General features: G+C 60.2%; 104 protein-coding genes (2 of these 104 cut by a window edge). 43 read left to right on the forward strand and 61 right to left on the reverse strand.

Annotated elements, in window-relative coordinates:
- From D3870_RS14455 to prsT, 4 genes are all read left to right on the forward strand, one after another.
- Positions 1–419, forward strand: the end of a protein-coding gene (locus D3870_RS14455; protein ID WP_119740142.1) for a nucleotide sugar dehydrogenase. Its footprint begins 862 nt before the window's first position; only the last 419 of its 1,281 coding nucleotides appear in the window; its start codon lies off the left edge, out of view; the stop codon is at positions 417–419.
- Between the two features lie 14 nt (positions 420–433).
- Positions 434–1,516: an SDR family oxidoreductase gene (locus tag D3870_RS14460; RefSeq protein ID WP_119742159.1), complete on the forward strand. Its 1,083-nt coding sequence runs from the start codon at positions 434–436 to the stop codon at positions 1,514–1,516.
- Between the two features lie 110 nt (positions 1,517–1,626).
- A complete protein-coding gene (locus tag D3870_RS14465; protein WP_119740144.1) occupies positions 1,627–2,790 on the forward strand; it encodes a GNAT family N-acetyltransferase in 1,164 nt (387 codons plus the stop codon).
- 49 nt (positions 2,791–2,839) lie between these two features.
- Entirely contained in the window at positions 2,840–5,623 is a 2,784-nt protein-coding gene (gene prsT, locus D3870_RS14470; protein WP_119740146.1) for an XrtA/PEP-CTERM system TPR-repeat protein PrsT, read from the forward strand.
- A 190-nt stretch (positions 5,624–5,813) separates the two neighbouring features.
- On the opposite strand, the gene D3870_RS14475 is transcribed toward prsT, so the two are convergent.
- The 17 genes from D3870_RS14475 to D3870_RS14555 form a co-directional block, all read right to left on the reverse strand.
- Entirely contained in the window at positions 5,814–6,860 is a 1,047-nt protein-coding gene (locus D3870_RS14475) for a polysaccharide deacetylase family protein (RefSeq protein ID WP_158590473.1), read from the reverse strand.
- On the reverse strand, positions 6,857–8,353 hold the full coding sequence (locus D3870_RS14480) for an oligosaccharide flippase family protein (protein ID WP_119740149.1): 1,497 nt from the start codon (positions 8,351–8,353) through the stop codon (positions 6,857–6,859). The genes D3870_RS14475 and D3870_RS14480 overlap by 4 nt, the downstream gene beginning before the upstream one ends.
- A 19-nt stretch (positions 8,354–8,372) precedes the next feature.
- Positions 8,373–9,317 (reverse strand): polysaccharide deacetylase family protein, encoded by a 945-nt coding sequence (locus D3870_RS14485; RefSeq protein WP_119740151.1) that lies wholly within the window; start codon positions 9,315–9,317, stop codon positions 8,373–8,375.
- A gap of 35 nt (positions 9,318–9,352) precedes the next feature.
- Complete coding sequence (locus D3870_RS14490) at positions 9,353–10,660, reverse strand: putative O-glycosylation ligase, exosortase A system-associated (RefSeq protein WP_158590474.1); 1,308 nt, start codon at positions 10,658–10,660, stop codon at positions 9,353–9,355.
- Positions 10,653–11,810 (reverse strand): glycosyltransferase family 4 protein, encoded by a 1,158-nt coding sequence (locus D3870_RS14495; protein WP_119740155.1) that lies wholly within the window; start codon positions 11,808–11,810, stop codon positions 10,653–10,655. The genes D3870_RS14490 and D3870_RS14495 overlap by 8 nt, the downstream gene beginning before the upstream one ends.
- Positions 11,807–12,985, reverse strand: a complete 1,179-nt coding sequence (locus tag D3870_RS14500) for a glycosyltransferase family 4 protein (protein ID WP_119742161.1) — start codon at positions 12,983–12,985, stop codon at positions 11,807–11,809. Before D3870_RS14500 ends, D3870_RS14495 begins: the two co-directional genes overlap by 4 nt.
- A gap of 10 nt (positions 12,986–12,995) precedes the next feature.
- On the reverse strand, positions 12,996–14,894 hold the full coding sequence (locus D3870_RS14505; RefSeq protein ID WP_119740157.1) for an XrtA/PEP-CTERM system amidotransferase: 1,899 nt from the start codon (positions 14,892–14,894) through the stop codon (positions 12,996–12,998).
- The gene (locus D3870_RS14510) at positions 14,882–16,054 is read right to left on the reverse strand and encodes a TIGR03088 family PEP-CTERM/XrtA system glycosyltransferase (protein ID WP_340638445.1); all 1,173 of its coding nucleotides are present in this window, start codon (positions 16,052–16,054) and stop codon (positions 14,882–14,884) included. The genes D3870_RS14505 and D3870_RS14510 overlap by 13 nt, the downstream gene beginning before the upstream one ends.
- On the reverse strand, positions 16,041–17,555 hold the full coding sequence (gene xrtA / locus D3870_RS14515; protein WP_119740160.1) for an exosortase A: 1,515 nt from the start codon (positions 17,553–17,555) through the stop codon (positions 16,041–16,043). Before xrtA ends, D3870_RS14510 begins: the two co-directional genes overlap by 14 nt.
- Before the next feature lie 20 nt (positions 17,556–17,575).
- Complete coding sequence (locus D3870_RS14520) at positions 17,576–18,817, reverse strand: TIGR03087 family PEP-CTERM/XrtA system glycosyltransferase (RefSeq protein ID WP_119740162.1); 1,242 nt, start codon at positions 18,815–18,817, stop codon at positions 17,576–17,578.
- A 4-nt stretch (positions 18,818–18,821) separates the two neighbouring features.
- Positions 18,822–19,913 carry a FemAB family XrtA/PEP-CTERM system-associated protein gene (locus D3870_RS14525; RefSeq protein ID WP_119740164.1) on the reverse strand — a complete coding sequence of 364 codons (1,092 nt, stop codon included), beginning with the start codon at positions 19,911–19,913 and terminating at the stop codon, positions 18,822–18,824.
- Complete coding sequence (locus tag D3870_RS14530) at positions 19,910–20,785, reverse strand: XrtA system polysaccharide deacetylase (RefSeq protein ID WP_422879649.1); 876 nt, start codon at positions 20,783–20,785, stop codon at positions 19,910–19,912. Before D3870_RS14530 ends, D3870_RS14525 begins: the two co-directional genes overlap by 4 nt.
- A gap of 6 nt (positions 20,786–20,791) precedes the next feature.
- On the reverse strand, positions 20,792–21,952 hold the full coding sequence (wecB, locus tag D3870_RS14535) for a non-hydrolyzing UDP-N-acetylglucosamine 2-epimerase (RefSeq protein ID WP_119740166.1): 1,161 nt from the start codon (positions 21,950–21,952) through the stop codon (positions 20,792–20,794).
- Positions 21,953–21,962: 10 nt separating this feature from the next.
- The gene (locus tag D3870_RS14540) at positions 21,963–22,961 is read right to left on the reverse strand and encodes an XrtA/PEP-CTERM system-associated ATPase (RefSeq protein ID WP_119740167.1); all 999 of its coding nucleotides are present in this window, start codon (positions 22,959–22,961) and stop codon (positions 21,963–21,965) included.
- Between the two features lie 16 nt (positions 22,962–22,977).
- Positions 22,978–24,510, reverse strand: coding sequence for a TIGR03016 family PEP-CTERM system-associated outer membrane protein (locus D3870_RS14545; protein ID WP_158590475.1), 1,533 nt, complete (start codon positions 24,508–24,510; stop codon positions 22,978–22,980).
- Between the two features lie 19 nt (positions 24,511–24,529).
- Positions 24,530–25,336 carry an XrtA-associated tyrosine autokinase gene (locus D3870_RS14550; protein WP_119742165.1) on the reverse strand — a complete coding sequence of 269 codons (807 nt, stop codon included), beginning with the start codon at positions 25,334–25,336 and terminating at the stop codon, positions 24,530–24,532.
- 176 nt (positions 25,337–25,512) lie between these two features.
- Positions 25,513–27,045, reverse strand: coding sequence for an XrtA system polysaccharide chain length determinant (locus D3870_RS14555; protein ID WP_119740172.1), 1,533 nt, complete (start codon positions 27,043–27,045; stop codon positions 25,513–25,515).
- A 437-nt stretch (positions 27,046–27,482) separates the two neighbouring features.
- Here D3870_RS14555 and D3870_RS14560 point away from each other — a divergent pair, with 437 nt between their 5' ends.
- Positions 27,483–28,022 carry an XrtA/PEP-CTERM system exopolysaccharide export protein gene (locus tag D3870_RS14560; protein ID WP_242490081.1) on the forward strand — a complete coding sequence of 180 codons (540 nt, stop codon included), beginning with the start codon at positions 27,483–27,485 and terminating at the stop codon, positions 28,020–28,022.
- Between the two features lie 58 nt (positions 28,023–28,080).
- On the opposite strand, the gene D3870_RS14565 is transcribed toward D3870_RS14560, so the two are convergent.
- From D3870_RS14565 to D3870_RS14615, 11 genes are all read right to left on the reverse strand, one after another.
- Positions 28,081–29,316: a pyridoxal-dependent decarboxylase, exosortase A system-associated gene (locus tag D3870_RS14565; protein ID WP_119740173.1), complete on the reverse strand. Its 1,236-nt coding sequence runs from the start codon at positions 29,314–29,316 to the stop codon at positions 28,081–28,083.
- Positions 29,309–30,898 (reverse strand): acyl-CoA ligase (AMP-forming), exosortase A system-associated, encoded by a 1,590-nt coding sequence (locus tag D3870_RS14570; RefSeq protein ID WP_119740175.1) that lies wholly within the window; start codon positions 30,896–30,898, stop codon positions 29,309–29,311. Before D3870_RS14570 ends, D3870_RS14565 begins: the two co-directional genes overlap by 8 nt.
- A gap of 65 nt (positions 30,899–30,963) precedes the next feature.
- On the reverse strand, positions 30,964–32,340 hold the full coding sequence (gene prsR, locus D3870_RS14575; protein ID WP_119740177.1) for a PEP-CTERM-box response regulator transcription factor: 1,377 nt from the start codon (positions 32,338–32,340) through the stop codon (positions 30,964–30,966).
- A 17-nt stretch (positions 32,341–32,357) separates the two neighbouring features.
- On the reverse strand, positions 32,358–34,439 hold the full coding sequence (prsK, locus tag D3870_RS14580) for an XrtA/PEP-CTERM system histidine kinase PrsK (protein WP_119740179.1): 2,082 nt from the start codon (positions 34,437–34,439) through the stop codon (positions 32,358–32,360).
- Positions 34,440–34,458: 19 nt separating this feature from the next.
- Entirely contained in the window at positions 34,459–35,799 is a 1,341-nt protein-coding gene (locus D3870_RS14585) for a TIGR03013 family XrtA/PEP-CTERM system glycosyltransferase (RefSeq protein WP_242489989.1), read from the reverse strand.
- A 301-nt stretch (positions 35,800–36,100) separates the two neighbouring features.
- Positions 36,101–36,628, reverse strand: coding sequence for an FxDxF family PEP-CTERM protein (locus tag D3870_RS22570; protein WP_199710662.1), 528 nt, complete (start codon positions 36,626–36,628; stop codon positions 36,101–36,103).
- Positions 36,629–36,909: 281 nt separating this feature from the next.
- Positions 36,910–37,986, reverse strand: a complete 1,077-nt coding sequence (locus D3870_RS14595; RefSeq protein ID WP_119740182.1) for a nucleotidyltransferase domain-containing protein — start codon at positions 37,984–37,986, stop codon at positions 36,910–36,912.
- Entirely contained in the window at positions 37,983–38,903 is a 921-nt protein-coding gene (locus tag D3870_RS14600; protein WP_119740184.1) for an HprK-related kinase A, read from the reverse strand. The genes D3870_RS14595 and D3870_RS14600 overlap by 4 nt, the downstream gene beginning before the upstream one ends.
- The gene (locus tag D3870_RS14605; protein WP_158590476.1) at positions 38,900–39,175 is read right to left on the reverse strand and encodes an HPr-rel-A system PqqD family peptide chaperone; all 276 of its coding nucleotides are present in this window, start codon (positions 39,173–39,175) and stop codon (positions 38,900–38,902) included. Before D3870_RS14605 ends, D3870_RS14600 begins: the two co-directional genes overlap by 4 nt.
- Before the next feature lie 40 nt (positions 39,176–39,215).
- Positions 39,216–39,794: a hypothetical protein gene (locus D3870_RS14610; protein WP_119740188.1), complete on the reverse strand. Its 579-nt coding sequence runs from the start codon at positions 39,792–39,794 to the stop codon at positions 39,216–39,218.
- Positions 39,795–40,035: 241 nt separating this feature from the next.
- Positions 40,036–42,012 carry an RIFT barrel domain-containing protein gene (locus D3870_RS14615; protein WP_242489990.1) on the reverse strand — a complete coding sequence of 659 codons (1,977 nt, stop codon included), beginning with the start codon at positions 42,010–42,012 and terminating at the stop codon, positions 40,036–40,038.
- A gap of 530 nt (positions 42,013–42,542) precedes the next feature.
- Between D3870_RS14615 and D3870_RS14620 the strand changes: the two genes are divergently transcribed.
- The gene (locus D3870_RS14620; RefSeq protein ID WP_158590477.1) at positions 42,543–45,908 is read left to right on the forward strand and encodes a VanZ family protein; all 3,366 of its coding nucleotides are present in this window, start codon (positions 42,543–42,545) and stop codon (positions 45,906–45,908) included.
- 7 nt (positions 45,909–45,915) lie between these two features.
- Here D3870_RS14620 and D3870_RS14625 read toward each other — a convergent pair whose 3' ends face one another.
- Genes D3870_RS14625 through D3870_RS14640 form a run of 4 tightly spaced genes read right to left on the reverse strand, consistent with a single transcriptional unit; the run spans position 45,916 to position 49,104 of the window.
- Positions 45,916–47,190 carry a glycosyltransferase gene (locus D3870_RS14625; protein ID WP_242489991.1) on the reverse strand — a complete coding sequence of 425 codons (1,275 nt, stop codon included), beginning with the start codon at positions 47,188–47,190 and terminating at the stop codon, positions 45,916–45,918.
- On the reverse strand, positions 47,160–48,008 hold the full coding sequence (locus D3870_RS14630; RefSeq protein WP_119740192.1) for a hydrolase 1, exosortase A system-associated: 849 nt from the start codon (positions 48,006–48,008) through the stop codon (positions 47,160–47,162). The genes D3870_RS14625 and D3870_RS14630 overlap by 31 nt, the downstream gene beginning before the upstream one ends.
- Entirely contained in the window at positions 48,005–48,856 is an 852-nt protein-coding gene (locus D3870_RS14635) for a hydrolase 2, exosortase A system-associated (protein ID WP_119740194.1), read from the reverse strand. The genes D3870_RS14630 and D3870_RS14635 overlap by 4 nt, the downstream gene beginning before the upstream one ends.
- A complete protein-coding gene (locus D3870_RS14640; RefSeq protein ID WP_119740196.1) occupies positions 48,853–49,104 on the reverse strand; it encodes an acyl carrier protein in 252 nt (83 codons plus the stop codon). The genes D3870_RS14635 and D3870_RS14640 overlap by 4 nt, the downstream gene beginning before the upstream one ends.
- Before the next feature lie 370 nt (positions 49,105–49,474).
- On the opposite strand from D3870_RS14640, the gene D3870_RS14645 reads away from it, so the two are divergent.
- From D3870_RS14645 to D3870_RS14705, 13 genes are all read left to right on the forward strand, one after another.
- Positions 49,475–50,254 (forward strand): choice-of-anchor L family PEP-CTERM protein, encoded by a 780-nt coding sequence (locus D3870_RS14645; protein ID WP_199710664.1) that lies wholly within the window; start codon positions 49,475–49,477, stop codon positions 50,252–50,254.
- Positions 50,255–50,479: 225 nt separating this feature from the next.
- Positions 50,480–50,815 (forward strand): hypothetical protein, encoded by a 336-nt coding sequence (locus D3870_RS14650; protein ID WP_119740200.1) that lies wholly within the window; start codon positions 50,480–50,482, stop codon positions 50,813–50,815.
- Between the two features lie 237 nt (positions 50,816–51,052).
- On the forward strand, positions 51,053–51,391 hold the full coding sequence (locus D3870_RS14655) for a hypothetical protein (RefSeq protein ID WP_119740202.1): 339 nt from the start codon (positions 51,053–51,055) through the stop codon (positions 51,389–51,391).
- A gap of 13 nt (positions 51,392–51,404) precedes the next feature.
- A complete protein-coding gene (miaB, locus tag D3870_RS14660; protein WP_119740204.1) occupies positions 51,405–52,757 on the forward strand; it encodes a tRNA (N6-isopentenyl adenosine(37)-C2)-methylthiotransferase MiaB in 1,353 nt (450 codons plus the stop codon).
- A gap of 31 nt (positions 52,758–52,788) precedes the next feature.
- Positions 52,789–53,805 carry a PhoH family protein gene (locus tag D3870_RS14665; protein ID WP_242489992.1) on the forward strand — a complete coding sequence of 339 codons (1,017 nt, stop codon included), beginning with the start codon at positions 52,789–52,791 and terminating at the stop codon, positions 53,803–53,805.
- Positions 53,789–54,247: an rRNA maturation RNase YbeY gene (gene ybeY, locus D3870_RS14670; protein WP_119740207.1), complete on the forward strand. Its 459-nt coding sequence runs from the start codon at positions 53,789–53,791 to the stop codon at positions 54,245–54,247. The genes D3870_RS14665 and ybeY overlap by 17 nt, the downstream gene beginning before the upstream one ends.
- 110 nt (positions 54,248–54,357) lie before the next feature.
- Positions 54,358–55,242 carry an HlyC/CorC family transporter gene (locus D3870_RS14675; protein ID WP_119740209.1) on the forward strand — a complete coding sequence of 295 codons (885 nt, stop codon included), beginning with the start codon at positions 54,358–54,360 and terminating at the stop codon, positions 55,240–55,242.
- Positions 55,243–55,302: 60 nt separating this feature from the next.
- Positions 55,303–56,892: an apolipoprotein N-acyltransferase gene (lnt, locus tag D3870_RS14680; protein ID WP_119740211.1), complete on the forward strand. Its 1,590-nt coding sequence runs from the start codon at positions 55,303–55,305 to the stop codon at positions 56,890–56,892.
- Positions 56,893–56,964: 72 nt separating this feature from the next.
- Positions 56,965–57,876 (forward strand): glycine--tRNA ligase subunit alpha, encoded by a 912-nt coding sequence (gene glyQ / locus D3870_RS14685; RefSeq protein WP_119740213.1) that lies wholly within the window; start codon positions 56,965–56,967, stop codon positions 57,874–57,876.
- Positions 57,877–57,953: 77 nt separating this feature from the next.
- Positions 57,954–60,050, forward strand: a complete 2,097-nt coding sequence (gene glyS / locus D3870_RS14690; RefSeq protein WP_119740215.1) for a glycine--tRNA ligase subunit beta — start codon at positions 57,954–57,956, stop codon at positions 60,048–60,050.
- Between the two features lie 13 nt (positions 60,051–60,063).
- Positions 60,064–60,624, forward strand: coding sequence for a D-glycero-beta-D-manno-heptose 1,7-bisphosphate 7-phosphatase (gene gmhB, locus D3870_RS14695; RefSeq protein ID WP_119742173.1), 561 nt, complete (start codon positions 60,064–60,066; stop codon positions 60,622–60,624).
- A 45-nt stretch (positions 60,625–60,669) separates the two neighbouring features.
- Positions 60,670–61,455, forward strand: coding sequence for a lysophospholipid acyltransferase family protein (locus D3870_RS14700; protein ID WP_119740217.1), 786 nt, complete (start codon positions 60,670–60,672; stop codon positions 61,453–61,455).
- The gene (locus D3870_RS14705; RefSeq protein ID WP_119740219.1) at positions 61,427–62,350 is read left to right on the forward strand and encodes a M48 family metallopeptidase; all 924 of its coding nucleotides are present in this window, start codon (positions 61,427–61,429) and stop codon (positions 62,348–62,350) included. Before D3870_RS14700 ends, D3870_RS14705 begins: the two co-directional genes overlap by 29 nt.
- Positions 62,351–62,455: 105 nt before the next feature.
- Here the strand turns inward: D3870_RS14705 and D3870_RS22120 are convergent, their stop codons facing one another.
- A complete protein-coding gene (locus D3870_RS22120) occupies positions 62,456–62,647 on the reverse strand; it encodes a hypothetical protein (RefSeq protein ID WP_147375719.1) in 192 nt (63 codons plus the stop codon).
- An 85-nt stretch (positions 62,648–62,732) separates the two neighbouring features.
- On the opposite strand from D3870_RS22120, the gene D3870_RS14710 reads away from it, so the two are divergent.
- A complete protein-coding gene (locus D3870_RS14710) occupies positions 62,733–63,386 on the forward strand; it encodes an IS630 family transposase (protein ID WP_242490082.1) in 654 nt (217 codons plus the stop codon).
- A gap of 121 nt (positions 63,387–63,507) precedes the next feature.
- Here the strand turns inward: D3870_RS14710 and gloA are convergent, their stop codons facing one another.
- The 5 genes from gloA to D3870_RS14735 form a co-directional block, all read right to left on the reverse strand.
- Positions 63,508–63,894, reverse strand: a complete 387-nt coding sequence (gloA, locus tag D3870_RS14715; RefSeq protein WP_119740222.1) for a lactoylglutathione lyase — start codon at positions 63,892–63,894, stop codon at positions 63,508–63,510.
- An 81-nt stretch (positions 63,895–63,975) separates the two neighbouring features.
- Positions 63,976–64,752 (reverse strand): 16S rRNA (adenine(1518)-N(6)/adenine(1519)-N(6))-dimethyltransferase RsmA, encoded by a 777-nt coding sequence (gene rsmA, locus D3870_RS14720; RefSeq protein WP_119740224.1) that lies wholly within the window; start codon positions 64,750–64,752, stop codon positions 63,976–63,978.
- A 23-nt stretch (positions 64,753–64,775) separates the two neighbouring features.
- Complete coding sequence (pdxA, locus tag D3870_RS14725; RefSeq protein WP_119740226.1) at positions 64,776–65,801, reverse strand: 4-hydroxythreonine-4-phosphate dehydrogenase PdxA; 1,026 nt, start codon at positions 65,799–65,801, stop codon at positions 64,776–64,778.
- Positions 65,802–65,819: 18 nt separating this feature from the next.
- A complete protein-coding gene (locus D3870_RS14730; RefSeq protein WP_422879650.1) occupies positions 65,820–67,229 on the reverse strand; it encodes a peptidylprolyl isomerase in 1,410 nt (469 codons plus the stop codon).
- A gap of 15 nt (positions 67,230–67,244) precedes the next feature.
- Positions 67,245–69,449 (reverse strand): LPS-assembly protein LptD, encoded by a 2,205-nt coding sequence (locus D3870_RS14735; protein WP_119740230.1) that lies wholly within the window; start codon positions 69,447–69,449, stop codon positions 67,245–67,247.
- A 79-nt stretch (positions 69,450–69,528) separates the two neighbouring features.
- On the opposite strand from D3870_RS14735, the gene D3870_RS14740 reads away from it, so the two are divergent.
- The 4 genes from D3870_RS14740 (at position 69,529) to D3870_RS14755 (ending at position 73,813) form a co-directional block, all read left to right on the forward strand.
- Positions 69,529–70,554, forward strand: coding sequence for an aminoglycoside phosphotransferase family protein (locus D3870_RS14740; protein ID WP_119740232.1), 1,026 nt, complete (start codon positions 69,529–69,531; stop codon positions 70,552–70,554).
- A 64-nt stretch (positions 70,555–70,618) separates the two neighbouring features.
- Positions 70,619–71,338 (forward strand): N-acetylmuramate alpha-1-phosphate uridylyltransferase MurU, encoded by a 720-nt coding sequence (gene murU, locus D3870_RS14745; RefSeq protein WP_119740234.1) that lies wholly within the window; start codon positions 70,619–70,621, stop codon positions 71,336–71,338.
- Positions 71,335–72,666, forward strand: coding sequence for a Xaa-Pro aminopeptidase (gene pepP / locus D3870_RS14750; RefSeq protein ID WP_119740236.1), 1,332 nt, complete (start codon positions 71,335–71,337; stop codon positions 72,664–72,666). Before murU ends, pepP begins: the two co-directional genes overlap by 4 nt.
- Positions 72,667–72,676: 10 nt before the next feature.
- Entirely contained in the window at positions 72,677–73,813 is a 1,137-nt protein-coding gene (locus tag D3870_RS14755) for a UbiH/UbiF/VisC/COQ6 family ubiquinone biosynthesis hydroxylase (RefSeq protein WP_119740237.1), read from the forward strand.
- A 258-nt stretch (positions 73,814–74,071) separates the two neighbouring features.
- Here D3870_RS14755 and D3870_RS14760 read toward each other — a convergent pair whose 3' ends face one another.
- From D3870_RS14760 to hutU (D3870_RS14800), 8 genes are all read right to left on the reverse strand, one after another.
- Positions 74,072–75,220, reverse strand: coding sequence for an IS481 family transposase (locus D3870_RS14760; RefSeq protein WP_119739211.1), 1,149 nt, complete (start codon positions 75,218–75,220; stop codon positions 74,072–74,074).
- Positions 75,221–75,546: 326 nt separating this feature from the next.
- Complete coding sequence (hutU, locus tag D3870_RS14765) at positions 75,547–77,274, reverse strand: urocanate hydratase (protein WP_119740239.1); 1,728 nt, start codon at positions 77,272–77,274, stop codon at positions 75,547–75,549.
- 177 nt (positions 77,275–77,451) lie between these two features.
- Positions 77,452–78,423, reverse strand: coding sequence for an NADPH:quinone oxidoreductase family protein (locus D3870_RS14770; RefSeq protein ID WP_119740241.1), 972 nt, complete (start codon positions 78,421–78,423; stop codon positions 77,452–77,454).
- Complete coding sequence (locus tag D3870_RS14775; protein ID WP_242490083.1) at positions 78,420–79,592, reverse strand: CaiB/BaiF CoA transferase family protein; 1,173 nt, start codon at positions 79,590–79,592, stop codon at positions 78,420–78,422. The genes D3870_RS14770 and D3870_RS14775 overlap by 4 nt, the downstream gene beginning before the upstream one ends.
- Before the next feature lie 212 nt (positions 79,593–79,804).
- Positions 79,805–80,599, reverse strand: a complete 795-nt coding sequence (locus D3870_RS14785; RefSeq protein WP_119740245.1) for an ABC transporter ATP-binding protein — start codon at positions 80,597–80,599, stop codon at positions 79,805–79,807.
- Positions 80,596–81,507, reverse strand: coding sequence for an ABC transporter permease (locus D3870_RS14790; protein WP_119742175.1), 912 nt, complete (start codon positions 81,505–81,507; stop codon positions 80,596–80,598). The genes D3870_RS14785 and D3870_RS14790 overlap by 4 nt, the downstream gene beginning before the upstream one ends.
- Before the next feature lie 43 nt (positions 81,508–81,550).
- Positions 81,551–82,507, reverse strand: a complete 957-nt coding sequence (locus D3870_RS14795) for an ABC transporter substrate-binding protein (RefSeq protein ID WP_119740247.1) — start codon at positions 82,505–82,507, stop codon at positions 81,551–81,553.
- Between the two features lie 26 nt (positions 82,508–82,533).
- Complete coding sequence (hutU, locus tag D3870_RS14800) at positions 82,534–84,198, reverse strand: urocanate hydratase (RefSeq protein WP_119740249.1); 1,665 nt, start codon at positions 84,196–84,198, stop codon at positions 82,534–82,536.
- A gap of 135 nt (positions 84,199–84,333) precedes the next feature.
- On the opposite strand from hutU (D3870_RS14800), the gene gcvA reads away from it, so the two are divergent.
- A complete protein-coding gene (gcvA, locus tag D3870_RS14805) occupies positions 84,334–85,266 on the forward strand; it encodes a transcriptional regulator GcvA (RefSeq protein WP_119740251.1) in 933 nt (310 codons plus the stop codon).
- A 152-nt stretch (positions 85,267–85,418) separates the two neighbouring features.
- Here the strand turns inward: gcvA and D3870_RS14810 are convergent, their stop codons facing one another.
- The 4 genes from D3870_RS14810 to D3870_RS14825 form a co-directional block, all read right to left on the reverse strand.
- The gene (locus tag D3870_RS14810; RefSeq protein WP_119740253.1) at positions 85,419–86,858 is read right to left on the reverse strand and encodes an NAD(P)(+) transhydrogenase (Re/Si-specific) subunit beta; all 1,440 of its coding nucleotides are present in this window, start codon (positions 86,856–86,858) and stop codon (positions 85,419–85,421) included.
- Entirely contained in the window at positions 86,855–87,181 is a 327-nt protein-coding gene (locus D3870_RS14815) for an NAD(P) transhydrogenase subunit alpha part 2 (RefSeq protein ID WP_119740255.1), read from the reverse strand. Before D3870_RS14815 ends, D3870_RS14810 begins: the two co-directional genes overlap by 4 nt.
- A gap of 68 nt (positions 87,182–87,249) precedes the next feature.
- A complete protein-coding gene (gene panD, locus D3870_RS14820) occupies positions 87,250–87,609 on the reverse strand; it encodes an aspartate 1-decarboxylase (protein WP_119740256.1) in 360 nt (119 codons plus the stop codon).
- A 12-nt stretch (positions 87,610–87,621) separates the two neighbouring features.
- Positions 87,622–88,737, reverse strand: coding sequence for a Re/Si-specific NAD(P)(+) transhydrogenase subunit alpha (locus tag D3870_RS14825; protein ID WP_119740258.1), 1,116 nt, complete (start codon positions 88,735–88,737; stop codon positions 87,622–87,624).
- 334 nt (positions 88,738–89,071) lie between these two features.
- On the opposite strand from D3870_RS14825, the gene D3870_RS14830 reads away from it, so the two are divergent.
- From D3870_RS14830 to bfr, 6 genes are all read left to right on the forward strand, one after another.
- Positions 89,072–89,593: an NUDIX hydrolase gene (locus D3870_RS14830; RefSeq protein WP_119740260.1), complete on the forward strand. Its 522-nt coding sequence runs from the start codon at positions 89,072–89,074 to the stop codon at positions 89,591–89,593.
- Entirely contained in the window at positions 89,590–90,711 is a 1,122-nt protein-coding gene (mnmA, locus tag D3870_RS14835; RefSeq protein WP_119740262.1) for a tRNA 2-thiouridine(34) synthase MnmA, read from the forward strand. The genes D3870_RS14830 and mnmA overlap by 4 nt, the downstream gene beginning before the upstream one ends.
- A gap of 213 nt (positions 90,712–90,924) precedes the next feature.
- Positions 90,925–91,104: a hemin uptake protein HemP gene (hemP, locus tag D3870_RS14840; protein WP_119742177.1), complete on the forward strand. Its 180-nt coding sequence runs from the start codon at positions 90,925–90,927 to the stop codon at positions 91,102–91,104.
- Between the two features lie 112 nt (positions 91,105–91,216).
- The gene (locus tag D3870_RS14845; protein ID WP_119742179.1) at positions 91,217–91,567 is read left to right on the forward strand and encodes a hypothetical protein; all 351 of its coding nucleotides are present in this window, start codon (positions 91,217–91,219) and stop codon (positions 91,565–91,567) included.
- Between the two features lie 29 nt (positions 91,568–91,596).
- Positions 91,597–91,827, forward strand: a complete 231-nt coding sequence (locus tag D3870_RS14850; RefSeq protein ID WP_119740263.1) for a (2Fe-2S)-binding protein — start codon at positions 91,597–91,599, stop codon at positions 91,825–91,827.
- Positions 91,828–92,053: 226 nt separating this feature from the next.
- Positions 92,054–92,524: a bacterioferritin gene (bfr, locus tag D3870_RS14855; RefSeq protein ID WP_119742181.1), complete on the forward strand. Its 471-nt coding sequence runs from the start codon at positions 92,054–92,056 to the stop codon at positions 92,522–92,524.
- Between the two features lie 74 nt (positions 92,525–92,598).
- Here bfr and D3870_RS14860 read toward each other — a convergent pair whose 3' ends face one another.
- Positions 92,599–93,207, reverse strand: a complete 609-nt coding sequence (locus tag D3870_RS14860) for a glutathione S-transferase C-terminal domain-containing protein (protein WP_119740265.1) — start codon at positions 93,205–93,207, stop codon at positions 92,599–92,601.
- A 186-nt stretch (positions 93,208–93,393) separates the two neighbouring features.
- Between D3870_RS14860 and purB the strand changes: the two genes are divergently transcribed.
- The 5 genes from purB (at position 93,394) to D3870_RS14885 (ending at position 97,152) form a co-directional block, all read left to right on the forward strand.
- On the forward strand, positions 93,394–94,761 hold the full coding sequence (gene purB, locus D3870_RS14865) for an adenylosuccinate lyase (protein ID WP_119740267.1): 1,368 nt from the start codon (positions 93,394–93,396) through the stop codon (positions 94,759–94,761).
- A gap of 153 nt (positions 94,762–94,914) precedes the next feature.
- A complete protein-coding gene (locus tag D3870_RS14870; protein WP_119740269.1) occupies positions 94,915–95,439 on the forward strand; it encodes a cytochrome b in 525 nt (174 codons plus the stop codon).
- A 30-nt stretch (positions 95,440–95,469) separates the two neighbouring features.
- A complete protein-coding gene (locus D3870_RS14875; protein ID WP_119740271.1) occupies positions 95,470–96,033 on the forward strand; it encodes a YceI family protein in 564 nt (187 codons plus the stop codon).
- A gap of 35 nt (positions 96,034–96,068) precedes the next feature.
- Complete coding sequence (locus tag D3870_RS14880) at positions 96,069–96,635, forward strand: YceI family protein (protein ID WP_119740273.1); 567 nt, start codon at positions 96,069–96,071, stop codon at positions 96,633–96,635.
- 13 nt (positions 96,636–96,648) lie between these two features.
- The gene (locus D3870_RS14885) at positions 96,649–97,152 is read left to right on the forward strand and encodes a MarR family winged helix-turn-helix transcriptional regulator (protein WP_340638446.1); all 504 of its coding nucleotides are present in this window, start codon (positions 96,649–96,651) and stop codon (positions 97,150–97,152) included.
- A gap of 69 nt (positions 97,153–97,221) precedes the next feature.
- On the opposite strand, the gene secF is transcribed toward D3870_RS14885, so the two are convergent.
- From secF to queA, 5 genes are all read right to left on the reverse strand, one after another.
- A complete protein-coding gene (secF, locus tag D3870_RS14890; RefSeq protein WP_119740276.1) occupies positions 97,222–98,160 on the reverse strand; it encodes a protein translocase subunit SecF in 939 nt (312 codons plus the stop codon).
- Between the two features lie 31 nt (positions 98,161–98,191).
- Entirely contained in the window at positions 98,192–100,051 is a 1,860-nt protein-coding gene (gene secD, locus D3870_RS14895) for a protein translocase subunit SecD (protein WP_119740278.1), read from the reverse strand.
- A 75-nt stretch (positions 100,052–100,126) separates the two neighbouring features.
- Entirely contained in the window at positions 100,127–100,396 is a 270-nt protein-coding gene (yajC, locus tag D3870_RS14900) for a preprotein translocase subunit YajC (RefSeq protein WP_242490084.1), read from the reverse strand.
- A 128-nt stretch (positions 100,397–100,524) separates the two neighbouring features.
- Positions 100,525–101,652 carry a tRNA guanosine(34) transglycosylase Tgt gene (gene tgt / locus D3870_RS14905; RefSeq protein WP_119740282.1) on the reverse strand — a complete coding sequence of 376 codons (1,128 nt, stop codon included), beginning with the start codon at positions 101,650–101,652 and terminating at the stop codon, positions 100,525–100,527.
- On the reverse strand, positions 101,646–102,668 hold the full coding sequence (gene queA, locus D3870_RS14910; protein WP_119740284.1) for a tRNA preQ1(34) S-adenosylmethionine ribosyltransferase-isomerase QueA: 1,023 nt from the start codon (positions 102,666–102,668) through the stop codon (positions 101,646–101,648). The genes tgt and queA overlap by 7 nt, the downstream gene beginning before the upstream one ends.
- A gap of 164 nt (positions 102,669–102,832) precedes the next feature.
- Between queA and recG the strand changes: the two genes are divergently transcribed.
- Positions 102,833–104,902: an ATP-dependent DNA helicase RecG gene (gene recG, locus D3870_RS14915; protein WP_119740286.1), complete on the forward strand. Its 2,070-nt coding sequence runs from the start codon at positions 102,833–102,835 to the stop codon at positions 104,900–104,902.
- A gap of 253 nt (positions 104,903–105,155) precedes the next feature.
- Positions 105,156–106,106 (forward strand): hydrogen peroxide-inducible genes activator, encoded by a 951-nt coding sequence (locus D3870_RS14920; RefSeq protein WP_119740288.1) that lies wholly within the window; start codon positions 105,156–105,158, stop codon positions 106,104–106,106.
- A 64-nt stretch (positions 106,107–106,170) separates the two neighbouring features.
- Here D3870_RS14920 and D3870_RS14925 read toward each other — a convergent pair whose 3' ends face one another.
- Together D3870_RS14925 and D3870_RS14930 are read right to left on the reverse strand one after the other, a co-directional pair.
- Positions 106,171–107,334: a hypothetical protein gene (locus D3870_RS14925; RefSeq protein WP_147375804.1), complete on the reverse strand. Its 1,164-nt coding sequence runs from the start codon at positions 107,332–107,334 to the stop codon at positions 106,171–106,173.
- Positions 107,335–107,381: 47 nt separating this feature from the next.
- Positions 107,382–108,926 carry an MBOAT family O-acyltransferase gene (locus tag D3870_RS14930; RefSeq protein WP_119740292.1) on the reverse strand — a complete coding sequence of 515 codons (1,545 nt, stop codon included), beginning with the start codon at positions 108,924–108,926 and terminating at the stop codon, positions 107,382–107,384.
- A 277-nt stretch (positions 108,927–109,203) separates the two neighbouring features.
- On the opposite strand from D3870_RS14930, the gene ubiA reads away from it, so the two are divergent.
- The gene (gene ubiA / locus D3870_RS14935) at positions 109,204–110,058 is read left to right on the forward strand and encodes a 4-hydroxybenzoate octaprenyltransferase (RefSeq protein WP_119740294.1); all 855 of its coding nucleotides are present in this window, start codon (positions 109,204–109,206) and stop codon (positions 110,056–110,058) included.
- A gap of 110 nt (positions 110,059–110,168) precedes the next feature.
- Positions 110,169–110,486, forward strand: coding sequence for an ElaB/YgaM/YqjD family protein (locus D3870_RS14940; RefSeq protein WP_119740295.1), 318 nt, complete (start codon positions 110,169–110,171; stop codon positions 110,484–110,486).
- A 51-nt stretch (positions 110,487–110,537) separates the two neighbouring features.
- On the opposite strand, the gene proC is transcribed toward D3870_RS14940, so the two are convergent.
- Together proC and D3870_RS14950 are read right to left on the reverse strand one after the other, a co-directional pair.
- On the reverse strand, positions 110,538–111,362 hold the full coding sequence (proC, locus tag D3870_RS14945) for a pyrroline-5-carboxylate reductase (protein WP_119740297.1): 825 nt from the start codon (positions 111,360–111,362) through the stop codon (positions 110,538–110,540).
- Positions 111,352–112,056 (reverse strand): YggS family pyridoxal phosphate-dependent enzyme, encoded by a 705-nt coding sequence (locus tag D3870_RS14950; RefSeq protein WP_119740298.1) that lies wholly within the window; start codon positions 112,054–112,056, stop codon positions 111,352–111,354. The genes proC and D3870_RS14950 overlap by 11 nt, the downstream gene beginning before the upstream one ends.
- Positions 112,057–112,157: 101 nt before the next feature.
- Between D3870_RS14950 and D3870_RS14955 the strand changes: the two genes are divergently transcribed.
- The 3 genes from D3870_RS14955 to D3870_RS14965 all read left to right on the forward strand — a co-directional run bounded on the left by D3870_RS14955 (position 112,158) and on the right by D3870_RS14965 (position 114,959).
- Positions 112,158–113,201, forward strand: coding sequence for a type IV pilus twitching motility protein PilT (locus D3870_RS14955; protein ID WP_119740300.1), 1,044 nt, complete (start codon positions 112,158–112,160; stop codon positions 113,199–113,201).
- 127 nt (positions 113,202–113,328) lie between these two features.
- Complete coding sequence (locus D3870_RS14960; RefSeq protein WP_119740302.1) at positions 113,329–114,465, forward strand: PilT/PilU family type 4a pilus ATPase; 1,137 nt, start codon at positions 113,329–113,331, stop codon at positions 114,463–114,465.
- 8 nt (positions 114,466–114,473) lie between these two features.
- The gene (locus D3870_RS14965; protein WP_119740303.1) at positions 114,474–114,959 is read left to right on the forward strand and encodes a glutathione peroxidase; all 486 of its coding nucleotides are present in this window, start codon (positions 114,474–114,476) and stop codon (positions 114,957–114,959) included.
- Between the two features lie 222 nt (positions 114,960–115,181).
- Here D3870_RS14965 and D3870_RS14970 read toward each other — a convergent pair whose 3' ends face one another.
- A protein-coding gene (locus D3870_RS14970) for a YbaY family lipoprotein (RefSeq protein WP_119740305.1) crosses the window boundary here: on the reverse strand, positions 115,182–115,343 show its 3' portion. Its footprint extends 549 nt past the window's final position; only the last 162 of its 711 coding nucleotides appear in the window; the start codon falls outside the window, past its right edge; its stop codon occupies positions 115,182–115,184.

A 115,343-nucleotide genomic window follows, 5' to 3' on the forward strand; every position in this document is an offset into this window, starting at 1 on the left:
TGGCGAAGTATGTCGCGGAAAAAACCGTCAAGGAAATCATCCAGGCGGGCTTTCACGTCAAAGGCTGCAAGGTCAACGTGCTCGGCCTGACATTCAAGGAAAACTGTCCCGACCTGCGGAACTCGAAAGTCGCGGACATGATTTTCGAGCTCCAGTCGTATGGCATCGAGGTTCATGTGCACGACCCGCTGGCGGATGCGGAAGAGGCCCGCCATGAATATGGGCTGACGCTCGAGACGTGGGCGAATTTGCCTCGTGCGAACGCGATCATCGCCGCCGTGTCGCACCGCGAACTTCTCGCCCGGCCGCTGACCGACTATCAATCCAAGGTGGTCGAGAACGGCTGCTTTATCGACATCAAATCCATATTCGATCCAGCAGCATTGCGCGAGGCCGGCCTCAGCGTATGGCGGCTGTGACGGGAGCGGTAATCATGGCAAAGTACCAGGCGATTCAGCAGCATTTGAGCACGCACAGATACCGCTGGCTGATCACCGGCGTGGCCGGCTTCATCGGGTCGAATTTGCTGGAGACACTTCTCAAGCTGAACCAGAGCGTAACAGGGCTGGACAATTTTTCGACCGGATACCGGCACAACCTCGATCAGGTGAGGAAATTGGTCGGTCCCGAAGTCTGGGCCAATTTCACTTTCATCGAAGGCGATATACGGCGCCCGGAGGATTGCGCGCGCGCCAGTCAGGGTGCCGACTATATCCTGCACCAGGCGGCGCTCGGATCGGTACCGCGCTCCATCAAGGATCCCGTTCTGACGAATGAAAACAACATCACCGGCTTCCTCAACATGCTGGTTGCCGCGCGGGACGCGAAAGCCAGACGCTTTGTCTATGCGGCGTCCAGTTCCACCTACGGCGACCATCCCGACTTGCCGAAGGTGGAGTCGAAAATCGGCAACCCGCTTTCGCCCTATGCGGTCACCAAGTACGTCAACGAACTGTATGCTGGTGTGTTTGCCCGGTGCTATGGAACAGAATCGATCGGATTGCGCTACTTCAATGTGTTCGGCCCTCGGCAGGATCCGAATGGCGCGTACGCCGCAGTAATTCCGCAATGGGTCGCTGCATTGATCAAGAACCAGACCGTGCGCATCAACGGCGATGGCGAGACCACGCGCGACTTTTCGTTTATCGACAATGTCGTTCAGGCCAATCTGCTGGCCGCGTTGGCGGAGCATCCGGATGCCGTCAACCAGATATACAACGTTGCGCTCAACGAACGCACGAGCCTGAACCAGCTCTATCACATGATGCGGTCGCTTTTGGCTGACAGTTTCCCTCATCTCGCAGAGCATCGTTTCGAGCATGTCGCATTCCGCGAGGGCGACGTGCGCCATTCGCAAGCCGACATCTCCAAGGCAACGACACTGCTGGGCTTTGAGCCCAGCCATCGAGTGGCGGAAGGCCTGAAGGCAACCATGGACTGGTACAAGAAAAATCTTGCAGACGCGGATGTGCTTCCGGATGCTGCAAAGCCGCAGCCCGCCGTCATGCGGATGTAGCGAAATCGCCTGGCGTTGGTGGTGTGCCGTCGTGGCAAGCCTGCATTCCCGCGGGGACACCACCTCACCTGCCGGCGGATCACGATGAAATTGAAAGCGTCAGGCAGCCCATGTCATTGATGAAGAAGGTCGTCGTATATCACAGCCTTGACGCACTCTCCGGATCGCATGATGCCGAGTCTGGCAACGCCGATGCCGCTTCAAGCGTGTTCCTCAGTCTTCCCTGGTTTCGCAACCTTGACGAAACGGCGCTGGAACCGCATACACGCCTGCGCATTTACGGCATTGAGCCGTCCGCCGAACAGCAACACCCATGCATGGCATTGCCCATGTGCCATGCTCCGCGACACCGACTGTTTGCGCCACGACGGCTCAGACCGCTCGCAAATTTCTATACGTCCTTGTTCGGTCCGCTAACTTCCCGCTCTGAAGCGCCGACGGATGAGGTGATCGGACTGCTGGTCCATGCCATCACGCGGGACGTGCCGCGCTGGGATACTGTCTCGCTGACCCCGCTCGAAGTGGAGTCTCCCGTGTTCGACAAGCTGCTCAAGGCGTTTCGCAGTGCGGGCATGGCGGTTCAAAGCTACTTCTGCTTCGGCAACTGGTATCTCGACGTGAATGGGCGTTCCTATCGGGAGTATTTCGACGCCCTTCCTTCTCGCATGAGAAATACCATCACGCGCAAATCGCGGCAGCTGGAACGCGAGGGCCGCATTCACATCAGGATCATTGCGAATGCAAGCGAAGCCGAGGAAGGGCTGTCCGCATACGAGCAGGTGCATGACGTCAGCTGGAAAACACGCGAGCCTTTTCCCGCGTTCATTCCCGGACTCGTGCGCTTGTGCGCGCGGCACGGATGGCTGCGCATGGGCGTTGCCTACATCGACGGCAAGCCTGTCGCGGCGCAGATCTGGATTGTCCATCAACGCATCGCCTCCATCTACAAGCTTGCGTACGATGAGCGGTTTTCGCAGTTCTCTGTCGGCTCGATCTTGACTGCACGACTGATGCAGCATGTGATCGATACGGATCGGGTAAGCGAAGTGGACTTTCTCAACGGTGACGAACCGTACAAGAAGGACTGGATGTCGCACCGTCGCGAGCGGTGGGGCATCGTTGCATTCAACTTGCGGACCTTCCATGGCGCTCTTGCCGCACTCCGCCATTTGGGAGCGCGCGCAATCAAGAACGGCATCGCTCGTTCGGCGCGCGCTCAATCCCGCATCGGACAAATCCGGCACACAAGACTATCGCGGCAATTTCTCGACTGAGAAATTGCCCTGACCATTATCGACATACACGTCAAACAAGGGGAAAGACATGCCAGGCATCGCGAACAAACGCACCAGGACCGTTGCAATTGCTGCCGCCGTCGCGGCACTCGCAACGGGCATCTCGGCCTGCGGCAAGACACAGAATGCGCAGGCATTGCTGGCGGAAGCGCAGCAGTACCGGCAAAAGGGCGACGACAAGGCAGCGATCATCCAGCTCAAGAATGCATTGCAAAAGAACCCGGAAGATGCCGAGGCGCGCTTCCTGCTGGGCAGCGTCCACAATGACGCGGGCGATCCGCAGTCGGCGGAAAAGGAGCTGCGCAAGGCGGTTTCCCTGGGCATGAATCCAGACAGGGTCATGTCCGGTCTCGCCAGGGCATTGCTCGCACAGGGTCAGTTTCAAAAGTTGCTGGATGAAACACAACAAGCTGCCGGCACGAACGGCAATGCAGAAATCCTGAGTCTGCGCGGCAACGCCTGGCTCGGCCTTGGCAAGCATCAGGAGGCAAGGGAATCGTTTGAGCAGGCACTCAAGAGCAAGGCGGATTTTCCGAATGCGCTCATCGGACTGGCGCGGCTGGCGCTCGGGCAGAAGGATTTTGACCGCGCAATTCGTCTGACCGAGCAAGCGATTTCGGCCAATCCGAAGCATGCCGAATCATGGCTTTTCAAGGGCGACATTCTGCGCGCACAAGGGAAAATCGACGCCGCGCTCGCTGCCTATGACGAAGTGCTGAAGATCAAGCCCGGCAATGCCGCTGCGCATCTGGTCAAGGCATATGTGGAGATCGGCGCCGGCAAGTTCAATGAAGCCAGGGCCGACATCGACGCCGCGCGCAAGTCCGCGCCGGACAACCTGAGCGCCTCGTATACACAGGCGTTGCTTGACTACAGCCAGAAGAAGCATGCAGCCGCTCTGGAGTCCCTGCAGCAGGTGTTGCGCGTGGCGCCGGATCACATGCCCAGCGTGCTGCTCGCGGGTGCCGTCCAGTACGCGCTCGGATCGACGCAACAGGCCGAGCAGCACCTGAAGAAATACCTGGACAGCAATCCCGCCAATCTTTACGCGCGCAAGCTGCTTGCGTCCGCCCTGCTGAAAAATAGCCAACCGCAGCGCGCGATCAATGTGCTGGGGCCGGCATTGAAAGACCCGCAGCAGGATGCGGAACTGCTGCTGCTGGCGGGCGAGTCCCACATGCAGGTGAAGGACTACGGCAAGGCTACCGAATACTTTGAAAAGGCAGGCACGCTGTCGCCGCAGAATGCCGGCGTTCATACCGCGCTGGCAATCAGCAAGCTGCAGCAAGGGGAGAATGCACGCGCCGTTGCCGAACTCGAGAAAGCGGCGAGCCTGGACACGAAATCCGCGCAGGCCGGCATCCTGCTGGTGATGACCCACTTGCGCCTGAAGGAATACGACAAGGCGCTTGCTGCGGCCAAGACAATGGAACGGGAACAGCCGGACAATCCGATCGTTCACAACCTCAAGGGCGGGGTCTATCTCGGCAAGAAGGACGTCGCGTCCGCGCGCGCCAGCTTCGAGAAGGCGGTGTCGTTGCAGCCGACGTATTTTTCGGCCATTGCCAATCTTGGACAACTCGACGTGCAGGAGAAAAAACCGGATGCCGCGAGAAAGCGTTTCGAGGCATTGCTGGAAAAGGACAAGAAAAACGTTCAGGCAATGACCGCACTGGCCAATCTGGCAAGCGCAGAGGGCAAGAACGACGAAGCCAGAACCTGGCTGGAGCGCGCGGTCAGCGCCCATCCGGATGCGGTGCAACCGGCGCAGCTGCTTGTCACACACCACATTCGCGCGGGCGACAGACAGACTGCGCTCGCCCTTGCCAACAAGCTGCAAAACACGCATCCCGATCATCCGGAGTTTCTCGATCTTCTGGCGCAAACGCAGTTCGCAAGTGGCGACAAGGCTGGCGCACTGGACAGCTACGGCAATCTCGCCGTGCTGATGCCGGACTCCGCGCCGGTGCAGTTCCGCATCGCCGCGATCGGCATCGCGATGCAAAACGACACGGCGGCGACGGCAGCGTTGAAGAAAGCCGTGCGGCTTGATCCCGCTTTTGTGGATGCGCAGATTGCTCTGGCCGGAATCGAGATGCGAAAGGGCAATCACGATGAAGCGCTGTCCATCGCGCGACAGGTGCAAAGACAGCAAGCGGCGTCTCCCGCCGGCTACGCACTGGAAGGCGACGTGCTGATGGTGCAGAAGAAGCCGGCGGCGGCAGCAAAGGCCTATGAGCAGGCGCTGGCGCTCGGCAGGAACGGGACGCTCATGACCAAGGTGCATGGTGCGCTGGTGCAGGCAGGAAATACCAAGGAAGCCGATTTGCGCCTGGCCCAATGGCTGAAGGAACATCCCGCAGATAGCCGCACGCGCATGTATCTCGCAGAACTCAATCTCATGACGAAGCAGTACAAGACGGCCATCGCGCAGTTTCAGGCCATTCTTCAATCCGATCCCAAAAATGCCGTGGTGCTCAACAACCTGGCGTGGGCTTATGCTCAGGAGAAGGATCCGCGCGGTCTGGAGTTTGCGGAAAAAGCGCATCAGCTCGCGCCGGACAATCCGGCGATCATGGACACACTTGGCTGGATGCTGGTCGAAAAAGGGGATGCGGCACGCGGTCTGCCGCTGTTGCAGAAAGCGGCGTCACTGGCACCGGAGGCACTGGAAATCCGTTATCACCTGGTACTCGCGCTGGTCAAATCCGGCGACAAGCCCAAGGCACGCACGGAGCTGGAGCAGTTGCTGGCAACCGGAAAGAGTTTCTCCAAACTGGATGAAGCGAAGGCATTGATGAACCAGTTGTAAGGAGTGGTCCGCGCGATTCGAATTCGGGCCCGCGCTTGATTCCGGGCAATCAGTCCAAAGTGCGATTGATTCGCGTCCGGATGAGAAAAGCGCGGGCAGTTCACTCGTCATTCACGCCAGAAACCGGACCGGATCGCGATTTCATCTTCACGCGAGACACCCGGCGCGAATGACCGTGGCAAGCACCCGCTCAGGCCTTGCGCAATCGATTCTTCCGGCGTGAATCGCCAAGCGGACGCGTAAACAGCCACGTCGCCAGCATGGCTGGCTGGACCCGGCCTGTCTGGTCGACGATAGCGCGCTCGGAAATGTGAATGCGGCCAAGCGGGCGGGCATGGTTGAATCGCTTGTTGACGGCATTCAGGCAGGCATCGCTGCTGAACAGATATCGATAGCCCGCCGACAGGCATCCTGCGATCACGCTGTCGGAATAAGCGCCTTGCGGGAAGGACATCGCCTCCGCAGGCCGGCCATCCAAATGGGCGGCGATCGCCTCCTGCGATTTTTCCAGCTCCTCTTCGAGGTTCGCGACCACGGTCAACGGCCGATGCGTAAAACCGTGCCCGCCGATGCAATGCGACAAGGCGGCCAGGTGCGTCAATTTATCAGCGTCAAGCATCGCGGCAGGAATATCCTCCGCAAGTGCCATCGCGCCGACGATCGCGGCGCGCACCGGCGGCTCCAACGTGCCGAGTTGCCTGATGATGCTTCTGATATGCAGTTCGTCCATCTCCTGCGAGGGCGGCGGAGCAAGCCGGATACCGTACGGTGCGAGTGCAGCTTCCACCACTGCACGGCCTTCCGGATGCGTGGCGAGGTAGCTGTACGCATGCGCCTCCCAGAACGGCAGTCTCATGTTGATTGCGCCGCCGGCGACAAACACCAATCCCGAAATGGAAAACTTCTCCATCAATGGCTGGGCGTACTCGGCCGTGTCCGCCCAGCCATTGTCGAAGGTCACCAGCAAGCTGTGCCTGGGCAATGGAGCACCTTCCTTCAATGCGGAAAATACCTGCGCAGGCGAAACGATGCGGTAGTGTCTTCGAAAGAAGCTCAGGCAATGCGCGAACGAATCCGGTGTCATCGTCCGCTCCGGATCCGCTCCCTGGTAGCGCGGATCGGACGGCGGCAGCACGCGGTGAAACATCGCGACCGTCAACTGATTCCGGTTGCGGAAACGATGATAGAGACTCAGCACGCCCAACCGATATGACAGCGCCCCCAGGAGGCGCTTCATGTTTCGGTTCCACCGGCACTGCGCGAGCGCAATGGCCGAATCATCGCGATCAGATGCGCACCCAATGCGTGCCGTGTCAGCAACATGCCGACCAACCATCCCGATGCCGCGCCTGCAATCCCTATCGCCAGCGGCAGCCAATGACGCTGGTCCGCGCTGTCCCACATGAACCTGACAAGCAGCGGCACACAGGCACTGCACAAGGTGACGAGCGCGCTCTTGCCGCATGCCCGCATCAAATCGGTAAAACGGACCGTGATCGTTTTATGCACGTACCACGAAACAACCGCCAGCGACAGGACTTCCGACGCGATGAGAGCGACGGCAACGGCTTGCAAACCGTAGATGGAGGCCAGCAGCACGGCACCGACCCGAAAGGGCTGGACGATGAGCTGGGACACGGTCGCAATGCGCACCTGGCCATTGGCCACCATGACCTGGCCGGCAAAGATCGATAGCGAAATGATTGCCCCTTCCGCGCACAGCAATTCAACGAGCGGCACCGAGGCATCCCACTGCGATCCGTACAGCGTGCGCACGATCGGATAGGCAAGCAGCGCCATTACCGCGAAAAACGGCCATGCCAGTGCCGTCAGGTATTCGATCGCCGCAAGATAGGGCCCGGCCGGATTCTTTCCCTCGCGCCGTATCTGCGCGAAGTAGGGCAACACGAGCGGCAGTAATGCGCCCGTGATCAGTTTGCCGAACAACTGGACGAGTCCATTCGCGCGGCTGAAATAACCGACCGCCGCCATGTCCATGACCTTGCCGATCACCAGATCCGGCATGTTGGTGCCCGCAATGTTAGCGGCGTTGCCGATGCTGGCGATGCCGCCGAATGACAGGATCGTCTTGATATTGCGGAACTGCGGACACCACGGAATGCCTGGGGGTCGCATGAGGTTGGCGGCAATGCCGAATGACAGAATGCCGGCAAAATTGGCCCATGCAAGGCTGACGGCGCCGAAGCCGCGCATGGCCAGCGCGATCGCCACTGCCACGTGGCACAGCGCACTAATGATCTTGATGTAGAAAAGCGTCTGCAGCCGCATCTCGCGGCGGAAAATGCCGACCAACAGCGAACCGAACGGTGAAATGGCGAAGCTCACCGCCATGATCACGAGGATCTGCTCGATCGCGGGATTGCCGTAGAAATGCGCAACCATGCCGCTGCCTCCGTACAGGACGGCGGCGACCGCCAGTGCCAGCAGGATGGCGACGCCCATCGCGGACCGGATCTTGTCCGTCGTCAAGTCGCGCTCCTGGATGATGTACTGCACCACGCCGAAGTCCCGGAACACGTGCAGCAAGGCCATCAGAAACGCGGCAACCGAGTAGGTGCCGGTGTCTTCCGGCGACAGGATGCGCGCAAGCACCAGCACCGCCAGAAAATGGATCACCAGTTCCAGGTACTGGGTCGCGAACGAGATCCCGATGGATCTCTTCGTGCTTGCGTTGCTTGTGCCGCTTGCCGGGCCGGTCATGCTTGACATGGAATCATCCTGTTTCAGCTCAACGCGCCAGCCAGCGCAGCAGTCGCGCGCCGAACCGGAACGGCGTCGCGTCCCATGGCCTGCTGCGCGGTATCTGATAGCGGTCGTGCCCCTTCGTCGCCGCGCCGATGGCGGTGGTGAATGCCGCGTCGAAACCCGCTTCCCTTGCCATCGCAACGTGGCGCGTATCGAAGTCCATGCCGGCCTTGCCGTTCGGATAGGCGAACAGGCGCACCGGACGACCGGTGATCGCTTCGAGCTGCTCTTTGCCGGCCGCGATCTCCTCGCGCGCGGCCTCGTCTTCCAGACTGGTCAGGATGGGATGGGAAATGGTGTGCGCGCCGATTTCGATCCCTGCCTGCGCCAGCTTGCAGACCTTTTCGCGGGTCAGCATCAGGCCATCGGTGCGCACACCACCCGCCATATCCTGCAGCCGCAGAGTCAAGTCATGCCTTGCCGCCGGCGGCAGGTATTTCGAATCTTCGGTCAGCCGCTGTATCGTTTGCTTGCGGTCGTCGATGGTCCGCAGCGAATATTCGGCCAATCCCGCCGCGCGCAGGTCGAGTCGTTCCCCGGGAAGGTGCCGCACGGCCTCGATGATCTTGTCGTTCCACATGACTCCCTGATCCAGATAGCCGGTCGTGACAAACACCGTCGCAGGCAGCTTGAGTTCGCTGAGTATGGGCAGGGCAACATCGTGGGTCGATGCATAGCCATCGTCGAAGGTGATGCACACCGCGCGCGGCGGCATTCTGTGCGCGACGAGCGACTGCACCGCCGCATGCAGCGGCAGCACGTTGAAGCACTCGGCGAGCAATTCCATCTGCCAGCGGAAGGTATCGACGTCCGGCTCGGAGTCCAGCAAAGGATCGAAGGATTCCATCACGCGGTGATAGTTGACGATGCATAACCTGCCGCTGCCGATTCCGCGCGGCGCGATCGCATCGCCAAGCGCGCGGATCATGTGCGACCTCCATCGGCCGAGCCTGCGTCTGGTCGTCATGGGCTCTTCCCTCCTTCACCCTGCGCCGGCGCAAGCATCATGGGCGAGGCGGCGATGCGACTTCTGGCGCTGTCCGGCTTGCGCATGATTACCTTTTCCAGCAACACCAGCAGCGCGATCAGTTCATAGTACAAATCGTAGTAGGCCAGTGAAAGGAATGCGCCGCCGACCGCGTAGCCGATGATACTGACCTGGCACATCGCGGCAAGATCGGAGGCCCACTTGAGGTCATCCCTGTTGCGGCAATACCTGACGATGCGCGTGCCGCTTCGCCATGCGCAGGCCATCAGCAGAAGAAACAGTGCGAGCCCGATGTAGCCGTGCTCGCCGAGCACCTGGAAGTAGATGCTGTGCGCGGCATGATGGTCGAGCGGCACGGGCGCATAGATGAAGAACATCTTGTGCGTGAAGACGTTGTATCCGCCGCCGAGGATATTGTCCTTGGCGACATTCGCCGCGAAATACCATGCATTGATGCGGCCCAGCGCGGACGCGTCTTCCGTGTAGTTGTCGATGGTGCCCATGCGATCGAACCATTTGTCCGGCATGGCAGAAAAAATGAGCGGCACGAGCAGGATGAGGACGATGCCGACGCGCAGCTTGTGCCGGCTTTTCAGCCACAGGAAAGTCAGCATGGCGGCGCCGGCAAGCAGCGCGCCGCGGGAGTAGGAGCCGGCAGCCGCGACGATGGTCAGCACTGCCACCGTTCCCAATCCGATGCGCAGCCATTTCCGGTGCGCGTGCAGCTGCAGAAACCAGATGATCGGCGCAGCGGTAATCAGCGCCAGGGCCAGCGCATTGTTGTCCGTGATGTAGCTTCCTTCCGGCCCCAGCACGTGGCTGCTGCCGCCGGAGCCGAGCGTGAAAGCGCCGCCCTTGAGACCGTAGAATCCCAGCGACAGGCCGGTCACCGCGGCGAAAATCTTGATGTCCTTTTCGGTATGGATCACCGCCATTGCCAGCAAGGCAATGAACAGGGTCTTCATCACGCGATCCCATTCCTTCCAGACCAGCTGCGGCTCAAGCGCGAAGAACGACGTGAAGGTCATCCATGCGATGAACGCCAGCAGCACGAGCGTCACCGGCGTCAACGGAAAGCGCTTGGGTTCCTTCGACAGCAGCACGCCGACCAGCGTGACGACCGCAATCAGCGCCGCAAACGGGAACTCGTAGGCCGCACCGTAGGTGAGCCGATGCGGATTCATCAGGCTGATCCAGGTAAACGCGAAGATGCCGATGACCGGCCGCTTCAGCATGAACGGCAGCAGCCCGAACACGATGGCAAAAAGCAGGATGTCACGCATGGCTGGACATGCGCTTGAACAGGTTGACCGCACGCTCGGCATTCGCATGCCAGGTCAGGCGTCGCTCCGAAATGGTCTTGCGCGCATTCTCGCCGGTGCTGCGGCGCAATTCGGCATCTGCGCAAAGCCGGCTGATGGCTCCGGGCAAGCCATCCTTGCATGCCGGATCGAACAGCACGGCATTGTGATCGCCGATCAGGATCTCCATGATGTTGGGCTGTGCCGGTGCGACGATCGCCTTGCCGAGTGCGAGATACTCGAACAGCTTGAGCGGCGAGGCATAGGCAACGACGGCAGGCTGCAGCGCGATGTCGAACGCGGCGACATGGTGCGCAACGTCGTCGCGTCCGACGATGCCGGTGACGGTGACGCGATGTCTGATGCCAAGTCTGTCCGCCTGCTGTTCGAGCGCGGCGCGGGCCGGGCCGTCGCCGACGATGAGCAGATGCCGCTCCGACTCCGGCACATCTTGCGCGATCATGTCGATCACCTTGTCCAGTCCATGCCAGTCGCGCACGAAGCCGGTGAAGCCGAGCACCAGCTTGCCGTGCAGGCCGAGCGCCGCCTTTGCCGCCTGCGGATCGGGCGAGCGGTCGAAACGGCCGGTGTTGATGCCGTTCGGAATCACGGCAATCCGGCTGCGCTCGACGCCGTACGATGCCACGATCTCGCCCAGCACCTGCGTCACGGGCAACACATGATCGGCGTGACGCCACGCATATCCCTGCGCCCAGCGCGCGAGCCGCTTCAACGAAATGCCGTCGTAACGCGCGCGCTCCTCGAAAATCGGCGCATTGACTTCCAGCAGCATCGGCAAGCGGTATTTGCGCTTGAGCCAGATGCCGGAAAGCAGGAACAGGTTATAGCGTTCATACAGGCAATCCGGCCGATGCAGCCGCACCGCCTGCGACAGGCGACGGTAGGCGACCAGCGAATAGGCCAGTTCCATCAGCTCGTACACGAACTTCGGCAGATAACGTTTGAGCCACGCAACGAATCCCGCATCGGAACCGAACGATTCCCTTTCCGCACTCGGCGGCGCAACGATCACGACCTCATGTCCCTGCGCGCGCAAGGCATCGATCATTTCCTCGATATGGACATACTGACCATCCTTGGAGCGCGTGCGATGGTGGTAAAGAATCTTCATCGGCTGCCCGCTCCCAGTATCTGCTCGAACATGTGAATCTGGCCTCTCGTCGTTTCATCCCAGCTGAATCCTTCCGCATAGCGTCGCGTGGCCGCATTCGCGGGATAGCGTGTACGCAGGGTCTGCACGGCGTCGGCAATACCTTGCGGCGAACGCTCGGACATCAGCACGCCGGCGTCGGGCGAACTTACCACTTCCGGCGTACCCCAGACATTGGAGGCGATCACCGGCGTGCCGCACGCCATCGACTCCAGCAGCACGTTCGCCCAGCCTTCCCGGCTCGAGGCAAGCACCATCGCATCGGCAGCGCCGTAATACTGCCGCAGCTGCGCATGAGGAACCGCTCCCAGAAAGCTGACGCGATCATGCACGCCAAGCCGTCGCGCCAGCATTTCCATGCCATCCCTGTCCGGCCCGGTGCCTGCGATCAGCAGCCGGCAATCGGGCAGCGACGGCAAGGCCTCGATGATCATGCCGTGTCCCTTGTGTTCCACCAGCTGTCCGACCGACAGCAGCGTGAACTGATTCAAGCCCAGCTCCGCGCGCCGTGCGCTGCGGTCGATCGGTTGAAACAGGTCGAGATCGACACCGTTGCGAAGCGGCACGATGCGATTGCCGTCCACCCCCAGTTCCAGCATGGCGTTCTTGAGCGCCTGGCACACCGTGATCATGCCGGCTGCGCGGCTTGCGGCCCACTGGATCAATTTTCGCGGCGCGCTGAAATTCGGGATCACGCTGATGTCGGTGCCGCGCGCGGTCACCACCACCGGCTTGTTGAAGTAACGTCCCAGCAGCACGGCAGCGATGCCGTCGGGATAAAAGTAGTGCGCGTCGATCAGGTCGAAATCGTATCCCTCGCGGATGATTTTCGTGACGACCGGGCGCATCGCCATGGCGAGAAGGAATGGCGCGAGCGTCATGCCGATTTTCGGCAATTGCGGAAAACGCGGGTGGAGCACGTCGATGCCGTGCCGCACCTCCCTTGCGGGCACGCGGGCAAAGGTGGCGTAGCGGCCGAAACGCGCATTCTTGAGCGGAAACCATGGCACCGGCGCGACGACGCGCGCCTCCACCTGACCGCTCGCCAGCAGATGACGCAGGCGATTCTCGACGAACACGCCGTGGTTCGGCTGCGCTGCGTTGGGAAACAATGTGGTGAAAGTCAGTATCTTCATCGCCTGCCGCTCAGTTTCCCGCACCATCGACACGCAGGAAGGATTCGAACATCAGCACCGACCACAAGGGCGTGCTGTAATCCTTCACGCCGGCTTCATGCTGGTCAAGCATGTGCCGCAGATACGTCTCGTTGAAAATGCCCGTGTCGAGCAGAACAGGATTCAGCACCGCCTTGCGCACCTTGTCGCGCAGCGGTCCGCGGAACCAGTCCGCGAGCGGCACCGAGAATCCCATTTTCGGCCGATACAGAATGTCGTCGGACAAATGCGGCTGCAACGATTTCTTGAAGATGTATTTTCCCTGGCCGCCATTGAGCTTGAGCGACGACGGCACACCGGATGCCCATTCGACAAACTTGTGGTCAAGCAGGGGCACGCGCACCTCCAGCGAATGCGCCATGCTGGCGCGATCCACCTTGGTGAGAATGTCGCCCGGCAGATAGGTCTTGAAATCGAGATACTGCACCATCGACAGCGGATCGTCCGTCGGCGATTGCGCGGCATGCGCGCGCATGACTTCGATGGCGCGATAGCCTTGCAGTTGCTGCCTGAAGCGGTCGCTGAAGAGTTGATCCCGCACCCGATCCGGCATGATCGACACGCCGTGGAAATAGCCCTCCACCAGATCGCGCGCAAGCGCCTCGAATGTGGTCTTGGCACGGAACATGCGCGGCGCCCAGTCGGCCTTCGGATAGACCTTGCCAAGCGTACCGAACAGCGGCTTGCGAATTGCAAGCGGCATCATCGACCGCACGCGCTGCTCCGCCATCGCGTAACGATAGCGCCGGTAGCCGGCGAAGATCTCGTCGCCGCCATCGCCGGACAGCGCAACAGTGACGCGCTTCTTCGCCAGCTGGCAGACGCGGTAAGTGGGAATCGCGGAACTGTCGGCATAGGGTTCGTCGTACAGGCCGGCCAGCTTGTCGATCAGGCTGACATCATCCGCATCCACGGTTTCGGTGTGATGGCGTGTTGCGTAGCGTTGCGCAACCTGTGCGGCGAAAACGGATTCGTCGTAGCCCGGATTGTTGAAGGCGATCGAACAGGTATTGATGCTGTCGTTCATCAGCCCCGCCATCGTCGCCACGACGCCGGCCGAATCGACGCCGCCGGAAAGGAATGCGCCCAGCGGCACTTCGGCGACCAGATGCGAGTTGACAGCGTCGCGCAACTGCTCGATCAGTTCCTCTTCGACACTCGCCTGCGCAGCCGTGGCCGCCACCTTGAACGCGAGGTCCCAATAGCGCTTCGGCGTGGCGCAGGCATCGCCCGCCTTCATGGTCAGCGTATGGCCGGGCGGCAGCTTGAAGGCATGCCTGTAGATCGTGCGCGGTTCGGGAACATAGCCGTAGGCGAAGTAATCCTCCACGGCACAAGGATCGATCTCGCGCGGCAATTGCGGAAATGCCTTCAGCGATTTCAGTTCGGAGCCGAAGATGAATGTGCCGTCCGGCAGCAGTGCGTAGTACAGCGGCTTGATACCGAGGCGATCGCGTGCGAGAAAAAGCGTCTTCCGATTGCGGTCCCACAGCGCGAACGCAAACATGCCGCGAAAGCGTTGCACGCAGGTTTCGCCCCATTGCTCCCATGCATGGACGATCACCTCGGTGTCGGAACGGGTGCGGAAGACGTGGCCGAGCGCCAGCAGTTCGTCCATCAATTCATGGAAGTTGTAGATCTCGCCGTTGAACACGATGGCAACGCTGTTGTCCTCGTTGAACAGCGGTTGCTGACCGGTAGACACATCGATGATGGACAGTCTGCGGTGACCGAGGCCGACCCCTCGTTCCGTGTGCAGTCCGCCCTCATCCGGGCCGCGATGATGCTGCGTTTCGTTCATCCGCGACAGCAGCTGCCGGTCGATTTCCCGCTCGCCGCGCGTATCGAAAATGCCGACTATTCCACACATGATTTGATGGGTTCCCTGAATTTCGTTTTGGTTGTGCGCAGCGCATCGTAGAGGCCGGCATAAGCCGACACCATGGCGTCAATGCTGTAATTGCGTTCCACTCTTTCCCGCCCCGCCACGCCATGACGTGCCGCAAGCGCCGGCTGCCGGCAGTAGGACGCCAATGCCTCCGCAAGCGCCTCGGCATCCGATGGCGGGACCAGTGTGCCGGTCTGGCCGTCGACGACAACTTCGGGAATGCCGCCGACACGTGTCGCGACGACCGGCAGGCCGGCGGACATGGCTTCCAGAATGGTCACCGGCGTGCCTTCGGCAATCGAGGGCAACGCGAATACGGAGAATGTCCGCATCAGTTCGGCAATGTCGCTGCGCGCGCCGGGTAACCACACCAGATCGGCAAGACCGGCCGCCGCGACTTTCTCCTTGAGGGCAGGAAGCAGCGGACCGTCGCCGACGATGACCAGGCGCGGTTGTGGCAGATTTTCCGGAATCCGATTTCGCAGCAGAATGAAGGCATCGACCAGCCCCAGATGGTTCTTCACATCCTGGATCCGGCCGACAGTACCGATCACACATTGACTTGCAGCGACCGCCGCACCTTGAGAATCAGGCTGGAAGCGCGTGGTATCGACACCATTGTTGATCAGCATGTTCTTGCGGTCCGGCACGCCGACGGCATGCTTGAGCCATCGCTGCAGGTCTGCCGAAACGGGCACCCAACGGTCGACAATGGGAATGAGCAGGCGGCGCAGCAGATTGTGCTTGACGTTCTTTCCTTCCGGGTCGCGCGCATCGCGGCCATGCTCGGCGTGGATGCGAACCGGCACGCCGGCCAGCCATGCCGCCATCGCGTATTCGGCCGCCGCAAGGTTGTAGGTATGCAGCACAGCGGGCCGCAAGCGCCGCAACAGTTTCCAGACCTCGGCATGGATGCCCAGCCCGAGCCCGGGCGGCTTGTGCAAGGCGAATATCTCCACGCCGGGGCGGGTGATTTTTTTGGAGAACTCGGTGTAGTCCGTCAGGCAGACAATCGCGTGACGATAGCGGTCGGCCGGCATGCGATTGATGCACTCGACGAGCAGGGTCTCCAGCCCGCCGAAATCGAGGCGGTAGATCAGGTGAACGACGAGAGGCGTGTTGTTCATCTCAATGGTCGCCACGGTGATTCCTGTTGCCGGCAAGCGCAACCTCCAGCGCATTCAGGTTTGCGCCAAGGAAATCGCGCAGCGCGGCGCGCGCCTCGTCCGGATTGTCGGCATAAGGCGCGAATACCATCATTGCCGCCCCATCGTCGCCGCGCATCAGGAACTTTTCCTTCGCCTGCAGCAGCTTGCCGAGATAGTCGTTGGTCGTGAACCTGCCGTCGATCCAGTACCAGTACCAGACCAGCAATGGCCCCGACGGTCCCTGAATCCGCGCTTCGCGCAATGCCAGCATTTGCTGTGAAATGATTTCACTGCGCGCCGAAGTATTCACCCTGCGCCAGTGCGGATCCTTGTCGGCCACCAACCTGTTGGTCGAACTGATCAAGCCCTCGCCACGCATCTGATTGCGGTAATACATGATGGACACGCCGACCTTCTGCGCGTCGCGTTCGAAGAACCGGTACAGCTCTGCCTTGGGAGGGAAGTAGCGCGGCTTCCAGTCAGTGAAGGCCACGGCCTCGCTCCACTGCGCCTTGAAATCGCCGAATTCGATCGGCGAAGGATTCGCGACTGCGCGTTCGATGTACAAGGCGTAGAGCGGCCATATCGCGACGCACACCACCACGCCAGTGGCGGCGGCAAGAATGCGCCTGCGTGACACGGAGACATCGCGCGCCTGCGGCCGGCCTTGCTCTGCGGCGCGCGGCTGTTCCTCCGCCTCGCGCCAGAAACTGCCGATCCAGAACATCAGGAACATGACGAGTCCGAAGAACAGCCAGCCGTAAATCAGGTGATCCACGCCCACCGCCAACTGCATGCCGCTCACATGTCCGATCATCACGATCATGTAGGCGCGCAAGCCGTTGGCAATGATCGGCACGGCGATCGACACCAATATGAACATCGCGCGGCGAAGCGGCGAACGATAGCTCAGGTATGCGTAAATGCAGCCGAGCGTGAACGAGGAAATCAGGTAGCGCACGCCGCTGCACGCCTCCACAACGGACCAGCTGCCGCTCGGAATGGTGAAATTGCTGCCTTCGCGCAGGACCGGGATGCCCGTCAGCTGAAGTGCCGCGACCGTGAAATCCGCAGTGAATGCAATCAGCGGCTCGATGAAGATTTCGCCGAAGGGCACCGCAAGCAAAAGGAACAACAGCGGGAATGCCATCGACCAGGCCATGCGCGGGCCGAGTATCGCCAGCGCCGCGATCGGCACCATCGCAACCAGTGCGTATTGCCGCACGACCTGTACATCGCCCAGCTCGGCCAGCAACCAGCCGAAGCCGCATGCAGCCAGCAGCAGAAAGGCGGGCCAGCATGGCGCCGGCTGCCGCGTCGACAGTTCGTCGCGCCGCTTCCATATCAACCACAGGCTGATCGGCAGAATGATGTAGCCGTGCGCAAAGGTTTCCGAACTGTTCCAGATGGAGACAATCGACCGTGCGGTATCGAAGTAAATGGCGAAGGGCGCGAACAGGGCCAGCGCAATTGCGAGGCCTGTAACCAGCGTCATCGGTTGAACCCGTGCCGAAATCACAGACAGACTCCCTCTTCAAGCTGCGCCACCTCATCGGAACCGCGCGCGTCGGAATCGAGCAATGCATCCACCCGTGCGAGGCTGCTGCCCCAGGAGTATTCCGATTCGACCTTGTTGCGCGCCACGCCGCCCATGACGTTGTCCGGACGCGCCAGCGCCGCCGAAACGGCAGCAGCGAATTGCTGCGCATTGTCCGCCTGCACAAGATCGCGCCCGGATTGCGCATCGATTCCCTCAAGCGCCTGGGGGGATACCACGACCTGCTTCGCCATCGCCATCGCTTCCAGCACCTTGTTCTGGATGCCGCGCGCAATGCGCAGCGGCGCGACCGCGACACGCGCATGCGCCAGATAGGGCCGGACGTCCGGCACTGCCCCCGTTACGCGCACGCCAGGCAATGCGGCAAGCGCCCGCACCTGCGCCGAGGGCCGCGTTCCGACAATGTAAAAGACCGCCCTGCTGTCATTGGCCAGAATGGCGGGCATCGCTTCGCGCGCAAACCACTGCACCGCATCCACGTTGGGCCAGTAATCCATCGCGCCGGTGAATACGATGGCGGCTTCATCGGCCGCGTATGGGTTGGCGTAGGCACGTTCCGGTGAAAAATATTCGGTATCCACGCCATTGTTGAAGAAGCCGGTCTTGCTCGCGCTTTCGGGTGCCAGCTTCCGGAACAATGCGGCTTCGGCCGGCGACACGAACAGGGAGGCATCAAACGCGCTCGCCACCTGCCGCTCGTAGCGCAGCAGCTGACGTCCTTCGCGCCGGTACAGCCAGCTCATGGGCCACAGTTTGCTGTCCGCGTATTGCCGCCATTTGTCCGAATCGATATCGACGAAATCGATGATGCGTCGCGCCTGCGGAAATTCCGTTGCGTACTGCGCCATGGCGGACGAGAACACCAGGATTTTCGCGACAGGCTCCTCCTTCATCAGCCGCCCCACCCAATCCCGCAAGCCTGCATCGCGGTAATAGTCGAGCGTCAACGGCCGGTTGGCCGCAAGCGCGCCGAGACTGCGCACACGCGCAATGCGCGGATTCAGCTCCGCGAAGTGCGTCTGGCCACAACATTGCCTGACCGTATCGATGTATTGCCGGTCCGCCGGATCATCGATGAACGTCCCCAGGTGCACGCGGTAACGCTGCGCAAGATGCCTGAGCAAATGCCAGGAACGGATCTTGTCGCCTTTATTGGGCGGATACGGGATGCGATGCACCAGGAAGAGCAAATGTTCCACGCCGTTACCCCAGGTTCTTGACGATATGGGGACCAAGCGCATTCGCCACCGGCAGCGGCAGGCGCTGCCAGAGCTTGATGAACAGGCGATACTTGGGGTTCAGGGGATTGGTATCCGGCACGGCCTTCGACTGATGCAACTGGTATTCGTAGTGCAGCGGCTGCGGCGCGAAGCCCCAATTCTTCTTGAAATCGAAGGAGCCCGTGCCGCACTTGCTGCGGCCGAAATCGAACACCTTGCAGCCCTTTTCGCAGGCGCGCCGCATCAGCTCCCAATACATGAAATCGTTGCCGGCCACCTCGCGCGCCTCGCTGGTGCCGCCGCCGTAGTAAGGCAGCACTTCGTCGCGGAAGTAGAAACTCATCACACTGCTGACAACCCGTCCGTCGCGGGTGATCGACATGACCTCGCAATCGTCGGCGAAGGTTTCCTTGAGCAGGCGAAAAAATTTCCTCGAAAACACCGGCGTGCCGAGTCGATGCACGCTGGCGGAATACGCGGCGAAGAAGCGCTCGACATGGTCGTCGATCTCGCTGTGCAAGCCGGCCTTGATGCCCTTGCGCACCATCGCGCGCTGCTTCTTCGGGATCGCGAGCATGTTCTCCTCCTCGCCCGGCAGGATCTCCTTGCGGAAGGTGACATACAGCGACTTGGTGTGCCAATCCGCATGCCGCGGCGTCATGTTGCGGTATTCCAGATGGCCGACCTGCAGTTCTGCTGCGAGCTTTTGCGCGGCAAGGTCCAATACCTCTGCCGCCGAATCCGACACCGCAGCCACGCCGCCATAGACGCAAAACGGCAGGGACGCGAGCGAATGCCCGAACAGCCGGCTCTTGATCTGCGCAAGCGGCAGCACGCCCTGAATCTCGCCATTGAGCTCGGCATAGTAGAACCAGGTCTTGCGCCCGAATGCACGCTCGATCACCGATTGCCAGCCGGCGCGATGAAAGAAGGTGGCTTGCGGACAGCGCGCGACGAACGCATCCCACCGGTCCGCATCCTCTGGCCGCATGAGATGAATGGTCGGAGCCGGAGCGGACGTCGCTTCGTTCTCCGCTGGCAACTGCGCCTGAAAATGATCGATCACCGCGCTCATGCTTTTTCCAGAAAAATCCTGTCCATGCGATCCCATCGAAAATCGCGCGTCAATGCCTTGAGGCGTCCCTCCATCCGGTCCAGATTCACGTAATGGCGAAAACGCGTTTTCATGCCGATGTTCTTCTGGCGCGGCTGACCGGGATCCAGCTCCCATGGATGGAAATAGAAAATGCCGGATTGCCTGTCGTGCCGATTCACGTGACGCAGGAACCAGCGCGACACCTGATACGGGAAGAAGCGGAAATATCCGCCCCCGCCGGCGGGCAGATTCCTTTGCATGACGCGCACGGTCGTGATCGGCAATTCAAGCAGTCCGTCTCGACCGTTCGGATAAAAGGCGAAGCGCGGTGCATCCGGCATGCCGTAATGATCGTGCCGCACCGGATATATGCTGGAGCTGTAGCGGTAACCGGCCTGCCGCAGAGCATCCAGCGCCCACAGGTTGCGGGTGCCGATCGAGAAGCTCGGCGCGCGGTATCCCAGCACTTGCCGGCCGCCGATATCTTCCAGCAGCGCCTTGCTGCGGCCGATATCGTCCATGAATTCATCCTCATTCTGGTCGGACGCCCTGCGATGGGCGTAGCCATGGCTCGCGAGCTCATGGTCGCTGTCAACGATGCGCCTGACCATCGCGGGATAACGCTCTGCGATCCAGCCCAGGGTGAAAAAGGTGGCCTTGATGCCGCCCTCGTCGAGCAGGGCAAGAATGCGGTCGATGTTTCGCTCCACGCGGCAGGGCTGCGATGGCCAGCTCTCCCGCGGAATATGCGAATCGAAAGCGGAAACCTGAAAGTAATCTTCCACGTCGATCGTCATCGCATTGCGTATCGGCGAAGTCTGCATGTCGTCGGTCCGGGTCATGGTATTCATCGGTTGTCAGTGTCGAGGCGTTGCATCCAGCCATTCCTGAATGGCCAACGCAATGCGTTTTGCCGCATTGCCGTCCCACAGTTCGGGAATCCGCCCCCGTTTGCCGCCGGTGCGCATCACATCATCAAATGCCGCGAGAATCCGTTCCGGATCACGGCCGACAATCGTGTTGGTCCCCTCGGTCGCCGTGATGGGCCGTTCCGTATTCTCCCGAAGCGTCACGCAGGGAATGCCGAGTGCCGTGGTTTCTTCCTGCAATCCGCCGGAATCGGTCAGCACTATGCGCGCATCCTTCATCAGGCCCAGCATCTGCAGATAGCCCACGGGCGGCAACTGCAAAATGGTCGGCGCATCCAGTATCCGGGCGAGCCCGAACCTTTCCACCATTTGGCGGGTACGCGGATGAACAGGAAAAATCACCGGCAGCCTGACGGACATTTCACGCACGCATTCGAGCAGCGTGCGCAGCGTCGCCGCATCGTCGACGTTGGACGGTCGATGGAGGGTGAGGACCGCGTATCCGTCGCGGCCATCGAGGAATCGTGCGCGACCGGCATCCTCGAGAATCTGCGACACGGACGCGGCCTTTCCCACATTGTGTCGCAGGGTATCGATCATGACGTTGCCGACGAAGCGGATGCGGGACTCGTCGATCCCCTCACGCAGCAGATTGCCGCATCCCTCGCGCTCGGTGACAAACAGCAGATCGGAAATCTGGTCCGTCATCACCCGATTGATTTCCTCGGGCATGCTGCGGTCAAAGCTGCGCAGGCCGGCTTCCACATGGATCACCGGAATGTTTTTTTTCGCCGCCACCAGGGCGCAGGCGAGCGTGGAATTCACGTCGCCGACGACAAGCACGGCCGACGGAGGCGACGCATCCAGCGTCGACTCGAACCGCAGCATCACGTTCGCGGTTTGCTCCGCATGGCTTCCCGATCGCACTTCCAGATTGATGTCGGGCTGCGGAATGCCGAGCGCATCGAAATACTGGCCGTTCATCGCCGCATCGTAGTGCTGACCGGTATGCACCAGTTGTGCATGCACATTCGGCGTCAGGTCCCGGAACGCGGCCATGATTGGCGCGATCTTCATGAAATTCGGGCGCGCGCCCACAATGCAGGTGATGCGGTGCGGTGATTCTGGTGATGAAAAGGATGCTGTCATTGCATTGTTGTCATGAGCGATTTTTCGACGCCAGCGACGAGAGCAATCGTTCCACTGCGGTCAAGGCCATGGAAATGGAACGCTCCATCCCGGAAATACGATCATCCACGCTTTCCGTCTTGAGCATGGGCGGTTCCGCGGGCACGAGCGGCACCACATTGGATGCTCGCGGAATTTCCATGGGCGCCACAGGAAGCGAGAACTCCTGCTGGATATCGGCGATCACCTGCTTCACTTCCGAACTCGTGAATGCATGAATCTCCTCCAGATATCCCATCAGGAAAAGGCGGTCGCAGAGCGTGTTGATCTTGCGCGGAATGCCTCCCGCGTAGGCATGGATGGCTGCGAAGGCGTCTTCGCCGAGCGACGGATCGCCGCGCCAGCCGACCTTGTGCAGCCGATGCTCGATATAGGACTGCGTCTCCGCCGCATCCATCGGCCCCAGATGATAGGTCGCAGTCACTCGCTGCAGCAGCTGCTGCATGTTGGGGCCGAGCAGGATTCTTCTGAATTCGGGCTGGCCGAGCAGGAAAGTCTGCAGCAACGGGCGGTCTGCAGTCTGGAAGTTGGACAGCATCCTCAGTTCCTCGACCGCGCGCGGCGTCAGGTTCTGCGCCTCGTCCACCACCAGCAATGCGCGCCTGCCCTGCTGGTCGCATTGGCGAAGGAAGTGTTCGAGCCGCGTCAGCAGAACGGCCTTGCCGACACCTTCGCAGGCCAGTCCGAACGCCGACGCAACGAGCCGCAATATATCGTCCGAATCGACATGCGTATTGACGATTTGCGCAGCGACGATCCGCTCCGACTCCACCTTCCGCAACAGATTGCGCATCAGCGTGGTCTTGCCCGCGCCGATTTCGCCGGTGATGACAATGAAGCCCTCGCCCTGCGACAAGCCGTAATCGAGGTAGGCCATGGCCCGTTTGTGCCCCTTGCTTCCGAAGAAGAAGTGCGGATCCGGTTTTAACTGGAATGGCTTGGCGCTGAAGCCGAAATATGATTCATACATCGCTTGTGTGACTCCGTCAGAACCCCATCAAGAGGGAGGCCGTAATGGCGTTTTCCCGAAAATCCGAGTTGCTTTCGCTGGATGCGTGCCGCAGTCGCCGGTACTCGATAACGCCTTTCAGGCGTGGCTGGAATTGCCGCACCAGCGCCAGCCGGAACGATTTGTCGTTGTCCCTTCGTCCCGTCGATATCGAATGTGCCCGGGTATAGCCGGCGCCGAAATTGAGGCTGGTGCGCGACGAGAGCCGCCAGTTCCAAACTGCGTTCGCGCCAAACTGCCGCGTGTTGTCTTCCAGCAGTGCATTCGCGGCACCGAGCAGGGCATTGTCAATCGCCTGCGTCGATTGGCCGTCGCGCCGCGTATTGAACAGACTGAGCACAAGGGTGTTTTTCGCGCTGTTCAAGGCGACCGAGGCTTGTGCCGTTTTCTGGAGAAACACGCGATTGGTGAATGTATTCACGGCCTGCGCAAGCGAAGCGGGAAGCCCCGTGCTGCGGATGAAGGCGTCGACGACCTGGGCGCGTGTTTCGGAGTCCGGGATGCTGCTTTTCCAGAGCTGATTCAGGAAGCCGGCAGTGTCGATCGTCATGGGAACCGCGAACTGCGACTGCGTGGTGGTGATGTCTTCGTGATAGCCCACGCTCCAGACCGTGTTGCGGGTACGGTGGCTTGCAGCGAGCGAATAGCTGGCGCCATAGAACCTTCTGCCGGCCGAGGCCGTGATGCTCGTCCTCTCCGACGGCGTCCAGACGAATCCCGCAGACCAGAAATAGCCGGATGGCTGCTCCCCGATCGAGAGATAGTTATTGTCTTCATGGCCCACCGACGTGGTCAGGCTGAATCGCGGCGAAATCAGATAGCGCAGGTTGAGCGCGATCTCTTCCATTTCAAGCGTCGCGGCATCGCTGTAGTGCGTTTTTTGATTGCTGTACTGAACACCCCAGCCAAGCGACTTGAATGCAGGACCGCTATTCAGATTGAACAGAACGCGATCCGATTCCGTGTCCAGCAGCGAACCGGTGCTCGTATCGACCGCATCACGCGTATAGCGCAACTGCGCCGTGGCGGTTTGGCCGAAACGATGCCGAAGATGAGGACTGACATTCCATGTCCGCACGTCAGCGCGATTGTCGGTCAGATTCAGGTTGCTGTTCGTCTGCGGTCCGAATGGGGAAACGTTTTGCTGACTGATGGCCGCCTTGCCGTCCAAAAAAAAAAGTTCCTCGACCAGTTCCGCGTTGGCCCGCGCATTCAGCATGTGGTTCGTCGAGATTCCGCTGCGCTCACGCGCATAGGCGAGGTTCTGCATCACGTAGTCGGCCTTCACATGCAGGCCGCGTCCTGTTCCGGCAATCGCGATTCCCGGCGAGATCTGGGTCACGAAATCGCTGGTTGCAGAACCCGACGGAGAAAGCCGCAGGTTGTCGGTATAAGTCTCGGCAATGTCCAGCGCAGGAGTGAACTTCCACTCCGCGGCCATCGTTGGCGGACAAAGCGCCAGCGCCACGACAGCAGCGGTTCCGGCGAGCCGCCAGGAGTTTTTCTCCAACCGATTCCTTCCCGCGGTCTTAGTTGTAGTACGACCCATAGTAACTTCCACCGGGGAATTTTTCCGCTTTGTTATAGACGAGATTGACGTTGGCCGACGATGGTCCGAGCTGACGGATGGCCTCCTTGACGGCATGCTGAGTGGTCGACTCGGCTTCCACCACGAGCACGATCTGCCCCATCTGGCTGGCAAGGACACGCGCCTCGGTTGTCGGCAGCAATGGCGGCGAGTCAAATATGATGATGCGATCGGGGTAACGGCTGGCGATTTCTTCCAGCAAGTTGGTCATCGCCTGGCTTGCCAGCAGTTCAGTTGCATGTTTGTGACTTGTACCGGCCGGCAGGATGCGCAGACGATCGATATTTGTCTTGAGCAGCACATCGCTCAACTGCAGGCTCCTGTCGAGCAGAATGTCCATCAAGCCAACTTCCGACTGGAACCCCAGCGCACGCGGCACCGAAGGCCGTGCGATGTCGGCATCGACCAGCAACACGGTGTGATCCTTTTCCATGGCAATGCTGAGTGCCAGATTGATCGCGCAAAAAGTCTTTCCCTCGCCCGGCAATGCACTGGTCACCATGATCAGATTGCCGCGCCTTGCACCCGACTTTTGATTGAACGCCTTGTCGATCAAGGGACGCTTGATCAGCCTGAATTCTTCCGCAATGGCGCTTCGCTCCCCATCCGGACTGACCATCCCCGTTCGCTGCAGTTGCGCGGGATTGATATCGACCTGCGTGAACAACTGCGTGTCGGGATTGCCGGAACGCGGTGCTTTGGGGGCAGGCGTCGGCAAGGGCCGCTGCTCGAATGTCTCGTGAGTCATGGTCATCGGGGACGACGTGGCATCCCTCTTTTTCTGATCCAGTTTTCCCGCTGCTTTTTCAATGATGCTCACACTGACTCCCCGATGTGTAACTGCCCGCTCTTGCGTTGTCGGTCAGACTGCATTGTCGTGACGCTCACGCTTCGCATTTTTGCGCCCCGCTGGCTGGTATTCATTCACGCCTTTATCACGGCACCCGCGATCACGCCGCCGTACGCAATCAGCAGACATGCTGCGGAAAATCCAAAGGCATAGAGACTTCTCGTACGTCGCGCTTTTTCGTGGTCAGTCCACTTCATCGATATCGAACCCAATATCGGCAAGTCCGTAACCTCTCGCAAGCTGCTCGCGCTCAGGAACGTCGGCCGGATCCTGCTCATCAGGAATGCGCAACCGATTCCAACGGCCAACGCCGCGAAAAACACCAGCGATAGCAATCGCAGGCGGTTAGGCCCGGTCGGAGTAAGCGGCAGCGTCGGCGGATCAATCACCCTGAAAGTCAGCATCTCCGTGGTCGCGCTCAGTTCGCCGGACAGCTTTGCCGACTCCCGGCTGGCGACGAGCTTTTCGTAGTTTTCCTTGTTGATCAGGTAATCGCGATTGAGCTGCGCAAGCTGGCTTTCCACCTCCGGTGCCGCAATACTCATTTCCTTCAGGCGTGCAATCCGGCTCGAATATTCATCGACCCGGGCGCGCATGGAGGCGGCCCGCGCTTCCGCTGCAGACAAGGAAACCTTGAGCTGTTGCAGCATGGGGCTGTAATTCGCACCCGGATCAATGCCGGGTTTCCTGTGTTTGGCTTCCTCGATCTTGCGCGCTTCGAGTTGTGCGATCAGCCGCTTTGTCGAAACGATGTCAGGATGCTGCTCGGTGAACTGCAGGCGCAGGGTATCGAGATTCTTGTTCAGGGACTGGATGCGCTCATCGATTTCTGGATTGGGGAGGCTGGATTCGGCCTGGCGCCCTCCCTTGCCTGCCATCTCGTCGCCATAGATTTGCTTCCTGATCGCGTCACGCGCTTGCTCGGCTTCCCGCAGCTCAAGTCGCGCCTGGGTAAGGTCATCCGAAGTTTCAAACAGCTTGTTGCCGTAATCGCTGCCCTGACGCGGCAACAGGCCCATGTTTTTCAGCTTGAATTCCTTCAGCGCATTTTCCGCCGCCACCAGTTTTTCTTCGTAAGCCTTGATCTGATCATCGATGAACTGGATTGCCTTTGCCGAATCCTGTTTTTTGTTTCCGAAACTGCCTTCGACGAAGATCGTGAGCAGAGACTGGACGACATCCTTTGCAAGCTTGGGCTTGTCGCCCGTGTAGGTGATCGTGTAGATATCGTTTTGAGAAGTGCCCGCGATCTTGATCTGCGCCATCAGGCTGTCGACAAGACGCTCATGATCCTTGCCGGAATTTTCCTTGAGGTCCAGATCGACCATCCGGATGACTCGCTCGACATTCGGCCGACTGAGCAATGTCCGGCTCATGATGGAAACCTGCTGCTCGACGTTGGGAACAGAAGTCATTCCGGCCAGCAGCGGCTTGAGGATGCTTTGCGTATCGACGAACACTCGTGCAGACGACTGGTAGTTGTCCCGCAGACTGTATATCGCGATCCAGCCGACGATCGCAACAAGCCATGCGATCGCCACCGCGGGCCAGCGGTATTTCCAAATTCCTTTCAAAAAGGAAATGCACTGTGATACCAAATCCGCCATTTCGTCAACTCTCCTGGAGGATCGCAATCAGCACCTTGCACTGACTCCAACCCGGTATATGTCGGCGAGTAATCCGGACCAAACTCGCCACCGCTTGCTGTATTGCATTGAAGCGGCGCGCATCAGCCTTCGATGTCGCCATTAAAATATTGCTTATTTATCAATACCTTATAAGCGATATTATACATTGATCAATATCATTGTGTCTGCTAGGAATGACTTGAGCGCCCAGCTTCGAACATGGTATTGCAATGGTGGTAACATTGCCGCTTTCATATTATCAACTAATGCTTAGAAGATAGTTGCAGAATATTTCAAGCATTTTCAATAGGAAATCCAACGTGGTCGCGCTATACCCCTCTCTTGCCAAATGGCTTGTTCGCCTCACTATTGCCTTGTCCGCCTGCATCATGATCGGATGCACGACGACGGCCCCCATGCCTGTTGCGGCCGCCGAGCAACAATCGCCAGCACGTGATTATTTGATTGGCCCGGGCGACGTTCTGAATGTCATTGTCTGGCGCAATCCGGAAGTTTCGATGGCGGTGTCGGTACGTCCTGACGGCAAAATCACAACACCCTTGGTGGAAGACCTCGTTGCCAGTGGCAAGGCGCCGACGGATTTGGCACGCGACATTGAAAAAGCGTTATCCAAATATATTCAACAGCCTGTTGTGACGGTGATCGTGACATCGTTTGTCGGCCCGTACGGCGAGCAGATTCGCGTCATCGGCCAAGCTGCCAAGCCGCAGGCCCTGCCCTATCGCCAAGGCATGTCACTCATGGATGTATTGATCGCGGTGGGCGGCATCACGGAATTTGCAGCCGGAAACAAGGCGAACATCATTCGCAGCATGGACGGCAAGCAGCAGAAGCTGGCTGTCCGCCTGAACGATTTGATCAAGGACGGCGACATCTCGGCCAACGTGCCAATGCGGCCGGGCGACGTTCTGGTCATACCGGAAAGCTTCTTTTAAGTTGACGAGCAAGCTTGCATTGGGTCGGCGCGTACGATGCGCCGACCAGAGCTCCGCATCACACCAGGACTTCGCCCGGGCGGGGATGACTCAGGAAGCCGGTCGGGCTGGCAGTCAAACCATAAGCGCCCGACTGGAACACCACGATCAGATCACCAGGCTCGGCACGCGCCAATTCCATCTTGTCCGCAATGAGGTCGAGCGGCGTGCAGAGCGGCCCCGTGACCGTCACGACCTCGCGCTTCGTTTCCGCCATTTTGTTGCCTACGGCGACCGGATAGTTTTTCCGGATCACCTGACCAAGATTTCCTGACGCCGCCAGATGGTGATGCATACCGCCGTCGGTTATGAGAAAAACCTGACCACGCGACTCCTTGCGCTCGATCACGCGCGTCACGTAAATCCCGGCTTCACCGACCAGGTAGCGCCCCAGTTCGATGATCACCCTGGCCTGTGGCAGGTCGGATTTCAGATGTGGCATCCAGTGCTCAAGATGAGCGCCTATCGGTCTCAAATCGAGCGGCCTCTCGCCGGGAAAGTACGGAATGCCGAACCCGCCGCCGATGTTGAGCATGCGGATGTCTTGCGGCGCGAAGTCCGCAAGGCGCAGCGCCAGTTCGAAGGTGCGCGATTGCGCTTCCATGATCGCATCCGCGTTGAGGCATTGCGACCCGCTGAAAATGTGAAGCCCCCGGAAATCCATGCCCAGCCTGCCGATCGATTCAAGCAGAGCGGGTGCCCGTTCCACATCGACGCCGAACTGCTTCGCGCCACCGCCCATTTTCATGCCGGATGATTTCAGCTCGAAATCTGGATTGATGCGCAACATGACCTTTGGCGTTATGCCCAGGGCCTCGCCAATGCGCGCCACGCATTCAAGTTGACGCTCTGATTCGAGACTGAGGACGATGCCGGCAGCCACGGCCTGCGAGAGTTCGGACTCGGTCTTTGCCGGGCCCGCGAAGCTGACGTGATCGGGATCGATGGGCGTGTCGAGGGCGATCTTGAGCTCGCCCGCCGAAGCCACATCCAGTCCGTCCACCATGCCGGCGAGATGCTGCACCACCGCCGGCATTGGATTTGCCTTGACCGAATAGTGCACATGAATTTCGTCTGGCACGCACGCACGCACGTGTTGCACACGCGCTGTGAGCAGGTCTCGGTCATATGCGTAAAAGGGCGTTTTGCCGACCCGCTGGGCGAGTCGATTCAGCGACATGCCTCCGATTTGCAGACAGTTGCCGGCTACAGGAAATTGCTCCTGCGGAGCATGTCGGGCTTTTGCATCATTCATTGAGAAATTCCTGATCGACTGACACGGTCAGTTCCGCCCGCAATGCCTTGCGGTCTATTTTGCCGTTGGGATTGCGGGGCAAACTCTCACGTCGGACGTCCACGCGCACAGGAACCATGTAGCCCGGCAGCCGGTGCCGGCATGCCTTGATCAGCACATCCGGCGCGACGGCGGCATCGGAGCAGTGCACGACGGCGACGATGGCCTGCCCCAGAGTCGGATGCGGCACGCCGATGGCGGCGACCTCCTCGACCGTTCCGGTTGCAAGAATGACGTCTTCGACCTCGGTCGGGCTGACACGGTATCCTGACACCTTGATCATGTCGTCGGCGCGGCCCATGAAATAGAGGAAGCCTTCCTCGTCCATGCTCACGGTATCGCCAGACCACACCGCGATCTCGGGAATTACAAGCCCATCAACAACCGATGGCACCGGCTTGAAGCGTTCGGCCGTTTTCTCCGGATCGTTCCAGTAACCAAGCGAGACCAATGCGCCGCGATGCACCAGCTCACCCGGTTCATTCGGGCCGCATGGCATGCCGTTGTCACGCACCACCATCACTTCAGCATTGGGAATGGATCGCCCGATGGAGTCCGGTCGCCGGTCCAGTTCCGAAGGCGGCAGGAACGTGGAGCGAAATGCCTCGGTCAGCCCGTACATCAAGTACACCTTGGCCGTCGGAAGCGCGGCGCGCAGCGCATCCAGCGTGGTGCGCGGCATCGCCCCGCCGGAGTTTGTGATGTACCGCAACGAGGAGTTGTCAGGCCATGCCTGCCGGGCCAGTTGTATCCACAACGGAGGAACAGCGGCGAGGCCGGTGATGCGCTCATCCCTGACCGCAGCAACGACATCTCTGGGCAGCAGGTAATTCATCAAGACCGCTGTCGCACCGGAATAAAAAGCGGTCGTCAACTGGCTCAAGCCATAATCGAAACTCAAGGGCAGAACGGCGAGAATCCGGTCATCGCAGGTATTCTCCAGATAACCGGCTACGCTTTTCGCGCCCGCCACCAGGTTGCGGTGGGAAAGCACGACTCCCTTCGGCTTGCCGGTACTGCCAGAGGTGTACAGTATCGCAGCCATGTCGCGGTCAATAACGCGGTGCCGGCTGGCGCGACCCACAGCCGTCAGCGCATCCCACGTCACAACGTCCATCCCGGCAAATGATGGCGCTTCCTGGTGAATCGCCCCCGCAACAACAATGGTGCGCAGATCACGACATCCGGGCAGCACGTCTGCAAGACTGATGAGCCGCTCACTGGTTGTCACCAGAATCGATACATTGCAATCCTGGAGGATATAAGCGACCTGCTCCGGCTTGAGCAAGGGATTGATCGGCACAAAGACGCCGCCGGCAGCGGCCGTACCGAAGAGCGCAACGACCGCCTCCTCCCGCTTTTCCGCATATACGGCCACACGTTCGATGCGGCGCAAGCCCGATCCGGTCCATGCCGACGCAATCGATTCGATCTCGCGCGCAAGCGCTTCGTACGAGAGTTGTCGCCCCTGGTACGAAAGCGCCAGTGCATGCGGCGCTTGCATTGCTTGCTGAAGAATGAATTCGTGAATCAGGTCGCTCATTGAAAACGGCTTTGAATCGAGATGATCGAATGGTCAAGTGCATCGATTGACAGCGAACGGTTGCATCAGTCGCCCGCCAATCCCTTAACCTCCTTGATTCCGTGCCGATTCATCAGATCGTACATCGTGGGTCGGCTGATGCCGAGCAGTTCCGCCGCCTTGGCGATATTGCCGTCCACCCTGGCAAGCGCCTTCACCATCGCCTTGTAACCGGCCTCGTCGCGCACCTGGCGCAGGTTGATGGGCTCTTCATTCGCAGGGCCGTCCGACAACCCGAGGTCATCGGCACTGATCTGCGAACCGTCCGCCATGATCACGGCGCGCTTGATGCAGTTTTCCATTTCACGTACATTGCCGGGCCAGGAATGCCCTTCGATCATGGCCAACGCCTGCTGGTTGAAGTGCAGACCGGAACGTCCTTCCTTCGCACTGAACTTGTTCTTGAAGTGGTGCGCCAGCAGTGCGGCGTCGCCGACACGATCCGCCAACGGTGGAATCATGACGACAATTTCACTCAACCGGTAATACAAGTCCTCGCGGAAGCGCCCGGAAAGAGTCAGCTCCTTCAGATTTTGATGCGTTGCGCAGACGATGCGAACATCTACCGGAATCTCCTTGTGCCCGCCAATTCTTTCGATGACCCGCTCCTGCAGGAAACGCAGCAGCTTTGCCTGCAACGGCATCGGCAAATCACCCACTTCATCCAGGAAGAACGTCCCTTCGTGAGCGAGTTCGATCTTGCCCATGGTTTGCTTGACGGCACCGGTGAAGGCGCCGCGCTCATACCCGAACAGCTCGCTTTCCAGCAGGTTTTCCGGGATCGCGGCGCAGTTGATCGCCATGAACCGCTTGCCCCGCCGTGGGCTCAAATCATGCAGCGCTCTTGCCAGCAGCTCCTTGCCCGTTCCACTATCGCCAAGCAGCATCACCGTTGCCGATGATGGCGCGACCTTCTCCACGTTACGGCACACCTTCAGCATGCCGGGATCGCGCGTAATGATTCCCGCCATCGGCGACGCAACCTGGCTTTGCATCAACCGGCGATTCTCTTGTTGCAATGCATGCAGATAAAACGCGCGCTCAATCACCAGCCGCAGCATCTCGAGATCAACCGGCTTCTGATGAAAGTCGTAGGCACCGCCGCCGATCGCCTTTACCGCATTGCTCTGATCCTGATTCCCCGTGAGAACGATGACTTTCGTCTCCGGCGCCATCGCGAGAATCTGCTCCAGCGTTGCCAATCCCTCTGACGCACCGTCCGGATCCGGTGGCAGGCCAAGGTCCATGGTGACCACCGCCGGCTCATGCCGCCGAATCTGCGCAAGGGCGCTTTCGCGATCTCCCGCGATGACGACATCATAGGCATCCAGGCTCCAGCGCAACTGCTTTTGCAGGCCGGCGTCGTCCTCAATAATCAACAATTTCCTCTTGTCCTGAGTCACGAAAACTCCCTTTACTGTTACGCCGCATTCAATATCGTTTGCGCACCATCCTGATGGAGAGGCAACAGCATGCGGAATGTTGTACCGATTGACGGACGACTCATCACCTCGAGCTTGCCGCCGATTTCACTCATGTATTCGCGGGTTTCAAACACCCCGATCCCCATGCCCGCCGATTTGGTGGATTCAAACGGCTTGAACAGCCTGTCGCGGATGAACGCCTCACTCATGCCTGGCCCATTGTCCGCCACCTCAATGACGGCCTGGTCTTCCTGCACGCGAAGGCGAACCGTCACACTGCCGTTCCTGGGAGCAGCCTCGATCGCATTCTGTATCAAGTGTCCGATCACGCGCTCAAGCCGTGCATCGTTGGCAAACACGACCGCGTCATCGTGCGGCAGTTCGAGCGCCGGCTTCGGTTCAAATGCGGATTTCGCGCCGACCGCCAGCCGAAGCAAGCTGCCGACTGAAATGGGGCTTGGCGTTTCCAGGCTGGTGCTGCGACTCAGTTTATGCAGAAGCATCTTCATCTTTTGAATCGAATGTTCCACCGTGCCGAGCATGTCTTCCTGAAATTCCGGCTTGTCCTTGTGCTTCTCTGCATTGGCAAGCATGAGCGACAACTGCGACACCAGATTTTTCAGATCGTGAACCATGAAGGTCGACATGCGATTGAACGACTCAAACTGCCGCGCGACCACCAATGCATTCGCGGCCTCGTGTTGAGCCAGATAACTGGCCGCCTGGCTGCCTGCGATCTTCAGCAGGTCAAGCACTTCCCAGTTCAGGTTGATACTGCTCCGGGATTGCAGGAGAACGACAAAACCGAACAGCTTGCCATGCAATATCAGCGGAACCAACAACCATGTCCGTGGCGAAGTCCGTACCCATTCGGGCATGACAAGCCCTTCGTACCTTCCCGGACTCTGGTCGTGCTCATGCATGTCGACGACCCATTGCGTGCGCTCCAAAAATCGGCAGAGAACCTCATTGTCGGCGTCCGATCCGCAATTCAAAGTCAGATTCCAACCGGCAATCGCCTCGCAATTGCCGGATCCTCGATGGACAAATAGCGCGCCTCCCGGGCTCTCCACCAATTCCGCAATTGACTTGATGGCGCGCTCGCCCACACCCGGACCGCTCTCCGACAAGGTGCGGGTAAAGCGAATCCACTCTTCCCGGTAATCGTAGTTGTAGTGATAAAAATGCTTGCTGATGAACACCTTGAGCCGCGAGCGAAAGGCGCCTGAAAACAACGTTGCAATCAACAGGATCACCGCACCGAACAGGAACCCGAGTTGCACCACAGCCCCCCAGTCGCCACCAGCGTAACGCAGGTAATAACCGGCGGCGGCCATCGTCAGCAAGTAAATGGCGGAGCCGAACAATGCCACGGAATGGAACAACGCCCGTCGGGATACCGCAATTCCGAAAGACCAGCGGGGATCGCGTGCAGTCGAGATCAGCAGTAGCGGCACCGTCAGCGCATTCGCCACACCTCGCGCACTCCAAATCTCCGCATTCACGCGTCGAAACAGCATGGCATCGCTATACAGATAGAAGTCATAGGCGAACAAGCCGCCGATGCCGAGGCAAGCGAACTTGATGGCCCACCGCTCGTCCGGCGGGGTGCGTCTGAACAGCTGCTCCACCAGTAGCATGCCCACAACCGCCAGCAACACGCGACCGGCCGCACCGCTTATCAATGCCATCAACCCGATCGCAAAATCCATTTGCAGATAGGCACAAATGGTGGCAATGAAAAGCACGACAAAAAGCATGGTAATTGCCTGCGCAGCAGGCTTCGATCCGAGAAAGTCACCGATGCTTGCCGGCTTGGCCGGACTCATGAGCAGGAGCAGCAAAATGAACCAGCCCGCATTCCGCACAATCTCCAGCAACTGCGTGACAAGCGTCAGCGGCTTGCCGGACGCGACTTCTGCGGCTGTTGCGGCGGCCCAAAGGGCCGTGGCAAGACAAGTGACTGCAAGCGCCTTTCCATGAATTCGACCACGCCAGACCGTCAGCAGCAGCATGGCCAGAAAGAAGAATGCTGCTGCTGCGATGCCGTAACTGAATGTCGCGACGTTGATCACCATCTCTCGCCACTTCCAAATCTCATCGCGCGCCCTTACCCAGCAGCACCACCTGAAGCGTATCGATCAAGATGAGTATGTCCAGGAACAGACTGTTGTTCTTCACGTAATACAAATCATATTGGAGCTTTTGCACAGCATCCTCGACCGAGGCACCGTACTGGTAACGCACTTGCGCCATGCCGGTAATTCCCGGTTTGATGCTGTGCCGCATGTTGTAAAAGGGAATTTCCTTGCAGAGTTGCTGCACAAAGAAAGGTCTTTCCGGACGAGGTCCGACGAAGCTCATTTCACCTTTGAGCACGTTCAGAATTTGTGGAAGCTCGTCGATTCGCGCCATGCGAATGAAACTTCCCACCTTCGTGGTACGCGGATCGTTCGTCTTTGCCCATTGGGGCTTTCCGCCGCTCTCCGCATCATTTCGCATGCTGCGAAATTTCATGACCATATACGTATGTCCATCCTTGCCTACCCTCTCCTGCCGATAGAAAATCGGCCCGCGATCCTCAAGGAAAATGAACAGCCCGGTGATGAGCATGACGGGCAGCGCTACGATGAAAAGAAGCATGCTTACCAGCAAATCGAAACTGCGCTTGCCGAACGCGCGCAAGAAACTTTGATCGAATCCGCTACCGAATATCAACCAGCTTGGCTGCAGAAAATCCACCCTGATTTGGCATGCTTCGCGCTCGAAAAATGCCGGGGCATCAGTGACCTTTATGCCATTCAACTTGCATTCCAACAAGTCATCAATCGGAAAGCTTCCACCGCGGCGATCACGAACAGATACAACGACTTCACTCGCGTTATGCCTATTCGCGATTGACAGCAAGGATTCGTCGGCTGACAGGATTGCCCACGCCGGGACTTGGCATTCCTCGTTTGGAGTCGGGACAAAACCAACGATGTCGTACTTATGATAAGCAATATTGTTGATTGCCAAATCGTGGCATTCCTTGGCCAAGGGACCGCTGCCGAGGAAAAGGATTCTCGAAACCAGGAGACCTGACTCAGAAGATTTGAAAACAAGCACCCGTGCAATCAATATCCCAAATGCCGAGATCACAATGACGAGCCCTAAAAGGCCTCGCCCAAAATAAAGCTCCGGAATGAGGTAAAAAATCAGGGTGATGAGGCCAATACCCAGTGCAAACGATGGCATCAGACGCAAGAGCGTATTGCGGAGCCCTTCCCTGAAATTCGCCTGGTACATGCCGAGCGCACTCATGCTGAATACGATGACCATGGCAAATGCACAGGCGGAAAGGAAAAAGGAATTGGATTGCGTCCCTATATAACGCATTGTCGCGCCATGGAAACGAATACCGGCTCCCAGATAGACAGAAGCAATCAGGATTGCCACCTCAACAAGCAACAGGACGGATATTATTTTGGAAACGTGATGGTTAGATATCCGCAACACTTTATTCTCCGGACACACAAAAAGTTGGCTAATTTACAGGTTGCCAGATTACTACATTACGACAATATTTCCCATGCCACAGATGATTGGCAAAACGACTGAAGGTATTTATTACATATCATCAACAAAACAGGCTTCGAAATAGTCCGTTTGTTCCCCGCATTTCTTCAAGGCAATAACACGTATTTACTCCCAATAAAAAACCCCGCCGAAGCGGGGTTCAAATTCGAGCAATTTTTCCTTATTGCTTGCGGCGACGGGTTGCTGCAAAACCAAGCAGACCCAATCCCAGCAATGCGAGTGATGCAGGCTCAGGAACCTTTTGTGCATTCTGAATATTGATGGTTCCGCTATAGCTGGCGGCAAGTGAAGTACCCACCGGCAAGTCCGGGCCGGCGATGCCGTGGACAACCAGTTCAATCGGGGCAGTAAGGTTCAAAGGAATCGTAAATGCCGTTTCCATGATGCCGTTCGGGCTCAAGGTAAACGGATTTCCATTGATAAACGCCGAAACAAAATTGATGTTTGAACTTGGAGAGTGGCTGATGGTAAAGATACCTGAATCCACAAGGCCGCTAAGCAAGGGAACAAAAATAAACGTATCGGTGAAGCTGCCGGCAAACTGATGCGTTGCTCCGAATTCAGCAGTGTAGGATCCGGGAACGGCGACGTTTGGCGTCAATGTCACAACCGTGTTGATTGGTTCAGCAAAGCTGCTGGCTACAGATAATGCCAGTCCCAAGGCAAGGATGAAATTCTTGATTGTCATTTAAGTCTTTCTTGAAAGCAATTTAAGCTAAGGAACAGTTTGAAATATTGAGTGAATCTCAACAACAACCCTTATAAAGCAATGCTTGTGCCAGAATAAAATTTCCTTTTATTTCAATAACTTATGCTTAAAAATTGCGTTTTATCCAATCATTCGTAAAAAAACCCGACATCTACTTGGATTACACGGAAAGATGCCAGCATTGCAATCCATGATCAAACTTGCATACAGGAACATTGCCGCATGAGAATCGCACGGCAAGTCTTGGCTAAAAAACCTCGTCACGCCAAATCCGGCGAGATGAATGCTTTGTGAAACAGATGACGCGCAAGGAGCAAGGGCGGCATGCGAAGCCAATTAGCGCGCAGATACAGCATCCTTCGCGACATACCAGCCAGCCGGTCCCTGCAACTCGGGTGATTCGGCAGGAACGCACGTGTATAGAGCTGATCCATGAGCGCAAGAATCTGGCGATGGGGGCGGCCGCTGCCGGCGGCTTCCATCGCGTCCGGCGGAATTGCTGCGTGCAGCATTCGCTCTGTATAACGCAGCGCATAAAAGAGCGGGCGCGTCAGTTCCAGTTCCTTGGCGCGCCGGACAAGGTCGGGCCAGAACGACGGCAGGCCGCCGAAATGTGCAAGCAGGCAGTGAATATCCACCAGATCGCGCAGACCGTTGTCCAGTTCGCCTTCATGGAACAAATGCGCGGCGCTGTGCAGGACCATGTCGATCGGCGCCAGAACCTTCACGTCGGCATGCGATGCAAGCGATTGAGCGGCCGTGCGAAGTTTTTCGGGATCCGGACGCAAGGCTGCTGTTTCCGGAAGAATCGCGTGATGCACGTCGATCACGGTCATTCGTTTGACATGCTGCATGGGCGGCAGCTCATGCATCCAGGTCCGGTAATAGCGCTGGTCATATTCATCGTGGTGGGTAGTCGCCCAGCCATGCAGCGTCAATGCGGCTTCCACGACATCAAGGCTGCCCTTGGGAACCAGGATGTCGACATCGGAGAAGAGACGGCCTCGCGCGGGCGGCAGCCTGGCCGCCACGTAGGCCGCCCCCTTCAAAAGGATGAGCGGCACGTTTGCCTTCGCCAAGGCTTTCCTTATCTGCGCGATTTCCCAATCAACTGCCTGGGCATGCCGTTCGGCGATGGCGTGCGCCCACCCCAGGTGTTCTCGCGGCCGGGACGGAACTTGCTCGATATGTCCACGCTCTTCGAGCAAAGCGTGAAGCGTCGCCAGCAGATTGGCGCGCCGCGCCTGGCGCAACAGCAGATCCCAGTCTGCAAGGTCTAGCGATTTCGACGTTTCCGGCCGCCGAAGTATCTGCAATAACAAGGGAGCGGCAGTCACGTCAGGACCGTCGCTGGTTTCAGTGCAGCGAATGCCGAGACGGCTTCGTCCAGTTGGCTGTAGCTGAAATCATGACACTGTGCGTTTTCGAGCAATCCTGCCAACGCTTCAAACCCATCAGCGCCAAGCGTGCTGTAGTTGAATGCGTTGTCGGCGACACGCATGAGAGCGCGGGACTGGGGCAGCATATCGAGTCGCGTCGCCGCGCCGTTCTGGTATTTCGGGAAAATGACCCATGCAAGCGGCACAGCTTCCATAGCGCGCGCAACGCTGTCGGCAGGAGGCTTCATGTGCGCGACCGTTCCCTTCATGGTATCGGCAACCTCGCGGCTGAGAATTGCGCGCGGCTCGTAACGCTTGAGAAGGTCGATGGACGCATTTTTCAGGCTGATCGGTCGCGGCAGCGGCATGATTTTCCGGTCCCTCAAACGCACCAACGCCAGTTCGTCCGACAGCAGGCGCCAGCCGCGATTGACCAATGCCGCGCACAAGGTGCTTTTGCCCGATCCCGGCGGCGCCGGCAGCATCGCGGCAAAGCCGTCTTTCTCAATCACCGCCGCATGGATCATCAGATAGGAGTGGGCATGACTGGATACGCACCAGTTGAGGCCCCATTCGAGCATGGGAAATGCCTGATCGAGCGGCAAGGGCTTGAATGTGGAATCGCCATCGAACAGAAACAATACCTGTGGCTTGAACCACCTTCTGAAGTTCCTCGGGCGCGCAAGGCGGACGTGAAAATCCGCGAAGCCGCCTTGCTCAATCAGAGGAAAGTCCGCGTAAAGCAGATGGATACCTTCCGCCACGCGCGGAATCGCGGTTTGCAGATGCGTGACGAATGCCCCGGTTCGAATGGCGATACCATGCTGCGCGAGCCGCCGCTTGAGATCCGGCTCGGTGAGTGAAGAGACGTTCAAGATGGCACGCGCTCTATCAATGCCAGCGATTCGAGGTCGGCCAGAATGCCTTCCGTCTCGAGTGCCAGTTCATGATGCAGTTCGGTCTGCCACAGCGAGGCAAGCCGCTCGGCCAATGCCGCTGTATCGGATGGCGATTGTTGCAACGCGACGAGAATATGCCCGGCGGCGGCACCGAGTAAATGCGTATCGCCAGACAGGGGGTGGTAGGCAACGAACTCGTCGCCCAACACGCGCAGACTGAATGGCTGACCTGGAGCTACTTGCCACATGATTGGAACAGGGAAGCGACGGGAAAACGCGAAAACCGGCTTATGACTGCGTCGCTTGCAGGTAATTGACGATTTCCGATGCATTCCAATCCACGGTAGCGATCGGCGAAAAAGCGCCACGGGACTGCCATTCCGTGAACATGTCCTTGATCCTGTCCTCCCTCAGGAAGGGCGTCCAGCCTTTTCGCGCATTGAGAAATGCGGCGACAAGGTGCATGCCGAGGTTGTGCTTGTCGTCCTTCTTGTGCGACAGCAGTTCCAGCAAGGTGTATTTGCCATAGACGGAAGTGGGGCTGCAGCCGAAGACATGGTTGAATTGGGTATCGGTCGATACGGGCCAGCTGCCCAGGTGGTTCTTCCAGTAGCCTGGCGAGCGGCCCTGGCTGGCGACAGGTTGGCCGTGCGAGCTTTGATTGCCGGACAAAAAGCCGGACGGGGATTTGCTGACGGCGGCGCCGATTACAGGACGGCTGGCCAGCGTGATCAGGACGCCGGATGCTGCCAGGCCGGCCTTGGCGAAATGTCGGCGGGACGCATTGAGGGACGGCGTGTGGGTGGCACCCGCTTGTGTCGGGTCGTCTTTCTCGCTCTCGCTGTGCTGATGATCCTTGGTAGTCATGCCAGGCTCCCCTTTTTGATGGCTCGATAGACGTTCCCAATCCGGCAGGCGGGCCTGTCGGCGCAGAAATCATTCCAAATAGCAAGAGGCGATTATATCCTGGCGGTCCAGCCTAGTTATTCAAATGTCAAAACCTCATCGTTGTTATTGCGCCTCATTTGCGCGAGCGATGATCAGACGCGACCGTCGCGCTTGCGAGCCGGCCCCCGCATCGGATGGCGGAGACCGCTCACACGATGCCCTATCGGGGCACGATCGCGAATTGCGGGCCGCTGTAATAGTTCGGCTTCACCGAGCGCCCCATGAACACGGTCCATGCCTTGGCCGCATCGGCGATGCCCGAATCAGCACTGTAGGCCAGCGCCGGCTGCATATTGGATGGAAAGCCGGCATTGTCCGACGAATATCCCACCATTTCGCCGAGCTTCAAGCCGAGATTGGCGGCCATTTCGGCACTCGCGCATGAAAGGGCTGTCAGCGCCGGCGGATTACTCGCCTGGTACGCCTGACCGATGCTCGTGTATATCGGTCCGCTTGTCGTGTCCCGGACATGCAGGCTGTAGATGGAGCCAAGGATCCAGCAGAAGCCGGGGCCAACCATCCTGCTTACGGGGAATTTCGCTTTCCACGCAAGCAAGGTCTGCGCTTTTTCAAAGCCGAGCTCCGCCGCATGACCGGCTGCGGCGGTGAAGAAATCGTCCTGCCATGGCGCAATGCCACGCCCGCCGTCGTAGACTATGGCATTGGCATCGATAATCGCGCCGAGGCTGTTGTCCGGATTCGGATTGCTGGCATAGGTGGTGTTGTACCAGTCGAGGTTATCGGACAGGAACTTCGCGAACTGCGCTTTGAAGCGGTCGCTGTCCGGCATGATGTAGGCGGCCTCGGCCAAGGTGCGCAAGATCCACGCCTGGCCCCGCACCTGGGTCGCGTGAAACAGACCTTTCACATTGCCACGGTATCCCGGATTGCTCTGAAACAGATTCCACATGGCCCAGAATTGCAATTCCTCGAGATAGTAATGTTCTCCCGTCACCACATACGGCAGGTAGGCGAATCCCGGCTGATGCGAGGCATCGGCGTTGTGCGGATTGGTGCATACCCCGCCGCATGCAGGAAACGCTTCGTACTTTTTCGTTGCAGGATTGAAAGTATCGGTGGAACGTCCGAGTATGGTCATGTACGGATAATCGACCAGACTGACGGGGCGGTCGGTGTTCTTGTCGCGGTAGTGCGTGGACCAGCTCCCCGCCAAATCAGCCGTTCCCAGCGTGGCGATCTTGGCATCCCTGTCCATGCTCAACAAATAAGTTGCGGCCCACCCTGGAAGCAGGCCGATGTCAGGCCTGCCGCCGGTCTGCGGCATGTATTGCACGGCCAGTCCGTTGCGCATCGGCTCGGTCACCGCACCGCTGAATTTCGTCCGAATCGATGTCAGCGCCACCGGCGAAATCGAGAACGTCCGGTCGTAATTCGGCACCGCCTTCGTGGCGATCAGGTAAGCCGTGTGATGCCTGACATGGACTTGCGGTGCGGTTCCCCACCAGAACGTCTTGCGCCAGCGCGCGTGGTGGTAGTGCGTCAGCGCAGCTTTCGTGTAAGCGGTCTGACCGCCGACGTTGACCTGCACGTCGTAGGTGAAGTTCTGCGGGGCGGCAACATAGGCCCAATTGTTTTCGATGATGACATCGACCTTGGCCTTGTTGAGTCCGGCATACGAACGAATCGCAAAACGCGCCGCCAGGTGGGGATGTTCGATGCCATCGGCAGTCATCAAGGGGGCCGACACAATCCATTCGTTCGCGACGGGTCCGGAGATCCACGATGTGTACTTGCCTGCAGCCAACAACGCGGCGGCGGATGCGCCATAGGTCTGGCCCGCGAGATTGATGCTGACATCCGCCGCAAAGCCCGCGTTGAGCAATTCGGCGGGAGCCGATGCCGGCGCGGCAGTTTTGTCGGTCTTGACGAGGGTGATTTTTTGAGTCTGCCCCGCGAGCAGCTGCGGCATGATCGCCGAAAAAATACCGTGACGCATCGAGCCGTCCGGATGGGTGGCCTTGACATCGACTTGCAGCGGAATCATCGTGCCGTCGGCCAGCTTGCCTGTGAGCGAGTTCGCTTGCGGCACATCCCCTTGAGCGAAGACCTGGCCGAACGTGACCGGCACGCTGGTTTGCGCGCCGGAAGCGGTGCTGTCGATATTGACGAAGGTCACCTCGGAACTGGAGCGCGGGGGTATCGGCGTGGGAGTGAACGTCGAAGAGGAAGCGCTACTGATCCCCCCTGAGCTGCCCGCAACGACGCGACCCGCACTTTTTTCGACGGCGGTTACGGATGAGGCCGCCTGAAATTCCGACGCAAATTGTCCGCCGGATGACACCGCTGCCGATTGGCCGCCGCATGCACAAAGGCCGCCGCCAATCAGCAAAAAAACAGCAACGCGCAATTCTTGAGACAACGACGGCAGTTTCATCTTGACTCCTCCAATACGTTAATCGGGGTTTCCGCGAGATGTGCCTGTACTGCTGTCCGGATGGATGTAGTTATAGTCGAAATATTTCTTCAAAGCAATTTTTAATATCGATCGCCACATTGTCAAAGATGTCTTTTCCTCCTTCCGCTTGTTCAAGCTTGCATGGCAAAGCTCAGGAAGAATGACCGGCCCTGATGCAATTTGCTTTGCTCCAGCGCAACCAATACACTCCTTTCCGCGCAGAATGCATGTTCGACAACAAAGAGAAATCCATGACACGAGCGGGAAACACGCTTCAACGAATCGGCCTTTATGCGGGCCTGGCGTATCTGGCATTCGTGATTTACGGCAGTCTTGTACCGCTCGGATTCACTTACCTCGATCCATCCGAGGCATGGCAGGCATTTGGCCGGATTCCCTACCTGGCGCTCGGCATCGGCTCGCGCGCCGACTGGATCGCCAACATCCTGCTCTACATCCCGCTCACGTTCATCTGGTCCGGCGTTGTCAGCCAGGCCGCCCGCGCTTCCGCGCGCATCGCCGGCTCGCTTGCCGTTCTGGCGGCAGCAATCGCCTTGTGCGTCGGCATCGAGTTCGCGCAACTCTACTTCCCGCCCCGTACCGTTTCGCTCAATGACATACTGGCCGAAGTGATCGGCAGCGTCGCCGGCATCGTCCTGTGGCACGCGCTCGGCGCGCGGATGATACCCTGGCTCGCCGCATTACGCGCCGGCGGCAATGCGGGGCGGCTTGCCGCACTGTCGACTGCGCTGGCGATATACGTGCCGGCCTATCTTGCATTGAGCCTGTTTCCCTTTGATGTTGTCGTGTCGTCGGCAGAACTCGCGGCGCGTCTGGGCAACGGGCGCGACAATCTGTGGCTGTCGCTCGACGCCTACCGCAGCCCGGCACGTTGCGCGGTTCAGCTGACACTCGAAGTGCTGCTTGCGCTTCCGTTGGGAATCATGGCTGTGCGCTTCACGCCCGCTTTCTCGCGTACACCCGACCGTTCGAGCGTGCGCATCGCCCTGCTGGCGGGGGCCGTCCTGGGCCTCACGATCGAGGGTGCGCAGCTCCTCCTGAATTCGGGCGTTTCACAAGGGATGTCAGTATTGACGCGCGCGGCGGGCGCGGGCCTGGGCGCGCTGGCCTGCAAGCATTTGCCGGCGGAACGCGCCGCCCGCGCATTCATCCTGCTGCGCAAGGCACGCTGGCTGGCATTGCCGCTCGTGCCGCTCTACGTCGCAGGACTGGCGCTCCTGCAGGGATGGAAAATGCATGAGTGGCTGGACTGGGACAGCGCTTTGCAAAGGCTTCCGGACGTGCATTTTCTGCCGTTCTACTACCACTACTTCACGACCGAAACCGCCGCGCTCGTCAGCTTCTGGTTTACCTCCCTTGCCTACGCGCCGCCTGGCGTGCTGCTGTTCTGGATGACGGACACCGCGCGGCGGCGCGGCATGCTTGCGTCAGCCATCCTTGGCGCGCTGCTTGCGTCGGTGTTCGAATTCGCGAAACTCTTCCAGCGTCATTTGCATCCGGATCCGACCAATGTACTGATCGGCGCGGCCGCTGCCGCCGCAGCCTGCTGGCTGATGCACTGGTTGAACGCGATGCTGACGCCGGCTGTCGCCGCACACTCGCACACACACCCTGCAACTGCGACCGCAACGCCGCTGCCTGCGCAGCAGGCGGACACGAGCGCTCATGGCGGATTCAAAGTGCCGGCCCTGGTGTGTGCCAGCCTGCTGGCGTGGGCCATCGCAGACTATCCGCTCGGCATGCATTGGCTTGCCGCGGGTCTCGCAACCTATCTCGTCATCCTGTACCGCTGGCAGCATGCATGGCTCGTTCTGGTGCCCGCCGCACTGCCGGTGCTGGACCTTGCGCCGTTGAGCGGACGCTTCTTTGCCGATGAATTCGACTACCTGCTGCTGGCGACGATTGCGCTCGCCTACTGGCGCTGGCCACCGGGAAAATCCGCGCATCGCCTTGCGCCGGCGGCATTATGCGTGTTCGCCTTGTTTCTGCTGTCTGCCGTGTCGGCAGTGCTGATCGGCGCATCGCCCTTTCCCTCGCTCGACATCAACGCGTTCAGCAGCTATTACAGCCCGTATAACGCGCTGCGCATGGGGAAAGGTCTGATGTGGGCAATGCTTCTGCTGCCGTTGCTGAAACATGAACTGGATCGGGACGCCGCCACCGCGCATCGCCGCTTCGCGTTCGGCATGACACTGGGTGTGTGCGCGGCGGGAGCATCCGTGCTGTGGGAGCGCATCGCCTTTCCAGGCTTGTTCAATTTCAGCAGCGGTTACCGCGTGGTCGGCATGTTCTCGGGCATGCATGTCGGCGGGGCCGCGATCGAGGCGTACCTGGTGCTGGCAATGCCGTTCGTCGCGTGGTGGTCGCTCACCGTGCGGCACCCGCTTGCACGCCTGTTCGGCGCGAGCGTGTTCGCGCTCGGCGTCTACGCGATGGTGGTGACCTATGCGCGCGGCGGCTACATTGCGCTGGCGCTGGGCATGGTCGTTCTTGCGGTAGCCGCCCTGTTGCGCACGCCGGCCTCGTCCGGACCTTTGCGGGCTGCGGCCGGCGCGGCCGTGCTGCTGGCGGGAGCCGCCGCCGCATGGCTCGTCGTGCACGGCACACACCTGAATGACCGGTTCTCGACCAGCGGCAGCGACTTGCATGCGCGCGCGGCGCATTGGGAAGACGCCCTGCAGATGATGGATGACGACGTCGCCACCACGCTGTTCGGCATGGGTACGGGCCGCTATCCCGGGCTCTACCTCTGGCGCAGCGGTGAGGGCGTCAAGCCTGCAACATACGGCTTCAGGAACGAAACGGGCAACACCTGGCTCGCGCTGGGCGGCGGCTCGCCCCTGTATGTCGAACAGATCGTCAACGTGCAAGGCAACCGCCGCTATCGCCTGAGCTTTTCGGCACGCAGCAGCGCCGGCACCGGTGAGCTGCGCCTGCCGCTGTGCGAGAAGTGGATGCTGTATTCGGCCAACTGCATCGCGCAATCGGTCAGGCTCGGCGAGACAAACGGGCAGTGGAAGCGCTTTAGCGTCGAGTTCGATACGACCAGGCTGCCGTCGCGCGAATGGTATGCGCAGCGTCTGCTCAAGCTTTCCATCCATAATCCGCACGCCGCCTCGGTCGCCGACATCGACGATGTCTCGCTGATGTCCGACGACGGCAGAGAGCTGCTGCGCAACGGCAGCTTCACGCAAGGGATGGATCACTGGTTTTTCGCCACCGACAATCATCTGCCGTGGCACATCGAGAACCTGTGGCTGCAGCTCTACTTCGAGCAGGGTGCGGTGGGACTGCTGCTGTTTGCGCTGCTGGCAGTGCAGTCCGGCGTGGCGCTGCGGCGGCGCCATCGGGACAAGGGCTTGCCCGTGCCGGCGCTGGCCGCTGCGCTGATCGGCTTTCTCGCGCTGGGCGCGCTCAACAGCCTGTTCGATTTTCCGCGCCTGAGCCTGCTGTTCTATCTGCTTGCGTCATCAGCCATGCTGCAGGTGACGCCGCGATCACGCGCTGCGTCGGACGATGACGAGCATGCACTGGCACCGGCGCATCGTGATGTCCGGCGCGAGCGCGCATACATTGCGGCGCACGCGACGATGTAATGCTCAATCAGCTTGCGCCGGCAACCTGATCGAGCAGATTCGCCAGTTCCTGCGTTCTGGCTTTTCTCGAATTGGCCAGCACCTTGTCCATCGCTGCCATCGGCGCTGCACCCTGGCGCGCCATGTCGATGAATCGCCGCAGCGCCGCCATGATGCAGTCTCTCGAATCCAGCCGCGCAATGGTATCGATGCCGGCATTGCGCAGCGTCGCCGCGGTATCGCCCGCCGGATCGGTCAACGCGAGGATCGGGCGCTGCGCCCGCAGGTATTCGTACAGCTTGGCGGGAATCTGGCCGTTGCAGCTGGCCGCCTGCAGGATCAGCAGCCCGTCCGCCGCGAGCATTTCCGACAGCGCCTCCCGGTAGGGGATGGGCGGGAGCAGCGTCACGATATCCGCGATCCCGTGCTGATGCGCCAGTTGCCGCAGAAGCTCCTCGTGATGCGCGGCGCGCAGGACGAGCCTGAAATCGCGCGAAGACACGTCCCCCTGCGCGACAAGCGCGGCCACCGCCTCGAACAAGGGACGCGGGTCGCGCTCGGACGGATAGATGATCCCGCTGTGCAGCAGCACGAACGGTTTTTCCCCTTGCGGCGCATTGGCCGGCAACGCTGCCGCGCCACTGAAATTCTCTTCGTCATAGCCGTTCTCGATCACGCGAAAACGGGATGCCGGCAGATGGGGAAAGCGGGCGCGATAGATGTTCGCCGCACCCGGCGTGGTGAAGACGGCGTGCGAACAGTTGAGAATCGTCCTTCGCTCGACCCATCGGTATGCACCGCGCACGACTGCATCGGCCGGATAGCCCTCATCCGTCATCGGATCCCTGAAATCGGCAACCCACGGGATGCCGCTCAGGCGATGCAGGGCGTGTCCGATCAGATGCGCGGTCGCGATCGGATAGGTGGACCAGATCACATCGGGCCGATGCTCGCGAATCAGACGCAAGCCGGACGGCACCGCCCCCAGCCACCAGGAACTCCAGCGGTCCGGCAGCGCCATCGCGCGCAGATATCGACCGCGAATCGACAGATGTCTGGACGCATCGAGAGCGAATGCCCGATGCACGTGCACGCTGGAAGGAATCTCGACCAGCTGATCGTTGCTCACGCTCGGATACGCAGCCGGCCGCGCGCTCAGAACGACAGGATCCCAGCCGAACTCCGGCAGATAGCGCGAAAACTTCAATGTCCGCTGAATGCCGCTGCTGCCATGCTGAGGCGGATAATGATACGCAATCATGAGAACGCGCTTCACCATGTTTTCATCCAATCGTGTGTCCATGCCGCAACCTGATCCCGCCACTCGCGCCGCGCGAATGTATGGTTCGCAAGCGGCAAGTCATGGCGTTGCACGCGCCGCGACTTCAGCAATCCTTGCCAGTCACGCGAGCCGTCGGCCAGTTCGAGGAACTCCTTGGCAGTCAGATCGTTGCCGCTCAGGATCAGCAGCACCCGTCCATCGAAACGACGGAACCCATCGAGCATGCGCTGCGGCAGCGGAGCATCGCAGGCCGCGCCCATGGTCCCGCGCTGCCGGCCGAACCCTTCACGGACCAGTGCCGAAAACGAGCGCGCCGCTGCAAGCCAGTCGAATCGCCCGCGCAGCACCTTGTCCCACAATGCGCGCTCGAAAAAGCGGCTGCGGTAGTAATGTTTCAGATACGTCTTGGCGATTCCCTGCTCGGTCCTGACCCAGGGATTGAGCAGCACGAGTCCCGTGACGCGGCGATCCTGATGCGCGTAAAACAGCGCAGCCGAGGCCGCATCGCACAGGCCCCAGATCACCACTTCGGCAAGGCCCGGCATCGTTTCGGAAAATTTGTCGATTGCGGTGCGCAAATCATCGCCCACATCCTCGAAGCTGCGCGCATCGCCGCCGCTGTCGCCCATGCCGCGATAATCGAACCGGAAAACCGGAATCCCGCGCGCCGCCAGAAAGCGCGCAAGCAGCGTGAACTGGCGATGGCTTCCCGCCCGGTACTGGGGCCCGCCGACCACGATCAGCACGCCGCGCGACACCGGCTGCCGCGGAAGGCTCAGGATTCCGCAAAGCTGCGCGTCATGGCACGCGAAGCCGACGGCGCTTTCCGCGCAACTCATGCATGCACCGGATGGAAGATTGCCGCCGTGGCGGACAACAGCTCGGGGCACTCGGCAATTTCCGGCGCGGACCAGAACGGCGCGCCCTGCACTGGATGCAGCCGGACGTCAGCGCCTTCGTCGCGCCATGCCGCGATCAACTGCGCACTCGCGTGCGGCAGCGGACGGTTCGCATCGGCCGAAATCTCGAACCAGTGAATCGCACTGCCAATCCCGCTCCATGCCGCGGCATCGAGCGTGTCAATCTCCGCCGCCAGCGCCGGCGCGATGTCATACCCCGCGATTTCCAGCGCCTCGCCGCGCGCCAATGCATCGCGCAGCGCGCGCGTTCCGCCATTCTGTTCCGCACGCCCCGCCAGCATGTCGTCCGCCAGCCGCAAGCGCAAAAACTGCGTCATGAACGACTCGCCGCGCATCACGGGCTGCCACAGCACGATCGAGTCGATCGCATCCCCCCTCGACCGCGCGAAATCCAGCGCCAGCAGCGCGCCCAGACGAAGTCCCCATAAATGGACGGGAGCCGCCACGCGTTCGACCAGCCATTGTCTGGCGGCAGCCAGATCCTCTTTCCATATCTCCCATCGCGCATTGCCGAATTCACCGGCGCTGTCGCCACAACCGAACAGGTCGATCTGCAGCACTGCAAAACCGGTCGCGGCAAAGGCGCGCGCCTGCAGCGCCGCCATTCGCCTGGATTTGTTCATTTCCTCGGCAAAGGGATGGATATAAAGGAATGCACCGCGGCACTCGGTTCCTGTGGGCGGCGCGTGATAGAGGCAAAAACGCGTTCCCCGCACGGTGTCGAGGAAAAACGGTTGCATCGCAGGCAGGCCAGGGCGCTCGCTCATGCGGCGAGCTTGGCATCGACGAAGGCCGCGAGGCTGGCGAGCGTTTCGAAATGCTCGGCACTGATTTCATCGTCATGCACGACGAAGCCGAAATACTCCTCCAGCGCCGTAATCAGATGAATGACCGCCATGGAATCCAGTTCCGGCAGGCTTCCCAGCAGGGCCGAATCCGGGCCGAGGCGGCTGCCGCGATCGCCGAGATTCAAGGTATCGGCGACGATGTTCTTCACTTGTTCGATGGCTGGCATATGTGATACGGGCTGGATTCCGGCCGCTCTCGGGCGGCTGCCCCGCGTTCGGGAATTGGAAAAGCGGTGTGACGGAAATATTGACACAAGGCTAACATGATACTGCATCTTCGTTGCAGCCCGGAACCAGCGGTCGGAATACCTTGAAGCAAGGTACACCTGTACTACGACGGAGTAACCGGAAAATGCCAACGACCGCCCCCCTTTGTCAAGATTCCTTACAAAGACAAAGGCACTTCCCGAATCCCGCCGCCAAGTTGTTGATTTTCAAACATTATTAATTTGGCATTGTTTTTGCTAATCCAGCGCCCGAGCTTGCGAAAGCAGCTTTCCAACGATGGCTAATACAACACTCTTAAGGGATCAATCAATGAAAATTACTTCACTCGTCATGGCATCGATACTTGCCCTGACAACGGCCTCGGCCAGCGCCATGGTCGTGACATCGTCAACCGATGCGACCGCCCTGGCAACCGCGCTTGGCGGCTCTGGCGTCACCATCAGCAATGCGACTTTTTCCTCGCTTGCCAGTTCCACGGCGGCAGGCACATTTACCGGTGCCGCAGATGCCATCGGTTTTGACAAGGGCGTGCTGCTGACCACCGGCACCGTCAATTGCGCACCCGGCCCGAACTCGCAATCCGGCTGCGGAATCGCCGGCGGCGACACCACCTCTCTGAAATTCAAGTTCACCAGCTCGACCGGCAACCTGTTTTTCAAGTACGTTTTCGCGTCCGAAGAATATAACGAGTATGTCAACCAGTTCAACGACATGTTCGAGCTGCGGCTCAACGGGGTGAATATCGCAAAACTGCCGGGTAGCGGCGATGACGTGTCGATCAACAACGTCAACCTGAACAAGAACAGCGCCTATTTCCGCAACAATGCCACAGGCGCATCCATCCCCTCCCTGCATCTGGATACGCAATACGACGGCCTCACAACTGTCTTGACCGCTTTTGCTACCGGACTCAGCGGCACCAATGAGTTCGAGTTCCTGATCAAGGATCAAGGCGATTCGGAATGGGATTCCGGCGTATTCATCCAGGCCGGCACGTTCGCAAGCACCGATGTGCCAGAACCGGGCAGCCTCGCCTTGCTGGGCCTCGGCCTGGCCGGCCTCGTGGCTCGCAGGCGCAAGAAGGCATGACAGGCATGACGCGCGTGCAAAATTGAACCATTCGATGGCGACCTGCGGGTCGCCATTTTTTTATGCGTCAAATACGGTGCCGGATGAAAGGTGACGGGAATACTGCAACAAATGCCGGTATTTAAAAATTTGCTGAATATCAAGAGCCTGCCTGCAACCTTTGCAAGAATTTGCCCTCCAACGCATTGGAAAACAATCCGTGACCGGCAGGGAGGGGACGACACAATGACTGCAAGAAATCATTTACGCCGCAATGGCGTGCGCGAACCGGGGAAACATGCGCTTGCCTGCCCTTCCGGCAGCCTGCCATTCGGACTTGGGCGGCACGCCCGGCAGCAACTGATTGCGGGCCGCACCGGCACGATTGCCGCCGTACTGGCATTCATTGCCTGTTATGCCTACGGCATTGCCACCCATGGCGTCGTGCTTACCGTTGCGTTCGGCTGGCTGCCTGCCGCAATGGCGGCGTGGGCAACTGCCGTCGCGCTCGCTGGCGCCACGGCGGCTGTTTTGCGGTTCGCCACGCACGCATCCAGCCGCATGGCAACTCACCACTCCTGATGCCCCTCGGCGGACCGTCCGGCTCGCGCCGCCAAATGGCGGCACCGCTCTCGATGATATAATCGCCCCCATTTCCCCGCCTCCCGAGAACTGCCGCCGATTCAGCGGCAAGCCGTGGCGCAAGGCGTGAAAAGACAGCTTGAACCGGCCCGGCGGCTCCGCATTCCGCCTTCTCCCCTCCCCCGCGTGGATGCGCGATGGTCCCGATGATCGATTTACGACGAAACGAGGTTTGATATGTGGAGTCGACGTTTCCTGATTCTTCTCTTGTCGGCTGCCGTGACGCTTCCGGCATGGGCTTTCGAGCGCCCGTTTCCGCAGAACGCGCGACGCGGCACGATGACGCCCGCGCCGTATCCGGCAATCGTGCTCGACGGCGCAAAGCGTATCCTTTCACCGGGCGCACGCATCTGGAATCAGGAGAACCTGACCGAAACCCCGGCCTCGCTGCGCGGCAGCGATATGGCCGTGAATTACACCGAGAACGCGCAGGGCGAGATCGACCGCGTCTGGATACTGACGCAGGAAGAAGCGAGCCGTCCGCCCGCCAAATCGAAAGACAATTTGCAGCAATAGCTCCATGAGTTCCATGTCCAGGAAAGTATTTATCAAGACCTTCGGCTGCCAGATGAACGAGTACGACTCGGACAAGATGGCGGATGTGCTCAACGCTTCCGAGGGTCTGGTCAAGGCCGAGACGCCTGAAGAAGCCGATGTCATTTTGCTCAACACCTGTTCCGTGCGCGAGAAGGCGCAGGAAAAGGTGTTCTCCGACCTCGGGCGCCTGCGCGAACTGAAGCAGAAGAATCCCGACCTGGTGATCGGCGTCGGCGGCTGCGTTGCCTCGCAGGAAGGCGAAGCGATCGTCAAGCGCGCGCCCTACGTCGATGTGGTGTTCGGCCCGCAGACCCTGCACCGCCTGCCGGAACTGATCCGGCAGCGCCGCACGACCGGACGGCCGCAAGTCGACATCAGCTTCCCGGAAATCGAGAAATTCGACCACCTGCCGCCGGCCAGGGTCGAGGGCGCATCCGCGTTCGTATCGATCATGGAGGGCTGCAGCAAATATTGCAGCTACTGCGTCGTGCCCTACACACGCGGCGAGGAAGTGTCGCGCCGCTTCGATGACGTGCTGGAGGAAGTGGCGGGTCTGGCGGCGCAAGGCGTGAAGGAAATCACGCTGCTGGGCCAGAACGTCAACGCGTATCGCGGCAAGATGAGCAGTGATTCGGCTGATGGCGAGATTGCCGATTTCGCGCTGCTGATCGAATACGTCGCCGAAGTCCCCGGCATCGAACGCATCCGCTTCGTCACCAGCCACCCGAAGGAATTCACGCAGCGCCTGATCGATACCTATGCCAAGGTGCCGAAGCTGGTCGATCATCTCTACCTGCCCGCGCAACACGGCTCGGACCGCATCCTGATGGCGATGAAACGCGGCTACACAGTGCTGGAGTACAAGTCGGTCATCCGCCGCCTGCGCGAGGTGCGTCCGAACATTGCGGTGTCCAGCGATTTCATCGTCGGCTTCCCCGGCGAAACGGAAGCGGACTTCGATGCCTTGATGAAGCTGATCAACGACATCGGCTACGACACCAGCTTCAGTTTCGTCTTCAGCCCGCGCCCCGGCACGCCGGCCGCCAATCTGGCCGACGACACGCCGTATGAAGTGAAACTGAAGCGTCTGCAGCACCTGCAAGCCACCATCGAAGCGAATGCGCGCAAGATCAGCCAGAGCATGGTCGGCACGGTGCAGCGCATCCTGGTGGAAGGCCCCGCGAAGAAAGGCGACGGCGACTTGCAGGGCCGCACCGAAAACAACCGCGTCGTCAATTTCGCCGGCGGCCCGAATGCGGCACGGCTGATCGGTCAATTGATCGATGTCAGCATCACGCAGGCCTTCCCCTACTCCTTGCGTGGCGAACCCGTCATCAAACAGTGAGTCTCATACAGCGATACCGCGCATACACGTCTTGAACACCAAAACGCCCATTCACCCTCAGCAGTTCATCCCTCAACCGCTCGACAACAAGCGGCTCGCGCACCTGTGCGGGCCGATGGATGAAAACCTCCGCCAGATCTCCGCCGCACTGGACGTCACGATCTTTCGCCGTGGCGAGAAATTCGTCGTATCCGGCAACAACGCGGCGCAGGCCATCGAACTGCTCGAACGGTTTTATGAAGTCGCCGACCGCAACATTGCCGTTGAAGATATCCAGCTGGCTCTGGTCGAACAGCGCGCCGGTGCGCACAAAGACGTCAAGGCGAAGAAGAACGCCGACGAGGAATTCACCGAAGCACCCGTGCTGAAAACGCGCCGCAGCGACCTGCGCGGACGCACGCCGCATCAGAACAAGTACATCAAGTCGATCCTCGAACACGACGTCACGTTCGGCATCGGCCCTGCCGGCACGGGGAAAACCTATCTGGCAGTCGCCTGCGCGGTCGATGCGCTGGAGCGCGATACAATCAAGCGCATCGTGCTGACCCGCCCGGCGGTCGAGGCAGGCGAACGGCTCGGCTTCCTGCCCGGCGATCTAGCGCAGAAGGTCGACCCCTATCTGCGTCCGCTGTATGACGCCTTGTACGACCTGCTCGGCTTCGACCGCACGCAGAAGATGTTCGAGAAACAGGCGATTGAAATCGCGCCGCTGGCCTACATGCGCGGCCGCACCCTCAATCACGCGTTCATCATTCTCGACGAAGCGCAAAACACCACGCCGGAACAGATGAAAATGTTTCTGACACGCATCGGTTTCGGCAGCAAGGCCGTCGTCACCGGGGATGTCACGCAAATCGATTTGCAGCGCACGCAGAGAAGCGGCCTGATCGATGCCGCAAAAATTCTTCACGATGTGCGCGGCATCGCCTTCACGCATTTCACCAGTGCCGACGTGGTGCGGCATCCGCTGGTAGCGCGGATCGTCGATGCCTATGAAGCAGTCACGCCAACGACCAGCGCAACGCTCAGAAATGCCGCCAAAAAATAAGCTCGCTCTTTCCGTCCAGTATCCCGACCCCCGCCTGAAGGAACTGATCCCGCGCACGCAGTTGCGCCGCTGGATACAGGCGGCCCTGTTCGCGCCGGCAGAGTTGACCATTCGCTTCGTCGATGCGGAAGAAGGCCGCACCTTGAACCGCGACTACCGTGAAAAGGATTACGCGACCAACGTGCTGACCTTTGCCTATACGGAAGACGAGGATGCCGAGGTGACGCAGGCAGACATCATCTTGTGTACCGACGTGCTGCAACGCGAAGCTGCCGAACAGAAAAAATCCGTTGATGTCCATGTGGCGCATCTGCTTGTCCATGGCGTGCTGCATGCCCAGGGCTATGACCACGAGGCCGATGACGAAGCCGCAGAAATGGAAGCGCTGGAGATCGAGATCCTTGCGACCCTGGGTTTTGCCAACCCTTACGCGAATGCCTGACCGCATCCTGGATATTTGGCAAACCGTCTTGACAACTTTTGTGGTCCGCCGCTCATTTGTTGTATCCTGTCTTTCGTTAAAACCACTTCCCCACAACGGCTGTACGCCATATGCAAGATCACCCTAGTGGTGCCAAACTCCTTGACACCAAACCGCAGCGGTCACTGTTCGAACGCCTGACCGCACTCATTTCCCCTGAACCAGAAGATCGCGCCGAGCTGCTTCACATCCTGCACGACGCGCATGAACGCCATCTGATCGATGCCGATGCGCTGTCGATGATCGAGGGCGTGTTCCAGGTTTCCGACCTGTCCGCCAGCGACATCATGGTGCCGCGCCCGCAGATGGATGTCATCGACGTCACCCAACCGATCGAGGAGTGGCTGCCGCTCGTCCTGAAGACATCGCACTCCCGCTTCCCTGCAGTGGAAGGCGAACGCGACAAGGTGATCGGCATTCTGCTGGCGAAGGATCTGCTGCGCTACTACGCCGACGAATCCTTCGACGTGCGCGGCATGCTGCGCCCCGCCGTCTTCATTCCAGAATCGAAGCGACTCAACGTCTTGCTGCGCGACTTCCGCGCGACCCGCAACCACATGGCGATCGTGGTCGATGAATACGGCGGCGTGGCCGGACTGCTGACGATCGAAGACGTGCTCGAGCAGATCGTCGGTGACATCGAAGACGAGTACGATTTCGACGATGATGCCGACAACATTCTGCCGATCCGGGACGGCGCGCGCGGTGCACGCTGGCGCGTCAATGCCTTGACCGAGATCGAACAGTTCAACGAAATATTCGGCACGGCATTCTCCGACAAGGACGTCGATACCATCGGCGGATTGATCGCAGATCATCTCGGCCGTGTGCCCGGCAAGGGCGATGTCGTCGAGGTCGACGACCTGCGATTCGAAGTATTGCGCGCCGACGCCCGCCAGGTGCATGTGCTGCTGGTGGAAAAGCTGATCGAAGCGGCCGCTGCGCGCGCGTCCTGAGCACGCGCCGAGCCGGCACCGTGAATGAACAGGCAGCCGGCTGACTGCCTGTCGTGTACGATGTGGCGCACATCCCCACAACAACAAACAAGACGCGTGGATATCCGCTCACTTCCTGCATCTCGATTCGCTCCGCTGCTCGTCCTGCTCCTTGGCGCAGTCAACGTCTTTGCGTTCGCGCCCTTCGGCGTCTGGCCGCTGCAGATCGCCACGCTGGCGCTGGTATTCGGCTTCGTGCTGCGTGCGCCTTCCATCAGGCGCGGCGCGCTGCTCGGATGGGCATACGGTACCGGCTGGTTGATCGCCGGCACCTGGTGGCTGTACATCAGCATGCACCAGTACGGCGGCATGCCCTCGCTGCTGGCGGCGCTTGCGGTCGCCTTGCTGGGTGCCAGTTTGAGCCTGCTCGCCGGGCTTGCAACGGGCATCGGCACATGGCTGCGGCAGCGCTGGCAATTGTCGGATGCCGCATCGCTGCTGCTGGTGCTTCCTGCCTTGTGGGCGCTCGCCGAATGGTCGCGCGGCTGGGTGTTCACCGGCTTTCCGTGGGTGAGCGGCGGTTATGCGCACACCGGCGGGCCGCTCGCGGGCTTTGCTCCGCTGGTGGGCGTGTATGGATTGGCCCTGATCGCCGCATGGATCGCGGGCTGTCTGGCATTGGCGGCGCAAAGGAAATCAGCGATCGCCCTCGCAGTCGTGGCCCTCGCCGCCGGCTATGGACTGAAGACCATCGGCTGGACCGAGATGCATGGCAAGCCGATGTCCGTTCGCCTCCTGCAGGGCAACGTGCCGCAGGAAATGAAGTTCGCGCCCGAACAGATCGAAACCACGCTCGCGCTGTATCACGACATGATCAGCGCCGCACCCGCAGACCTGATCGCCACACCGGAAACCGCGATTCCGCTTTTGTCACGTCAGTTACCGCCGGATTACATCGGACGTTTGGCGAATTTTGTGCAGCAAACGAACAGCCATCTGCTGCTCGGCATTCCGGTCAGCGACGGGCCGACGCGATATGCGAACAGCGTGGTCGGCCTTGCCCCCTCGTCCGCTGCGACGTTTTATCGCTACGACAAGCATCATCTGGTTCCGTTCGGCGAATTCATTCCACCCGGCTTTCGCTGGTTCGTGAATCTGATGAACATCCCGCTCGGCGACTTCACGCGCGGCAAGCTGTTGCAGGTGCCGTTCGCGGTGAACGATCAGCGGGTGCTGCCGAATATTTGCTACGAGGATTTGTTCGGCGAGGAAATCGCGGCACAGTTGGCGGCCAGCCGGCATGCGGACATGCCGGAAGCCACGGTACTGCTGAACATGTCCAATATCGCGTGGTTCGGCGACTCGATCGCCCTGCCGCAGCACTTGCAGATTTCGCAAATGCGCTCGCTGGAAACCGGTCGCCCGATGCTGCGCGCGACCAATACCGGCGCAACCGCCGTCATCAACGCGAGGGGTGAGGTGGTCGCGCAACTGCCCCCCTTCCAACGCAGCACGCTGGCCGCAACCGTGCAAGGCTACAAGGGCCTGACACCCTATGTCAGACTTGGCAACAAGCCGGTGATTGCACTCGCGTTGCTCATGCTGGGCGCAGCCTGGTTGGCACGCCGCAAGAGCGGCGGTAAATCGCAAAAGCCCCCCAAAAACCGCTAGAATCTACTGTTTCAGCGGATTCCCCCACATCAAGGCTCAACCCGGCAATCGCGCCGGGTCGGGAACAAGAACATGCTTACATTTCAACAAGTCATTCTCAAGCTGCAAGAGTATTGGGATGCGCAAGGTTGCGCTCTGCTCCAACCCTATGACATGGAAGTCGGCGCGGGCACCTCGCATACGGCGACCTTTCTGCGCGCAATCGGTCCGGAACCCTGGCGCGCCGCTTACGTGCAGCCATCGCGCCGGCCGAAGGATGGCCGCTACGGCGAGAATCCGAATCGCATGCAGCATTACTACCAGTACCAGGTAGTGCTGAAACCGGCGCCCGAAAACATTCTCGACCTCTATCTCGGCTCGCTCGAAGCGCTCGGACTGAATCTCAAGCAGAACGACGTGCGTTTCGTCGAGGACGACTGGGAAAATCCGACGCTGGGCGCGTGGGGTCTCGGCTGGGAAGTGTGGCTGAACGGCATGGAAGTGACGCAATTCACCTACTTCCAGCAAGTCGGCGGACTCGATTGCAAACCGGTGCTGGGTGAAATCACGTACGGCATCGAGCGGCTCGCGATGTACCTGCAAGGCGTCGAGAACGTGTACGACCTGGTGTGGACCGAATGGCAGGAAAACGGCATCACGAAACGCCTGACCTACGGCGACGTGTTCCATCAGAATGAAGTCGAGCAATCGACCTTCAACTTCGAGCACTCCAACACGGAATTCCTGTTCTCGCTGTTCGGCAACTACGAATCCGAAGCAAAGCGCCTGCTGGAAGTGCCGCTGGCGCTGCCCGCCTACGAAATGATTCTGAAGGCTGCACATACCTTCAACCTGCTGGATGCGCGCGGCGCGATCTCCGTCACCGAGCGCGCGGCGTATATCGGCCGCATCCGCAATCTGTCGCGTGCGGTGGCGCAGGCGTATCACGAATCGCGCGAGAAGCTCGGCTTCCCGATGCTCGGAGATGCGCGCCAGGCGGCATGAAGATGCCGAAGTTCGGCATCGTCGATATCCATCAAGACACTCGATTCCGGCTTTCTCCGGAATGACGATAAAAAGACATGAACCACACACTGCTAGTCGAACTGCTCACCGAAGAACTCCCGCCCAAGGCGCTCGCAAAACTGGGGGATGCCTTTGCCGCCGGCATTCTCAACGGATTGAAATCGCGCGACTTCCTCGAAGCCGATTCGGTTGTGACCTCGTTCGCAACGCCGCGCCGACTCGCGGTCTCCATCAGCAAGGTGCGCGCCACGTCGCCCGACAAGTCGATTCGCGAAAAGGTGCTGCCGGTATCGGTTGCACTGGATGCCGAAGGCCGCGCGACCGCGCCGCTGACGAAGAAGCTTGCCGCACTGGCGCAAGCCATCAAGATCGATGAGATCAAGGTGAGCGAACTGGAACGCGCATCCGACGGCAAGGCGGAGAGCCTCTTTTACACCTACACCGCGCCGGGCACGGCCCTGCATGCCGGCTTGCAGGCCGCGCTGGAAGACACCGCGGGCAAGCTGCCGATTCCCAAGGTAATGAGCTATCAGCGTCCCGACGGGTCGACCGTGCAGTTCGTGCGTCCGGCGCACAAGCTGATCGCGCTGCACGGCAAGGACATCGTGCCGGTCGCCTTGCTCGGTTTGACGGCAGGCCGCACCACGCTCGGCCACCGCTTCCTGTCGCAAGGTGAACTGACTATCGCCGCCGCCGACGACTATGCCGCCGCCCTGGAAGCGCAAGGCAAGGTGATTCCGAGCGTCGCCACGCGCAAGGAAACGATACGCGCCGCGCTGCTGGCCAAGGCGAACGGCGACACGGTGCTGATGCCGGAAGCGCTGCTGGATGAAGTGTCCGCACTGGTCGAGTGGCCCGTCGTGTACGAATGCAAGTTCGAGGATGCCTTCCTGTCCGTGCCGCAGGAATGCCTGATCCTGACCATGCAGACCAACCAGAAATATTTCGCGCTGACCGATGCGCACAGCCGTCTGCGTTCGCGCTTCCTGATCGTGTCGAACCTGGAAACCCCCGATCCGCAACACATCATCGGCGGCAACGAGCGCGTCGTCCGGCCGCGCCTGTCGGACGCCAAGTTCTTTTTCGAACAGGACAAGAAAAAGAAACTCGCGGACCGCCTGCCGGGCCTCGCCAACGTCGTGTACCACAACAAGCTCGGTACCCAGGCGCAGCGCACCGAGCGCGTCAAGACACTGGCCGGCAAGATCGCCAAGGCATTGAACAGCGATGTGGCGCTGGCCGAACGCGGCGCACTGCTGGCCAAGACGGACTTGCTGACCGACATGGTGGGCGAATTTCCCGAGTTGCAAGGCATCATGGGCACGTACTACGCGCGCCATGACGGCGAGCATGAGGAAGTGGCGCTCACCGCCTCCGAACATTACCAGCCGCGCTTTGCCGGCGACGCCTTGCCTTCGACGCAAACCGGCACGGCAGTGGCGCTGGCCGACAAGCTCGAAACGCTGATCGGCATCTGGGGCATCGGCTTGCAGCCGACCGGCGACAGGGATCCTTTCGCATTGCGCCGTCATGCGCTGGGTGTGCTGCGCATGCTGCTCGAAAAGCGCCTGCCCTTGTCGATCAACACTTTGTTGCAGGACACCGTGCTGCTTTTCGCCGGCAACGCCAATTTCAAGGACCCTGCTGCGGAAGTCGCGGTCTTCATGCTTGATCGCTTGCGCGGCCTGCTGCGCGAACGCGGCTATACCCAGAATGAAGTCGAAGCGGTGGTCGCGCAGAACCCGGACCGTCTCGACAACATCATCGAACGCCTGAACGCGGTTCAGGCATTCGCGGCACTGCCGGAAGCGGAATCGCTTGCCGCCGCCAACAAGCGCATCACCAACATTCTGAAGAAGACAGACGGCACCACCGTCGAAGTCAGCAAGAGCCTGCTGAAGGAAGCGGCCGAGGAAGGCCTGTATGCCGCCATCGTGCAGTTGCGTCCGCAGGTCGATGCCGCATTCGCGAAAGGCGACTTCACCAGCACGCTGAAAACACTCGCGCACCTGCGCAACGATGTCGACGCCTTCTTCGACGGCGTGATGGTGATGGCCGACGACGAGCAATTGCGCAACAACCGCATCGCCCTGTTGTCGAGTCTGCACGGGATGATGAATCAGGTGGCGGACATCTCCAAGCTTGCGGCCTGAACTGCGATTGACGATGAAACTGATCATCCTGGACCGCGACGGCGTCATCAACCACGACTCCGATGAATTCATCAAGTCGCCGGCCGAATGGATTCCCATTCCCGGTTCGCTGGAAGCCATCGCCCGCCTCAACCAGGCCGGCTATCGCGTGGTGGTCGCGACCAACCAGTCCGGCATTGCACGCGGATTGTTCGACATGATCACGCTCAACGCGATTCATCAGAAGATGCACGCGGCCGCGCAACTCGTCGGCGCCGACATCGACGCGATCTTCTTCTGCCCGCATTCAGCTGACGACAATTGCGACTGCCGCAAGCCGAAGCCCGGCATGCTGCAGGAAATCTCCAGACGCTTTGAGGTGAACCTGAAAGGCGTGCCGAATGTCGGCGACTCGCTACGCGATTTGCAGGCCGGTTATGCTACCGGCAGCACGCCCTATCTGGTATTGACCGGCAAGGGCGAGAGGACGCGCGCCAAGGGCGGCTTGCCTCCCGGCACGACGATCCATGCCAATCTTGCCGCCGTCGTCGACCATTTGTTGAAGACCCCGACCAAACCATCCATTGCCGTCTGAACCGCTGCGGTTCACCGACGTTCGCGACATGATACTGGAGACCCGATGTCAAGCTTCATGCTGTTCCTGCGTTCATTGCTGTTCATGCTGTTGATGACGCTCGCGACCGTGGTTTGGGCACCGCTGTGCTTCCTGTTTGCCCCTCTCTCATACAACCGTCGCTACTACATGACCACGCGCTGGAACGTGTTCGTGATCTGGGCGGCACGGGTCGTGTGTGGCATACGCCATCAAGTCAAAGGATACGAAAATCTGCCCGATGCGCCGGTGATTCTTCTGTCCAAGCATCAGTCTGCATGGGAAACGATTTTCTATTGCTTCACCATGCCGCGCCCGCCCGTGTTCGTATTCAAGAAGGAGCTGACCTATATCCCCTTCTTCGGCTGGGGCATTGCGCTGTTGCGCATGATCCCGATCGACCGCAGCAAGACCCGGGATGCCTTTGCACAAGTGGTCGAGCAGGGAAGAAAGCGCCTGGCCGATGGTCAATGGATCATCATGTTCCCCGAGGGCACGCGCATCCCGGTGGGAAAGAAAGGCAAGTACAAGGGCGGCGGCGCGCGCCTCGCGGTCGAGACCAACACGATCGTGGTGCCGATCGCGATGAATGCGGGCGAATGCTGGCCGCGCAATTCCTTCATCAAGAAGCCCGGTCTGATTACGGTCTCGATCGGCAAGCCGATCTCGCCGGAAGGGCTCACGACAGCAGAGTTGATGCAGCAAGTCGAAAATTGGATAGAATCCGAGATGCGCGTGATTTCATCACCCGGCATTTACACCAACGACAAGCTCCCCACGACCCTTGAAGCTGCTTCGCCAGACTCCGCCTGACCCGCAACAGCTCGCGCTGCAGCTGGATTTCTTCTCTTCCGGATATTCATCGCAACCCGCGGTCGATCAACCGGCACCCAAGCATGTGCCGGGATCGGCGGCGCAAGCGCCGCGCGAACCGCTGGAGCTGTTTCCGTCACCGACACCTTCCGCGAATCCGGCTGCGCCCGGCACCCGGCGGCGCGTGCAGCTGCACGAGCACATGCTCGAATACCGCCTGCTGCGCTCGAAGCGCCGCACCATCGGTTTCCTGATCGATGATGGCGGCTTGCGCATCACTGCGCCGAAATGGGTGACAGTGGTGGAAATCGAGAATGCAATCCGCGAAAAGCAGCGCTGGATCTTCGCCAAGCTCGTCGAACGCCGCGAGCGATCGGCGCGGCGCTTGCAGCCGCAGATGCAGTGGCGCGACGGTGCGACGCTTCCCTATCTCGGCGTCGATGTCACGCTGCGCATCATGACGGCGCAAGCCACAGGGATTGCCCATGACAAGCAGGCACGCGAACTGACAGTGTGCCTGCCGCCGGACGCCGGCGAACAACAATTGAAAGACCGTGTGCAGGGATGGCTGCAGCTGGAAGCCAGGCGCGTGTTTGCCGAACGCCTGCCGGTCTATGCGGAAAAACTTGGCGTCAGCTATCGCCAGTTCGCACTGTCCTCGGCGACAACGCAATGGGGTTCATGCACGGCCGACGGAAAGATTCGCCTGAACTGGCGACTGATTCATTTCGCATTGCCGCTGATCGACTATGTCATCGCGCATGAACTGGCGCATCTGCGCGAAATGAATCACAGCCCGCGCTTCTGGGCCACGGTGCAATCGGTGTTCCCGGAATTCGTTGCGGCGAAAAAGGCACTGCGCGACCATGCGCCGGAAACCTTGCCGGCATTCTAGAGCGAATTTCATAACGGCAAAAGGAACGTAAAAACAGAATGCGGGTCCCATGGGCATATATGCAATGCCGAAGGTGCAATCATGGCGGCTCCCTATTCTGAGGATTTACGGCGGAAAATCGTGCAGGCGTGCGAACGAGGAACACAATCGCAACGCGAAGTGGCCGGGTTTTTCAATGTCAGCCTGTCCTTTGTCGAAGCGCTGTTGAGCCACTATCGCCGCAGTGGCGGCGAGCTGGTTCGACAGCGGCATAAATCCGGACGACGCGTACTGCTTGATGAGGCTTGCCGAGAGCAATTGCGGCAGTGGCTGCTGGAACAGTCCGATCTGACTTTGAAAGAGTTGATCGGACGATTGCAGGCCGGTACCGGCATTGCCGTCAGTGAACCCACCATGTGCCGGGTTCTGCATCGGATGGGCCTGCGCCGAAAAAAAGACCGTACATGCCACAGAACGGGACACGGCGCGCGTACGTCTGGCACGTCGTCGCTACCGCAAGCAGATCGCATCCTGTCCTGTCAAAAGGCTGAAATTCATCGACGAGTCCGGCCTGAACATTGCCATGACGCGTCGTTATGGACGGGCGATGCACGGCCAGCGGGTGCATGACGCGGTACCGGGAAACTTCGGGCGCAATGTCAGCATTCCCGGTTCGCTTTCCTGCCATGGCATGGAGGCCGTCATGACGGTCGAAGGCGCGGTCGATGCGGCGGTATTCCGGGCTTGTGTTGCCCATGCTCTGGTGCCGACGCTGCGCTCAGGTGACGTGGTGGTGATGGATAACCTGAGCGTCCACAAGGTCCGGGACATTGAAGCCATGATTGCTGGCGCCGGCGCGCAACTGATTTACCTGCCGCCGTACTCTCCCGACTGGTCACCGATCGAGCCTTGCTGGTCCAAAATCAAAACCCGCTTGCGCGGCATGAAGGCCCGGACACGTGAGGCGCTTGATCAGGCGCTCACCAAAGTGATCGGCAGAATCAGCAACAGCGATGCCAGCGGCTGGTTCGCCCACTGCGGTTATTCCATTCATTGATTTGAAAATCGCTCTAGGGTCTTGGCAATGGAATTCCGGAGTGTTACGCCTGCAGGATACGCCGGCCGCATGCCGGCGCTGTGTCAAGGACGGACAGCCTCTACGACAACACCGCCTGAAACTACATCATCCGCTCGATGAATTCGATCTTGTAACCATCGGGATCCGTGACGAAGGCGATGACTGTCGCGCCGCCCTTCACGGGACCGGCTTCACGCGTGACATTGCCGCCTGCGGCCTTGACCGCCTCGCACGCCTTGTGGGCATCATCCACCGCAATCGCGATGTGGCCGTAGGCGGTCCCCATGTCGTATTTGTCGACGCCGTAGTTGTAGGTCAACTCCAGTTCCGCATGGTCAGGATTGCTGCCGTAGCCAACGAATGCCAGCGTGTATTTGTATTCGGGATTTTCGGTGGTGCGCAACAGTTTCATGCCGAGCACGCGCGTATAAAAATCAATCGAACGTTGCAGATCACCGACTCGTAGCATGGTGTGCAGAATGCGCATGGGGATACCTTTGCAAGAAATGTGGAAAGCCCTCATTTTATGCCTGCCGCGCAGTGCTTGCTGCGACGGCGAAGAAATGCGCTAACGCGTGCTCAGTCGATTGGCGAGTGCGACGAACTGCTCCACCGGCACGGTTTCCGGACGGCTCTGTGGATCGACACCTGCATCGATCAAATCATTCTCGCTGAACATGCCGGCCACGCAGTTGCGCAACACCTTGCGCCGCTGCGAAAAGGCTTTCGTCACCACTTGCGCCAGCGTTGCCGCGTCGCACGCCAGCGGTTGCGCAAGCGGAATCATGCGCACGATGGCGGAATCGACTTGCGGCGGCGGATCGAATGCGGCGGGCGGCACAACGAACAGCAGCTCCATGTGATAGCGCCATTGCAGCATCACCGACAGGCGGCCATAGGTCTTGCTGCCGGGTTCGGCGACCATGCGCTCGACCACTTCCTTTTGCAGCATGAAATGCTGATCCTGCACTCGCGTCGCCATCTCTGCCAGGTGGAACAGCAAGGGACTGGAAATGTTGTACGGCAAATTGCCGACCACGCGCAATTTCGCATCCGATGTAACGGGAATCGATGCGAAATCGAACTGCAAGGCATCGCCCGCGTGAATGATCAGCTTGTGCGGATCGAAGTTCTTTTGCAGGCGCAGCACCAGATCGCGATCGAGTTCGACCACGTGCAATTGCTTGAGCGACTCCAGCAGCAGCCGCGTCATCGCAGCCAGTCCGGGACCGATTTCGACCATGGTGTCGTCGGGTTGCGGATCGATCGCGCGGATGATGTCGAACAGGACGCCTTGATCGGTCAGAAAATTCTGACCGAAGCGTTTGCGGGGAATGTGTTTCATGCGGTTTGCAATATACCCTTGCGTCAGGGCGTGCGGGAGGAAGTGGCGGCCATTTGCGCCGCGACGTTGATCGCCTCGATCATGCTGCCGTGATCGGCGCGCCCCAGACCGGCCGCGGCCAGATCCAGTGCCGTGCCGTGATCGACCGAGGTGCGGATGATCGGCAGGCCGAGCGTGATGTTGACGCCGTGTCCGAAACTCGCGTACTTCAACACCGGCAAGCCCTGATCGTGATACATCGCGAGTACGCAATCGGCGCGTTCAAGGTATTTGGGCTGGAACAGCGTATCGGCCGGATAGGGGCCGGCAACATCGATGCCCTTCGCCTGTGCGGCCTGCAGGACAGGCGTGATGACGTCGATTTCCTCGCGGCCGAGATAACCGCCTTCGCCTGCATGCGGATTCAGGCCGGTGACCAGAATGCGCGGATTCGGCAATCCGAACTTGCGCCGCAAATCCGTGTGCACGATGTCGATCGTGCGCGACAGGCTGTCGAATGTGATCGCTGCCGGCACATCCTTCAGTGCCAGATGCGTGGTCGCCAATGCGACGCGCAACAGCGGCGTCCCACCCGCCAGCATCATCACCACCTGCGGCGTGCCGGTCTTTTCGGCAAGGTACTCGGTGTGCCCGGTGAACGGCACACCGGCATCGTTGATGGTACTTTTTTGCAGCGGCGCGGTGACGATGGCATCGAACCACCCTGCCAATGCGCCCTCGATTGCAAGGTCAAGCGTCTGCAGGACCGCACGACCATTGCGCGCATCGAGCCTGCCCGGCGCGACCGGCGCGGCCAGCGGCACATCGATCACGGCAATCTGTTCCACCGAGAGATGCGGCAATCCGCTGTTGCGCACGGCCTGCGGCGACAACGCCACCAGGCGGATGGCAGGATCGATGTCGCCCGCCGTCATCGACAGGAAGGCGGAGTCACCGATCAGTACGCTGCGCGTCTTTGCACGCAGTTCCCACGCGGCACGCAGCGCGATCTCGGGACCGATTCCCGCGGGTTCGCCGCAGGTGATCGCGATGGTCGGGCGCACATTCATGACAAGTCCGGCAATCGCTTATCGGGCATCGGCAACATCAAAACGGTACTCGACATAGGCGCGGTCGCGCACCTGGCGCAACCAGTCCTGCGTCGCCTCATCCAGCTTGCGTTCGCGAATCGCCTGACGCGCCACCAGCCGCTGACGCTCCTTCGATACGTCATCGGTCTTGCGTTCCACAACCTGAATCAGGTGGAAACCGAAAGGCGATTCGATCGGTTCGCTGACCTGCCCCGGTTGCAGCGCATTCATTGCGCGCTCGAATTCGGGCACGGTATCTCCTGGGTAAACCCAGCCCAGGTCGCCGCCCTTGGATGCGGAAAAATCGTTGGAAAACAGCTTGGCCAGGTCTTCGAATTTGGCCGCATTGTTGTCAAGGCGCTGCTTCAACTCGGTCAGCTTGCGACGCGCATCGGCTTCGGTGACGATCTGGTTGACCTTGATCAGGATATGACGTGCGCGCGTCTGCTGCACCGACGGCGTCGCACCCGCCTTCGCTGCACTGGCGCTGCGTTGTCCGGCCAGCTTCAGGATGTGGAAGCCGTTCGGGCTTTGCACGATGGCCGAAACCTGGCCCGGCTTCAGGTTCGCGACGGCGTTCATGAACAGTTGCGGCAACCGGTCCAGGTTGCGCCAGCCGAGATCGCCGCCGCTCAATGCGTCGCTGGCATCGGAATAGGTTGCGGCGATTTTTGCGAAATCGCCGCCGGACCGCAATTGCTGCAACACTTCCTCGGCACGCTGACGCCGTGCGGCGATCTGTTCCGCCGAGGCATTCTCCGGCGTGCGCACCAGGATTTGCGCGAGATTGTATTCCTGCTGCACTTGCGCCGAACCATGTTCGGCGGCGAGGTAATTATCCACCTCGGATTCGGCAATCTGGATCTTGTTGTCGACTTCGCGTTCGCGCAGACGCTGCATCGCGATCTCGTCGCGGATTTCCTCGCGGAAGCGCGCGAACGGCGTGCCTTCGCGTTCCAGCTGATTGCGGAAATCCTGCATTGACATCTTGTTCTGCTCCGCGATGCGCGATACGGCGCGATCGAGCATGCCGTCATCGACGCGGATGCCGTATTCCTTCGCCAACTGCAATTGCGCGCGGTCAACGATCATGCGTTCGAGCAATTGTCGCTGGAACTCGGCCGGCGGCGGCAGCGCCACGCCCTGGTTTTTCATTCTGAGTTCGACCATGCGCGCCCGTTGCGTCAACTCCTGGCGCGTGATGACTTCGTTGTTCACGACCGCAATGATGGCGTCGGCAAGCTGGATGCGTGGCGCGGCAGCAGCCGGTGCATTTTGCAATGCGGCTTGCGCGGACTGCGCCCGGGCTCCCGGCAACGCACCGAGTGTCGCGCACAGAAGAATTGCCGCAAGCGTGGTGCGTCGCATCGGAGTGCCGGCATTGCGCATGGTGTGGGGTGTAGTCATGGTCATGTTGCCTCATCAAGGATTACTGGGCGTCGTCACCAATTGGTAACCGGGAATGCTTTGTTGCATTGCATCCAGCGGATTGGAACCCAGACGCGCGAGCCCGGTGAGTTCAAGCTGGAAAAAGAGCGATGTGGTTGCCTGTCCCGTCGAAGTCGGGATTCTCTGACCGACCACGCGGAAGACCCAGCAGTCGGCCTTGTATTCAAGACCGAGCAAGCCTTCCGCGACTCTCCGGTCCAGGAGCGAGTAGTTTACACGTGCTGCGCCGTACCAGCGCCTTGCGATCGGCCATTGGCCGGAGACGTCCACCTGCTCAAGCTGCGGGTTCTGGGTCCGATCAAGACGATATGCAACATTCAACACTTTTTTGGGTGCCGGCTGCCAGCGCACGCCATAGTTGGCGCGGTTCATGATGTTCTGGGTCTGGCTGTATTGAAGATTGCCATCCACGCTGACGGCTTGCGAAATCCGGCCGGTGGCGGACACCAGCATGTCCGAACGGCTGTCGTTGGTCGCGGCGCCGAGCGTCACGCTTTGCGGTTCAAAATAAAAGCGCTGGCCCACGGCAACGCGCATGCGCTCAACGCCGCTCGGTTCGATGTAGCGCGAGACCACAGCACCGGTCAGCTGGTTTGCATCGCTGATGCGGTCATTGCCGACAAAGCGGTTTTCACTGAACAGTTGCGCAAAACTCAGGTCCGCAATCCCGCTGTCAAATATGGGGAAATCGTTCTGGTTGCGGTAAGGCGTGTACACATAGAACAGCCGCGGCTCCAGCGTCTGCGTCATCGACTGGCCGAAAAACCTGGCATCGCGTTCAAAGACCAGGCCGCTGTCAATAGAGAATGTCGGCAACACGCGCGACAGGTTCGTCGGCTGGCCGGGCACCTGGTTTTGCAGATGGTACTGACTCGCATGCAATGCCAGTTTCGGCGTCAGGAACCCGCCTGGATGTATTAGTGGATAAGAGATTTTCGGATTGACGTAAAGGCGATCGCCTCGCACCAGATTCGGATGCCACCACCGTGTGACGTCCGATTCCACGGACCAGTCGAAGCCGCCGACATCGAGGCGGCTGGCGGTAAGCATCAATTGCGGCAGGCGATCATATGGACGTCCAATCGGCGCCAGCGGATCCTGCAGCACCTGGTAATTGGATGCGCGCGCCAATGCGCTCCAGTAAGTGCTGCCGTAGGTCAGCGTCATGTCCCGCAGCAGCAGCCGCTGCGTCACCCCCGTGATGCTGCGCGCAAAATCGCTCGGATAATCGTCATCCGATGCGGCGTTGATGTTCCAGTTATATGTCCACCCCGGCGCAAACGCATGCGTGTGGATCGATGACACGGCCCAGCGGTCGGTCTTGGTGACCTGATCGTTCAGCATCCCTTCGACGGTTGTCTGCCCGGAAAACGTCGGCTCGAGATAGCGGCCTTCGGCACCCATGTGCAGGCCGCGCCGCGACATGTATCGCGGGTACAAGGTCAGATCGCGATTGGGTGCGATATTGAAATAGTACGGCGTCGTGACTTCAAAACCGCCCCGGTTGGTAGAGCCGATGGTCGGCGGCAAAAAGCCCGACTTGCGCTCGCCCGACAGCGGAAACGACATGGCAGGCGTTGCGAGGATCGGCACGCCCTTGAAGTAGAGCAGGCTTTTATAGGCAACGCCGAGGTCGAGGCCCGAATCGAGCTTCAGCGTGTCGGCCTTGAGATACCAGTCGGGATCGGGGCTTTCGCAGGTGCTGTAGGTACCCTCGCTGACGAGAGCGCGATCTTCCGCTTCAAAATCGACGCGTTCCGCTTGTCCCTGTCCGTTGTTGGCACCGAGCCGATAGGTAGGGTTGAGCGCATAGCCTTCGCCCGAATCCATCTTGTACCTGAATTCGTCGGCGGTGTAGGTATCGCCGAAGCGTCGCATGCGCACGTTGCCGACCGCTTCGACCTCGTCTTCAACGATGCGATAGGTTGCCTTGTCGGAAGTGACAGTCGTCTGTCCCTTGTTGATTTCGACATCCCTTTCCATGAAGACTTCACGGTCCGGCCGACCGGTCATCTGTTCTGCATTGATGATCGACGGTGCGTTTTTGTCATCTTCCTTGCTGGCACGCGCGCCTGCAGTCTGCGCCGACACCAATGCCGGCACCGAGGCGGCGGCAACAACTGCAGTCAGAATGCGAAGTGAACGTTGCGAAGGTGGAAAGAGGGGCAGCCGTGTCATGAAAAGGAGGGTTGGCAGGCGATTTTTCAAGTCGAATCCCTTATTATATGGGAACTCATTGCCCTCAACGTATTGCCTCATGTCTTTAGCTTCCCCTACCGATCTCCGTCTCATCCAATTGAAAGATTGGCTGCATGCATTGCCAGGAACGCCGGTTCTGCCGGATTCCATCAGGCCGGCGTCGTCCGATGCCAGTTTCCGCCGCTATTTCCGCGTGGATGACATCCAGGGCGGCACGTTCATCGTGATGGACGCGCCGCCGCCGCAGGAGAATGTGCGCCCTTTCATCCACGTCGCAGAAGTGTTTGCCGAAACCGGCGTTTCCGTGCCGCACATTGTTGCGCAAGATGTGGAACGCGGATTCCTGCTGCTGTCCGATCTCGGTTCCACCACCTATCTCTCCGTCCTCAATCCGGACAATGCGCACAAGCTGTACATGGATGCGATCCACTCCCTGATCCTGATCCAGGCACAGGGTCAGCCGGAGGTCCTGCCGGAATACGACCGCGCACTGCTGCTGCGCGAACTGATGCTGTTCCCGGATTGGTATATCGGCAAGCATCTGGGCGTCACGCTATCGGATGCGCAGACGCAGGTGCTGAACAAGGTGTTCGATGCCATTCTCGCGAACAATCTGGCGCAGCCGCAAGTCTATGTGCATCGCGATTATCATTCGCGCAACCTGATGCTGATGCCGAAAGGCAATCCCGGCATTCTGGATTTCCAGGATGCAGTGTTCGGCCCGATCACCTACGATCTGGTGTCCTTGCTGCGCGATGCGTATGTCCAGTGGGACGAGGAGCTGGTGCTCGACTGGGCCATTCGCTATTGGGAGCGCGCGAAGAAGGCCGGACTGCCGGTCAATCCGGACATCGATTCCTTCTATCGGGATTTCGAATTCATGGGCGTGCAGCGCCACCTGAAAGTACTCGGCATTTTCGCGCGGCTCTATCACCGCGACGGCAAGGAGGCTTATCTGAAAGACTTGCCGCTGGTGATGGAATATACCCGCAAGGCTGCCGGACGTTACCGGGAACTGGTACCGCTGGTACGGCTGATGGATGAGCTGCACGACAGCGCGCCGCAAGTCGGCTACACCTTTTGACAAGCGATCGGATCAATTTGATCGCTTGCCGTCCCGACGCATTTGACCGCAGGATGTCACCACCATGAAAGCCATGATTTTCGCCGCCGGGCGCGGCGAGCGCATGCGGCCATTGACCGATGACTGCCCCAAGCCGCTGCTGAAAGTGCGCGGCCGGCCATTGATCGTCTGGCACATTCTCAATCTCGTGCGCGCCGGCATTACCGAGATCGTCATCAATCACGCGCACCTCGGCCAGATGATCGAAGACGCGCTGGGAGACGGCTCGAAGTTCGGCGCACGCATCGTCTATTCCGCCGAAGGCACGGCACTGGAGACCGCGGGCGGCATCGCCAAGGCGCGTCCGCTGCTGGGCGAGGAACCATTCGTCGCGGTGGCCGCCGATGTCTATTGCCCGCATTTTGATTTTGAGCAAGTGAAGACCACGCTCGAAGACAATGACATGTGGGGCAATCCGCATCCCGCCGACAAGCGCGACGTTGCCTGGCTCTACCTCGTGAAGAATCCGCCGCATCATCCGAAGGGCGACTTTGCGCTGAACAGTTTTTCCATCGCCAATGAAGGCGAGCCGCGCTACACCTTTTCCGGCATCGGCGTGTACCGGCCGGAAATTTTCGACGGCATCGAAGCGGGCCAATCCGCGCCGCTTGCGCCCATCCTGCGCAGGTATGCAGATCGCGGCCATGTCGGCGGCGAAGTGGTTCGCGGCAACTGGACCGACGTCGGCACGCCGGAACGGCTGGCGCAATTGAACGCTCCCATCCATCAAGGAGTCCGCACATGAAAACCTATGCAGCCAGGCGCGCGGCGCTGATCGCACAGATGCAGGCCAGGGGCGGCGGCGTCGCCATCATTCCGACCGCGCCGGAAGTCATGCGCAACCGCGATGCCGACTATCCTTACCGGCACGACAGTTATTTCTACTATCTGTCCGGCTTCACGGAGCCGGAAGCAGTCATCGTGCTGGTCGCCGGCAAGACGAACCAGTCCATCCTGTTCTGCCGCGAGAAAAATCTTGAGCGGGAAATCTGGGACGGCTACCGCTACGGGCCGGAAGCGGCGCGCGAGAAATTCGGTTTCGATGCCGCATTTGCCATCGAGGCATTGAACGTCGAAATGCCGAATCTGATCGCCAACGCACCGTCCCTTTTCTACGCATTGGGCAGCGACCTGCGGCTGGATACGCGGATACAGGAATGGCTGCAGGCCGTGCGCCTGCAAGCCCGCGCCGGCGTCGCCGCGCCGTCTGCCCTGCATGACGTGCATGTATTGCTGGACGAGATGCGCCTGTTCAAGGATGCGGAAGAAATCGCCATCATGAAGCGCGCCGCGGCCATCTCCGCCGAGGCGCACCGGCGCGCGATGCGGGCGACCCGCCCCGGCTTGCGCGAATATCAGATCGAAGCGGAACTGCTGCATGAATTCCGCCGCCAGGGTTCGCAATTTCCGGCATACGGTTCCATCGTCGCCACCGGCGCGAATGCCTGCGTCTTGCACTACCGCGCCAGCGATGCGGAAATCAAAAACGGCGATCTCGTGCTGATCGATGCCGGCTGCGAGCTGGACGGCTATGCGTCCGACATCACACGTACCTATCCTGCCAACGGCACGTTCAGCGCACCGCAGAAGGCGCTGTACGAAATCGTGCTCGCCTCGCAAGCCGCCGCGATTGCCGAAACGCGCCCGGGAAAAGGCTTCATGGAGGGCCATGACGCCGCCGTTCGCGTGCTCGCCCAAGGCATGCTCGATACCGGCCTGCTCGACCGCAACAAGGTCGGCGCGCTCGACGATGTGATCGAGAAAGGCGCTTACCGCCAGTTCTACATGCATCGCACCGGGCACTGGCTCGGCATGGATGTCCACGATGTCGGCGAATACCGCGAAGCCGGGGCGGCAGGCGAGGAAAGGCCTTGGCGCAAGCTGCAGCCGGGCATGGTGCTGACGGTGGAGCCCGGCATCTACGTGCGGCCGGATGCCGATGTGCCGGAGCAGTTCTGGCACATCGGCATCCGCATCGAGGACGATGCGCTGGTGACGGAGAACGGCTGCGACATCATCACCCGCGACGCGCCGAAAACCGTGGCCGACATCGAAGCGCTGATGAAGCATTGATCATCGAACGATGACAACGGATTTCGATATCGCCATCTGCGGCGCGGGTCCCGTCGGACTGACGCTCGCATTGCTGCTCGTCAGGCGGGGTATGACTGCGGAACGCATCGCTCTGCTCGATGCCAAAACCGTCGAGCAAGCCGTCACGGACCCGCGCTCGATCGCCTTGTCCTACGGCAGCCGCCAGATTCTGGAAGACATCGACGCATGGCCCTTGACGGCGGATGCGATCCATCAGATCCACGTTTCGCGCCGCGGCCACTTCGGCCGCACGCTGATTGACCGCAGCGATTACGACTTGCCGGCGCTCGGGTACGTCACGCGCTACGGCGTGCTGGTCAATGCATTGGCAGCGGCCGTCGCGCGCACGCAGATTGCCGTGATCCGTCCCGCGCAAGTCATGGGCGCGGATGAGCGCGAAGAACATGTGGAACTGCAGCTTGCGGACGAGAAAACGATCAACGCACAAATCATGGTGCAGGCCGAAGGCGGCCTGTTCTCCGAGCAGAATGCCAAGGCATTGCAGCGCGACTACGGCCAGAACGCCATCGTCGCGCATGTCCGTACCAGCGCGCCGCTCATGCATCGCGCATTCGAACGCTTCACCGAGGAAGGGCCGCTCGCGCTGCTGCCGCAGGACGATGGCTTTGCGCTCGTGTGGTGCGCGCGTCCGGCAAGCACTGACCGATTGATGGCCTTGCCGAATGCCGCCTTTCTGACGGAGCTGCAAAACGCTTTCGGCTCGCGCCTGGGCCGCTTCATTTCCGCATCGCCCCGCAATGTCTTTCCGCTCGGCTTGAATGCGAATCCGGCGACTTCCGCCAGGACAACCGCCATCGGCAATGCGGCGCAAACCCTGCATCCGGTCGCGGGACAGGGGCTCAATCTCGGCTTGCGGGATGCGGCTGTGCTTGCGCGTCTGCTGGCGCAGGAGGCAACGCCCGCGGCGCTGGAACACTTTGCAATGCGCCGCAAGACCGATCGCAATCTGACCATTCGCTTGACCGATACGATGGCGCGCATATTCTCCAGCGCGCCGGATGGTGCGCCATCACAGACTTTGCTCGGCATGTCGCTGGGCCTCATCGATGCGTTCACGCCGGCAAAGAGACTGCTGGCAGAGCAGATGATGTTCGGACAGCGATAAAAAAGCCGCGGGACGGTGCGTTCACGCGGCTTCTTCCTTTCGCTTCCTTTGCCTGCGGGGTGGAGTTCGTAGACGCCCTACTCCACCGCTTTGACCATGTCCGCCGCGAACGCCGGAATCCAGTGTCTTTTGTTGCATAACGTCGCTGTCTCTTCGTGGAGACAGGCCGGGGGTGGCCCGGCGGCCAGTCACTTTCTTTGCTTCGCTGTACAGACTCGGGACATGGGTAACAGATGTGCCGGGACATAGGTAACACATTTAATCGTCTCCTTTTGTCGTGCGCAAGTCGATCTGGCCGAAGCGATGGTGCGCAAAGTACAGATCGAACACGCCGTCCTGCCGAGGATGCGGACGAGCCGCAATCGGATGCGTGTGCAAGGCATTGGAGACCCTGAAGCGGCGCCCCTGCACAACGATCTTGCCGTCCCACCCCACTACCTGTACCAGATCGCCATCGCGGTAATGAATCTCCGGCAATGTCTCCGGATAGACCCGCCGGCTGGGCCGGTAACGCGTCACCGGCGTGGCCAGTCCCAGCGCCTCATGCGGCCGTTCATGGTTGTACACTTGCCGCCAGCCATCGAACGCCTCCTGCGCCTCGTCCAGATCACGGAAGCATTGTCCTCGCAGCACTTCGCGCTTCAGGCTGCGATGGAAGCGTTCGTTCTTGCCATTGGTCTGCGGGTGCGCTGGACGACTATGGCTGATCTGGATGCCCAGCTGGATCAGCCAGATGGTCAGTCTGGTGATGCCGTGCTCATGTCGTGACGGGCTGCCCCAGGGGGAGCCGTTGTCGGCGTTGATGCGGACCGGCATGCCATGGCGGCGAAACACATCCTGCAGTGCTGCCTGTACGTGTTCCCGGTTGGGGCGGGCACAGGCTGCAAGCGTCAGGTTGTAGCGCGAGTGGTCGTCAATGACGGTCAGCGGATGGCAGGTAGCCGAGGCCGTCTCGAAGCAGCCCTTGAAGTCCATTTGCCACAGATCGTTGGGTGCGGCATGCTCGAAACGTGTCCATGGCGTACTGTCTTCACTGGCCTGCGGATCGACCAGATGGTGCCGGTGCAGGATGCGAGTGATGGTGCTGGGTGTCGGGATGCCTTGATGGCCCAGATCGCGCAAGCGCCGCTGCAGCTTGCGTGCACCCCAGGCCGGATGTTCCTTGCGCAGTCCGACCACCAGCTCCTCGACGTCGGCATCCGTGCGCTGCGGGCTGTGCAATGGCCGGCGCGAGCGGTCAGCCATTCCGGCCAATCCCTCTTCGGCCACGCGGGCCAATAGCCTGTAGCCGGTCTTGCGGCTGATGCCGAACTGCGCACATAGCGCACTCATGTTCACTCCCTCCTGACGGGCCAATGAGAGAAATTCCTGACGCAGAGTCATCGTGTCTATCGCTTTCCAGGACATGGGTGGATGATCCTTCCGGCATCTTTGGGATACCGAAAGTGTTACCTATGTCCCGGCACAAGTGTCACCTATGTCTCCGGTCTATACATCTCGCCAAGAAAAGTAACCAAAGAAAGGCGACCGCACAGCCGCTGCCCCTGCGGGGTTCCCGAAAAGACGCGTGCCAAAGTGGGAAGCGAAACAAACTCGCCCTCGCTGCGCGAGGACTCAGACAAGTTTCGCTTCTTTATCCACTTTGACACGCGCCTTTTCGGCAGCGTCCAAGCGGAGCTGCAAAAAGCCCGTACACGATCACTCGCAGGAGAAATCGTGTACGGGTGTATTACTTACTTCAGCATCGGCAAATTCAAGCCATTGCGCTTGGCACATGCAATCGCCGTCTCGTAGCCGGCATCGGCATGGCGCATCACGCCCGAGCCGCAGTCGTTGACCAGCACCCGGCCCAGACGCTTGGCGGCGGCCTCGGTGCCGTCGGCCACGATCACCACGCCGGAGTGCTGCGAGTAACCCATGCCGACGCCACCGCCGTGGTGCAGGCTGACCCAGGTCGCGCCGCCGGCGGTGTTCAAGAGGGCGTTCAACAGCGGCCAGTCGGAGACGGCGTCGGTGCCGTCCTTCATGCTTTCGGTTTCGCGGTTCGGGCTGGCGACCGAGCCGGTGTCGAGGTGGTCGCGGCCGATGACGATCGGGGCTTTCAGTTCGCCGTTCTTGACCATTTCATTGAAGGCGAGACCGGCGATGTGGCGTTCACCGAGGCCGAGCCAGCAGATGCGTGCCGGCAAGCCCTGGAAGGCGATGCGGTCGCGTGCCATGTCGAGCCAGTTGTGCACGTGCTTGTTGTCGGGGAACAGTTCCTTGATCTTGGCGTCGGTCTTGTAGATGTCTTCGGGGTCGCCGGACAGGGCCACCCAGCGGAACGGGCCCTTGCCTTCGCAGAACAGCGGACGGATGTAGGCGGGGACGAAGCCGGGGAAGTCGAACGCGTTCTTGACGCCTTGATCCAGCGCGACCTGACGGATGTTGTTGCCGTAGTCGACCACGTAGCTGCCGAGCGCCTGGAAGTCGAGCATGGCTTGCACGTGGATGGCGCAAGACTTGGCGGCGGCATCGCTCAATTTGGCGTGCTGGCCTTGGTCTTGCTGCGCGGCTTTCCATTGCGCCACGCTCCAGCCGGCCGGCAGGTAGCCGTTGATGAGGTCGTGCGCCGAGGTCTGGTCGGTGACGAGGTCGGGCTTGATGCCGCCGGCCTTGGCGCGCTTGACCAGTTCCGGCAGGATTTCGGCGGCGTTGCCGAGCAGGCCGATGGAGACGGTTTCCTTGCGTTCGGTGTGGTATTTGATCAGGGCGATGGCGTCGTCGATGTCTTTCGCCTGCTTGTCGAGGTAGCGGGTGCGCAGGCGGAAGTCGATGCTGGATTGCTGGCATTCGATGTTGAGCGAGACGGCACCGGCCAGGGTGGCGGCCAGCGGCTGCGCGCCGCCCATGCCGCCGAGGCCGGCGGTCAGGATCCAGCGGCCGGCGAGGCTGCCGCCGAAGTGCTGGCGGCCGGCTTCGCCGAAGGTTTCATAGGTGCCTTGCACGATGCCCTGGCTGCCGATGTAGATCCAGGAGCCGGCGGTCATCTGGCCGTACATGAACAGGCCCTTGCGGTCGAGTTCGTTGAAGTGCTCCCAGTTGCCCCATTTCGGCACGAGGTTGGAGTTGGCGAGCAAGACGCGCGGGGCGTCGGGATGGGTCTGGAACACGCCGACCGGCTTGCCGGATTGCACCAAGAGCGATTCGTCGTCGTTCAGGTTCTTCAGGACGTCGAGGATCCTGTCGTAGCATTCCCAGTTGCGCGCGGCGCGGCCGATGCCGCCGTATACCACGAGGTGCTTCGGGTTCTCGGCCACTTCCGGGTCGAGGTTGTTTTGCAGCATGCGGTAGGCCGCTTCGGTTTGCCAGCTCTTGCAGACCTTCTCGCTGCCGCGCGGCGCGCGGATCTCGCGGGATGCATCCCAGCGCGGGTCGTTGGTCAGGTTGTTCAGTTGGGTGTTCTCGGTGATGCTGTTCATGGTGTTCTCTCCAATCAGATGTTGAGTTGAGTGAATGACGTTTATTGCTTTACAGAAGACAAGACGTCCCCCTGCCGGCCGATTGCGTCGGCAGCATTTGTTGCAAGTGATGCGGAAGGTTTGCGCCGCCGGCACGGTCGGCAGCCGCCCCGTCAGGCGGCGCCGGTCGTGCGGGCTTCAGTCGGATCCGGCGATGTCGAGGATCAGCTTGCCGACGGTTTTGCGTGATGCCAGATCGTCGAGCGCGCTGTTCAGTTTCTCCATCGGATAACGCGATCCGATGTCGACCGTCAGCTTGCCTGCTTCGATCTGCTTGCCGATGTCGTCGACCGCGCGGCGGATCAGATCGAGGTCGCGCTCGTGGCTCCAGTACACGCCGACCGCCGATGCATTCTTGAGCAGCAGGCGGTTGCTCTTGATCTCGGCGATGCGCCCGCCGGCAAAGCCGACGATGCACAGGCGGCCGCGATAGGCGAGGCACTTCATGCTGCCGTCGGTGATGTCGCCGCCGACCGGATCGATGATGACGTCCGCGCCCTTCTTGCCGGTGATGTCGAGCACCTGCTGCAGCCAGTCGGAGGTGCGGTAGTTGATCACGTGGGTGGCACCGCGCTCGCGGCACAGTTCCAGCTTGTCGTCGCTGCCGGCGGTGGCGATCACGGTTGCGCCGGCATTGACGGCCAGCTGTATCGCGGCCAGGCCGACGCCGCCTGCGGCCGCGTGGATCAGCACCGTTTCACCGGCACGCACGGCAGCGCGATCATGCAATGCAATCCATGCGGTCGGCCACACCACCGGCAAGGCGGCGGCGCGCGCCAGCGGCAAGCCCTTCGGCACGCGAATCAGTTTCTCTTCATCGACGATGGCGTATTCGCCGAACGCGCCCCACACCACCTTGGCCGCGATCAGGTCGCCCGGCTTGAATGCGCTGCCGTAAGGCGCACGTTCGATGTGGCCGCTGACTTCCTGCCCCGGCACGAAGGGCAGCGGCGGCTTGATCTGGTACGCGCCCTGCGTCATCAGCACGTCGGAAAAATTGAGCGCCGCGTGGCTCACGCGCACCAGCACCTGTCCCTGCTGCGGTTCGGGGACCGGCTGCTCCACGAGCTGCGGTGCTCCCTGCAGATCCTGAACGATCCATGCCTTCATATTGCCTGCCTCTGTTTGAGTTGTTCGATGTCCGCGTCGTTCATGCCGAGTCCCTTCAGCACTTCGACGGTATGCTCGCCCAGCATCGGGTCGCGCTGCGCTTCATTCGGCGCGTCGGAGAAGCGCGCCGGCTGCTGCATGAACTGCATCGGACCGCACAGCGGGTGGGCCATCGCATGCAGCATGTGCGTGCTCTGTTCCTGCAATTGCCGATGCGCCGTTGCCAGATCCCACACCGGACCGGCGGGGATATCGGCTTCGCGGCAGTCACTCAGGACTTCCTCGACCGTGTGCGTACGCGTCCATGCGGAAATGATTGCCTTCAGTTCATCCACGTTCGCGCTGCGCACCGTCTTGTTGCAGAAGCGCGGATCGTCATTCAGTTCAGGTTTGCCGATCATGGCGGCGAACTTGCGGAATGCGCCGTCATGGCTAACCACCGCCACCACGTGTCCGTCGCGCGCCGGGAAACTGTCCACCGGCGTCGTCATCGGATGACGATTGCCGACCCGCATCGGCGCCTTGCCGTCGGCCAGCAGGCGGCTGAACGCCGTCACCTGCAAGGCCAGCATGGCGTCGAACATCGCGAGGTCGATGTAGCGGCCGGGGCCGCCGCGCTCGCGCGACAGCAATGCCGCGAGAATCGACCACGAGCCGAACAGGCCGGTCCACATGTCGGCGATCGATTCGCCGACGCAGGTCGGATCGCCGTCGGGCGTGCCGGTGATGTGCATCAGGCCCGACATCGCCTGGATCACGAGGTCGTAGGCCGGCTGCTCGCGCAGATTGCCGCTCTGGCCGAAGCCGGAGATGCTGAGATAGACCAGACGCGGATTGATGGCGGAGAGACTCTCGTAATCGACACCGAGACGTTTCGCCACGCCGGGCCGGAAGTTCTCCACCACCACGTCGGCATCGGCCACCAGCTTGCGCAAGACCTCGCAAGCCTCGGGCTGCTTCAAGTTGAGCGTGATGCTTTTCTTGTTGCGGTTGAGCTGCGCGAAGTACACGCTGTAATCATTGACATGGGGACCAAAGTGCCGCGAATCGTCGCCGCTGCCGGGCGTCTCGATCTTGATCACTTCCGCGCCCATGTCAGCCAGCAAGGCGGTGCAGTACGGGCCGGACATGACCCGCGACAAATCCACCACCTTGATACCGGAAAGCATACCCACTGTTTTCTCCTGATGTAGAGCGTCTGACAAAATAAAGCGAAGCGGTTCTGAGTAGAGTGAAGCAGGGAATTCGGGCAGCATGCTGCCCGCCTGCACAACGGCACAGGCATGCAAGCCTGTGCGCACCCTGCAAGGGCGCCGTCGCAGACAGTACGGCTGTACGGCAAGACGGCGCAACGCCCTCAGAATGATTTTGTTTGACGCTCTCAGCCAAACAACAAGGCGTCGTCCTCAATCTGCTCATGGCAGGATTCGGAGAACAGGCGCAGCAGATCAGGCACGTCGAACTTGCTGCGCTTCTCGCCTTGCACATCGAATGCGATGTTCCCCTTGTGGAACATCACGGTGCGATCGCCGTAATCGAGCGCCTGCCGCATGCTGTGCGTGACCATCATCACGGTCAGCTTCTTTTCGCGCACGAGGCCGTCGGTCAGCTGCATCACGAAATCGGCGGTCTTCGGATCGAGCGCGGCGGTGTGTTCGTCCAGCAGCAGCACCTTGGTTTCCGCCAGCGTCGCCATCAACAGGCTGACCGCCTGGCGCTGGCCGCCCGACAGCAGGCCCATCTGGTCGTGCAGGCGGTTTTCCAGCCCGAGGCCCAGACGCGACAGCGATTCGCGGAAGCGGTCGCGGTACTCGGCGCGCAGCGCATTCGACAGGCCGCGCGGCGTGGTGCGCTTCAACGCAAGCGCCATGTTTTCCTCGATCGTCAGCTGCTCGCAGGTGCCCGCCAGCGGGTCCTGGAACACCCGCGACAGCAGGCGCGCGCGTTCGCGCACCGGCCAGCGCGTGATGTCCTGTCCGGCCACCGTCAGCTTGCCTTCGCTGACCGGGATCACGCCCGCCAGCACGTTGAGGAACGTCGACTTGCCCGCGCCGTTGGTGCCGATCACGGTCACGAACTGGCCTGCCGGGATCGAGAGCGAAGCACCTTGCAGCGCATGGTTTTCCAGCACGGTGCCCGGCTTGAACACCACATGAATGTTTTTCGCTTCAATCATGACTGCACCTTCTTCAAAGCGGTGCGGCTGCGGCCGCGTTTGAACAGTTTCGTATCCGGTGCGACCAGGGCGAAGGCCACCAGCAGCGCCGTGACGATGTTGAGATCGGACGGCGTGATGCCGAAGCCGTCGAAACTCAGCGCCAGCGACACGATCAGCTTGTAGACCACGGCGCCGATCACTGCGGAGATCAGCGCCAGCAGCATGGTGCGCTGAGGCATCAGCGCCGCGCCGCCGATCACGGCGGCAAAGCCGATCACGATCACGCCCACGCCCATGTTCACGTCGGCCGCTCCCTGCGTCTGCGCAAACAGCGCACCGCCAACCGCGACCAGCGCATTGCCCAATGCCAGGCCGAGCCATTTCATGCGATCCGTGTTGACGCCGTTGGCGGCGGCCATCCGCTCGTTGGCGCCGGTGGCGCGCATCGCCAGACCCACCTCCGATTGCAGGAAGCGGTTCAGCAGCAGCACCAGCACGGTCATGCCCACCAGCAGCGCGACCGGCACTGCCCATTCGCTCGGCAGCGGCAGGTGCGACAGGAAGCTGAACACGGTGTCCTGCCCGAGCAGCGGCGTATTGGGACGCCCCATCACGCGCAGGTTGACCGAGTACAGCGCGACTGACACCAGGATGCCGGCGAGGATGTGCAGGATGCGCAGGCGCACGTTCATGTAGATGGTGATGCTGCCCGCCGCCGCACCCGCCAGGGCGGCACAGCCGGTGGCCACGAAGGGGTTGATGTCATGCGAAATCAGCGTCGCCGCGACTGCGGCACCAAGGGGAAAGCTGCCTTCGACCGTAATGTCCGGAAAGTTCAGGATCCGGAAGGTCAACAGAGTCCCCAGCGCAACCAGGCCGAACAACAGTCCGGACTCCAGCGCGCCAAGAAAGGAATACATATTCACGTCGTCTCCTCCGCCCGCCGAAGCGGGCACATGCAAATTGCTGTTACTTGTTTACGAATTCCGCCTTGGCCTGGACCGATGCCGGTACCTGCAAGCCGGTCGCCTGCACCGCGCGCTGGTTGACGACGGTGCGGAAGGCGTTGGGGATGGCCACATCGATCTCGCCAGGCTTTGTACCGGACAGGATTTGCGCAACCTGCTTTGCCGCAGTCTGCCCGACCGCGGTGTAGTCGAAGCCGATGGAGGCGATCGCGCCGCGCTCGACCGAGCGGGTCTCGCCGGTGAACAGCGGAATCTTCTTTTCCTGCGCGACCTTGGCGATTGCCTCGAGCGCAGCGTAGACCGTCACGTCGTTGGGAATCCAGACCGAATCGACCTTGCCGACCAGCGAGCGCATCGAGGCGATGGCATCGTTGGAGTTGGGTACCGGCGACTCGACGAGCGTGATGCCGGCCGAACCGGCCACCTTCTTCATCACTTCCAGCTGATAGCGCGAACCGTCCAGACCCGGGTTGAACAGCACGCCCAGCCGCTTCAGGTTCGGCACGAACTGCTGCATCAGGCGTACCTGCAGGTTGATCGGTGCCAGATCGGACACGCCGGTGGCATTGGCACCCGGCTTGTCGAAACGCGACACGACCTTGGCACCGACCGGATCGGTGACCACCGTGAACACGATCGGCACTTCCTTGGTCGCGGACATGGCCGCCTGCGCCATCGGCGTGGTGATCGTCACGATGACGTCGGGACGATCACCCACATACTTGCGCACGATCTGCGCCGCGGTGCCCATGTTGCCCTGCGCGGTCTGGTATTCGAGCTTCAGATTCTTGCCTTCTTCATAGCCCGCCGCCTTCAAGCCTTGCACCAGACCCGCCTTCACTTCCAGCAACTGCGGAATGTCGATCATGTTGGCGATTGCCACTGTTTTTTGTTGTGCCATCGCCCCCTGTGCCACGAGTGCCAATACACATGCCATTGCTTTCAATCGAAACTTCATTTGTGTCTCCTCCAAAGGTTGAAGCGTTAGTCAACGAAAGGTAATTTCACCTGATGCTCTTTTGCCGTCTCCAGCGCAATGTCGTAGCCCGCATCGGCGTGGCGCACCACGCCGCTGGCCGGGTCGTTCCACAGCAGACGCTTGATGCGCTCGTCGGCATCGGCGCTGCCATCGGCCACCACTGCCATGCCGGAGTGAATCGAGTAGCCCATGCCCACGCCGCCGCCGTGATGCAGGCTGACCCAGTCGGCGCCGCCGGCGGTGTTCAGCATCGCGTTGAGCAGCGGCCAGTCAGCCACCGCGTCGGAGCCGTCCAGCATGCCTTCGGTTTCGCGGTTGGGGCTGGCGACCGAGCCGGAATCCATGTGGTCGCGACTGATGGCGACCGGCGCGCTCAGTTCGCCATTCCTGACCATCTCGTTGATCGCCAAGCCCGCCAGATGACGCTCGCCCAGACCGAGCCAGCAGATGCGCGCAGGCAAGCCCTGGAAGCGCACGCATTCGCGCGCAAGATCGAGCCAGCGGTGCAGCATCTTGTCGCCGGAGAAAAGCTGGCGCAATTTTGCGTCGGTCTTGTAGATGTCTTCCGGATCGCCGGACAGCGCGACCCAGCGGAACGGCCCCTTGCCGCGGCAGAACAGCGGACGCACATAGGCCACGACGAACGAGGGGAAATCGAAGGCGTTGACCACGCCTTCTTCGTAGGCGACCTGGCGGATGTTGTTGCCATAGTCGAATACGACTGCGCCGCGCTTGCGGAATTCGAGCATCGCATTGACGTGCTCGGTGATGGATTTGCGCGCCGCGGCGACGATGGAATCGGGATTGCTCTTCTGCGCGTCCTGCCACTGGCTGACGGTCCAGCCTGCCGGCAGATAGCCGTACACCAGATCATGCGCGGCAGTCTGGTCGGTCACCGCATCCGGGCACAGGCCGCGCCGCGCGATTTCCGGCAGCACTTCGGCCGCATTGCCGAGCAGACCGACCGACAGGCCCTTGCCTTCCTTGCGCGCCCGTTCGATCAGGTGCAGCGCATCGTCGAGGCTGGTCGCCTGGCAATCCAGATAGCCGGTACGCAGACGCATGTCGATCCGCGCCTGCTGGCATTCGACCACGAGGATCGCCGCGCCAGCCATGCGACCAGCCAGGGGCTGCGAACCGCCCATGCCGCCCAGGCCAGAAGTCAGGATCCAGCGGCCGGCCATGTTGCCGTTGAAATGCTGGTGCGCGACTTCGCAGTAGGTTTCGAAGGTGCCTTGCACCGTGCCTTGGCTGCCGATATAGAACCACGAACCGGCGGTCATCTGGCCGTACATCATCAGGCCGAGGCTGTCGAGCTTGTGGAAATGCTCGGGCGTCGCCCACTTCGGCACGAGGTTGGAGTTGGCGATCAGGACGCGCGGCGCGCCGGCATGGGTCTTCAAGACTGCCACCGGCTTGCCGGACTGCACCATCAGCGTTTCATCTTCCTGCAAATTCTTCAAAGCCTCGACGATCTGCTCAAACGCGCGCCAGTTGCGCGCCGCCTTGCCCAGCCCGCCATACACGATCAGCTCGGATGGATTTTCCGCCACGTCCGGATCGAGATTGTTCATCAGCATGCGCAACGGACCTTCGATGCGCCAGTTGCGTGTATTCAGCTCCGTCCCCCGGGGTGCCCGTACCGTGCGGGACACGCTTTCCTTCGTCATTCTAATCTCCTCAAGGCTTGCTTATCCATGTGTATTGCACATATACATTCACATGGGCTTGAACTAGACTATCCGCTCGGCCAGATGAGAAAACAAACGATTTATCCGAATAGGTATGCATGAGTAAAACTCATCATGAAACGTTACACACCATCTCTTTCCTGCCTACAAGCTTTTGAAGCGGCCGGCCGCTATCTGAGCTTCACGCGCGCCGCGCAGGAGCTCTACGTAACCCAGGGCGCGGTCAGCCGCTTGATCCAGACGCTGGAAAATCAGCTCGGCGTGCTGCTGTTCGTGCGCCAGAACAAATATCTGACGCTGACCTCGGCCGGGGAAGCCTATTTGCGAAAAATTCAACCCTGCCTTGCACGACTGGAAGCGGCGACGCAGGAATTGCAGGCGGGACACAGCGGCGGTGCGCGCCTGAACCTGTCCGTGCTGCCGACCTTTTCCGCCAAGTGGCTGATGCCGCGCTTCCCCGCCTTCGCCGCCGCCCATCCGAACATTCTCATCAATATTTCGACCCGCATCGCCCCCTTCAGCTTCGGCAAGGAAGACATCGACGCGGCGATTCATTTCGGCGAGCCGGTGTGGCCGGAGCCGGCGAAATTCGATTTCCTGTTGAGCGAGAGCGTGATACCCGTGTGCAGTCCCGACTTCATGAAGCGCCACGGACCGTTCAAGGAGCCGCGCGACCTGACCCGCTGCACACTGCTGCATCTGGCGTCGCGCGCCAACTCGTGGCAGAACTGGCTTGAAAAGGCCGGCGCCGAACTGGAGGAAAGAGTCGGCGGACCGATGTTCGAGCACTATCTGATGATCTTCCAGGCTGCGGTGGCCGGACTGGGGATCGGCCTCGTGCCACCGTTCCTGATCGCCGATGAATTGAATTCCGGCAAGCTGATCGCGCCCTTCGACATCCTGCTGTCGGAAACCGCCGCCTACTACCTGGTCTATCCGGAAGACCGCGCGCACTACTCGCCGCTGAAGCTGTTCAGGGAATGGCTGTTGCAGGAAATCAGGCAGGTGCACCAGGTGCATCACGCCGCGCCGCGTGAGCCCGCATGAACACGCCTCGGCGCGATGCCGAAGCTGGCGCGAACCGGATTGCTTGATATTTGAGCCGCGATAAAAAACAAAGGCCGCGTGGGTGTATGCACGCGGCCTTGTTCTTTGCATTCGCCGCCTGCACAAGCAGGCGCGGATGTTACTCCACCGCCTTACTCCACCGCCTTGACCATATCCTCGATGACCTTCTTGGCGTCGCCGAACACCATCATGGTCTTGTCCATGTAGAACAACTCGTTGTCCAAGCCCGCGTAACCCGCCGCCATCGAGCGCTTGTTGACGATCACGGTCTTCGCCTTGTACGCCTCCAGGATCGGCATGCCGGCAATCGGCGATTTCGGGTCCTTGGCCGCCGGGTTCACGACGTCGTTGGCGCCCAGCACCAGCACCACGTCGGCCTGGCCGAACTCGCCGTTGATGTCTTCCATCTCGAACACCTGGTCGTACGGCACTTCCGCTTCAGCCAGCAGCACATTCATGTGGCCCGGCATGCGCCCGGCCACCGGGTGGATCGCGAACTTCACGATCACGCCCTTGTGCGTGAGCTTCTCGGCCAGCTCCATCAGCGCATGCTGTGCGCGCGCCACCGCCAGACCGTAGCCCGGCACGATGATCACGGTCTCGGCATTGCCCATCAGGAACGAGGCGTCGTCGGCCGAGCCGGACTTGACGTTGCGCTGGGCTTGTCCGCCGCTCTGGGCCGCCGCCGCATCGCCGCCGAAGCCGCCGAGGATGACGTTGAAGAAGGAGCGGTTCATGGCCTTGCACATGATGTAGGACAGAATCGCGCCGCTGGACCCCACCAATGACCCCGCGATGATGAGCATCGAGTTGTTGAGCGAGAAGCCGATGCCGGCCGCTGCCCAGCCGGAGTAGCTGTTCAGCATCGACACCACCACCGGCATGTCGGCGCCGCCGATCGGGATGATGATCAAGACGCCCAGCACGAAGGCGAGCACCGTCATCAGCACGAACGGCAGCCACGCCTGGGTCAGGCAGAAGATGATGCCGAAGCCGATCATGGCCACCGCCAGCACCAGATTGAGGAAGTGCTGGCCCTTGAAGACGACTGGCGCGCCCTGGAACAGGCGGAATTTGTACTTGCCGGCCAGCTTGCCGAACGCGATCACCGAACCGGAGAAGGTGATGGCACCGACGAAGGTACCGATGAACAGTTCGAGCTTGTTGCCAAGCGGGATGACATCGCCCTTGGCGGGGACGATGTTGAAGGCCCACGGTTCAGCCACTGCCGCCACCGCGATGCAGACTGCGGCCAGACCGATCAGCGAGTGCATGGCGGCGACCAGTTCGGGCATCTTGGTCATTTCGACCCGTTTGGCGAGAATCGCGCCGATGCTGCCGCCGACCGCGATGCCGAGGATGACGAGCGGGAAACCGAGGCCGCCGCTGCCGGCGGCTTCGGCGCGCAGCTTGAAGATCAGGGCGATGGTGGTGGCCACCGCAATGGCCATGCCGCTCATGCCGAACACGTTGCCGCGCCGTGCGGTGGAAGGATGCGACAGGCCCTTCAGAGCCTGGATAAAGCAGACCGAGGCGATCAGGTACAGCAGGGTGACGAGGTTCATGCTCATGGCTTGGCTCCCTCGATGGCCTTGGGTGCGGCCTTCGGCTCCTTCTTCCGGAACATCTCCAGCATGCGCTGCGTCACCAGGAAGCCGCCGAACACGTTGACCGCCGCCAGCGCCACCGCGACCGTGCCCATCGCCTGGCCCAGCAGGCCTTCGGTCAGGCCCGCCGCCAGCATCGCGCCGACGATGATGATGGCCGAGATCGCGTTCGTCACCGCCATCAGCGGCGTGTGCAGGGCCGGCGTCACCGTCCACACGACGTGGTAGCCGACGTAGATCGCCAGCACGAAGATGATCAGGTTGGTGATGGTGTGGCTGACTTCCATGTTGTCCCCTTCTTGTTTGTCGGAAGCGAAAGCGGGCGAGGCGGCAATCTGCCCGCCCGGTCTGCCGGCTATTTCTTCAGGCCGGTGATCTGGTTCTTGTCATCGACGAAGACGATCTTCGGCGTATAGGTTTCGACTTCCGCTTCGGTCATCGGCGCGAAGGTGCAGATGATCAGCAGATCGCCCAGATGTGCCTTGCGTGCTGCCGCACCGTTGAGCGAAATCTCGCCGCTGCCGCGCTTGCCCTTGATGGCATACGTGGCAAAGCGTTCTCCGTTGTTGACGTTGTACAGCTCGATGTATTCGAATTCCTTGATGTCCGCCGCGTCCAGCAGGTCTTCGTCGATCCCGCATGAGCCTTCGTAGTTCAAGTCGCACTGGGTGACGGAGACGCGATGGATCTTGGAGCGGAGCATGTTTCGTTGCATTTCAGTATTTCCTTATTTACGTAGAACTTCGCCACCAGAACACAGCAGCGTGGCTGCGACGATTTCGTCGTCGCGGTTGAGGATGAAGTTGCCTTCCTGGTCGAACACCAGCTTGAGGAAGTCGAGCACGTTGCGCGAATATAGCGCCGAGGCATCGGCCGCCACCAGCGCCGCCAGGTTCGGCTCGCCGATGAGGTGCACGCCGTGCCTGGTGACGGTCTTGCCCAGTTCGGTCAGCGGGCAGTTGCCGCCCTGCTCGATCGCCATGTCGACGATCACCGAGCCGGGCTTCATGGCTTTCACCGTGTCTTCGCCGATCAGGATCGGCGCCTTGCGGCCCGGGATCAGCGCGGTGGTGATGATGATGTCGGCCTGCCTGGCGCGCTCGTGCACCAGTTCGGCTTGCCTTCGCATCCAGTCGGCCGGCATCGGCCGCGCGTAGCCGCCCGTGCCTTGCGCGATTTCGCGTTCCTCGTCGGTCAGGAAGGGGACGTCAATGAATTTCGCGCCGAGCGACTCCACCTGTTCCTTGACCGGCGGGCGCACGTCGGAGGCTTCGATCACGGCGCCGAGGCGCTTGGCGGTGGCAATGGCCTGCAGACCGGCCACGCCGACGCCCATGATCAAGACGCGTGCAGCTTTCACCGTGCCGGCGGCGGTCATCAGCATCGGCATGAAGCGCTGGTAGGTGTTGGCGGCCAGCATCACGGCCTTGTAGCCGGCGATGTTGGCTTGCGAGGACAAGACATCCATCGATTGCGCGCGCGTGATGCGCGGCGCGGCTTCCAGCGCGAACGCGGTCAGCCCGGTGCTCGCCATGGCGGCGGTGTTGTCGGCGTCGAAGGGATTCAACATGCCGATCACGACCGTGCCGGATTTCAATTGGGCACGTTCCTCGGCGGAGGGCGCGCGCACCTTCAGCACCATGTCCGCTGCGAAAGCGTCGGCGGCAGTGCCCAGCTGCGCGCCGGCGGCGGCATAGGCGTCATCGGTGATGCTCGAGGAGATGCCGGCACCCGATTGCACGATCACGTCGTGCCTGGCTGCGACAAGTTTTTTCACCGTTTCCGGCGTCGCCGCGACGCGGGTCTCGCCCTGCCGCGTTTCGGCGGGTATGCCGATTCTCATGAGCTTCTCCAGATTATTGAAATTCTTGCGTGAATCTTACACGGACTCGCAAAATTAGCACAACCGTTCTTTTTTAAGAATGCAAGCTGATTTTGTCGAAATGGCATGTTTCAAACTCAGTAGAATAGCCAAGCGTGAAATTGCCGAAAAAGAAATCTCCCATGCTTTTGAAACATTGCCAAATCATTGAGCATCAAAAGTTACGAAATATCAATCATTTTCGGTCTTTTTGGAGCAATCCTTTCTTTCTAACCATTATCTTGCGCGCCAGCGAACCGCATCGGGCATGTGCTGTGCATGCACGGTAGAATGGCGTCCTCTCTCAAGGGATACTATGTCTGACGTTTGGAAACCTTCTGTCACGGTTGCTGCCATCATTGAACGTGATGGCCGTTTTCTGCTGGTTGAAGAAGAAACCAGCGATGGCATTCGTTTCAATCAGCCGGCCGGCCACCTCGATCCGGGCGAGTCGCTGCCACAGGCGGTGACGCGCGAGACGCTGGAGGAAGCCGCGCATGATTTTTCGCCCACGGCGCTGGTCGGCATGTACATGGCGCGTTACCTGTCGTCGCGCACCGGACTGGAAGTCACGTATCTGCGCTTTGCGTTCGCCGGCGAGCTGGGCGCGGAGCATGACCTCCCGCTCGACGAAGGCATCCTGCGCACGGTCTGGATGACACGCGAGGAATTGGTGGCATGCGAAGACAAGCATCGCAGCCCGCTGGTTCTGCGCTGCATCGATGATTACCTGGCAGGTCAGCGCGCCCCCTTGTCCCTCATGTACACCCACCCGGATGCGATCGGCGAGCTGCCAATTTCCAGCGCCCGACCGCTCCTGAAAATCGTTTCAAAATGAGTTCAAGAAAAAGAGTCGTCATCGGCATGTCCGGCGGCGTCGATTCCTCCGTGTCGGCGTGGCTGTTGAAGGAACAGGGATACGAAGTCATCGGCCTGTTCATGAAGAACTGGGAAGACGATGACGATTCGGAATACTGCTCGACGCGCCAGGACTGGATCGATGCGGCGAGCGTCGCCGATGTGGTCGGCGTCGATATCGAGGCGGTGAATTTCGCCGCCGAATACAAGGATCGCGTGTTCGCCGAATTCCTGCGGGAATACCAGGCCGGACGTACGCCCAACCCCGATGTCTTGTGCAATGCCGAGATCAAGTTCAAGGCCTTCCTCGACCATGCGATGAAGCTCGGCGCGGACCTGATCGCCACCGGGCATTACGCACGCGTGCGTGAAGTGAAGTCGGGCGCGAACGCCAGCCGTTTCGAGCTGCTCAAGGCCGTCGATGCAAGCAAGGATCAAAGCTACTTCCTGCACCGGCTGAATCAGACCCAACTGTCGAAGACCCTGTTCCCGCTTGGCGATATCCACAAGACGGAAGTGCGCAAGATCGCCGAAAAGATCGGCCTGCCGAATGCGAAGAAAAAGGATTCGACCGGCATCTGCTTCATCGGCGAACGCCCTTTCCGCGAATTCCTGAACCGCTACCTGTCCTACCAACCGGGGCCGATGAAGACCCCGGACGGCACCACCGTCGGCACGCACGTTGGCCTGAGCTTTTACACGCTGGGCCAGCGCAAGGGAATCGGCCTGGGCGGCATCAAGTCCTACCAGAACAGCGAAGGCACCAACGATGCATGGTATGTCGCCCGCAAGGATGTCGAGAACAACACGCTCTACGTGGTGCAAGGCCACGACCATCCCTGGCTGCTCTCTTCCTCCCTGACGGCACATCAGACGAGCTGGATTTCCGGACAAGCGCCCGACGTGGCGGAACTGTCCGCCAAGACCCGCTACCGGCAGGCAGATGTCGCATGCGCACTCCATGACGCGGATCCCGACGAGTTCACGCTGACGTTTTCAACGCCGCAATGGGCGGTCACGCCCGGCCAGTCCGCCGTCCTGTATCAAGGCGACGTCTGTCTCGGCGGCGGCATCATCCACTCCGCAGCCGCTCCCTGAAGAAAAACGAAGGCGCCTTGCAAGGCGCCTTCGACCCCCCCTCATTGATCAAAATGCATCCCGTCACTGCATCGCAGCGATGACGGGACCGGCCGCGCATCGACCGGCAACAACTTGACGAAAAACCCTTGCATTCCTCCTTGAAATGCCAAATAATCTAAATAAGAATTATTCGCATTTACAAAAAGGCCAGATATGCTGCAAACCTCTCCGATGGAAGCGCAATGCGAAGCCGCTGCCGCGCCGCATGAAGCGGTGGCGGCCGCTTCTCCTCTTATACGGATCAAGAGCGAGGAACTGCTTCAGCGGTCACGCGAGATAGAAATCGACCACCATGGCCGCATCTATCGCTTGCGGGTAACGCAGTTGAACAAGCTGATCCTGACCGCATGAAAACGCGAATCTTGCGCATGTCCGGTCATGGCGTGGCAGTCCACGCCAATCCACGCGAGATTCACTACTTCCCCTCCTGCGGCAGCCGGTGAAACCCGAGAAGGCGCAATTGATGGCTAACGATGACATGTATCCGGAACCGCTTGAAGCGGACAGTGCACCGGCAAGGCCCGAGATGCTGGTTTCCTCGGTGCTGCACCTGATGTCGCACTACAGCGCTGCCAGTCAGGAAGCCAATTGCGCCGGGCTGGCACCGGCGATCGAACGCCATTTGAAGGCGCTGGCCGAGCTGTCCGATCTGGCGCCGGTGCTCAGGGCAACATGCCGGCAGCTGTCGGAGCATTGGGCCAGCGTGGTGGCGCAATCAATGCCGCGGCCGGAACGCTCCAGCCTGTTCGCCAGACTCGTCGCCGGGGCTGGCAGAAATACCGGCAAGCCATTTGAACTTGATCAATTTCTTTAGCATCATTCGCAACAACAAGGTCCACTTTCATGATCGTCTGTATCTGCAACAACGTCTCTGAACGCAAAATCCGTCAAGCTGTCGATGGCGGGATGACGTCCATGCCGCAATTGCGCGACTGCCTGAGCGTCGGAACCTGCTGCGGCAAATGCCATCCGCATGCAAAGCAAGTGCTGCGGGAATGCGTTGCAGACATCAAGCAGAAAACCTGTGCGCAGGAACAGCCATTGGTATTCCACTGCAACGCGCTCGCCGCCTGAGGAAGGCAAACAACGACATGCAAGCCCCTCGCCTCCTGTAAAAACGCCTCCAATGCATTGCTGTCCTGCACGTATCCCTGCTGCGGAAATGCGAATGATTCCAGCTAACGAAATGAGCCCGGGATAATGGCAAACGCCGCGTCGTGAGCTATGATGAGTCATGCCACGTTTGCCAATCGGCGCAACCGGCAAACGCCTGTTTCCCATCCAAGACACCGAGGCTGCCATGAAGGGCGATCCCAACATCATCAAGCTGTTGAACAGCCAGCTCACCAACGAACTCACCGCGATCAACCAGTACTTCCTCCATGCGCGCATGTACCAGCATTGGGGGCTCTCAAAACTCGGCAAGAAGGAATACGAGGAATCCATCGACGAGATGAAGCATGCGGACAAGCTCGTCAACCGCATCCTGATGCTCGACGGATTGCCGAATCTGCAGGCATTGCACAAACTGATGGTCGGCGAGTCGGCACCTGAAATGCTGAAGGCGGATTTGAAGCTGGAGCACATGTCTCACCAAACGCTGAAAGACGGGATCACGGCATGCGAGGCGGCCGGCGATTATGTGTCGCGCGACCTCCTGACCGAGATACTCGACGATACGGAAGAACACATCGAATGGATCGAGACGCAGATTGAACTAATCGACAAGGTCGGCTTGCAGAACTACCTGCAGACGCAGATGGAAGCCTGATTCGGCGTTGCGCAAAAATCAAAGGGCCGTCGGGCATAACGCTCGACGGCCCTTTGCATTTGCGACAGCGCGCCTTATTGCGGCACGGTGTCCTTGAACGATGCGCGCTCGGACAACTTGTCGAACAGCTTGACGAGATTCGGATAGTCGCCGCGCCAATCGATTTCAGGAAAACGGAACGACAGCCAGCCGAGTGCGCAGCCGACTGCCACGTCCGCCAGCGAGTAATGCGTGCCGGCGCAGAACGGCTTGTCCTTCAGGCCGGTCGACATGGCCTTCAGGCCGGCATGCACCTTGAGCATCTGACGCTCGATCCATTCCGCGCTTTGCTGCGCTTCGGGACGCCTGGTTCTTTCCAGACGGACCAGCACGCCGGCATCGAGCACGCCATCGGCCAGCGCTTCCCAGCACTTCACTTCGGCGCGCTCGCGGCCGTTGGGCGGAATCAGCTTGCACACCGGCGTCATGGTATCGAGATATTCAACAATGACGCGCGAATCAAACATCGCGCCACCGTCTTCCATGACCAGGCAGGGCACTTTACCCAGCGGATTGGATTGATGAATCCGGGTATCGGCGGCCCATACATCGTCCAGAATCAGCGCGTAGTCGAGCTTCTTCTCCGCCATGACAACGCGGACTTTGCGGACATAGGGGCTGGCGATGGAACCGACGAGTTTCATAGATGCACAGTGTAAGAAATGGCGGCGATTATAACATTGAGGTACGTCACGATATTGCTCCCGCGCCTCGCCAGCCATGCGCCGGGCGCGGCTTTTTGGCGCAAGCGCGGGTGGTAAAATGTCGGACTGCATCGTTCTTGCGCGGTACTTCGCGCAATTTTTACTTACCTCACGCTTTTCACTATCATGTCGCTTTCCACCCTCTCCGCCCTTTCCCCGCTTGACGGCCGCTACGCCGCCAAAACCGACAAGCTGCGCCCGATCCTGTCCGAGGCGGGTTTCATGCATCACCGCGTGAAGGTCGAAATCGCGTGGCTGCAAGCCTTGTCCAACGCGGGCTTCGCTGAAATCAAACCGTTTTCCGCCGCCGCAAACACGCTGCTTGACAAGCTTGCCGCCGAATTCAATGAAGCCGACGCGCAACGCATCAAGGAAATCGAAGCCGTTACCAACCACGATGTGAAAGCGGTCGAATACTGGCTGAAGGAAAAGGTGAAGGATGTGCCGGAGCTGGTTGCCGCTTCCGAATTCATTCACTTCGCCTGCACCTCTGAAGATATCAACAACACCTCGCACGGCATGATGCTGAAGGCGGCGCGCGACACTGTGGTATTGCCATCGCTGCAATCCGTGATCGCGAAGCTGACCGAATTGGCGCACGTCAATGCCGACTTGCCGATGCTATCGCGCACCCATGGCCAGCCGGCCAGCCCGACCACGCTCGGCAAGGAAATCGCCAACGTGGTGGCACGTCTGAAGCGCGCGGAACAGCGCATTGCCGCCGTCGAAATCCTCGGCAAGATGAACGGTGCGGTCGGCAACTACAATGCGCATCTGTCCGCCTATCCCGATTTCGACTGGGAGACGTTCTCGAAGAGCGTGATCGAACAGCGCCTCGGCCTGACCTTCAATCCATACACGATCCAGATCGAGCCGCACGACTACATGGCCGAAATGTTCGACGCCATCGCGCGCGCCAACACGATCCTGCTCGACCTGAACCGCGACGTCTGGGGCTACATTTCGCTCGGCTATTTCAAGCAGCGCACCAAGGCCGGTGAAATCGGTTCGTCCACCATGCCGCACAAGGTGAACCCGATCGACTTCGAGAATTCCGAGGGCAATCTCGGCCTCGCCAACGCCTTGCTCAAGCATCTCTCGGAGAAGCTGCCGGTATCGCGCTGGCAGCGCGACCTGACCGACTCCACCGTGTTGCGCAACATCGGCGTCGCCTTCGGCTACGCGGTGCTGGCGTATGACAGCTGCCTGCGCGGCTTGAACAAGCTGGAAGTCAATCCGGCCCGCCTGGCGGAAGACCTCGACGCGACATGGGAAGTGCTGGCCGAGCCGGTGCAGACCGTGATGCGTCGCTATGGCATCGAGAATCCGTATGAACAGTTGAAGGAACTGACGCGCGGCAAAGGCATTTCGAAGGAGGCCTTGCGCGACTTCATCAACGGCCTCGCCATCCCGCAGCAGGCGAAGGACCATCTGCTGGCGATGACGCCGGCCAATTACATCGGACACGCTGCCAAACTGGCCCGCAAGGTCTGATAATGGTTTGACATTTGATTTCGCTGCATGCGTTGCGGCCGGGAAACCGGCCGCTGCAGCAGCGAAATTTTTTTGCTATATTAGTCCTACCTCAAACTAATTAATTACAAGAAACATTGGCACTTCCAGTGTCATTCGACCGGAGATCCCGCAATGCAACGCTACACGATTCCCGCGATTGTCCTGCATTGGCTGACGGCCTTGCTGATCGTGTCCGCCTTCGCACTGGGGGTGACCATGGTCGACATTCCGGGGCTGACGCCGACGAAACTCAAATATTATTCATGGCACAAGTGGCTGGGCGTGACCGTGCTGGGATTGGCCTGCCTGCGAATCCTGTGGCGGCTGACCCATGCAGCGCCAGCCTATCCCGGCAACATGCCCGGCTGGCAGCAGAAAGCGGCGCATGCGCTGCACGGCTTGCTGTATCTACTGATTTTCGCGATCCCGCTATCGGGCTATTTCTACAGCCTCGCCGCCGGCGTGCCGGTGGTATATCTCGGCGTCGTGCCCCTGCCGGTCTTCATCGATGCCGATCCGGAATTGAAGGCCGTGCTCAAGCAGGTCCATTACGCATTCAACATGCTGCTGTTGAGCGCCATTGCCTTGCACCTGCTGGCGGCGCTCAAGCATCATTTCATCGACAAGGACGGCGTGCTCAAACGCATGCTGCCCTGACCTTTCACCCTCTCCACACAGGACGCGCCCATGCTGAACCGTTCCATTCTGCGCCGCACCGCTGCCGCCGTTGCGCTTGCACTCACATTGCCGGCCATTGCCGCCGCGCTCAAGACCGACCCATCCAGAAGCGCGGTGTCCGCCGTGTTCAAGCAAATGAATGTGCCGGTCGAAGGAAAGTTCAAGAAGTTCAACGCGCAGATCGACTTCGACAGCGCCAGGCCAGAGGCATCGAAAGCCAGCATGGAAATCGACATCGGCAGCTTCGACCTTGGCGACCCCGAATTCAACAAGGAAGCGCAGAAAAAGGAATGGTTCAACGGCGCGCAATATGCGAAAGCAAGCTTCGTCTCAAGCGCACTCAAGCCGGGCGCGGGCGGCAAGCTCGATGTCGCGGGCAAGCTCACCATCAAGGGCAAGACGGCCGACGTCAGCTTTCCGCTCACCGTGAAGAAGGAAGGCGCCAATCAGGTTTTTGAAGGCGCGCTGCCGATCAAGCGGCTGACCTTCAACATCGGAGAAGGCGAATGGAAGGACACCAGCATGGTCGCCGATGAAGTCGTCATCAAGTTCCGCGTCGTCACGGCGCAGTAGTCAGCAAGAAAACCCTCTCTCTCCAAGGAAGCCAAATGAAACTGAAGCACATCGCCGCCGCCCTGCTGGCAGTCAGCGCCACCTCCGCCTTTGCCGATGTCTACAACATCGAGCCGAACCATACGTACCCGAGCTTTGAAGCGGACCACCTGGGCATCTCGGTTTGGCGCGGCAAATTCACCAAAACCAGCGGCAAGATCAGTCTCGACCGTGCGGCGAAGACCGGTACCGTGGACATCGCGATCGAGGCCAATTCTCTCGATTTCGGCCACACCAAGATGAACGATCATGCCAAGTCCAAGGACATGTTCAATGTCGAGCAGTTCCCGACCATCACCTATAAGGGCAAGGCAATCAAGTTCGACGGCGACAAGCCGGTCGCGGTGGAAGGCGACCTGACGATGCTCGGCGTGACAAAACCCGTCACGCTCGCCATCGGCAAGTTCAAATGCATCCAGCATCCGATGTTCAAGCGCGAAGTGTGCGGAGCGGACGCCACCGCGGAGTTCAAGCGCACCGACTTCGGCCTGAATTACGGCACGCCGAGATTTGCATCTGAAGTGAAGCTCGCGATTCAGGTAGAAGCCATCAAGGCCGACTGATCGACCAGGCTCCATGCAAGCCGGTGACATGCGCACCGGCTTTTTTCTTTCTCGTCTTCCAATCGTCCACACCATGAAAGAGCGATTCCTGCGCAGCATCCGCCTGCTCGCCGAGTGCTATCACGCGTTCGAGCACATCTCCTCCATGCACGTGCGTTCGCTCAATCTCACACCTGCACAGTTCGACATCATCGCCACGCTCGGCAATACATCCGGCATGTCATTCAAGGAACTGGGCGAAAGGACGCTGATTACCAAGGGTACGCTGACCGGCGTCGTTGCGCGACTGGAAGGCAAGGGGCTGGTCGAACGCAGCACCAAACCCGAAGACCGGCGCAGCATGATCGTGCGGCTTACGGCAAAGGGACAGCACGAATTCGAGTGCGCCTTCGCCGAACACATGCAGTACTGCAGACAGCTTTTTGTGCAATACAGCGATGAGGAATTCTCCGCTCTGGAACGAGAGCTTGCGACACTGAAACAGCGGCTGGCAGCAGGCAATCCGACCAGTCAGTAAAAAGTAAGTCAGTAAAAAGTAAAAAAACCGGTTCGAAGACCGGCTTTTTTACGGGACAGGTATTGCGCGTCACACGACAGCGCCATCCGTTTCGTCCTTTTCCTTGACCGGCTTGATCAAATCCTCCCGCTTGATGCCCAGCCACATGGCCACGGCGGCCGCAACGAACACCGACGAGTAGATGCCGAACAGAATGCCGATGGTCAGGGCCAGAGCGAAGTTATGCAGGGTCGGGCCGCCGAACAAGAGCATCGACAGCACCATCATCTGGGTGCAGCCGTGCGTGATGATGGTACGGGAAATCGTGCTGGTGATCGCATTGTCGATCACTTCGATGACGGAAGCCTTGCGCAGCTTGCGGAAGTTTTCGCGAATCCGGTCGAAGATCACGACCGATTCGTTGACCGAATAGCCGAGCACCGCCAGTACGCCGGCCAGCACCGAGAGCGAGAACTCCCACTGGAAGAAGGCGAAGAAACCGAGGATGATCACCACGTCGTGCAGGTTGGCGATGATGGCGGAGACCGCGTACTTCCATTCGAAGCGGAGCGCGAGATAAATCATCACGCCGGCCACCACCATCACCAGCGCCATCAAGCCATCATGCGTGAGTTCCTCGCCGACCTGCGGCCCGACGAATTCGACCCGTTGCAGCTTCACGTCCGGGTCTTGCGCCTTCAGTGTGGAGATCACCTTCTCGCTTTGCTGCGCCGACGTGAGGCCCTTGATGAGCGGCATGCGGATCATCACGTCCTGCGCCGTGCCGAAGCTCTGCACTTGCGTGTCGGCAAATCCCAGACCTTCGATGGATTTGCGAATGCCTTCGATGTTCGCCGGCTTCGAATAGGTGACTTCCATCACCGTGCCGCCGGTAAATTCGACCGACAGATGCAGGCCCTTTTGCCAAAGGAAGAACACCGCCGCAACGAACGTGAGCAGAGAGATCACGTTGAAGAGCAGCGCATTGCGCATGAAGGGGATGTCTCTTTTGATGCGGAAAAATTCCATGTTGAATCCTGTTATCCAATGACGCTTTGCGCTATGCCTGACCGGGTTTCCAGATCTGGCCGATCGAGATCGAGGTGAGCTTCTTCTTGCGGCCGTACCACAGGTTGACCACGCCGCGCGACACGAACACCGCCGAGAAAATCGAGGTGAGAATCCCGAGACTGTGCACGACCGCGAAGCCGCGCACCGGGCCCGAACCGAAAATCAGCAGCGCAAGGCCGACAATCAGGGTCGTCACGTTGGAATCCAGAATCGTCGCCCACGCGCGGTCGAAACCGATGGCAATGGCAGCCTGCGGCGAATTGCCGGCACGTAGCTCTTCGCGAATGCGTTCATTGATCAGCACGTTGGCATCGATTGCCATGCCGAGCGCAAGCGCAATCGCCGCGATACCCGGGAGCGACAGCGTCGCCTGCAGCAGGGACAGCAGCGCGATCAGCAGGAACACGTTCACCGCCAGCGCCAGCACGCTGAAGAAGCCGAACAGATGGTAGTACAGCATCATGAAGACAGCGATCGCGAGGAAGCCGTACAGGGTTGACTTGAAGCCTTTCTCGATGTTGTCCGCGCCAAGCTGCGGGCCGATGGTGCGTTCCTCGATGATTTCCATCGGTGCCGCCAGCGAACCGGCGCGCAGCAGCAGCGCGAGGTCGGACGCCGCCTCGGACGAACCCATGCCGGTGATCTGGAAGCGCGAACCCAGCTCGTCGCGAATGGTGGCAACTGTCAGCACCTCGCCCTTGTTCTTTTCGAACAGCACGATCGCCATCGACTTGCCGACCTTCTCGCGCGTCGCGTCGCGCATCTTGCGGCCGCCGTCGCCGTTCAGATCGATGCTGACCGAGGGTTGCTGGTTCTGGTCGAAGCTGGCCGAGGCGTTGGAAATATAGTCGCCGGTGATCACAGGATCCCTGTACAGCACCACCGGCGCGCCCTTGCCGACCTTGAACAGCTCGGAGCCGAACGGCACTGTCGCCGTTTCCTCCGTGCCGCGCGTGACCGACTCATCGACCATGCGCACTTCCAGTGTCGCGGTGCGACCGATGATATCCTTCGCCCGCGAGACGTCCTGCACGCCCGGCAATTGCACCACGATGCGGTCCGCGCCCTGGCGCTGGATCAGCGGCTCGGCCACGCCGAGCTCGTTGACGCGCTTGGACAGGGTGGTAATGTTTTGCTGCACGGCGTTTTCAACCGTCTGCTTCAAGGCTTCCGGCTTCAACGCGGCGGTCAGCGTGAAGTCGGCATCGGCCGCTTCGGTCAGGGCCAGTTCCGGCAGTTGAGAGGCGATGACGTCCTTGGCCCTGGCGCGGGTTTCCGGCTCGCGGAACTTGATTTCGATGGCGTCGCCGCTGCGATTGATGCCGGCGTGACGCACATTCTTGTCGCGCAACACGCTGCGCACGCTGGACTGCAAGCCTTGCACGCGCTTGTTCATGACCGCCTTGATATCGACTTGCATCAGGAAGTGCACGCCGCCGCGCAGATCGAGGCCCAGCGACATCGGCAGGGCATGCAACGATTGCAGCCATGCCGGCGTATTCGACAGCAGATTGAAGGCGACGAGGTAGGTCGGATCGGCCGGATCGGCGTTCAACTCTTTCTCAAGCAGTGCCTTGGCCTTGAATTGCGTATCGGTATCGGCAAAGCGGGCGCGCACCGAACCGTGCGTGCCGCTGATGTCGTACATCACGCCCTCCGGCTTGAGGTCGGCCTTTTGCAGCGCCTGCTCGACGCGCGCCATCATCGCGCTGTCGACCTTCACGGTGGCCTTCGCGCTGCTGATCTGCACTGCGGGCGATTCGCCGAAGAAGTTGGGAATCGTGTACAGCGCGCCGAAGATCAGCGCGATGACGATGACAATGTATTTCCAGAGTGGATAGCGATTCATAGTGGTTCAGCGTTGAAAGTCGAGCACCGATGGCACTGGCGGCACCGATGCAACCGGTGCCGCACGTCAATCCGATTACAGCGATTTGATGGTGCCCTTGGGCAGCAGCGTTGCCACTGAGGCTTTTTGCGCGACGACTTCGGTGCCGTCGGCGATTTCGAGCGTGACGTAGGCATCGGTCACCTTGACGACCTTGCCGAGGATGCCGCCGGCGGTGACAACTTCATCGCCCTTGGCGAGCGCTTCCATCATGGACTTCTGTTCCTTCTGGCGCTTCATCTGCGGACGAATCATCAGGAAGTACAACACCACGAACATCAGGATGATTGGCAAAAAGCTCATCATGCTGCTTTCGGCGCCGGCCGGGGTTTGTGCAAATGCGTTGGAAATGAACACGTTACGCTCCAAGTTGTTGTAATGAATAAACCCCGCATTCTAGCATCGGGGCGTCGTTTTCTTGATCGGGAATCCACCTAGACGCCGCGGGCGCGATCCGCATGGAATTGGACAACGAATGCCTGGAATCGGTCGGCGTCGATGGCGGCCCGCATCTCGCGCATCAGTTGCAGGTAATAGTGAAGATTGTGAATGGTATTGAGCCGGGCGCCGAGGATTTCTCCGGCCCGATGCAAATGGTACAAGTAGGCGCGGGAAAAGTTGCGACATGCATAACATTCGCAGCTTTCGTCGAGCGGTTTCTCGTCATCCTTGTAACGTGCATTCTTGATCTTGAGGTCGCCGAAGCGCGTGAACAGCCAGCCGTTGCGCGCATTGCGCGTCGGCATCACGCAATCGAACATGTCCACGCCGTTGGCCACCCCAGCCACCAGATCTTCCGGCGTGCCGACGCCCATCAGATAATGCGGCTTGTCGGCCGGCAAGCGCGGACCGACATGTTCCAGCACACGCATCATGTCTTCCTTCGGCTCACCCACCGACAGGCCGCCGATGGCGTAGCCGTCGTAGCCGATTTCCTGCAGGCCGGCCAGCGACTCGTCGCGCAGATGCTCGAACATGCCGCCTTGCACGATGCCGAACAAGGCATTCGGATTTTCGCCCTTGTCGAATTCATCACGCGAGCGTTTGCCCCAGCGCAGGGACATGCGCATCGATGTCGCTGCTTCGGCCTCGGTCGCGGGACGGCCATTGATTTCATACGGCGTGCATTCGTCGAACTGCATCACGATGTCGGAATTGAGCACGCGCTGGATCTGCATCGAGATTTCCGGCGACAGGAACAGCTTATCGCCATTGATCGGCGAGGCGAACTTGACGCCCTCTTCCGTGATCTTGCGCATCGCACCGAGCGAGAACACCTGAAAGCCGCCAGAGTCGGTCAGGATCGGCTTGCTCCAGCCGATGAACCGATGCAGGCCGTCGAATTTGCTCACTACATCGAGGCCGGGCCGCAGCCACAGATGGAACGTGTTGCCGAGAATGATTTGCGCATCGATATCGTGCAGTTCGAGCGGCGACATCGCCTTCACCGAGCCGTAGGTGCCGACCGGCATGAAGATCGGCGTTTCGACCACGCCGTGATTGAGCGTCAGACGGCCGCGACGGGCCTTGCCGTCGGTCTTGATGAGTTTGAAATTCAGCATGTTGTTCCGGTTAGTAACATTGCATCGCCATAGCTGAAAAAGCGGTAGCGCTGCGCGATGGCATGCGCGTAGGCGGCGCGGATGCGCTCATAACCTGCAAAGGCAGAGACGAGCATCAGCAGGGTCGACTTGGGCAGGTGGAAATTGGTGATCAGTCGATCAACGGTTTTGAAGACATAGCCGGGTGTGATGAACAGTGCGGTATCCGCGCTGCCTGCTTGCAGCTCGCCCGATTGCGACGCGGATTCCAGCGCGCGCAGGCTGGTAGTGCCGACCGCGATGACATTGCGGCCTGCGGCCCTGGCGGCACGCACTGCATCAACGGTCGCCTGGGAAATGGTGTACCACTCGCTGTGCATCTTGTGTTCCGCAAGATTCTCGACGCGGACCGGCTGGAAGGTGCCGGCACCGACATGCAGCGTGACGAAGGCGCACTGCACGCCTTTCGCGTGCAACTTGTCGAGCAGCGCCTGATCGAAATGCAGCCCGGCGGTCGGTGCGGCGACCGCGCCCGGTTCCTTCGCATACACGGTCTGGTAGCGTTTTTCGTCGAACTCGTCCGCCGCGTGATCGATGTAAGGCGGCAACGGCAGGCGGCCATGCGCGTCGATCAGCTCGAACACATTCGACGGAAATTCCAGCGTGTAGAACTCGCCGGCCCGCTCGCCGACTGTCACATCGAACGCATCCGCCAGACGGATGCAACTGCCTGGCGGCGGCGACTTGGAAGCGCGCACCTGTGCATGCACGCTGCGGTCGTCGAGCACGCGCTCGATCAAGACTTCAACCTTGCCGCCGGTTTCCTTGACGCCGAAGAAGCGCGCCTTGAGCACGCGCGTGTCGTTGAATACCAGCAGATCGCCCGGCGTGAGCAGATCGACAATTTCCGAAAATGCACGATCGATCAACGCGTCGCCATCCACGTGCAGCAGACGCGACGCACTGCGCTCCGGCAGCGGCGTCTGCGCGATCAGTTCGGGAGGCAAGTCGAAATCGAAATCGGAAAGTGAATACATGCTACAGGCGTTGAGGATGTCGGGCGACGCGAAGACCTGCTATGGTTGCGTCATTTGCAAATTTGCAGCCATTGCATCGGCAATATGGCGGACGCGGCGGAATGCCGCAATCAAACCCGCTATTTTACGCCCTGCCAGCCCGTTACCGCTCTTACATACGTGATATGCCCGCCACCAAGGGAAAGCGCCCCGCATCAGAAAAAAGCAAGGTGAACACCGGCGCGGCCAGACTCGCCAAACTCGGCCTGCGCTCGGACATGGACCTGGTGCTGCATCTGCCGCTGCGTTACGAGGATGAAACGAAGGTCGTGCCGATTCGCGAAGCGGACTTCATGGCCGGCAGCGCGCCGCAGGTGGAAGGCATCGTTACCTCCTGCGAAATTCAATACCGGCCGCGCCGGCAATTGGTGGTGACGGTCGCGGACGAGACCAGCCAGCTGGTGATGCGCTTTCTCAATTTCTACGGCAGCCAGGTCAAGCAGTTGGCGCAAGGCGTGCGCGTGCGTGCGCGAGGAGAAGTGCGTCACGGTTTTTTCGGCGCGGAGATGGTGCATCCGACGTACAAGATCGTGCAGGAAGGTGATCCGCTGCCGACTGCGTTGACGCCTGTCTATCCCTCGGGAGAAGGCTTGTCGCAAGCCTATCTGCGCAAGGCGATCGCCAATGCCATGACTCGCATCGACTGGCGCGACACGCTGTCGCCGGCGCTGCTGTCGTCCTTGCAGCTGGGTTCGTTCGACGCAGCCGTGAAATTGCTGCACAACCCGCCGCCCGCGGTGGACGAGCATGCACTGGCAGACCGCTCTCACCCGGCATGGACGCGCATGAAGTTCGACGAATTGCTGGCGCAGCAGTTGTCGCTCAAGCGTGCGCAGGCAGCACGGCGCGCCAGGAGCGCCGCCGTACTGCCTGTCGTCGGCGGCTTGTCGAACTCCTTCCTCGCCGCCCTGCCCTTCACATTGACTGCCGCGCAGCAGCGCGTGCTGGCAGAAATCCGCGCCGATCTGGTGGAACCGTTCCCGATGCAGCGCCTGTTGCAGGGCGATGTCGGCAGCGGCAAGACCGTGGTCGCGGCACTGGCGGCGGCGCAAGCCATCGACAGCGGCTATCAGGCTGCGCTGATGGCGCCGACCGAGATTCTGGCTGAACAGCATTTCCGCAAGATCGCGCAGTGGATGGAGCCGCTCGGTGTGCGCGTGGCGTGGCTGACCGGCAGTTTGAAGAAGAAGGAAAAAAACGAGGCGCAGGCGCTGATCGAATCCGGCGCAGCGCAACTCGTGATCGGCACGCATGCGCTGATCCAGGAGGGCGTCGAGTTCGCCAGGCTCGGTCTCGTGATCGTGGACGAGCAGCATCGCTTCGGCGTCGGCCAGCGTCTCGCGTTGCGCAACAAGGGGGCCAGCGGGCAGAGCGTGCCGCATCAATTGATGATGTCGGCCACGCCGATTCCGCGCACGCTGGCGATGACCTACTACGCCGATCTTGAAGTGTCGGTGATCGACGAATTGCCGCCGGGACGCACGCCGATCGTCACGCGCGTGCTCGACCAGAACCGGCGCGAGGAAGTGATCGCGCGCATCCACGCCGCCGCGCTCGAAGGCCGGCAGGTGTACTGGGTGTGCCCGCTGATCGAGGAATCCGAAGCGCTGCAATTGCAGACCGCGACCGACACGCACGCCACGCTGGCGGAAGCCTTGCCCGACTTGCGGGTGGGGCTGGTGCACGGGCGCATGAAACCGGTCGAAAAGCAGATGGTGATGGATGCCTTCATTCGCGGCGACACGCATGTGCTGGTCGCCACCACCGTGATCGAAGTCGGGGTCGATGTGCCGAATGCCTCGCTGATGGTGATCGAGCATGCGGAACGCTTCGGCCTGTCGCAGCTGCATCAGCTGCGCGGGCGTGTCGGGCGCGGCACGGCGGCGAGCGTGTGCCTGCTGCTGTACCAGAGCCCGCTCGGCCCGACCGCAAAGCAGCGGTTGGCGACCATGCGCGAGACGACCGACGGCTTCGAGATCGCGCGGCGCGACCTCGAGATTCGCGGACCGGGTGAATTCCTTGGCGCACGGCAATCCGGCGAGGCGATGCTGCGCTTTGCCGATCTGCAAACCGATCAATGGCTGGTGGACAAGGCGCGCAATGTTGCACAGATGCTCTTGCGCGACGACCCGGCAACCGTGGATGCGCATCTGGCGCGCTGGTTGGGCGGGCGCGAGGAGTTCCTGAAGGTGTAGACAGTGCGGGGCTTGCCGGCCTGTCATTCCGAGTGCAGTGAAGAACCTCACGCGATCGTGGTTGCATTGCGGTTTGAGATTCCTCATTACATTCGGAATGACAGCAGGACGCCATCTTGCCGGCGCCATCAAACTCATGAGCGGTCGCAGCGCGATTTGCACATCGCGATTTATACTAAGCACTCCACGCCATGGCATTACCGTAACAAATTACCTCAACCAATCGCGCGGCTGATTTCCTCCAAGTACATTCATGACCCTGACTGAACTGAAATACATTGTTGCCGTCGCCCGTGAAAGGCATTTCGGTCATGCGGCCGAAGCCTGCTTCGTGGCCCAGCCGACCTTGTCGGTCGCCATCAAGAAGCTGGAAGACGAACTCGGCGTCGTCATCTTCGAACGCGGCGGCTCCGAAATTTCGATGACGCCGCTCGGTGCGCAAATCGTGGCGCAGGCCGAACGCGTGCTGGAGCAAACGGCGGCCATCAAGGAAATTGCCAAGCAGAACAAGGATCCGCTGGCCGGGCCGTTGCGACTGGGCGTGATCTACACCGTCGCGCCCTACCTGCTGCCGCCGCTGGTCAAGATCATGATCGAGCGCGTGCCGCAGATGCCGCTGGTGCTGCAGGAAAACTTCACCGTGCGCCTGATCGAGTTGCTGCGCCAAGGCGAACTGGATGCGGCCATCATGGCTCTGCCATTCGCCGATCAGGGATTGATGGTGCAGCCGCTGTACGATGAACCCTTCGTGGTCGCGGTGCCGAAGAATCATGCATGGGCGCAGCGTCATGCCATCAACGCGCAAGAACTGAAATCGGAAACCATGCTGCTTCTGGGCAATGGCCATTGCTTCCGCGACCAGGTGCTGGAAGTCTGTCCTGAAATGTCGCGCTTCTCGACGTCGGGCGACGGCATCGCGCGCACGTTTGAAGGTTCGTCGCTGGAAACGATACGTCACATGGTGGCATCCGGCATCGGCATCACCGTGCTGCCGAGGGCGTCGGTGCCCGACATGCATACCAGAGACGGCATGCTGCGCTACATTCCCTTCAACGAGCCTGCGCCGTCGCGCCGCGTGGTGATCGCCTGGCGCAAGAGCTTCACGCGGCTCGCCGCGATTGAAGCCGTGCGCGATGCGGTGCTGTCCTGCGATCTGCACGGCGCGACGATGCTGAACGGGGCGGAAACGGCCGAGGCGGCATAGCTCTGCTGCCATGTCGACATCGTTGCAGTCGACAACCCCGTGACCATCATCCGAGTGGTCTTCGTCAGTGATCGGAAAGGATGTCGTTGACCTCGTCGAGCAAAGGCGATGGCGTAGTGAGGAGACTTTGAACTCGCTGACGATCCAACAATAGCCAGTTGTCGATATTGTCGCGTTCCAGCTTTACACCGAAGTTGCGCTGATCACCAAACACGCGGGCGATGACAAGATCACCGAGTTCCTTCTTGAAGTGCCCAGCCTCCCAATAGTGGGCGAGATGGGTTTTTCGATCACCCTTTATCGGGATCGCTTCACGTGTTTCCGGTGCGACGCCACTGAAATCCCACACTTCGACGCTATTGCCGCGGGAGCGCTGACTTTCCGCAACAGCAAATACGAGTCGCTTCCAATCCGAGAACAGCCCCCCCATCCCCAAACGTTCGATCATCATGCGAATTTGCGCATGGTAGGGATAGATGATGATGTGGGTCTTGGCACCGGCTTGCGCAAGCGTATCGAGAATGGCCTTCACCGCTTGCTCATCGTCAGACACACCGCCATCAGTAGGGCGCAAGCGTAACGGCTTGTGCGTCCATTTGCGAAAGTTCTCTTCTGCTCGTTGTCGGAACAGAACGTATTGGCCGCTTTGCTCCACTTCCGGGATGTAGTGGTACAAGGGGTTGAACCCGCGTTCAGTCAGAGTGGCTGGATAGCGCGATCGCTGGAGAAATAGCGTCGCGAGTGAATCGCGAACACCTGTGATGGAGAAGACGGATTCGGCAAAGAAGCGGACATCCAGCCGCGGCGCCGGGTCTGTTCGCAGCGTTGGTAGCGGGCGTGATGATGTCCCACCCAGAAAATCAAAAAACTCGACTCCCAGAATAATTTTCATGGGAAGACAATTAGCCGCTTGCAACCAAAGAATCTGCCGATAGCTGGTCGTCGCGGACGTGCCTGGAATGGCATGGTTGTATGCAGACAGTCCCTGTGTTGCCAGCGCGATGCTCTCCGGGTCAAATCCAATTTCAGCACGTGAATTGCCGAAGATGCCAACGTCCGAACAAAGATGTCGGGCGCTTGCGTAGCGGACAAATTCGCGGTGATGATCCGGGTAGGGTTTGATGGCACTGATCCCGGCAATGCGCGGCGAGGAAAACACGCCGAGAGGATCGATGAAAACATTGAACACACCGACCACCACTATCGTGACAGCGGTCGTGGCAAGCATCCATCGAAGGTATTTTGTCCAATTTTGGACGGAAGGGGACTTTTGCATCAGAATTGAAAATAGAGAAATTCCGTGGGACGGCTAAGTGCCAATACGCCAAGTGCGAACAACAATCCGACAACCATCGCGCTGCGTCTTTGCGGCATCCATGCAAGGCGATGGCCCCGCTCAAAACCGACGTGGCTTTCGTCGGGTAATGCAGGCTCGAAACGTCTCATGATTTCTTGCGTGTTGGGTGTAAGGAATGCAATCAACGCGCTAACGACGATCCAGCACCATGTTTCAAAAAACGTTGCACCACCGCCCAGATAGCTCTTGATGCCGACATGGTCGAGCGCCTGTGCGAGCGGGCCAAGCCGCGTCACCATGGCGTCCGGCAACGCAGCTCCTGCGCTCCCTGCCATGCCCATGATGATGCGGTTAGCGGTCGCAACGTCGGGGGCACGAAAATACACCCAAGCGACAACCACGCTCAAAAACGTCAACATCACGCTAAAAACACCGGCATACCGTGGCGGCAAACGGAATGGGGTTCGACGGCATATGGATTTCCAATGTTGATTGACCACCAAAAAACCTCCGTGGAGCAGCCCCCAAATGGCAAAATTCCACCCCGCGCCATGCCATAGTCCGCCAAGAACCATCGTCGTCATCAGGTTGATTTGGCGACGCGTCGCGCCGTGGCGATTGCCGCCAAGCGGGATGTAAAGGTAGTCGCGCAGGAAACGCGACAGCGTCATATGCCAGCGACGCCAGAACTCGGCGATATTGTGCGATTTGTATGGCGAATTGAAATTGAGCGGTAAGCGCACGCCAAACAACCTGGAAAGACCAATGGCCATATCCGAGTAACCGGAAAAATCAAAGTAAAGCTGGAACGTGTACGTCAATGCGCCGCCCCACGCCAGAAAGAACGAGGGAGTGCTTGCCTGGGCGGAAAAAATGGGATTGGCATACGTGGACAAGTTGTCTGCAATCAGAACCTTCTTTGCGAGCCCTATCGCAAAAATCGTCAGCCCAATGGCAAAATTTTCGGCTCGCGCATAGTAATTACGACCATCATCGAACTGGGGCATCATCTCCTTGTGATGTAACACCGGGCCAGCAACAAGGTGGGGGAAGTAAGTAACAAACAGCACGTAATTGACGAATCGGTATTCCCTCACCTTTCCGGCCCAGGCATCGACAAGAAAGGCAATCTGGGTAAACGTAAAGAAGGAAATGCCTATCGGAAGAATAACGCCCAGAACCGGCCAATTTGTTTCAAATACGGCATTTGCGCTTGTCACGAAAAAGTCGGCGTACTTGTAGTAGCCCAAGAGCAGCACATTCGCAGCGATCGCGACGATCAGTGCCGTGCGTGCCTTTATTTTCCCTGCATGAGAGGCGATGTAACTGCCGGCAAGATAATTGACGCAGATGGACCCAAGCAGCAAGGCAATGTATCGGGAATCCCACCATGCATAAAAAAACAATGAACATGCGGCGAGCCAGTTGGCGCCGACACTCTTGCCAAAACGTCCCAATAGGAAAAAGCCAAGAAGGGAAAGCGGTAGGAAGACCAGCAGAAAAAAGTAGGAATTAAATAGCATTTCTTGACGAAGCCATGCGGGAGCTCAAGGGAGTCGCGCTGACCGCAACATCTTGCATTGATGCAAAATATGCATTTTATCGTCAATTCGTACTCAATCTTCCTATCGGGAACGATTCAGATGCGTAAATGTCCGCAATTGCAAGGAACGCATGCAGCGGCCTGTCGAACCCTGGCAAGGTGCGTTTTTTCAGGAATGGGGGCCAGACGCCAATCGATGCGACGTACGATATCCGGCGCTTATAATCCAATCCAACTTTGTCGCCCTATCCCAGCCCATGAACCGACTCAAACTCTACGTCCAGCTGGTACGACTGGACAAACCCATCGGCATCTTGCTCCTATTGTGGCCTACCCTGATCGCCTTGTGGCTGGCATCCGACGGCAGGCCCGACTGGAGGCTGGTCGTCATCTTCACGCTGGGCACGGTGCTGATGCGTTCGGCCGGCTGCGCGATCAACGACTATGCCGACCGCGATTTCGACCGGCACGTGAAGCGCACCGCGCAGCGCCCGCTCACCAGCGGCAGAATCGCCGCATGGGAGGCGGTCGCGGTGGCGGCGGTGCTGGCGCTGATCGCGTTCGCGCTGATCCTGCCGCTCAATGCGCTGACCAAGCAATTGTCGGTGGCGGCAGTGCTGATCGCGGCCAGCTATCCGTACTTCAAGCGCTTCTTCGCGATCCCGCAGGCCTATCTCGGCATCGCGTTCGGCTTCGGCATCCCGATGGCGTTTGCCGCCGTGCTCGGCACCGTGCCGCCGGCAGGCTGGCTGCTATTGATCGGCAATATCTTCTGGGCGGTTGCCTACGATACGGAATATGCGATGGTGGACCGCGACGACGACCTGAAGATCGGCATCAAGACCTCCGCGATCACCTTCGGGCGCTTCGATGTGGCAGCGGTGATGCTGTGCTACGCGATGACGTTTGCCATCACGCTGGTGGTGGGTTGGCAATACGGCCTGCGCATCTGGTTCCTCGGCGGATTGTTGCTGGCGGCGGGATGCGCGGCCTATCACTACACGCTCATTCGCGATCGCGACCGCCTGCGCTGCTTCGCCGCCTTCCGTCACAATAACTGGCTGGGTGCTGCGGTGTTTGCCGGCGTTGCACTGGATTATGCATTGCGCTGACTAGCCTTCGCATGGCGCAGGTGACTGACATAGTTTGACACCGCGCAAAGTGACAGCGCGACCGTTCCCTACACTCGAACAGGGACTTTTTCAACCAGACGGGACATGCCATGAACAACTCAGAGAAACTCTCCGAGAGCCGGGAAAAATTGATCAACGACATGAAGTCGATGAAAGAGAATGCCGAGGAAATGCTGGAGAGTGCCGGCGAGCAAGCCAGTTCGAAATACGAGTCGGCACGCGCACGTTTTCGTTCCACCATGCACGATGCCAAGGGTAATTTCAACGCGGCACAAGAGCGGCTGGTTACCGGGTCAAAGGATGCGATGGACACGGCGGATCAGTATGTGCATGAAAAACCGTGGCAGGCGGTTGGCATTGGCGCCATCGCCGGATTGCTCGTGGGTCTATTGCTCCACCGTAAATAGCACGACGGAGATCGAAATCAGCGGCGCACCGGGAGGCGCCGCTGACCATCATCAATCCTTCCCGAACTCCTCACCCAGTTCGCGGCCGCGCGCCGCAGCAGCCTTCACCGCAAGCACGATCGCGTCCTTCACGCCGCTCGCTTCCATGCTGGTGAGTGCGGCATAGGTCGTGCCACCCTTCGACGTCACGCGCTCGCGCAAGAGCGAAACCGGCTCGGACGATTGTGCCGCCAGTTGCGATGCGCCTGTGAATGTGGCGATCGCCAGCTGCACGCCCTGCTCCGCCGTCAAACCCATCTCCTGCGCCGCCTGCTGCATGGCCTCGATGAAATAGAACACGTAGGCGGGGCCGCTGCCGGATACCGCCGTGACGGGATCGATCAGCGCTTCGTCATCGAGCCAGACCGTCTGGCCGACCGCGCGCATGATCGCGTCCGCCGCATCGCGCTGCGCCGGCGAGACGCCCGCCAACGCGACCATGCCGGTGATGCCCTGGCCGATCAGGGCCGGGGTGTTGGGCATGGCACGCACGATCGCGGCATGGCCGTTCAGCCAGCGCGACAAATCCGCCGTGCGAATGCCCGCGGCAATCGACAGCACCAGTTGCGCCGAGACGAATGGCTGCAACTGTCGGACCACGTCTTTCATCTGCTGCGGCTTGATCGCCAGCACGATCACGTCGCATTGCCCGAGCGCGTCGCCGATTTGCGGCGCGCCTGCAACGCCGAACTTCCGTTCCAGTTTCTGCAGCGCTTCGGCATTGGGATCGACGACGTGGATGTTGCCGGCCGCCGTGAGTTTTCCGACCAGCCCGCCGATCAATGCGGTCGCCATGTTGCCGCCGCCGATAAAACCGATCTTCAAATCATTTTGCATAGTGTCTCTGTCCAAAAATTGCTGTTCCAATTCTTACCATCGTCGCGCCCTCGGCAATGGCCGCATCGAGATCGGCCGACATGCCCATCGATAGCGTATCGAGTGCGAAGCCCTGCTCGCGGAGTTGCTCATACAACTGGCGCACGCGGCGCAAGGGTGCGCGCTGCTTTTCAAATTCCTGTTCCGGCTCCGGGATCGCCATCAGGCCGCGCAGCTTCAGGCGCGGCATGGCCGCAACGGCGCGCGCCAGTGGCGCGACCTCGTCCGGCGCCGCGCCACTCTTGCTCGCCTCGCCGCTGATGTTGACCTGCAGGCAGACATTCAGTGGCGGCAGATGCGCGGGTCGCTGGTCGGACAGACGCTGCGCGATCTTCTCGCGCTCGACCGAATGCACCCAGTCGAAGTGCTCGGCAATCGGCCGCGTCTTGTTGCTCTGGATCGGCCCGATGAAGTGCCATTCCAGCAACAGATCCGGCCGCAGCACCTTCACCGCGTCCATCTTGTCCAGCGCTTCCTGCAGATAGTTTTCTCCGAACGCTCTCTGCCCTGCCTGCGCAGCCGCAATCACCGCCTCCGCGTCGAAGGTCTTGGATACGGACAGCAAGACAATGTCTTGCGGATCGCGCAACGCCAGACGCGCCGCTGTGGCAATCCGGTCGTGCACGGCTTGCAAGTTGTGAGAGATTGAGGACATAATCAATTTGCTTCAGGCAACATTTTTGTTGTGTTGCCGACATCATCGCAGCATACAGGTCGCCGAATCGTCGCGACAGAGCGTCAGCCCAAGGATTATAAATGGACATCTCCGAACTCCTCGCCTTTGCGGTCAAGAACAAGGCATCCGACCTGCATCTGTCGGCCGGCCTGCCGCCCATGATCCGCGTGCATGGCGACGTGCGCCGCATCAACCTGCCGCCGCTGGAGCATCAGGATGTGCACGGCATGATCTACGACATCATGAACGACGGTCAGCGCAAGGCGTATGAAGAAATTCTCGAATGCGACTTCTCGTTCGCGATTCCCGGCCTCGCGCGCTTCCGCGTCAATGCCTTCAACCAAGATCGCGGCGCGGCCGCCGTGCTGCGTACCATTCCATCGAAAGTCTTGACGCTGGAGCAACTGAACGCGCCGAAGATTTTCGCCGAACTCGCCCTGAAGCCGCGCGGCCTCGTGCTCGTCACCGGCCCGACCGGTTCCGGCAAATCGACCACGCTGGCGGCAATGGTCAATCACCTGAACGAAACCGAGTACGCGCATATCCTGACCGTGGAAGATCCGATCGAGTTCGTGCACGAATCGAAGAAATGCCTGATCAACCAGCGCGAAGTCGGTCCGCACACGATGTCCTTCAACAATGCGCTGCGCTCCGCGTTGCGTGAAGACCCGGACGCGATCCTGGTCGGCGAGTTGCGCGATCTGGAAACGATCCGCCTCGCGCTGACCGCCGCCGAAACCGGCCACCTCGTGTTCGGCACGCTGCACACCTCGTCCGCCGCGAAAACCATCGACCGTATCATCGACGTCTTTCCGGCGGAAGAAAAGGAAATGGTGCGCGCCATGCTGTCGGAATCGCTGCAGGCGGTCATCTCGCAAACCCTGCTCAAGACCAAGGACGGCACCAGCCGCGTCGCCGCGCACGAAATCATGCTCGGCACACCTGCGATCCGCAACCTGATCCGCGAAGGCAAGGTTGCACAGATGTACTCCGCGATCCAGACCGGCAGCAACGTCGGCATGCAGACGCTCGACCAGAACCTGACCGAACTCGTGCGCCGCAACGTCATCTCGCTTGGCACGGCGCGCGCGGCGGCGAAGACACCGGATAACTTCCCTGGATGAGGGCGGGATTTCGCAAAGCATGCTTTGCGCCGCCCGAATCCGAGCGGCCTGCAAGCCGCGAGGTGGCGGTGGTGCACTGAGAGATTCCTTCCTTTAAAAAGAGGAATAACAGAAAAGGAAAACCAATATGGAACGGGAACAGGCCACCAAATTCATGCACGACTTGCTGCGGCTGATGCTCGGCAAGAACGGCTCCGATCTCTTCATCACCGCCGACTTTCCGCCGGCCTTCAAGATCGACGGCAAGATGACGCCGGTCTCGAACCAGCCGTTGACGCCGACGCACACGGTCGAGCTGGCGCGCGCCATCATGAACGACAAGCAGGCGGCGGAATTCGAGGCGACCAAGGAATGCAACTTCGCGATCAGCCCGAGCGGCCTCGGACGCTTCCGCGTATCCGCGTTCGTGCAGCAGGGCCGCGTCGGCATGGTGTTGCGCACGATCACCACCGCGATCCCCAAGCTGGAAGATCTGGGCGTGCCCGACGTGCTGAAGGACGTCTCGATGACCAAGCGCGGCCTTGTCATCATGGTCGGCGCGACCGGCTCGGGCAAGTCCACCACGCTGGCCGGCATGATCGGCTACCGCAATGAAAACAGCTACGGCCACATCATCACCATCGAAGACCCGGTCGAATACATTCACCCGCACAAGAACTGCATCGTCACGCAGCGCGAAGTCGGCGTCGATACCGCCGACTGGGGCGCGGCATTGAAGAACACATTGCGCCAGGCGCCGGACGTGATCCTGATCGGCGAAATTCGCGACCGCGAGACGATGGACTTCGCCATTGCCTTTGCCGAAACCGGCCACCTGTGTCTTGCCACGATGCACGCCAACAGCGCGAACCAGGCGCTGGACCGCATCATCAACTTCTTCCCCGAAGAGCGCCGCGCGCAACTGTTGATGGATTTGTCGCTGAATCTGAAGGCGATGGTCTCGCAACGCCTGATCCCGCTGCGCGATACCAAGGGACGCTGCGCGGCGGTGGAAGTGATGCTGAATTCGCCGCTGATTTCCGACCTCATCTTCAAGGGCGACGTGCACGAGATCAAGGAGATCATGAAGAAGTCACGCGAACTCGGCATGCAGACCTTCGATCAGGCCTTGTTCGATCTCTACGAAGGGGACAGAATCTCTTATGAAGACGCCTTGCGCAACGCCGACTCGGTGAACGACCTGCGTCTTTCCATCAAGTTGCACGGCAAGGACGCCAAGGGGCGTGACCTGAGCCGGGGCACCGAACATCTGGGGATTGTGTAAACATCGATATGGCCACCATTCACGACTTCAAGGCAGACAGCCTCGCCGGCACACCGGTCGATCTCGCCCAGTATCGCGGCAAGGTCGTGCTGATCGTCAACACCGCCAGCAATTGCGGCTTCACGCCGCAATACAAGGGGCTGGAGGAAATCCATCAAGAGTTCAAGGACAAGGGCGTCGAGGTGCTCGGCTTCCCCTGCAACCAGTTCGGCAAGCAGGAGCCGGGCAATGCGGACGAGATCGGCGCATTCTGCGAAAAGAACTACGGCGTCAGCTTCCCGCTGTTCGCCAAGATCGACGTCAACGGCGACAACGCGCATCCGCTGTACAAGCATCTGAAAAGCGAGAAACCGGGCGTGCTCGGCACGGAAGCCATCAAGTGGAACTTCACCAAGTTCCTGATCAGGAAGGACGGCACGGTGTACAAGCGTTACGCGCCGCAAACCGCGCCGCAGGAATTGACGGAAGATATCGAGAAGCTGCTGGCGGAATAGCGCAGTTACAGAAAGTGCAGCCGTCGATTGCCGCCGCATTCTGTTATTCCTGGCGCAGCAGGCAGACGTTTCGCGGACACTGCTCACGCCTGCGCCCAATGTCTGCTTGCAAACATGCGTCCGGCCAGGAAGGAATCTTGCAGTGTCAGCGCACCCGCCATGCCAGTGCGTCCTCCAGTGCGTCCGGAATGCCATCACAAGCGGATGCGCGATCAACTTGCACTAACGCGCCGCCTTCTCCTTGCAGCTCGGATAACGCTTCCCGCCAACCTCCAGCAGCGCCTCGTTGCCCTTGTTCCAGAACAAGACATCATCCTTCTGATACCGCGCGCCGGACGCCGACACGACCTGCGGCAGCACCACTTCCCGATCCGGCAGTTTCAG

This window comes from Noviherbaspirillum cavernae (genome assembly GCF_003590875.1).
In the GTDB taxonomy this organism is placed as follows: domain Bacteria; phylum Pseudomonadota; class Gammaproteobacteria; order Burkholderiales; family Burkholderiaceae_D; genus Noviherbaspirillum; species Noviherbaspirillum cavernae.

Bases quoted from the DNA above. Each gene is read 5' to 3' on its own strand.
- D3870_RS14460 (WP_119742159.1), top strand. From the start codon at position 434: ATGGCAAAGTACCAGGCGATTCAGCAGCATTTGAGCACGCACAGATAC.
- D3870_RS14465 (WP_119740144.1), top strand. From the start codon at position 1,627: ATGTCATTGATGAAGAAGGTCGTCGTATATCACAGCCTTGACGCACTC.
- prsT (WP_119740146.1), top strand. From the start codon at position 2,840: ATGCCAGGCATCGCGAACAAACGCACCAGGACCGTTGCAATTGCTGCC.
- D3870_RS14475 (WP_158590473.1), bottom strand. From the start codon at position 6,860: ATGAAGCGCCTCCTGGGGGCGCTGTCATATCGGTTGGGCGTGCTGAGT.
- D3870_RS14480 (WP_119740149.1), bottom strand. From the start codon at position 8,353: ATGTCAAGCATGACCGGCCCGGCAAGCGGCACAAGCAACGCAAGCACG.
- D3870_RS14485 (WP_119740151.1), bottom strand. From the start codon at position 9,317: ATGATCCGCGCGCTTGGCGATGCGATCGCGCCGCGCGGAATCGGCAGC.
- D3870_RS14490 (WP_158590474.1), bottom strand. From the start codon at position 10,660: ATGCGTGACATCCTGCTTTTTGCCATCGTGTTCGGGCTGCTGCCGTTC.
- D3870_RS14495 (WP_119740155.1), bottom strand. From the start codon at position 11,810: ATGAAGATTCTTTACCACCATCGCACGCGCTCCAAGGATGGTCAGTAT.
- D3870_RS14500 (WP_119742161.1), bottom strand. From the start codon at position 12,985: ATGAAGATACTGACTTTCACCACATTGTTTCCCAACGCAGCGCAGCCG.
- D3870_RS14505 (WP_119740157.1), bottom strand. From the start codon at position 14,894: ATGTGTGGAATAGTCGGCATTTTCGATACGCGCGGCGAGCGGGAAATC.
- xrtA (WP_119740160.1), bottom strand. From the start codon at position 17,555: ATGACGCTGGTTACAGGCCTCGCAATTGCGCTGGCCCTGTTCGCGCCC.
- D3870_RS14525 (WP_119740164.1), bottom strand. From the start codon at position 19,913: ATGAGCGCGGTGATCGATCATTTTCAGGCGCAGTTGCCAGCGGAGAAC.
- D3870_RS14530 (WP_422879649.1), bottom strand. From the start codon at position 20,785: ATGAATACCATGACCCGGACCGACGACATGCAGACTTCGCCGATACGC.
- wecB (WP_119740166.1), bottom strand. From the start codon at position 21,952: ATGACAGCATCCTTTTCATCACCAGAATCACCGCACCGCATCACCTGC.
- D3870_RS14540 (WP_119740167.1), bottom strand. From the start codon at position 22,961: ATGTATGAATCATATTTCGGCTTCAGCGCCAAGCCATTCCAGTTAAAA.
- D3870_RS14550 (WP_119742165.1), bottom strand. From the start codon at position 25,336: ATGACTCACGAGACATTCGAGCAGCGGCCCTTGCCGACGCCTGCCCCC.
- D3870_RS14555 (WP_119740172.1), bottom strand. From the start codon at position 27,045: ATGGCGGATTTGGTATCACAGTGCATTTCCTTTTTGAAAGGAATTTGG.
- D3870_RS14560 (WP_242490081.1), top strand. From the start codon at position 27,483: ATGCCTGTTGCGGCCGCCGAGCAACAATCGCCAGCACGTGATTATTTG.
- D3870_RS14565 (WP_119740173.1), bottom strand. From the start codon at position 29,316: ATGAATGATGCAAAAGCCCGACATGCTCCGCAGGAGCAATTTCCTGTA.
- D3870_RS14570 (WP_119740175.1), bottom strand. From the start codon at position 30,898: ATGAGCGACCTGATTCACGAATTCATTCTTCAGCAAGCAATGCAAGCG.
- prsK (WP_119740179.1), bottom strand. From the start codon at position 34,439: ATGGTGATCAACGTCGCGACATTCAGTTACGGCATCGCAGCAGCAGCA.
- D3870_RS22570 (WP_199710662.1), bottom strand. From the start codon at position 36,628: ATGACAATCAAGAATTTCATCCTTGCCTTGGGACTGGCATTATCTGTA.
- D3870_RS14605 (WP_158590476.1), bottom strand. From the start codon at position 39,175: ATGTGGCAAGTAGCTCCAGGTCAGCCATTCAGTCTGCGCGTGTTGGGC.
- D3870_RS14610 (WP_119740188.1), bottom strand. From the start codon at position 39,794: ATGACTACCAAGGATCATCAGCACAGCGAGAGCGAGAAAGACGACCCG.
- D3870_RS14620 (WP_158590477.1), top strand. From the start codon at position 42,543: ATGACACGAGCGGGAAACACGCTTCAACGAATCGGCCTTTATGCGGGC.
- D3870_RS14625 (WP_242489991.1), bottom strand. From the start codon at position 47,190: ATGGACACACGATTGGATGAAAACATGGTGAAGCGCGTTCTCATGATT.
- D3870_RS14630 (WP_119740192.1), bottom strand. From the start codon at position 48,008: ATGAGTTGCGCGGAAAGCGCCGTCGGCTTCGCGTGCCATGACGCGCAG.
- D3870_RS14635 (WP_119740194.1), bottom strand. From the start codon at position 48,856: ATGAGCGAGCGCCCTGGCCTGCCTGCGATGCAACCGTTTTTCCTCGAC.
- D3870_RS14640 (WP_119740196.1), bottom strand. From the start codon at position 49,104: ATGCCAGCCATCGAACAAGTGAAGAACATCGTCGCCGATACCTTGAAT.
- D3870_RS14645 (WP_199710664.1), top strand. From the start codon at position 49,475: ATGAAAATTACTTCACTCGTCATGGCATCGATACTTGCCCTGACAACG.
- D3870_RS14650 (WP_119740200.1), top strand. From the start codon at position 50,480: ATGACTGCAAGAAATCATTTACGCCGCAATGGCGTGCGCGAACCGGGG.
- D3870_RS14655 (WP_119740202.1), top strand. From the start codon at position 51,053: ATGTGGAGTCGACGTTTCCTGATTCTTCTCTTGTCGGCTGCCGTGACG.
- miaB (WP_119740204.1), top strand. From the start codon at position 51,405: ATGTCCAGGAAAGTATTTATCAAGACCTTCGGCTGCCAGATGAACGAG.
- ybeY (WP_119740207.1), top strand. From the start codon at position 53,789: ATGCCGCCAAAAAATAAGCTCGCTCTTTCCGTCCAGTATCCCGACCCC.
- D3870_RS14675 (WP_119740209.1), top strand. From the start codon at position 54,358: ATGCAAGATCACCCTAGTGGTGCCAAACTCCTTGACACCAAACCGCAG.
- lnt (WP_119740211.1), top strand. From the start codon at position 55,303: ATGTGGCGCACATCCCCACAACAACAAACAAGACGCGTGGATATCCGC.
- glyQ (WP_119740213.1), top strand. From the start codon at position 56,965: ATGCTTACATTTCAACAAGTCATTCTCAAGCTGCAAGAGTATTGGGAT.
- glyS (WP_119740215.1), top strand. From the start codon at position 57,954: ATGAACCACACACTGCTAGTCGAACTGCTCACCGAAGAACTCCCGCCC.
- gmhB (WP_119742173.1), top strand. From the start codon at position 60,064: ATGAAACTGATCATCCTGGACCGCGACGGCGTCATCAACCACGACTCC.
- D3870_RS14700 (WP_119740217.1), top strand. From the start codon at position 60,670: ATGTCAAGCTTCATGCTGTTCCTGCGTTCATTGCTGTTCATGCTGTTG.
- gloA (WP_119740222.1), bottom strand. From the start codon at position 63,894: ATGCGCATTCTGCACACCATGCTACGAGTCGGTGATCTGCAACGTTCG.
- rsmA (WP_119740224.1), bottom strand. From the start codon at position 64,752: ATGAAACACATTCCCCGCAAACGCTTCGGTCAGAATTTTCTGACCGAT.
- pdxA (WP_119740226.1), bottom strand. From the start codon at position 65,801: ATGAATGTGCGCCCGACCATCGCGATCACCTGCGGCGAACCCGCGGGA.
- D3870_RS14730 (WP_422879650.1), bottom strand. From the start codon at position 67,229: ATGACTACACCCCACACCATGCGCAATGCCGGCACTCCGATGCGACGC.
- D3870_RS14735 (WP_119740230.1), bottom strand. From the start codon at position 69,449: ATGACACGGCTGCCCCTCTTTCCACCTTCGCAACGTTCACTTCGCATT.
- D3870_RS14740 (WP_119740232.1), top strand. From the start codon at position 69,529: ATGTCTTTAGCTTCCCCTACCGATCTCCGTCTCATCCAATTGAAAGAT.
- murU (WP_119740234.1), top strand. From the start codon at position 70,619: ATGAAAGCCATGATTTTCGCCGCCGGGCGCGGCGAGCGCATGCGGCCA.
- pepP (WP_119740236.1), top strand. From the start codon at position 71,335: ATGAAAACCTATGCAGCCAGGCGCGCGGCGCTGATCGCACAGATGCAG.
- D3870_RS14755 (WP_119740237.1), top strand. From the start codon at position 72,677: ATGACAACGGATTTCGATATCGCCATCTGCGGCGCGGGTCCCGTCGGA.
- D3870_RS14760 (WP_119739211.1), bottom strand. From the start codon at position 75,220: ATGTCCTGGAAAGCGATAGACACGATGACTCTGCGTCAGGAATTTCTC.
- hutU (WP_119740239.1), bottom strand. From the start codon at position 77,274: ATGAACAGCATCACCGAGAACACCCAACTGAACAACCTGACCAACGAC.
- D3870_RS14770 (WP_119740241.1), bottom strand. From the start codon at position 78,423: ATGAAGGCATGGATCGTTCAGGATCTGCAGGGAGCACCGCAGCTCGTG.
- D3870_RS14775 (WP_242490083.1), bottom strand. From the start codon at position 79,592: ATGCTTTCCGGTATCAAGGTGGTGGATTTGTCGCGGGTCATGTCCGGC.
- D3870_RS14785 (WP_119740245.1), bottom strand. From the start codon at position 80,599: ATGATTGAAGCGAAAAACATTCATGTGGTGTTCAAGCCGGGCACCGTG.
- D3870_RS14795 (WP_119740247.1), bottom strand. From the start codon at position 82,507: ATGAAGTTTCGATTGAAAGCAATGGCATGTGTATTGGCACTCGTGGCA.
- hutU (WP_119740249.1), bottom strand. From the start codon at position 84,198: ATGACGAAGGAAAGCGTGTCCCGCACGGTACGGGCACCCCGGGGGACG.
- gcvA (WP_119740251.1), top strand. From the start codon at position 84,334: ATGAAACGTTACACACCATCTCTTTCCTGCCTACAAGCTTTTGAAGCG.
- D3870_RS14810 (WP_119740253.1), bottom strand. From the start codon at position 86,858: ATGAGCATGAACCTCGTCACCCTGCTGTACCTGATCGCCTCGGTCTGC.
- D3870_RS14815 (WP_119740255.1), bottom strand. From the start codon at position 87,181: ATGGAAGTCAGCCACACCATCACCAACCTGATCATCTTCGTGCTGGCG.
- panD (WP_119740256.1), bottom strand. From the start codon at position 87,609: ATGCAACGAAACATGCTCCGCTCCAAGATCCATCGCGTCTCCGTCACC.
- D3870_RS14825 (WP_119740258.1), bottom strand. From the start codon at position 88,737: ATGAGAATCGGCATACCCGCCGAAACGCGGCAGGGCGAGACCCGCGTC.
- D3870_RS14830 (WP_119740260.1), top strand. From the start codon at position 89,072: ATGTCTGACGTTTGGAAACCTTCTGTCACGGTTGCTGCCATCATTGAA.
- mnmA (WP_119740262.1), top strand. From the start codon at position 89,590: ATGAGTTCAAGAAAAAGAGTCGTCATCGGCATGTCCGGCGGCGTCGAT.
- hemP (WP_119742177.1), top strand. From the start codon at position 90,925: ATGGAAGCGCAATGCGAAGCCGCTGCCGCGCCGCATGAAGCGGTGGCG.
- D3870_RS14845 (WP_119742179.1), top strand. From the start codon at position 91,217: ATGGCTAACGATGACATGTATCCGGAACCGCTTGAAGCGGACAGTGCA.
- D3870_RS14850 (WP_119740263.1), top strand. From the start codon at position 91,597: ATGATCGTCTGTATCTGCAACAACGTCTCTGAACGCAAAATCCGTCAA.
- bfr (WP_119742181.1), top strand. From the start codon at position 92,054: ATGAAGGGCGATCCCAACATCATCAAGCTGTTGAACAGCCAGCTCACC.
- D3870_RS14860 (WP_119740265.1), bottom strand. From the start codon at position 93,207: ATGAAACTCGTCGGTTCCATCGCCAGCCCCTATGTCCGCAAAGTCCGC.
- purB (WP_119740267.1), top strand. From the start codon at position 93,394: ATGTCGCTTTCCACCCTCTCCGCCCTTTCCCCGCTTGACGGCCGCTAC.
- D3870_RS14870 (WP_119740269.1), top strand. From the start codon at position 94,915: ATGCAACGCTACACGATTCCCGCGATTGTCCTGCATTGGCTGACGGCC.
- D3870_RS14875 (WP_119740271.1), top strand. From the start codon at position 95,470: ATGCTGAACCGTTCCATTCTGCGCCGCACCGCTGCCGCCGTTGCGCTT.
- D3870_RS14880 (WP_119740273.1), top strand. From the start codon at position 96,069: ATGAAACTGAAGCACATCGCCGCCGCCCTGCTGGCAGTCAGCGCCACC.
- D3870_RS14885 (WP_340638446.1), top strand. From the start codon at position 96,649: ATGCAAGCCGGTGACATGCGCACCGGCTTTTTTCTTTCTCGTCTTCCA.
- secF (WP_119740276.1), bottom strand. From the start codon at position 98,160: ATGGAATTTTTCCGCATCAAAAGAGACATCCCCTTCATGCGCAATGCG.
- secD (WP_119740278.1), bottom strand. From the start codon at position 100,051: ATGAATCGCTATCCACTCTGGAAATACATTGTCATCGTCATCGCGCTG.
- yajC (WP_242490084.1), bottom strand. From the start codon at position 100,396: ATGATGAGCTTTTTGCCAATCATCCTGATGTTCGTGGTGTTGTACTTC.
- tgt (WP_119740282.1), bottom strand. From the start codon at position 101,652: ATGCTGAATTTCAAACTCATCAAGACCGACGGCAAGGCCCGTCGCGGC.
- queA (WP_119740284.1), bottom strand. From the start codon at position 102,668: ATGTATTCACTTTCCGATTTCGATTTCGACTTGCCTCCCGAACTGATC.
- recG (WP_119740286.1), top strand. From the start codon at position 102,833: ATGCCCGCCACCAAGGGAAAGCGCCCCGCATCAGAAAAAAGCAAGGTG.
- D3870_RS14920 (WP_119740288.1), top strand. From the start codon at position 105,156: ATGACCCTGACTGAACTGAAATACATTGTTGCCGTCGCCCGTGAAAGG.
- D3870_RS14925 (WP_147375804.1), bottom strand. From the start codon at position 107,334: ATGCTTGCCACGACCGCTGTCACGATAGTGGTGGTCGGTGTGTTCAAT.
- D3870_RS14930 (WP_119740292.1), bottom strand. From the start codon at position 108,926: ATGCTATTTAATTCCTACTTTTTTCTGCTGGTCTTCCTACCGCTTTCC.
- ubiA (WP_119740294.1), top strand. From the start codon at position 109,204: ATGAACCGACTCAAACTCTACGTCCAGCTGGTACGACTGGACAAACCC.
- D3870_RS14940 (WP_119740295.1), top strand. From the start codon at position 110,169: ATGAACAACTCAGAGAAACTCTCCGAGAGCCGGGAAAAATTGATCAAC.
- proC (WP_119740297.1), bottom strand. From the start codon at position 111,362: ATGCAAAATGATTTGAAGATCGGTTTTATCGGCGGCGGCAACATGGCG.
- D3870_RS14950 (WP_119740298.1), bottom strand. From the start codon at position 112,056: ATGTCCTCAATCTCTCACAACTTGCAAGCCGTGCACGACCGGATTGCC.
- D3870_RS14955 (WP_119740300.1), top strand. From the start codon at position 112,158: ATGGACATCTCCGAACTCCTCGCCTTTGCGGTCAAGAACAAGGCATCC.
- D3870_RS14960 (WP_119740302.1), top strand. From the start codon at position 113,329: ATGGAACGGGAACAGGCCACCAAATTCATGCACGACTTGCTGCGGCTG.
- D3870_RS14965 (WP_119740303.1), top strand. From the start codon at position 114,474: ATGGCCACCATTCACGACTTCAAGGCAGACAGCCTCGCCGGCACACCG.